Raw genomic sequence first — 114,194 nt, 5'->3', positions numbered from 1 at the left:
GCCAGCCGGCGGTGATCGTGCTGGTCACGCGCCAGCCTGACGCCAACGTCATCGAGACCGTGGACGGCGTGCGCGCGCTGCTGCCCTCGCTGCAGGCCCAGCTGCCGGGGGACGTGACGCTGCAGGTGGCCTCGGACCGCACCATCTCGATCCGCAGCTCCCTGCACGAGATCGAATTCACCCTGGTGCTGTCGATCATCCTGGTGGTGCTGGTGGTCAGCGTCTTCCTGCGCAGCCTGCGCGCCACCGTCATTCCCGCGGTGGCGACGGTGGTGTCGCTGCTGGGCACCTTCGGCGTCATGTATCTGTTGGGTTTCAGCCTGAACAACCTGTCGCTGATGGCGCTGACGGTCGCCACCGGCTTCGTGGTCGACGACGCCATCGTGGTGCTGGAAAACACCGCGCGCCACATCGAATCCGGCATGGACCGGATGAAGGCGGCGCTGCTCGGCGCGCGGGAAGTCGGTTTCACCGTGCTGTCGATTTCGCTGTCGCTGGTGGCGGTGTTCATCCCGCTGCTGTTCATGGGCGGGCAGGTCGGCCGGCTGTTCCGCGAGTTCGCCGTCACCCTGTCGGCGGCGGTGCTGATCTCGCTGGTGATCTCGCTCTCCACCACGCCGATGATGTGCGCCTGGCTGCTGCGCAGGGAACCCGGCGGCGCAAGCGCCGGCAAGCCCGGCCGGCTGGCGCGCTGGTCCGAGCAGGGCTTCGACAGGGTGCTGCGCGTCTACCGCCATTCGCTCGACTGGGCGCTCGACAGCAAGCTGCTGGTGATGCTCATCCTCGCCTTCGTCGTCGGCCTGAACGTCTACCTGTTCTCGGCGGCTCCGAAGGGATTCTTTCCGCGCCAGGACACGGGCCAGATCAACGGCGGCATCCGCGCCGACCAGAGCATCTCGTTCCAGGCCATGCAGGGCAAGCTGCGCCAACTGGTGGACATCATCCGGCGCGACCCGGCGGTCGATACGGTGGTGGCCTTTACCGGCGGCCGGCGCGCCGGCGGCGGCTTCATGTTCATGAGCCTGAAGCCGCCAGGGCAGCGCAGCGAGTCGGGCGAGGCGGTGATCGCGCGCCTGCGTCCCAAACTGGCGCGCGTGACCGGCGTGTCTATCTTCCTGAATCCGGTGCAGGACCTGCGCATGGGCGGGCGCTCCAGCAACTCGACCTACCAGTACACCCTGAAGAGCGACAACGCGGCCGACCTGAAGCAGTGGGCGACGCGCCTGGCCGAGTCGATGAAGGGCCAGCCGGCGCTGGTCGACGTCGACACCGACCAGGCCGAAAACGGCGTCGAGACCTTCGTCACGGTCGACAAGGACAGCGCGGCGCGCCTGGGCATCAGCGCGCGCGACGTCAACAACGCGCTCTACAACAACTTCGGCCAGCGCCAGGTGGCCACCATCTACGACGAGCTGAACCAGTACCGCATCATCATGGGCGTGCCCCAGCGCTATGCGCTGTCGCCGGAGGCCCTGCGCGACGTGTATGTGCCCGCGCGCGGCGCTGCGCCCGCCGCCGCCTCCGCATCGGGCGGCGCCACCTCGTCCACGCCCGGCAACCTGACGGCCGCGCGCGACCCGTCCAGCGGTGCGGCGCTGTCCTCGGGCGCGAACAGCATGGTGCCGCTGATGGCCTTCGCCGATTTCGCCGAAAGCGCCACGCCGACCTCGGTCAATCACCAGGACGGCGAACTGGCGACCACGGTGTCCTTCAACCTGGCGCAAGACTACAACCTGGAAGACGGCCAGGCCGCGGTGAAACAGGCCGAGGCCGACATCGCCATGCCGGCCAATGTGCGCGGCAGCTTCGAGGGCACGGCGCGCGCCGCCCAGGAGTCGAGCCAGGAGCAGCCGATGCTGATCCTGGCCGCGATCGTCGTCATCTACATCGTGCTCGGCATCCTGTACGAGAGCCTGGTGCATCCGGTGACGGTGCTGTCCACGCTGCCCTCGGCCGGCGTCGGCGCCGTGCTGGCGCTGCTGCTGTTCGACATGGAGTTCTCGATCATCGCCCTGATCGGGGTCTTCCTGCTCATTGGCATCGTGAAGAAGAACGCCATCCTGATCATCGACTTCGCCCTCGACGCCGAGCGGGCGCGCGGCCTGAGCGCGGTGGAGGCGGTGCGCGAAGCCTGCATCCTGCGCTTCCGCCCGATCCTGATGACGACCCTGGCGGCCGCCCTGGGCGCCTTGCCGCTGGCGATCGGCTTCGGCGAGGGTTCGGAGCTGCGCCGCCCGCTCGGCATCGCCATCATCGGCGGGCTGGTCGCCAGCCAGCTGCTGACCCTGCTCACCACGCCGGTGGTCTACGTCCTGCTCGACAAGCTGCGCACCAGGAAGGCGGACGAGCAGGAGCTGTCCCGCCATCACGACGCCGACCACACGGTTCCCGCAAAATGACGACTCCCATGCGAAAACGATCCTTCTTCCGCCTTCACCTGCTGGCACTGGCCGCCAGCCTTGCGGCCGGCTGCGCCGTCGGACCGGCCTACCAGCGGCCGACCACCCCCGAGCCGACGGCCTTCAAGGAGATGCAGGGCTGGGTGCCGGCGGCACCGGCCGACGCGCTCGAGCGCGGCCCCTGGTGGCGGCTGTTCGACGATCCGGTGCTCGACGCGCTGGCGAGCAGCGTCGAGGTCTCGAACCAGACCGTGGCGCTGGCGGTCGCCAACTATGCGCAGGCGCGGGCGGCGGTGGCGCAGCAGCGCGCCGCGCTGTTCCCGAGCGTGAACCTGAACCTGAGCGGCGACCGCGCCGGCGTGCGCGGGCAGGGCGCCGACAGCGCCTACCGGCTCAACCTCGGCGCCGGCTGGGAGCCGGACCTGTGGGGCCGGCTGCGCGCCGGCGTCGGCATCGCCCGCGCCGGCGCCCAGGCGACGGCGGCCGACCTGGCCGGCGCGCGCCTGTCGGCCCAGGGCGAGGTGGCCGCCAACTACTTCGCCGTGCGTTCGCTCGACGCCCAGCGCGCGCTGCTGGCCCGCACCATCGCCGGCTACGAGCGCGAGCTGCAGATCACGACCAACCGCTTCAACGTCGGGATCGTCGCCCGCACCGACGTGCTGCAGGCGCAGACGCAGCTGGCCAATGCGCGCAACGACGAATTGTCCCTCGGCCGCCAGCGCGCCCAGTTCGAGCACGCGATCGCGGTCCTGGTGGGCAAGGCGCCGAGCGAATTCACGCTCGCGCCTCTGCCGGACTGGCGCGTGACCGTGCCGGCGGTGCCGGTGGGGGTGCCGTCGCTGCTGCTGCAGCGCCGTCCCGACATCGCCGCCGCCGAGCGCGACGTGGCCGCCGCCAACGCGCAGATCGGCATCGCGCGCTCGGCCTATTTCCCGGACATCGGCCTGTCGGCCTCGCTGGGCACGGGCGGCAGCCGGGTGGCGGACCTGTTCTCGGCCTCCAGCGCCGCCTGGTCCTTCGGCCTGTCGGCAGCCCAGGCGGTGTTCAATGCCGGCGCCACCCGCGCCGGCGTGGCCGGGGCCGAAGCGCGCCACCAGGCCGCGGTGGCGCGCTACCGCCAGACGGTGCTGAATGCCTTCGCCGACGTCGAGGACCAGCTCACCGCGGTGCGCGTGCTGGCACGGCAGCAGGAATTGCGACGGATCGCTTCCGAGGCCGCCGACAAGGTCGAGCAGCAGATCCTGAACCGCTACCGCGCCGGGCAGGTGAGCTACTCCGAGGTGGTGCAGGCCCAGGCCACGGCCTTGAATGCGCGCCGCTCGCTGATGCAGGTGCAGGCCGACCGCCAGGCGGCGGCGGTGGCGCTGATCCAGGCGCTCGGCGGCGGCTGGCGGGCAGGGCAGGAGCAGAGCTAGGCACCCCTGCGGTGTCGGAAAATTTGACAACTGCCTGTCACGATCTGACAGGGATCATGTAAGTTGTTGATTTTACTTAATACAGGTATCTGGCATGCAACTTGCATATGGCATGGCGCTCGTCCAACAACCTGAAGGAGACCTGCCATGAAGACCATGTTCCGTTCCGTCCTTGCCCTTTCCCTGCTTGCCGCCGGTGGCGCGCAGGCCGCGACGGTGACCGTCACCAGCGTATCGAACAGCCCGGCGCTCGACACCTGGTACCTGACGAATTATCGCGGGCTGTCGAATGGCTACACGTCGGATACCTTCGCCGCTATCACCAATGCCAACCCGCGCAGCGGCAACGGCTCGGTCGAGATGTCGTCGACGGATGGCTCCGGCAAGGCCGATTTCGCCTACACCTGGGGCTTCGTGAATGGCCGTACCCTGGGCAATCTCGACGTGGTCGGACTCGACTGGTTCCGCGCGCCCGGCTCGTCGGCCGCGCACCTTGCGCCTGCCATGCGCCTCTACTACGATGCGGACGGCAACGGCGCGACCACGGCCGACCAGGGTTACCTGGTCTGGGAGCAGGTGTACAACGGCGCGACTGCGCAGAACCAGTGGGTGTCGAGCGACTTGAGCGGCCAGTATTTCTGGCAGCGTCAGTTCGCGCCAGGCAATACCGTCGAGGACTTCGACATGACGCTTGCCCAGTGGGCAGCGGGCATGGCGCCCAACGCACCGGCCTATGACCTGCTGAGTGCGTCGACCGCGATCCTCGGCATCGAGTTCGGTATCGGCTCGGGCTGGGCGGGCAGCTTCAACGGCTACGTCGACAATCTGCGCATCGGCTTCGCCGGCGAAGAAGCGACCACCTTCAACTTCGAAACCGCCGCCGCGCAGGTGCCGGAGCCTGCCAGCATGGCGCTGCTGGGCCTGGGCATGATCGGCCTCGCCGCCGGCCGCCGACGCAAGCAGAAGTAAGCAGAAGTCAGCAGAAGCAAGCGCTTCACGGCTGCCGCCCCTATGGCGGCAGCCTGTCGGCAGCTCAAAAAACGACCCCATCCAGAGGTAAGAAAGCTATACTCCGGGCTGCCTTTCAAATCACCTGGGGTCCGACCTTGTTCAAACCGATCGTCCTGCGTGCCTTCCCCCTCGCCCTGATGGGCGTCGCGAGCTTCGCGCTCGCCGACGAAGGCCAATGGCAGCCGCACCAGCTGCCGCAACTCAAATCCGAACTCAAGCGCATCGGCATCACCATGCCGGCCGAGAAGCTGGCCGACCTGACCAAGCATCCGATGAGCGCGATCGTCTCGCTGGGCGGCTGCTCGGCGTCCTTCGTCTCGCCGAACGGCCTGATCGTCACCAACCATCACTGCGCCTACGGCGCCATCCAGCGCAACTCGACCCCGGAAAAGAACTACATCGTGGGCGGCTTCCTGGCCAGGACCCGCGCCGAGGAACTGCCGGGCGGACCGAACACCCTGGTGTACGTCACCGAGAAGGTCGAGAACGTGACCGACCGCGTGCTCAAGGGCTTGAGCCCGAGCCTGTCGGGCCGCGAACGCCACGAGCTGGTGGAGTCGCGCATCAAGGCCCTGGTGGCCGAATGCGAAACCGACAAATCGGTGCGCTGCTCGGTGCCGGCCTTCCACCGCGGCCTCGAGTACTACCGCATCAAGCAGCTGATGATCCGCGACGTGCGCCTGGTGTACGCGCCGTCGGACCGCATCGGCAACTTCGGCGGCGACATCGACAACTACGAGTGGCCGCGCCAGACCGGCGACTACTCCTTCCTGCGCGCCTATGTCGGCCCCGACGGCCGTCCGGCCGACCCGTCGCCGAACAATGTGCCGTACCAGTCGAAGGACTTCCTGGTGGTCTCCGCCGAAGGCCTGAAGAATGGCGATCCGATCCTGCTGGCCGGCTATCCGGGCCGCACCAGCCGCTACAAGCTGCCGAGCGAGATCCGCTTCGCGCGCGACGTCGACTTCCCGGGCAAGGTGGCCAGCATCACCGCCGACCTGTCGGTGATCTCGGCCGCCACCATGGGCAACCCGAGCTGGGACGTGCGCTACGCCAGCGTGGCCAAGAGCCTGAACAACGTGCTGAAGAAGACGCAAGGCCTGCTGGACGGTTTCGCGCGCAAGGACATCGCCGCCATCAAGGATGTGCAGGACGCCGAGTTCCGCGCCTGGTACCGGCAGCACGGCGACAAGGCGAGTGCGGCGTCGAAGAACCTGCTCGGTGAGCTGGACAGCGTGATCGCGCAGGACATGGTGGCATCGCGCCAGGAAGCCGCCTGGCTTGAGGCGACCCACAGCGACCTGCTCAAGAGCGCGCGCACCCTGTATCGGCTGGCGCTGGAGCGCCAGAAGCCCGATGCCCAGCGCGAATCCGGCTACCAGGAGCGCGACCTGTCGTTCATCAAGGCGCGCCTGAACCGCCTCGAACAGTCCTTCGTGCCGCAGGTGGACGAAGCCAGGTACGGCGCCGCGCTGGCGCGCTACGCCCGCGCCGACGCCAGGCTGCATCCGCAGGGCCTGGACGCGCTGCTGCCGGCGCCCACCGCGCTGAACGCGATGTTCAAGTCGACCGAACTGGGCGACACCGCCAAGCGCCTGGCCTGGATCGGCAAGGATCCGGACGCCTTCCGCAAGTCGAACGACCCGTTCATCCAGCTGGCCGTGCGCCTGCACGATACCGGCATGGCGCTGGAGAACCGCCGCAACGAGATCGACGGCAATCTGGAGCGCGTGATTCCGCAGTACATGGCGGCCGTCATCGCCTGGAAGAAGTCGCAGGGCAAGCCGGTCTACCCGGACGCCAACTCGACCTTGCGGGTCACCTACGGCACCGTGGCGCCGTACTCGCCGCGCGACGGGCTGGTCAAGGGGCCGTTCACGACGGTGGAAGGCATCGTCGAGAAGGCCAGCAACAAGGATCCGTTCATCGTGCCGGCCCCGCTGCTCGACGCGATCAAGGGCAAGCGCTATGGCGTGTTCAAGGACCCGGTGCTGGGCACCGTGCCGGTGAACTTCCTGTCCAGTGCCGACACCACGGGCGGCAACTCGGGTTCGGCGGTGATGAACAAGCGCGGCGAACTGGTGGGCCTGAACTTCGATTCGACCTATGAATCGATCACCAAGGACTGGTACTTCGACAGCGACATCACACGCGCGATCCACGTCGACATCCGCTACATGCTGTGGCTGATGAAGGAGGTCGACCATGCCGACAAGCTGTTGAAGGAAATGACGATCAAGTATCCGAAGAAGTAAGACGGACTACTTCCTGAAAACCGCGGCCAGAGCGATCTGGCCGCGGTTTTTTTATCGATCACGGCGATGAGTTTTTCCGCTTGTCTCATCCAGACAATTGACCGGGCTTGTCTTTACACCCAATACTAAAAATGCAACTACAACAACACATTGGAGACAGCATGAAGACACCGCGATTGAAAGTCCTGCTGCAAGGCTGTTCACTGATCACCATGCTCGCCGGCGCAAGCATGCACGCCCAGGCGGCGTTCAGCGTCACCGCGACCAAGGACGCGAGCGACAAAGTGGTCAGCTACACCATCGATACCGACGCCGGACTGGTATTCAAGGTGCGTGGCTTCCCGCTTGACACCAGCACCACGTCCCCCGGCGACTTGTCCAGCATTGTCTACAAGGGTGTCGAATACCAGGACGCGGGCCGCGGCACCCAGGTCAACAGCGGCTACGACTACATCTACCGGGACCAGACCGGGGTCGACGTCAAGGTCGAAGTCGTCGACGCACAGGGCAATGTCATGCCAGTCAGCCTGCCGGCGGCGGGCCAGAGCGCGGTCACCGCTGCCAGCGATTACATCAAGATCACGGTCACCACCGTCGGCTCAGCGACCGGCGTGCTGACCCACTATTACCTGGTCAAGAAGGGCGAGGCCAGGATCTACATGGGCACCCACTTCACCGCCGAGCCAACCGGCCAGGCGCTGGTGCGTTTCATCGCCCGCTTGCGGATCGCCGCACTGCCGAGCGGCACGCCGTCCGGTACGCCCGGCGGCCTGGTGGTGAATGCCGATCCGAACCGGCCGCCATCCTGGCCCGACGATTTGCGTGGCACCGGGGGCGCCATCGAGGCGAGCGATATCTTCGGCATTGCCGGCGGCCCGAATGCGGGGGAGACGCGCTCCAAGCACTATTCGAACATGCGCCTGAAGGACTGGTCGCACATCGGCGGCACCGGTCCGAATGTCGGCGTCTGGATCCTGCGCGACAACAACGAAGGCGGCTCCGGCGGTCCGTTCTATCGCAGCTTGCTCAACCAGATCACCAGCACCAACAACGAAATCACCTACATCGTCAATTACGGCGAGGGCCAGACCGAAGGCTTCCGTTCCAATCGCCTGAACGCCTACACCATGGTCTTCAACAACGGCGAGGCGCCTGCCGCAAGCGATACGGCATGGTTCTCGAAAATGCATCTGCTGGGCTACGTGCCGCCGAGCGCGCGCGGCAATGTATTCGTGCCGGCCATCTACGGCCGTAACGCGGCCTTTCCCTACACTGTCGGTTTCGCCAACGCGAACGCCCAATACTGGGCCGACGCCGCCAGCCACGACGGCAATACCCGGGCCGACGGCATGATCCCCGGCAGCTACACGATGACCGTCTACAAGAACGAACTGGCGGTCGCCAGCGCGCCGGTCAACGTCACGGCCGGCACCACGAACATCGTGCCGGCACTGACGATCGGCGCCGATCCGCTCGTGAACAATGACGACCCGCGCGGCAAATGGCACATCGCCAAGGGCGATCCGAGCCTGACGCAGGCACTGTTCCGCATCGGCGAGTGGGACGGCACGCCGCGGGAATTCCTCAACGGCGACAAGATCACCGTCATGCATCCGTCCGACGTGCGCATGCGCCCCTGGTTCGATACGGCGAGCAGCGCCAATCCCTACCGCGTCGGCACCTCGACCCCCGGCCTGCACATGCCGGCTTTTCAGTGGAAGGGCCTGGGCGCCGCGCCGAACGGCCCGCTCACGATCAACTTCACCCTGAAGGCCAGCCAGATCTCGCCTGCCTCGACCTACCGCTTCAGGATCGGCGTCACCACGGCGCAGGCGGGCGGGCGGCCGCAGATCAACGTCAACAGCTGGGCCTCGCCTTTCGTCGGCTCGCAGTCGGGCGATGTGTTCCCGCCCAGCCAGCCGTCGACCCGCACCATGACGGTCGGTACCTACCGCGCACGCAACATCACCTACGACTACCTGATTCCGGCCAGCGCCCTGATCGCCGGGCAGAACACGCTCAAGGTCTGGGTCGTCAGCGGTTCGACCAGCAGCTCGAGCTGGCTGACCCCGGCGGTCTCCTACGACGCCATGGACCTGATCAAGCTTAACTGAGCATTCACCATACACACCTTCGAATAGAGCCTATCGTGACATTCAAATTTCTTTGCCTGACCCTTGCCGCCGCACTCGCCGTCGGCACGGCGGCCGGTGCGCAAGCCGGCGTCATCACCGCGACCAGTGCCGACACGCCGGTCGCGATCTGCGATACCTGCACCGTCGCGTCGACCCTGAACGTGAGCAGCCACGGTCGCGTGCTGGACGTCAACGCACTGGTCGACATTACCCATGCCTGGGATGCCGACCTGGTGCTAAGCCTGAGCCATGGTGGCGTGACGGTGCTGCTGTCGAACCGCCAGGGCGGCTCGGGCGGCGCCAACTATACCGGCACCGTGTTCGACGACGCCGCGGCCATCAGCATCGCCGAAGGCTATGCGTATGCGCCTTACACCGGTGCGTTCCGGCCCGAGGAGGCGCTGGCCGCCTTCATCGGCCACGACGTGTTCGGCGACTGGACCCTGACGGTGGTGGATAGCGAAGCGGGCGATGCCGGCAGCATCGACCGCTGGGGGATCGCGGCCGAGGTGCCGGAGCCGGCCTCGCTGGCCTTGTTCGCTGTGGCGGCGATCGGCCTGGGCGGGGCGCGCCGCCGCAGGCGGGCTTGCTTGCGTTGAGGCCATCAGGTCGAACAGCGCCGGGCTGCGCGCATGCGCAGCCATTTTTTTTTGCTGCCGCCTGCTTCAACAGCGGCGATGCGGGCGCTCCGGCTTGCGCAAACAGCGCCCAGTGCCCATAATCGCCTGCTGACTTCCGGCGGCGCCGCTGCCTTCCCACCCGCACCCGAATGAACGAACCGCTTGCCGTCCTCGGTTTCAGCACCACGCCGCTGGAACTCATCTCCTTCCTGCTGGCGGTGACCACCGTGCTGCTGAACATCCGCCAGAAGCACTGGGCCTGGCTGTTCTCGATCGCCTCATCAGGCACCTATGCGGTCGTGTTCTACGACGCAAGGCTGTACGGCGACATGGGCCTGCAATTCGTGTTCATCGGCGCGTCGGTGTGGGGCTGGTACCAGTGGCTGCACGGCGCCGGCGCCCAGCCGCTGGTCGTCACGCGCCTCAAGCCCGCCGGCTGGGGCTGGGGCATCGCCGGATGGGCGCTCGGTTTCGTGCTGCTCTCGTCCTTCCTCGACCATCTCACCGACACCGACGTGCCGCACGCGGACGGCTTCCTCACCGCCGGCAGCCTGGTGGGCCAGCTCCTGCTGGGCCGCAAGAAGGTCGAGAACTGGCTGGTCTGGATCGTGGTGGACGTGCTCTATGTCGGCCTGTATGTCTACAAGGGCTTGAACCTGACCGCGCTGCTGTATGCGATCTTCGTGGCGCTGGCCTGGACCGGCTGGCGCGCCTGGTCGAACATCGCGCGGAGCGACGCATGAGCGATCCCGTTGCGCGCGTGGCGGTGCTGGGCGCCGAATCGTCCGGCAAGTCGACGCTGTGCGAAGCCCTGGCGCGCCACTACGGCACCGTATGGGTGCCCGAATACCTGCGCGAATTCGTCGACACCCGCGCGCGCGTGCCCTTCGAGAGCGACCAGTACCAGATCGCCTGCACCCAGCGCGCGCGCGAGGACGAAGCCTGCATGCGCGCGCAGCGCTTCCTGTTCTGCGACACCACGCCCTTGATGACGGCGCTGTACAGCCGCCAGTACTGGGGCCGGGTCGATCCGCAGCTGGCCCGCCTGGACAGCCGCCACGACTACGCCTGGACCCTGGTCACGGCGCCCGACAGTCCCTGGGAGCCGGACGGCCTGCAGCGCGAGTCGGAAGAAATGCGCCAGAAGGTGCACCGGATGCTGGTCGAGACCCTGGATGCGCGCCGCATTCCCTACGTGCTGCTGGGCGGCAGCCCGGCGCAGCGGATCGCCGAGGTGGAAGCGCTGCTGGGGCCGCGCCGCCAAGGCCCACTAGCCCACTATTGACGCAGATTGAACGGACAGGTTTTTACAATTGTCTTTTTGTTGCCGTATGGTATTAAAATAGTTCTCTCTGCATACATCGATACGGCGGTGCGCTGTGAAAAATTGGATAGGCCGCCTGCTGGGCGGCGCCGGGAAGGAAACCGCCACGCGGGCGAGCGCAACGAGTGCCGGCCCGGCCGCCGCGGCGGATGACGAGGACATGGCGGCCGACGTGGACGCCGCCTTCTACCGCTGGCTGGTGGCCTCGAGCGGCACCAACGCCAAACCGGAAGTGGAACAGCAGATCCTCGACCAGGTGCGCACCCTGACCGACTTCCCCGAGAACGCATCCGGTCTGGTGCCGCGCGTGCCGGAACTGGTGGCGCAACTGCTGGGCGCCCTGTCTGACGAAAACATCTCCACCGGCGCGCTGTCGGCCGAGGTGGGGCGCGACCTGGTGCTGGTCGCCGAAGTGATCCGCGAGGCCAACAGCGCCTACTACCGCCCCGCCAGGCCGATCGAGACGCTCGAGGGTGCGGTGACCATGCTGGGCCTGAACGGCCTGCGCATGCTGCTGGCGCGGATCGCGATGCGCCCGCTGATCCGGGTGAAGGTGCAGGGCGTCGCGCGCCAGGTCGCGCCGAACGTCTGGCGCCATTCCGAACGCTGCGCCTTTGCCGCCAGCGTGATGGCGCCGGGCCTGTCCGCCGGCGTGTTCGAATCCTGCCTGGCGGGCCTGATGCAGAACGTGGGGCTGCAGGTCGCGTTCCAGATGGCGGACCGGGTCTGCGAAGGCAAGGTGCCGGGTTCGGGCAGCTTCGGACTGGAACTGTTTGCCGCCAGCCGCCAGCTGTCGGCGGTGATCGCCCGGCACTGGGATTTTCCGGCGGATGTCGTCGAGGCGATCGCGTGGGCGGGCGACCCGGCCGGCCCGCACCTGGCGCAGGCGCTGACCCAGGGCGACCGCATCGCCAAGCTGCGCCTGCTGCTCGATGCGGAAGTGATCGCGCCCGAGGACAGCTTCGTTACCGTGGGATTGAACGGCTTCCAGCGGCGCTGCCTGGGCAAGCTGGCCGAACTGGCCGACTAGCCTGGCGGTGGTGGCCGGCAGGGCCGGCCACCACCGGCTCAGAAGTCGAACTGCGCCGATACGCGCAAGGTCCGCGGCGCGCCCGGCAGCAGGTAGCCGCCCAGCGACTGCGTCACGTCGCGCCAGTAGAACTTGTCGAACACGTTGTCCACCCGGGCGCGCAGGACGGTGGCGATACCACCCACGCGCAGCGCGTACGAGGCGCCCAGCGCGGCCACGTGGTAGCCCGGCACGATGGCGCGGTTGGCCGGGTCGAAGGCCTTGCTGCCCGCGTACTGCCAGGTGGCGTCGAGCTTCAGGCCGGCGACCGCCGGCACCGCATACTCGACCCAGGCGGTGGAGCGGTATTGCGGCACATTGGTCACGCGCTTGCCCTCCACCTCCGGATCGCCGGTGCCGGTCTGCTCCGCGTCGAGCGCCATCAGCGACAGGCTGTAGTTCAGGTCCGGATCGAGCTTGCCCTGGGCCGCCAGTTCGAGGCCGCGGTGGCGCTGCTCGCCGGCGCGCACGAAGACGTTGGCGGCATTGACGTACTCGAGCCCCTGCTTGATGTCGAAGACCGCGGCCGACAGCATCATCGCGTTGCCGAGCACGCCCTTGACGCCCAGCTCGACCTGCTTCGAGCGGCTCGGCGGCAGCACGCTGTCCTGGTTGGCGGTGCCCATCTCGGCGATGCCGCCGTGCTGCAGGCCGTGGCTCAGCGAGCCGTACACGCTCCAGTCACGCATCGGCTTGTAGACCAGCGCCACGCTCGGCAGCACGAAGCTGTCGTCCGCGTGCACCCAGCCCTGTTCGATGTCGGCCAGTTCGTCACGCTTGAGCTTTACCCAGCGCAGGCCGGCGTGCAGCGTCAGCCTGTCGGTGAGCGCCGCCACGTCCTGCGCGAACAGCGCGGTCTCGCGGTCGCTGCGGCGTTCCGTCACCGGCCCGGTGCGCGGATTGCCCGGGGCCGGATCGACGATCCGGTTCTGGTAAATGTTGCTGTAGCCCGCGTAGTCGTACACGTATTCGCCGAAGCTGTCGTGGCGTTCCGACATCGACGCGCCGAGGGTCAGCTGGTGGCGCACCGCGCCCGTGGCGAAGCGGCCCTGCAGCATGGCCTGGGCGCCCCACGGGCTCTTGCGCTCGCCCACGCTCTGGTAGTCGTAGACGTCGTAGTCGCCGTTCGAGCAGTAGCCCGGGTAGTAGCCCTCGCCCTCGTTGCTGCAGCCGTAGGGGAAGGCGGTGTAGTCGTCGCGCTTGAACCAGTGCTTGTTGGCGTTGACGACAGCCAGCCAGTCCGGGTTCAGGCGGTATTCGAAGCGCAGGCCCAGGTTGCTGCTGTCGGTCTCCACCGGCCTGGTCCAGGGCTGGTCGTTGAGCAGGGTCTTGGGCGACACGCCGGTCGGCAGGACCTCGTTGCGCAGCAGCTGGTAGCCGGGCGCGGTGATCTGCTCCTTGTGCTGGTGGTCGAGGTCGAGCTGCAGCAGCGCGTCCGGCGTGACCTGCCAATCGAAGGCGCCGGACACGAACTGGCGCTCGCCGTCGGCGCCGCGCACATAGGACTTCAAATCCTCGGCGGCCGCGTTGATGCGGTAGCCGAAGCGGCGGTCCTCGAAGCGGCCGCCCAGGTCGACCGCGCCGTGCACGGTGCCGCGCTCGCTCACTTCCAGCAGCGCCGAGCGCAGCGGCGCATTGCTTGGGCGCTTGGTGACGAAATCGACCATGCCGCCCGGCGCCGCGACCCCGGCCTGCAGGCCGGCCAGGCCGCGCAGCACTTCGATCCGTTCCTTGTTCTCCAGCGGGATCTGGGTGTCGGCGGGAATCGCGATGCCGTCCTTGCGGTAGCTGCTGGCATTGTCGAGGGCGAAGCCGCGGATCGAGAACTGCTCGGCATAGCCGACCGCGTTGTAGGCATCGCCGATCGACGCGTCGTAGCGGGCGGCGTCGCTCACGTTGCGGATCGACAGGTCCAGCATCTGGGTGCGGCCGATGGCGGTGATCGAGGCCGGGGTGTCGAGCAGCGGGGTTTCGCTGAAACCGCCGATGCTGGCGCGGTCGCTGGCGATCCAGCGGCTGCCGGTAACGACCACCGACGCCACGGGGGCCTGCTCCTGTGCGGATGCGGTGGCGGAAAACGCCTGCACGATGGCGCAGGCAAGGACGGAGTACTTCAGTGTGAATGTCATGGTTTGCTCGTCTTCGCGCGCCAGGTCGAGCATGGCGCGCTGCTTTTGATAAAAAGCCGGAGCCAACGTGGGGGAAGGGCAAACAAGATGGGGAACTGCGTTGCGCTTTCCTTCGCTGGCATTATCCAGATCAGGTACGAAGGGTATCTCTCACCCGGCAACGCGCTCGTGCGCGCACCAGGACCCCTAGCGAGGCGGCAGTGTAACACGGACCCGGACAAGTGGACAGGCTGGCAATGGCCGGCGGCCGCGCGGTCGATGCGGGCTTCCAGTGCTGCGTAAGTACCACGAATTGTTACATTTGGTGATTATTTTGTTGCTTGGTGGTAATTACTAATGAAAATATGATCAAATTGATGGATCGACCTGGAAGATAAGAGGAGACCGATCATGTTGAAAAAAGTAGAACCCGCGGCGCTGAAGGTCGGCATGTTCATCCATGACCTCGATTGCGGCTGGATGGACCATCCGTTCGTGCGCAACCGCTTTCTGTTGCGCTCCGAAGACGAGATCGACAAGATTCGCAATGCGCGGATCCGCGCTGTCGTCATCGACAGCAGCAAGGGACTGGACCTGGACGATGCGCCGACGCTGGCGCAGGCCGAGGCCGCGACCGAAGCGGAAATCACGTCGATCGCCGCCAGGCCGCTGATCGTCACCCGCGTCCCGCTGGGCGAGGAACTTGCCCGCGCCGCCCACGTCCGCAAGCAGGCGCTTGGCTTGGTGCGCACCGTGATGGCCGATGCGCGCCTGGGCAAGGCGGTCGAACTGGACAAGGTAGGGCCGGTGGTCGAGAGCGTGACCGAATCGGTGCTGCGCAATCCGGCAGCGCTGCTGGGCCTGCTATGCATCAAGAACAAGGACGACTACACCTTCCTGCACTCGGTCAGCGTGTGCGCGCTGCTGGTCGCATTCTGCCGCTCGCGCAAGATGAGTGATGCCACGATCTACCAGGCCGGCCTGGGGGGGCTGCTGCACGATACCGGCAAGGCGCTGGTGCCGGACGCCATCCTGAACAAGCAGGGCCGCCTGACCGACGAGGAATTCGACATCATCAAGCGCCACCCGCGCGACGGCTACGACATCCTGGTCAAGACGCCGGAAATCGGCCCGATCCCGCTCGACATCACGCTGCACCACCACGAGCGGCGCGACGGCAGCGGTTATCCGGACAGGCAGGCCGAGGGCGGCATCAGCGAACTGGCGCAGATGGCGGCGATCGTCGACGTCTACGACGCCATCACTTCGGACCGCTGCTACCACAAGGGCATGCCGGCCGCCGAAGCGCTGCGCAAGATCTACGAGTGGAGCAAGTTCCACTTCGACCCGACGCTGGTCCAGGAGTTCATGCGCTGCGTCGGCATCTACCGGGTCGGCACCCTGGTGCTGCTCGAATCCGGCCGCCTGGGCGTGGTGATCGAAGCGCACGAAACCAGCCTGCTGACGCCGAAAGTGAACGTGTTCTTCAGCACCAGGAACCAGGCCTACATCAAGCCGCAGATCATCGACCTGTCCAAGCCCTTCGGTTTCGGCGGCGGTGACAAGATCCTGCGCCACGAGCCGGCCGAGAAGTGGGGTGTCGATCCTGCGCGCTATTTTCAGTCAGGCGATTGAGCGCGCGGGAGGCGCACCGCCACCCGGCCGGGGGCGGTCTTGCCGCAGTGCGGATGGCGCCGGGATTCAGGCTTCGGCCGTGGCCGGCGCGCTTGCGGTACGCGCCTGCCTGCTGGCGGCCGGCACCATGTGGCGCAGCAGCGTGCTGCGGGTAGAGTCGCCGATGGCGCGCCAGAATTCGCGGCGCTGGGCCGCCCGCTTGCGGTGCTTGGACGGCATCTCGGACAGCGGCTTGAGATAGAAGGGCAGGCGGATCAGGTAGCTGCGGCCCGGCATCTCGACGCCGCCCAGGATCTTCCAGAAGCCGTCGTAGGCGTTCTCGAAGTGCTTCACGTCGAGCGGGTTGTAGGCGATGTGCGCGCTGCACTTGATGGCCACCACCTGGTCGATGCCGAGCGCCTGCGCGACCCCCTGCATCGCGGCGAAGCAGAAGAAGCTGGGCGAGTTGTTGGGGAAGGCTTCCTCGAAGGCCGCGAAGGCGGCGCCGGAGTCGGTCCAGCGGCCCTGGTTGCGGGTGACGAAGGGCACGGTGGGCAGGTCGACGCCGGCCAGTTGCCCGTCGATCCAGGTGTAGGACAGGCGGTGCAGGTACTTGCCGTCGGCGACCAGCGAGATGGTGAGGTCGCCTTCGGCATCGTGGCGCGGCGCCATTTCGAGGCGCAACAGGAACTGATGTTCGCCGCCGTCGCGCTGGGCCGCGTGCTGCCACAGGGTGAGCCCGCCGCCGCCGGGACCGTTGCCGTACACTGCCTGGTGATAGGCACTGCCGAAGGCGGCGTCTTCGAAGCGGTAGTGCGACAGGACGCACTGCACGCGCTGGCGCGCGCTCAGGTCCCTGGACAGGTAGCTGCGGTGGCTCAGGTGGTGGAACAGGTCGTCGTTGGGCGCCGCCGCGACGAAGCGGCGTACCAGGTCGAGGCGGCACAGGGCCTGGTGCTCGCGCCAGTAGCGCAGCACGCGCAGGCTGCGCACGATGCTCAGCATCCAGGAAGCGGGCGTGTACTGGCTGCGGCGTGCTAGCCAATGCTTGGTCAGGTGAGCGAATATCATGGGTGCGGTCGAGTCGGCATGGTCGGCGTAAAGTTGCGTGCGCCACGATGGCGCTGCTGTCTTTATCTTCGATGCCCGCCACGAAGTGAACGGGCTTGCACGTCAGAAATCATATTCTGCCATGCAATTTACCGGGAGGCTAACTGGAACCGGGGCGCGTCAGGGGGAGGTGAATGGAAGCGCAGAAAAAGGTCGCGTTCATGGTGTCTCTCTCTTATGGCTTTTGCGTCTTTTTACGACTTTTTGTTTTCGCCCGACAGGCAAGCAAGAGTACCATGTTTGTGCGGCGACACGCTTCCTATTCATCATCGATAATTGCGCCAGACCGAAGCAGACCGGAGGTGCGAGATGGCGTATGAACTTTTTTACTGGCCGGGTATACAGGGGCGCGGAGAGTTCGTCCGGCTTGCTCTCGAGGAAGCCGGGGCCGAGTATGTGGACGTGGCGCGCCGCCAGGGCGGCATGGACCTGCTGCTGTCGGCACTCGAGACCGAAGCCCATCCCGCGTTCGCCCCGCCTTTCCTGCGCGCAGGCGAGTTGAGCATCGGCCAGGTCGCGAACATCCTGCTGTACCTGGGCGAGCAGCATGGCCTGGCGCCGCGCACCGATCCCGGCCGCCTCTGGACCCACCAGCTGCAGCTGACCATCGCCGACCTGGTCACCGAGATTCACGATACCCACCACCCGATCGCCACCTCGCTCTACTACGAGGACCAGAAGCCGGAAGCGCAGCGGCGCGCCGCCGACCTCATCGAGACGCGGCTGCCCAAGTTCCTGGGATATTTCTCGCGCCTGCTCAGCAATCCCGAACCGCGCGCCTGGCTGGTGGGCGACAAGCCGGGCTATGCCGACCTGTCGCTGTTCCAGGTGATGGAAGGCCTGCGGTATGCCTTTCCGAATGCGATGAAGCGGCTCGAAGGCGACTACCCGGCGCTGGTGGCGCTGCGCGACCGGGTGGCGGCGCGCCCCAACATCGCGGCCTACCTGGCCTCGCCGCGCCGCATCCCGTTCAACCAGAACGGGATCTTCCGCCACTATCCCGAGCTGGACGAATAAGCCTTCCACGGCGCCGTCAATGGGTGACGACGGCGCCGCCCGGCACGGCCGTGGCCGCCAGGCCGTCGCGCCGGTCCAGCCAGCGCGCCAGCGTGGTCAGGACCAGCGCGCCGACCACGACCAGGGCGCCGATCGGGGGCGTGGCCATCAGGCCCAGCCTGGCGACGACCAGGCCGCCGCCCCAGGCGCCCAGGGCGATGCCGACGTTGAAGGCGGCGATGTTCAGGCTGGATGCCACGTCCACCGCCTGCGGCGCATCGCGCTCGGCGCGCCGCACCACATAGACCTGCAGGCCCGGCACATTGCCGAAGGCGACCGCGCCCCAGGCCAGCACCGTGGCCAGCACCAGCCACTTGTGCGGGGCGGTGAAGCTCAGCACGAGCAGCACCAGCGCCAGCAGCGCGAACACGATCTGCAGCGCCGGCAGCGGGCCCTTGCGGTCGGCCAGCCGGCCGCCCCAGATGTTCCCGGCCGCGACCGAGACGCCGTACACCAGCATCACCAGGCCCACGCTGGCGGCGGCAAAGCCCGAGACTTCCTGCAGGATCGGCGCCAGATAGGTGAAGGCGATGAAGGAACCGCCGTAGCCGAGCGTGGTGATCGCATACACCAGCAGCAGGCGCGGCTTCTTCAGTACCGCAAGCTGGGCCACGAGGCTGGACGGCTTGCTGCCGGCGATATTGGCCGGCACCAGGATCCAGCTGCCGATCGTCGCCGCCACGCCCAGCAGCGACACTGCCAGGAAGCTCGCCTGCCAGCCGAAGTGCTGGCCGATGAAGGTCCCGAGCGGCACCCCGCTGACCAGGGCGACCGTGAGTCCGGTGAACATCAGCGCGATCGCGCCGGCCGCTTTTTCCTTCGGCACCAGGCTGGTGGCGATGGTCGAACCGATCGAGAAGAAGACGCCGTGGGCGAGGCCGGTGAGCACGCGCGCGGCCACCAGGGCGCCGTAGCCCGGCGCCATCCAGGCCAACAGGTTGCCGAGGGTGAACAGCAGCATGAGTCCGAGCAGCAAGCGCTTGCGCGGCATGCGCCCCGTGAGCGCGGTGAGCACCGGTGCGCCGACGGCGACGCCCAGCGCATACAGGCTGACCAGCAGCCCGGCCGAGGGCACCGACACGTGCAGGCTGGCGGCGATGGTGGGAATGAGGCCGACGATCACGAATTCGGTCGTGCCGATGGCGAAAGCGCTCAGCGTGAGCGCCCAGAGTGCGAGTGGCATGGTGTTCTCCTTTGATCCAGGCCCCGCAGTGTGGCGGCCGGCCGGACAAAGAAAAATGCCTTGGCGTACAATTCATTTTTGACCGGGAGTCATCAATGATCGATGTATATGCCTTGATTACCTTTTGCGCAGTCATTGACACGGGCTCGTTCTCGCGTGCGGCCGAACGCCTCGGCCAGACGCCGTCGGGCGTGTCGCGCACCATGTCGCGGCTCGAGGCGCAGCTGGGCATGACGCTGATGCAGCGTACCACCCGGCGCCTGCAGCTGACCGAGGAGGGCGGCTGGCTGCTCGGGCGCGCGCGCGGCCTGCTGGCCGAGCTGGCCAATACCGAACTGGAGGCCGCCGCGCGGCGTTCCCAGCCGTCCGGCCTGGTGCGGGTGAATGCGGCCACTCCGGCGCTCGACCACCTGCTGTCGCCGCTGGTGCCGGAGTTCCTGGACGCCTATCCCCTGGTGCAGCTGGAGCTGGTCAGCGGCGAGACCTACGTCGACCTGATCGAACAGCGTGCCGACCTGGCGATCCGCATCGGCGCGCTGCCCGATTCGACCCTGAACGCGCGCCGCCTCGGCACGACCCGCTTGCGCGTGCTGGCCGCGCCGGCGTATCTGGCCCGGCATGGGACTCCCGCCAGCGTCGACGCGCTCGAGGCGCACCGCACGCTGGGCTTCACGGCGCCGGCCACGCTCAATACCTGGCCCTTGCGGCACGCGGGCGGGGACGGCTGGACGGTGAGCCCGGGCGTGCTGGCCTCGAGCGGCGAGACGGTGCGCCACCTGGCGCTGGCCGGCGCCGGCGTCGCCTCGCTGTCGACCTTCCTGACGCGCGCCGACGTGGCGGCCGGCAGGCTGGTGCCGGTGCTGGAAGAGGCGACGCTGCCCTGGACGCAGCCGGTGTGGGCGGTGTTCTACAAGCAGGGATCGCTGGCGCCGCGGGTCGCGGCGCTGGTCGAATTCCTGGCTGGCCGGCTGCAGCAGGTGCTGGACCGGTGAAGCGGCCAGCGCGTGGCCGCGCCGCCGGCGCCCGCGTCAGGCTTCCAGCGTGCCGGCCCGCTCGAGCCGCTTGTAGTACACCAGCGAGAACACCACCGGCACCAGCGCCGCCACGATCAGGGCCGCCACCGCCACCTGTCCCGGCAGCCCGGACAGTGCCGCCGCCAGCGTCAGCAGGCCGCCCGCCACCATGGTCCTGGCCGCGAGCCGGTGCGTCGCATACCAGACCCGTTCGTTCGCCAGCGTCCAGGGCGTACGCACCCCGAGCCAGAAGTTGCGGCGCACCTTGCCCATCACGTTGCCGATCAGAACAAAGAACAGGCCGATCCCGCCCAGCACCGCGCGCTCCATCGGCAGGCCCGGTTTCCAGGCGGCCCACAGGTGCACGCACTGGACGTAAGCCAGCAGGCAGACCATCGCCATCCCGGTGAACCACCAGGTCGCTTCGAAGCTGTCCACCGCGAAGCGGCGGGGCGACAGCAGCGGCAGCACCAGCCACAGCAGGGAAGTGGCGGCCAGCAGGGCGAGGTAGATCAGCAGCAGATGGCGCGCGCCCCAGCCGTCGGCCTGGCCGGCGGCGTTCCAGTGCAGCGGCACCCGCGCCGGCAGTTCCGGATACACGAATGCGATCATGCCCGCCACCAGCAGCAGCGCCGCCAGGCATACCAGGATAAAACGCTTCTTCATCATTTGTCTCCCTTGGCGCCACGCGCCATGTCCATCGACCAGGCCAGCACGTCCTCGAGCACCGTGGTGTCGAGCGCGTACCAGATGGTCTGCCCTTCGCGCCGGCTGGTGATCAGGCCGGCCGCCTTGAGCACTGCGAAATGATGCGACATGGTCGGCTTGGTCATGTCGAACCGCGCCGCCACCTCGCCCGCGCTCATCTCTTCGTGACGCAGCAGGCGCAGGATCTCACGCCGCGTCGGATCGGCGATCGCCTTGAACACCTCGTTCAATGGTCCAGCCATGTTCGATCGCTCTCTAATTAGATGAATATCTAAATACTAGCCCTGTCGCGGGGCCAGGTCAAGCCCGATGCGGTTAGTCCGAACCATCGCGGGCCGCCGGGTGTCTGTAGGCATGTCCAACAGCGAGGAGCGCTTCATGAACGCAAGCACCACCCCCGTCAAGCCGGTCGAAGACGGCATGCACACCATCACGCCCCACCTGACCTGCGCCGGCGCGGCCGAGGCCATCGCCTTCTACGCGCGCGCCTTCGGCGCGGTCGAAGTCATGCGCCTGCCGGGGCCGGCCGGCAAGCTGGCCCACGCGGCCGTGCGCATCGGCGATTCGATGCTGATGCTGGCCGACGAATTCCCCGACTGGGACACCACCGGCCCCGCGGCGCTGGGCGGCACCCCGGTCACCATCCACCTTGCGCTGCCGGACGTCGACAGCGCCTTCGCGCGCGCGGTCGAGGCGGGGGCGATCGCGCGCATGGCGCCGGCCGACATGTTCTGGGGCGACCGCTACGGGGTGGTCGAAGACCCGTTCGGCCACCGCTGGTCGATGGCCACCCACATCCGCGACGTCTCGCCCGAGGAAATGGCCGCCGCCATGCAGCAGGGCGCTCCCTGAGGCGGGACCGGGCTACGGCCGGCCGGCCCACGGATTATGATGGCGTTCGCTCAAGCACAAGAAAGGAAGCGCCATGCAGCAATCCGTGACCGAATCAGACGTCCTTCGCATCGCCGCCTTTTCCGATGGCGACGGCGGCGGCAACCCGGCCGGCGTATGGATCGGCGAGGCCTTGCCGCCCGCCGCGGAGATGGCGGCGCTGGCCCGCGCCATCGGCTTTTCCGAAACCGTCTTTGCCGCACCGCAGCGCGACGGGGATGCCGTCGCCGGCGGCAATTCCTGGCGCGTGCGCTATTTTTCGCCCGAAACCGAAGTGCCCTTCTGCGGCCACGCCACCATCGCATTGGGGGCCGCGCTGGCGCGTCGTTTCGGCGACGGTCGCTACCGGCTGGCGCTGAATGCGGCCGCGATCTCGGTCGAGGGCCGGGTGGACGGCGCACGCGTGGCGGCCAGCCTGCAGTCGCCGCCGACCCGTAGCGCGCCGGCGCCCGATGCGCTGGTGGATGCCGCGCTGGCCCTGTTCGGCTACACCCGCGCCGATCTCGACGACCGTATCCCGCCGGCCCTGGCCCATGGCGGCGCCGACCACCTGGTGCTGGCCCTGAACAGCCGTGCCGCGCTGGCCCGCATGGCCTACGAACTGGATGCCGGGCGCCGCCTGATGAATGCCTACGGCGTGGTGACGGTCGTGCTGGCATGGGCGGAGACTCCTCAGCTGTTCCATACCCGGAACCCCTTCGCTTCCGGCGGCGTGCTCGAAGATCCGGCGACCGGCGCCGGCACCGCCGCGCTGGCCGGCTACCTGCGCGCGCTCGGCTGGCCACATGGCGGCCACATCGACGTAGTGCAGGGTGAAGACATGGGCATGCGCTCGCGCCTGGGCGCGGACATTCCTGCCGAACCGGGCGCGTCGATCCGGGTGTCGGGCACGGCGCGCATGATGTAGGGGAGGGGCAGGGCGGTGGGCGGCGCAGCGCTCTGCTCATCCGCGCGGCATTTGTGACATGGAAGCGCGCGAGTGTAAACAGATTGTTAAGTACGAGCGTGCTTTCATGTAGGATGAATATTACAAATTTTTCAGAATATTCCTGCGGTTTTGTGGGACAAACAGAGGCTCAAAAGCACTTCATCTCAGCAGTTAGAAAGTTGCTAAGAGGATTGATAATTTGATTCGAGCAAGTTCTGTTTCATTCATCCAATCCAGGAGTTTTCCTCATGTCGCTGTTCGACCCAGTCGTCTCCAACCCCGTCGATACCTCGGCACGCGCCGCCCGTGAAACGCGCGTCGCGGGGCGTACCACCGAGCGCTTGCCGTTCACGATTCGCCGCGTGGAAACCGAGGCCGATCTGCTCAAGGCGGTAAGGATCCGCCACGCCGCCTATGCCCGCCACGTACCGGACTTCGCCCGTTCGCTGGCCCTGCCCGAAGCGGCCGACTACGAGGACGACACCATCGTGCTGCTGGCCGAGTCGAAGCTGGACGGCTCGCCGCTGGGCAGCACCCGCATCCGCACCAACCTGTACCGGCCGCTGGGCGTCGAGGAGTCGGTGGTGCTGCCCGATTGGCTGCAGGGCCGCCGCCTGGTCGAAGCGACCCGCCTCGGCATCGACGAGGGCCGCGTCGGGCGCATGGTCAAGGTCGCGCTGATCAAGGCCTGCTTCATGTATTGCGAAAACAATGTCATCGACTACTCGGTGGCCACCGGCCGCCCGCCGGTCGACCGCCAGTACGAGCAGATGCTGTTTGCGGACGTGTTCCCGGAGCAGGGCCCGGTACCGCTGCGCCACGTGGGCAACCTCCCGCATCGCGTGATGGCCTTCGAGATCGCCAGCTTCGAGCAGCGCTACCGCGACGCGCGTCACCCGCTGTTCAACTTCTTCTTCAACACGCACCATCCGGATATCGATGTCGGGCCGGCGCGGCCGCCGCTGCTGGCGAAGGCGTCGTTTGTCGCGCAGATGACGGATCCGGCGTTGCAGGGACGCGAATTGGCCGTCGCCTGAGCAAATATTGCATGACGGCATTACTTTAAAGCTGTATCCTTGCGCTTTGCCGCTGCCCCCGGCTCCGGTGGTAGTATTCGTCGCAGTGACTCAGCCTATGCCCACACCAACACCCGATCGTCGTTCTTCGCTACCAGGCGCCGCGCACGCGGCGGTGGAGCGGGTGTTGAAGTTGTTTTCGTATTACCTGATTCCATTGGGCATCGGCCTGGTCTCGCTGATCGCCCTGCTGTTCTGGCACGACCAGTACCGCGCCGTCGGCGACGTGCCGCTGTCGATGCACATCGCGGTCCAGCAGGAGGCCGGGCTGGAGCCGGCCGCCGCGCTGGCGCGGGTGCGCGCATCGAGCCTGAGCACCGGCCACGACACCCACCTGTCCGAAGACCCGGTCTGGTTCCTGTTCGAACCGATGCCGCGCGCCGGCAGCCAGGTGGTCGAATTCCCCTCGCGCCACGCGCTCGACGTCGCCTGCTGGGACGCCGCCAGCCTGGCGCCGCTGGGCGCCGCCACGCGCAGCACCGGGACCGGTTTCATCGCCGGCTCGAAAGCGGGCTTCGCCCTGGAACTGGCGCCGCTGCCGCCCGAACTGCTGTGCCGCGCGCGCTTTGCCGGTCCGGCGCGCCTGTCGGTGCTGCAATGGCCTGCCGAGCAGTATGCGCTGTCGGTGGAGCAGTACCACCGCAAGTCCGGCCTGCTCGACGGCGGCATGGTGGTGCTGGCCCTGTTCATCCTGATCACCGCCATGATCAACCGCCAGCCCCTGTACGTGCTGTTCGCCGGCTGGCTGGTGCTGAACCTGCGCGTGGCCGCGCTGTCGGCCGGCTGGGACATCCAGTGGCTGGGCCAGACCATTCCGTCCGAGTGGCTGCTGCGCAGCCGTTCGGTGTCGATCACCCTGTACGGCATCGCCACGCTGACCCTGTACCAGGCGCTGTTGCGGGAAAACATCGCGGCGCTGCGCTACGTGCTGCCGTTCCGCATCATGCAGTGGCTGTGCCTGCCGATGCTGGCCGCCGCCATGTTCCTGCCATACGGCATGTATCTGCCGCTGCTGTGGGGCATCACGGTATGCTGCTTCTCGGTGATGACGGTCGGCCTGTTCAAGATTATCGCGGAGTCGCGCAACCGCGTCGCCTCCTGGTTTGCCGCCTCGTTCGCGGTCAGCTTCCTGGCCACCATCGCCGAAGTCGCCTCGGCCGCGCTCGGCATGCGCGAACTGCTCGGCGTCATCAACAGCGTCACCGCCGCGCTCGCATCCAGCCTGCTGGCGGCCCTGGCCGTGGCGGAACAGATGCGGGTGGAGACCGAGCAGCGCGAAGCGGCCCAGCAGGAACTGGAGCATGCCTACCAGGCGATGCCGGTGGGTTTGTTCACGCTCGACGTGTATGGCCACTTCCTGAGCGTCAACCCGGCGCTGCAAAAGATGCTGGGCATCGCCAGCTTCGTCCCCGGGCGCACCGCATGGCGCCAGTTCTTCACCGAAAGCACCTGGACCGAACTGCACGAGGGCGTTCATGCCAAGGCCGAGGCCGAGATGGAGCTGACCAGCCGCGACGGCAGCCAGCGCTTCCTGGTCAGCGCCACGCTGGCACGCTCGCGCATCGAGGGCGTGCTGCAGGACACCACCGAGAAACACAAGGCCACCGAGCAGCTGCAGTTCATGGCCAACAACGATCCGCTGACCAAGGTCTACAACCGGCGCGGCATCGAGGGCGAATTCGCGCTGGCCGCCAAGGGGCTGGCCGCCGGCAAGCCGATGGCCCTGGCCTATGTCGACCTCGACCGCTTCAAGCTGATCAACGACCTGTTCGGCCACGCGGCCGGCGACGAGGTGCTCAAGCAGGTCTGCGAGCGCATGGCCACCATGCTGGCCGGCGGCCAGCAGATCGGCCGGGTGGGCGGCGACGAGTTCGTGATCCTGATGCCGGAAACGGCGATCCCGCTGGCCTCGATCATCTGCCGCGGCATCGTCGACCGCCTCGGCAATACCCCATACCGGGTGGGCGACAAGGCCTTCCATGTGCGCGGTTCGGTCGGCCTGATCGAGGTCACCCCGGGGATCGCCATGAAGGATGCGGTCTCGACCGCCGACCGCGCCTGCCGCGAAGCCAAGACCGGCAGCGGCGAGGGCCTGGTGGTCTACGAGAGCGGCGCCGAAGCCTTCCGCCAGCGCGCGGCCGAGCTGGACATGGTGGCTCGCCTGTCCAGCCCGGACGCGACCGATTGCCTGCTGCTCGAGATGCAGCCGATCATGTCGCTGCGCAGTCCGCGCGAATCGCTGAACTTCGAAGTGCTGCTGCGCATGCGCGAGCCGGACGGCCGCATCGTGCCGGCCGGCGCGGTGATTTCCGCCGCCGAGAAGAGCGGGCGCGCGAGCGTGATCGACCGCTGGGTGCTGGGCAGCACCCTGGGCTGGATCGCCGAGCACGCCGATCAGCTGGGCAATACGCGTTTCGTGTGCATGAACCTGTCGGGCGCCTCGCTCAACGACGAGCGCTTCGTGCAGGACACCTTCGATATCCTGGGCCGCTATGTGCATGTGGCCAGCCGCCTGTGCCTGGAGATTACCGAAAGCGTCGCGCTGCACGACCTCGACAACACGCGCCGTTTCATCGACCAGGTGCGCAGCTTTGGCGTGAAGGTGGCGCTGGACGACTTCGGCGCCGGCTACACCTCGTTCTCCTACCTGAAGGAACTGCCGGCCGACGTGCTGAAAATCGACGGCAACTTCATCGTCAACATCAACGCCCACCCGGCCAACGTGGCGATCGTCGAAGCGATCGTCAGCCTGGCGGGCAACCTCGGCATGAAGACCATCGCGGAGTGGGCGGAAGACGCCGCCACCGTGCAGACGCTGGCGGAAATCGGCGTGGACTATGTGCAGGGCTGGGCGGTGGCCCGCTCGCAGCCGCCGGAGCGCCTGCTGCAGGCACGCTCGGCGGCGGACTTCATCACCGATCCCGAGGTGCTGGACGTGCTGCGCGCGCTGGAAGCGCCGTCGGCGCTGCACCTGGCCAGCGTGACCCACCTGCATGAGCTGCAATGCGCGGTCCCGGGCAGCCGGGACGGGTTCAATCCAGCGTAGCCAGGGTAGTCTGGCGGGCGCCCGCATCCATCAACAGGAACTGCGCATGCGCCGCCTTCAGGGTGGCGACGTCGCGCATCAGCGGCTTGGCCTTGACGCGCGGCGCGGCCGGGCGGCGCGGTAGCGCGCGCGGCGGCAGTGCGCCGTGCTCGACGGCAAGTGGATGCGGCTCGGCGCGGGTGCCGGCCTGGTCCACGGCGCTGGTCACCACGCGCACCATGGTGGCGCCGCTGTCGCAGGGCTGGTCGGTCAGGGTGATATGGCCGGCGCTGTCCACGCACTTCACGATGTCCGAGCCGGCGTGGGCGGGCGCCCCGGCCAGCGCGGCCGCAAGCATGCTGAGGCAGAGATGACGCTTCATGGTCGACTCCTTTGATTGAGCCTCCATTGTCCGTGTCTGTCTGACACGGCTCTGTTCGTTGCTTCACGTGTGCGCGGCTTGCGCACAAGAATCTCTCAGCGCTAAAGGGCTCGCCCGCCCTCAGGCCGCGAGGGTGTGGATCAGCTCGGCAAAGCGCGACAGGTCGACGTTGCCGCCGCTGATCAGGATGCCGACGCGCTTGTCCCGCACATCGACCACGCCGTGCAGCGCCGCGGCCGCCGCCAGGCAGCCGGTCGGCTCGACGATCATCTTCATGCGTTCGGCAAAGAAGGCCATGGTCTGCACCAGCTGGGCGTCGCTGACGGTGACGATGTCGTCCACGGCGCGGCGTATCACCTCGAAATTGTGCTCGCCGATATGGGTGACCATGGCGCCGTCGGCGATGGTCCGGGGCACGGCGATGTGCACGATTTCCCCCTTGCGCAGCGATTGCTGGCCGTCGTTGCCGGCTTCCGGCTCGACCCCGATCACCTTGCAATGCGGCGCCAGCGCGCGCGCCGCCAGCGCGCAGCCGGCCAGCAGGCCACCGCCGCCCAGGCACACCAGCAGGATGTCGAGCTGGCCGACTTCCTCGAACAACTCCTTGGCCGCCGTGCCCTGGCCGGCGATCACGTCCGGGTGGTCGTAGGGCGGAATCAGGGTCATGCCGCGCTTCTGCGACAGGCGCCGGCCGATCTCCTCGCGGTTTTCCAGATAGCGGTCGTAGGTGACGACTTCGCCGCCGTACTCCCGGGTCGCCTTGACCTTCAGCGCCGGCGCGTCCTGCGGCATGATGATGGTCGACCGGATGCCGGCCAGCCTGGCCGACAGCGCGATCGCCTGGGCGTGGTTGCCGGACGAATAGGTCAGCACGCCGGCCTTGCGCTGGGCGTCGTCGAATTTCGCGATGGCGTTGTAGGCGCCGCGGAACTTGAAGGCGCCCATGCGCTGGTAGTTCTCGCACTTGAAGAACAGCGTGCCGCCGCTCATGGCGTTGGCCGTGGTCGAGCTCAGGACCGGCGTGCGGTGCGCGGCGCCGGCCAGGCGCTCGGCGGCCAGTTCGACGTCACGGTAGGAGAGGGCGGTGTCGGGCATGTGGGGCTCGCGAAGGTCGGAAGCCGACAGTATAACGAAGCGCGGCCGGCAGGCGCCAGGCAGGGCTTCGCACCGATGCCATGCGGGGAAGGCTTGACCGGGCGCCGATTTTGTTCTTTAATTTCTGTAATAACAGAAATAAAGGAAAGTCATGACCCTGAGCCCGACCGCGCAGAAGTTCGTCCTGCACTGGGGAGAGATGGGCAGCCGCTGGGGCGTCAACCGCACGGTGGCGCAGATCCATGCGTTGCTCTACCTGTCCGGGCGCCCCTTGAGCGCCGACGACATCGTCGAGACCCTGGGCGTGGCCCGCTCCAACGTCAGCAACAGCCTCAAGGAGCTGCAGAGCTGGAAGCTGGTGCGCGTCAGCCATGTGCTGGGCGACCGGCGCGACCATTTCCAGGCCTTGCAGGACGTGTGGGACATCTTTCGCGTCATCCTGGAAGAGCGCAAGCGGCGCGAGATCGATCCGACCCTGAGCGTGCTGCGCGAATGCGCCATCGACGGCGCAGAAGACGCGGAACTCGATGCGGCCACGCTGGCGCGCATGCAGGGCGTGCTGGCCTTCCTCGAACTGCTCAGCGCCAGCTTCCAGGATTTCCAGCACCTGCCGCCGCAGACCCTGCAGCGCATGCTCAGGATGGGCGGCCAGGTGGCGCGCTTCCTTCCACCTTCCAAGGAGAAACCATGAGCACCCCAAGGCATTCGGCTGCACGCGGGCAGCGCCTGTCCGGCCTGGGCGACGTGCTGGCCGCCATGCGCCGCACGCGCATCGCAGCTGCCGATCCCGGCGCGCCCGCGCTGTCCTTCGACCCCGACCAGCGCACCGTGCTGGTCACCGGCGCCACCGGTTTCATCGGCCAGCACCTGGTGCGCGCACTGCTGCGCGACGGCCATGCGGTGATCGCCCTGAGCCGCCGGCCCGAGGCGGCGGCCAGCCTGTTCGACGGCCGGGTGCGCTGCGTGTCCACGCTGGAGGCGCTGGCGCCGGATTGCGCGGTCGACGTGGTGGTCAACCTGGCCGGCGCCCGCATCCTCGGGCCGCGCTGGAGCGCGGCGCGCAAGGCGGCCCTGCGCCGCAGCCGGATCGAGCTGACGCGCCGGCTGGTCGCCTGGATCGCGCGCGCGCGGCAGAAACCCTTCCTGCTGCTGAACGCCTCGGCGATCGGCTACTACGGCATCCAGCGGATCGGCGACGACACCATGCTCGACGAAACCGCGCCGCCGCAGGCGATCTTCATGTCGGACTTGTGCCGCGAATGGGAAGCGGCAGCGGCCGCGGCCGCGCAATACGGCGTGCAGGTGGAATGCATGCGCTTCGGCCTGGTCCTCGGCACCGGCGGGGCGCTGCCGGCGATGCTGCTGCCGATCCTGCTCGGCCTGGGCGGCAGCCTGGGCGGCGGACGGCAGTGGCTGTCATGGATCCACGTCGACGATGCGGTGCGCGGCATGGCGCACCGCTGGCGCCAGGCGCTCGATCATCCGGCGCCGGGCGCTGTCGGCGCGAGCAATTTCACGGCGCCGGAATCGGTGACGCAGGCGCAATTCAGCCGGACCGCCGCGCGCCTCTGGCGTCGCCCCAGCTTCATCCCGACGCCGGCCTGGCCGATGCGGCTGGCGCTGGGCGAGCAGGCCGACCTCTTGCTCGAAGGGCAGCGGGTGGCGCCGCGCCGCCTGGAACGGGAAGGGTTCGTGTTTCGCTATCCCGGCATCGCGCAGGCGCTGGCGAGCCTGGCATAGCGGCGGCCACCGGCCAATGCCGGGCGCCTGGTCAAATGCCGAAGGCTTTCAGCCCGGCGTCGAGCAGCACCTCGAGGGGATTGCTGGCGCGCCGGCCAGCCCGCGCCGTGCGCGGCACTTCCTCGTACAGGAAGCAGGCGTCCTGCCCGGCGAAGCTGTCGTGGAACAGCGCCTGCCTGCCCATCAGGTAGGGCAGGAAAGGCTCGGCGCGCACGGTCCGGTAGCGGGCCTGCGCGCTGAACCCGAGGGTCGCATCCTGGCTGATGCTGCGCCCGTCGCCCGCCTGCTCCATGCGCACGCCGCGGCAGCCCCTGAGCACCAGCGTCGCCGGGCCCTCGAAGGCCAGGTAGCGCAACTGCAGGGTGAGCCAGGCGTGCAGCGTTCCCAGGCGCCAGTGACTGCGAATGGCGGGCCGCTCTCCGCTACGGTGCAGCATGCCGACCAGGGCGCGCGGCTGGAGCACGAAAGCCTGGCCCGGCGCCAGTTCCAGCAGCGCGAGTTCGTCGAGCGGGTCGGCCACCGACGACAGCACCAGTTCGGCGGGTGTGCTGGCGCGCAGGCGCTTGAGCATCCACAAGCGCGCGGCCAGGCTGCTCAGGGGGCGCCGCCAGTCGAACAGCAGCCGGGTCGAGACGCCGACGCCGGCAGGCTGGCTCTGGCAGTAGTCGGGACGGATCAGCAGTTCGTCGCCCGGCGCCAGGCGCAGGCCTTGCGAGACACGCGAAGCCAGCGCGACCGCAGGGGAGGGATGCCGGGCCTCCGGCCCGGCGGCGTCGATCACGATCGGCGGCCGGCGCGCCGCCAGCGGCGCCAGTACCACATAGAACACGGTGCGGATGGCCGCCGGCGCCAGCCACCACGCGACCAGCAGCGCCAGGGCCGGCAGCAACAGCGGCCGTACCGCCCCGTAGGCCCGCCAGGCGCCGCTGCTTCCCGCCAGCTGCTCGACCTGCAGCAGCCGCGCGCGCAGCGGCGCGCCGGCCGCATCCAGGGCTCGCTGGTCGAGCCGGAAGGTGGCCGGCGCCGCCACCGAAGGCAGCCCGTTCACCAGCGTGCGCTGCGCCAGGTAGGCGCGGTGTGCCGCCTCGTTCCTGGCCAATAGCTGCTGCACCTGTGCGTCCAGCGCCCGCAACTCGCGGTAGGCGCCGGTGAAGAACAGCTTGCCCCAGGCGCCCGCCGCCGCCTCGGCCCGGGCGCGCCGCGCCAGCGCCTCCTGCAGCTGCGCGTAGATGGCGACGTGCGCGCGCCGCAACTGTTCCAGCCTGGCGCGCGCGGCCTGCCGGTTGACGAGCGCATCGACGCGCGCGCGCAGGACCAGCAAATGCGCCTTCTGCTGGCGCCGCAGTTCGAGCGCCAGGTCGCGCATGGCCGCGCGTGCGAGCTGCTGCGCCAGCGCCTCGCGGCCGGCGAGCGCCGCGCCCAGCACCGGCGCGCGCTCCTGCTCGCGCCGCAAGGCGGCGATTTCGTCGTCGAGGGTGTCGATCCGGGCGTCGAGTTGCGCCAGGCCGGCGCCGGACAGACGGCGCGCTTCGTCCTGCGCGTCGCGCGCCAGCACGGCGCGGCGCCCATCGAACCCGGCCTGCGCCTGGCGCAGCGCGGGGAGTTCGCCGACGATGCGCTGGACGCCAGCCCATTCGTCGTGCAGCCAGTGCCCGGAGGCGAGGACCAGCACGATGCCCGCGAACACCAGCAGGTTGCGGCCGAGGCCACGGAGCAGGGCGGCCAGGAGCTGACCCACGTGCCGCCTATCCCGCCAGCGGCAGCGCCAGTTGCAGCAGCAGGCCGCCGCCTGCGCGGTTGCTTACCGTGAGCTCGGCGTTGTGGCGGGTGAGCACGCGCTCGACGATGGCCAGTCCCAGGCCGGCGCCGTTGGCCTGGCCGCGCGCGCTGTCCAGGCGCGTGAAGGGTTTCAGCAGCTGGTTGATCTGGTCTTGCGGCACGCCCACGCCGTGGTCACAGATCTCGATCAAGGCGCGCCGTCCGTGCCCCGTCGCCTTTACGCGCAAGACGAGCGCGATCTCGGTGAAGTCCTGGCCCGGCGTCTTGCCGTACTTGCGGGCGTTCTCGATGATGTTGTTGAGCACGCGCCGCAGGTCGGTGGCGTTGCCCATCACGTGCACGCCGGGCATCAGGTCGACCTGCACCCGCAGGTCGCGGATGCGGCCGGCCTCGCGGCCGACCTCGGCCAGCATCTCGGACAGGTTCACCGCGACGAAGGTGGCGGCGTCGGTCGGCTTGGCGAAGTCGAGGAACTGACCGATGATCGCGTCCATCTGGTTGATGTCCGACTGCATGCCTTCGCGCGCGTCCGCCGGCAGGCTGGCCATCTCGACCTCGAGCTGCATGCGCGCCAGCGGCGTGCGCAGGTCGTGCGAGATGCCGGCCAGGATCACCGCACGGTCCTTCTCGACCTGGGCCAGGTCTTCCACCATCTGGTTGAAGCTGCGGTTGGCCTCGATGATCTCCTGCGAGCCCTTCTCGGGCAGCGGGCTCGGGCGCTCGCCCTTGGCGATGGCGCGCGCGGCCGCCGTCAGTCGCGCCAGCGGGCGGTTGACCAGCGAAGAGATGAAGGCGGCGCCGATCAGGGACAGCAGGCCCACCAGCGCCGCCCAGCCGAGCCACTGCTTGCCCGTCAGGCCGGCCAGGCGCTCGCGCTCGAGCATCAGCCAGTATTCGTCGCCGTCGATATTGAAGCTGATGTAGAAGCCCGGCACCCCGTTCACGCCGCTGGAAAAACGGGTCTCCTGGCCGAGACGTGCGCGCACGATGGCGGCGATCTCCGGCATCAGGGGATTGTTGGGCGGCGGCTCGACCAGGTCGTCGTCGTTCAGCGTGAGGATGCGGATGCCTTCGTTCGACACCAGTTCGAACAGCAGTTCGCGGCGCTGGTCCGGAGCGGAGTGGATCAGGGCGGCCCGGGTCAGGGTCACCATCGAGTTGACCGTTTCGGCGGTCTGCTGGATCTGGGGACCGCGCTGGAACACGCTGATCATGCCGATCCACGAACCGATCGAGGCGGCGGTCAGCAAGGACATCAGCAGGAAGGTCCGCCAGAACAGGCCGCTCCGGTACCAGGCAAAGCGGGCGGCGCGGCGCGCCGCCGAAAGCGGTGCGAACATCGGAGCGAACACTAGCGCGGCTGTCCTTCCGGGATGAACACGTAGCCCAGGCCCCACACGGTCTGGATGTACAGGGGACTGGAAGGGTCGGGCTCGATCAGCTTGCGCAGGCGCGAGATCTGCACGTCCAGCGAGCGGTCGAAGACTTCGTATTCGCGTCCGCGCGCGAGCTCCATCAGCTTCTCGCGCGACAGCGGCTGGCGTGCGTGGCGGGCGAACACCTTCAGCACCGAGAATTCGCCGGTGGTCAGGGGCACGGTCTCGCCGTTCTTCTTGAGGGTGCGGGTGCCCAGGTCGAGCACGAAGTCGCCGAACTCGAAGGTCTGCGGGGTTTCGCTCGGGGCGCCCGGGATCTCGTCCGGCCCCTTGCGGCGCAGGACCGCCCCGATGCGGGCCACCAGCTCGCGCGGGTTGAAGGGCTTGGGCAGGTAGTCGTCGGCGCCCATTTCGAGGCCGACGATGCGATCGACGTCCTCGCCCTTGGCGGTGAGCATGATGATCGGGGTCTGGTCGCCCGCGCCGCGCAGGCGGCGGCAGATCGACAGGCCGTCCTCGCCGGGCAGCATGAGGTCCAGCACCAGCAGGTCGTAGCGCTCGCGCAGCCACAGCTTGTTCATGGCCGGCGCGCTTTCCGCGGTGACCACCTGGAAGCCCTGCTCGGTGAGGTAGCGGCGCAGCAGGTCGCGCAGGCGGACGTCGTCGTCCACCACCATGATCCTGGCGGAGTGGCCGGCCTGGTTGCCGGCGGCGCCGGTGGTCGGGCTGCTGCCCGTATTGTTCGTCGATGCGTTCATATGGAATCCAGAATTGTCAGAAGCATGTCGCTATGGTAACGTCTTATCGCGCGGACATCTCGTCCTTATGGCTCAGCCATTACATTGTGTTACAAACTTTACCCAATCTGGCTTACACCTCGGACGGTATGCACATACACTGGCGGCAAGTGGAAATCACAGCTTATCTGTTTATATGGCATCGCGGAAGAGGCACAACATGAACAACGTGAATACGAAAACCCAGGCAGGAGTTGCAACTGCAAGCGGCGACCGGATGGCGCGTGTGTTCAGGCACGGCGTGCTCGCCTGCGTCCTGGCCTGCACCGGCGCGGCCGCCGTCGCCGCCGGACAGGATCGCAGCCCGCGCCGCGAAGAGTTGCAGCAGCAGCGTTTCGATACCCGTGCGCAGGATGCGCGCGACGAGCAGCGCGCCTATGAGATGCAGATGCGCGAAGACGCCCGGCGCCGCGACCTGGAAGAGCAGGTGCGCGCGCAGCAGCGCGACGATCCGCGCCGCAGCGGCCGCATGACGCCCGACGAGCGCCGCGACCTGCGCCGCCAGATCAACGAAGCCGGCATGGACCTGTACCCGAACGCGCGCCGCCGCTGACACGGCGGCCGGCCGGCACATCACCAACGGCGCCTGCGGGCGCCGTTGTCGTTGGGGGGCTGCTTCATCGCGGACACCGGCGGCGCAATTCTCCCTGGTATTTATTGCCATACGTTTATTTGTGTTGGTTAACATGCTATCTTGATGCCCACCTGAGCAGATCGGAGCGTGTGCCTTGTCCAACTTCGTCGTCCCCAGCGCGGCGGCCGCGCCCGCGGCGCGCCATGCCCCCGCCGGTCCCCTGCCTGGCATTGCATCCTGCATCAGCCGCCAGGCCGATGGCGTGCATGCCGATCCGGGCGCGCTCGGACCGGCCTTGCTGGCGGCGGTCGAGAGCGTGCTGCTGCGCAACCAGTACTTCGCCGGCCTCGATTATCCGGTCCTGATCAAGGCGCTGTTCGGTCACGGGCCGGACCTGCCGCGCAACCCGCGCGGCGAAACGGTCGTGCGCCTGGCCGACGACATCCGTCCTTTCGATCCGCGCCGCCGTGCGCTCTACCGGGCGGTGAAGATCGCTGACGGGCAAGCCGAGTATTATTTCGAGCCGCTGTTCCTGCCCGACGCCGACGGCGTCGAGCAGCCGGTCCGGCTCGACATCGATGAATTCATCGCCGACATGTGGACCAAGGGCATCCGCTTCGGCATCGATGTCGCGGCGGTGCTGGACGCGATCGCCGGCGGCGCGGCCGGGCGCGTGGTGGTGGCGCGCCGCCTGCCGCCGCACCCGGGGCAGGATGCGCGCGTGGTCGAGGTATCGAGCGACCTGCACCGCAGCGATGCGCCGCGCCAGCTCGCCAACGGCAGGCTCGACCTGATGAGCTTCCAGAACCGCTTCCCCCAGGTCCAGCGCGGCACGCGCCTGCTGCAGAAACTCCCGCGTGTGCAGGGCGAGCCCGGTTTCGACCTGTCGGGCATCGCGCTCGCGCCCGAGATGCCGGCCGACCTCGAACTTGGCGAATGGAGCGGTCCGGGCACGGGCGTCGATCGCGTCGCGGAGGGCGAGTTCGTGGTGGCGTTGCAGGACGGCTTTCTCAACGTGGAGGGCAGCCGGCTCTCGGTGGGCGACAAGATCGTCAGCCACGATGGGGTCAGCGCCAGGACCACCGGCAATCTGCAGCTGGAAGGCGACTACGAGGAATTCGGCGAAGTCCAGGAAAACCGGGTGGTCGAGGGCGAGAGCATCACGGTGCATGCCGACGTGTTCGGCAACGTGGTCTCGCGCGGCGGCACGGTGCTCCTGAACCGCAACCTGATCGGCGGCAGTGCGCGCAACGCCGACGGCGCGATCGTCGTCATGGGGATGGCGTCCGGCGCCACCATCCACAGCGCGAACGGCGAGGTCAGCCTGCAGCGCGCCGAAAACTGCAGCATCTCGGGGACCAAGGTCACGGTGGTGGAGGCGGTCAATTGCGAGATCGTCGCCGACATCGTCGAAGCCGGCCAGGCCGAGGGCTGCGCGATCGCCGCCAAGCGGGTAGCCATCGAGCGCGCCGCGCCGCGCGGGCACAGCGAGATGCGCGTATTCGTGCTGCGCCCCGACTGCCGCCGCATCGACGAGGCGATCGGCATGATCCGCGCGCGGGTGGGCCAGTTCGGCCAGCTGGCGCAGCAGCGGCGCGCGGCGATGGGCGCGCTGACGGCCCAGCCGGAGGTGGCCAGCTACGTCCGGCTGGCAGGGCGGGTGCGCAAGGGAGAGCTGGTGCTCACGCCGGAGCAGCAGCCGGCCTTCAGGAAGCTGGCCGAGGCGGTCGCGCCGGCGCTCAAGCAGATGGCCGCGCTGACGCAGGCGATCAAGGACATCGAAGCCGAACAGCAGTCCGGCATGGCGCTGCTGGCGAAACTCGGGGCGCAGCGCGCACGGCACGCCGGCGCGGTGAGCGTCGCCATCGCGCAGGTGGACGGCGACATCACGGTGCGCGCCCTGGACGTCGACCCGGATGCCGCCGAGGACGAGGGCGCCCGCAACCTGCAGCCGCGCGAGATCAAGGCGCGACTGCGCGACGCCAGCGGCGCCGAACTGCTGTTCGCCGGCGGCAGCGGCAGCTTCAGCTGGGCTACGGAAGAGGTCGCTACGCCTTGAATCCGGGTGGCGACACTAGTCGCGCCGGCGCGCCCCTTGCGCCGGCCTGATGGCCGTCACCTGATGGTAGGTATTCTTCCAGCCGTCCGGCTGGCGCACCCACACGTGCACATAGCGTCCGCGGAAGGGCCGCGCCCTGGCGCCGGCCTGCAGGGAGCTGAAGGTGCCGGTGACCAGCGCCACGCCGCCCTCGTCGAGCAGTTGCACTTCCGCCGATTCGATGTCGTAGGACCGGAAGCGCAAATCCTCGCGTTCGAGGGCCGTGAGCAACTCGGTCTTGCTGCGCACGCGCCCGCGGCTGTCGACATGGTGGTACTGGCGGTCCATCAGGTGGCGCAAGGTGGCGATGTCGCGCCGCAGGATGGCCTGCGCGCGCTGGCGTTCGAGCCCGGCCAGCATGTCTTGCGGGTCGAGCTCGGCGGCAATCGCGTGTTCGCTCTGGTGGCCGGCCGCATGGGCCGGTGACGGCATCAGGAGGGCCGCCGGCAAGAGCGCGGACACGAGCGCGGAAACGAGCACGGACACGAGCGCGGGCGGGGCCGGGAGACTGGTCGGCGACTTCATGGCGGTTCCTTCGAAATGGCGGACACGGGCATGCTACGCCCGCGCGACATGGATCTTTTCCTTGATGTGCTTGAGGTTGGCGACGATGGTGAAGGTCATGATCACCAGCAGCGACCACGAACTCCACTTGCTCACGTGGACCGCCGACCAGGCCCCCAGCTGGTTCGGGTAGCGCCACACGCCCCAGAAGGTGCCGATGTTCTCGGCCAGCCAGATGAAGAAGCCGATCAGCACGAAGGACAGCAGCAACGGCATCTTGCGGTCGCGGTCCAGCGGCCGGAACACCACCGTGGTGCGCGAATACAGGCCGAGCGCGCAGGCCGCCAGGTACCAGCGGTAGTCGCCGATGTAATGGTGGGTGAAGAAGTTCAGGTAGATCAGGATGGCGATGGTCCAGGCCATCCAGTGCGGCGGATGGTGGCGGATGCGCAGGTCGAACAGGCGCCAGGCCTGCACGATGTAGCTGCCGATGGCGGCGTACATGAAGCCCGAGAACAGCGGCACGCCCACCACCTTGGTATGGGCGAAGTCGGGATAGGCCCAGGACTGGATCGCGCCCGACACCTTGAAGGCCTCGAGCGCGAAACCGATCGCATGGAACAGGCAGATCGCCTTGAGCTCGTCCATCGTCTCCAGGCCGGAGCGCAGCATCCACAACTGGATGCACAGCGCCACCAGCAGCAGCAGGTCGTAGCGCGCAATCCCGAACACGCCGGCGCGCGGGGTGAGCATCATGGCGGCGAAGAACAGGCCCACGAACAGGCAGGCGCGCGCATTCTTGAAGCCGAAGTACAGGAACTCCACGCCGCCGCGGCGCCAGCCGCCCAGCTGCCGCGGCCGGGTGTCGAGCAGGAGATTGTCGAGCGCAAGGGTGATGGGGGCGGAGCCGGGCGTCTTGTTCATGTTATTGGCGAGGCAGGGAGGTCAGCCGATCTTGTCACAGAAGGTCGGCCGGATCAATGGGGCGAGGCTGTTGGCAATGCTGTGCTGTTGGCTCATCTCGCCAATGCGGGCCGGAAATACCTGGCCCATCCAGCGAATGCTCGCGCTGCCGGCTTGAAGCGCGCTGACGTAGAATAACCAGATGACTTCCCTCCATCCGAAGAAGGACGAACGCGGCGAACCGGTGACGCTGCATGCCCCGAGCCGGGCCACGCCAGCCGGCAGCTGGGCCGATCCCGGCCAGGTGGCGACCGTCGTTCCGCAGGGCGCGCTGCCGCCCGCCCTGAACGGCATCGGCTTCCAGGTATGGCACGCCGCGCCGCAGGACGATGCCGGCTGGTCCGTGCTGGCGGGGCGGGAGGAGGTCTTCGCCGAGCCCCGCTTCGTGCCGGCGCCGGACAAGCGGGTGGCGGCAGGTGTCGTCATCGTGGAAAGCGACGCGCGGGTCTGGGTGGTGCATCCGTCGAATGCGTTCGGCGGCTACCCGGCCACGTTTCCGAAAGGGACGGCGGATCCGGGCATGCCATTACGCGCCACGGCGATCCGCGAGGCCTACGAAGAAAGCGGCCTGCACGTGGTCTTGACCGGCTTCCTGATGGACCTGACCCGCAGCCGCAGCCGTACCCGCTACTACCTGGGACGGCGCGTGGGCGGCTGTCCGTCCGACATGGGCTGGGAAAGCCAGGCGGTATCGCTGGTGCCGTGCGCGCTGCTGCCGGCGGTGCTGGCCAATCCGAACGACGCGCCGCTGGTGGCCATGCTGCGCGACCTGGCCCTGGGCAGCGCCCATCCTACCCTTCCTTGACAGGCATCGCAGGAATTCCTGCAGCTCAGGGTCGAGGCGGCCGATCCGGCCATGTGCTTCGATGGACGCACCGCCACCATCGTCGACGAGCGGCGCGAATACCTGGACCGGAGCATGCGGACGGTGCTGCGGGTGCAGCGCTACGCCCGCAATCCCCATGGCGAGTATTTCTTTTTCATCTCCGAGGGCACGGGCAGGCCGTTTTTCAAGCACATCGACCAGCGCGCGGCCAAGGTAGCGCTGGGAGACCGGTATATCCCGCCCGGCACAGGCCGATAGTTGAGTCCAGTCAACAATTCCACGGGAGTGCGCCCTTAGCATAGGTGGTGCCGATGAAAGGAACCGCCATGCCGAACCAGCTCCCCACTCTCACTGCACCCCAGCAGTTCCTGTGTTTCACCCTGGGCGGGCTCGAATACGGGCTCGACTACGCTGCGGTGCAGGAGCTCAAGGCATACCGGTCGCTCGAGCGCTTTTCGAACGACGGCGAAATCATCGGTGGCGTGGCGCTGTCGCGCGGGGTGATCATGCCGGTGATGGACTTGCGGGCCGCCTTTGCCAGCGTCTTTTCGCTGCCGGCGCCGGACACCGACGTGGTGATCGTGCGGGTGCCGGCCGGCGTGGTGGGGGTGGTGGTGGAGCGCGTCACGGGCGTGGTGCGCCTGCATCCGGAGCAGGTGGCGCCCATGCCGGGCGCGCGGCAGGACGCCGACTACCTGCTCGGGCTCGGCCTGGCCAAGGGCAGACGCATGATCCTGATCGACATCGAGCGCCTGATGGCGGTGGCGCCCGCCGAACCGCGCCAGGTGGCTTGACAGGCCTCAGGCGGCCAGGCCTTCCAGCTGCTCCTGCAGTTCCAGCCATTCCGATTCGAGCTGCTCCAGGTCGCGCGTCGCGAAGGCCTGGTCGGCCACCAGGGTCTTGAGCTTGTCCTTGTGCTCGGCCTCGTAGATGCCCGGCTCCAGCAGCTGGGCGTCGATGTCCGCCTTCTTCGCGTTCAGCTTGGCCATCTGCTCTTCGAGGCGCTTGACGCGGTTCTCGAGCGGTTTGCGCAGTGTGGCCAGGCGCTGGCGCTGTTCGGCCTCCTGGCGCTTCTGCTCCTTGCGGTCGACCGGGGCCAGGGCGGGGGCTGGCGCGGGTGCGCCGGCCGGGGCCGGGGCCGGCGCCGGCAGGGTGCCGGTGCCCTTGCCGAGCTTGGTCTGGAACAGCCATTCCTTGTAGTCGTCCAGGTCGCCGTCGAAAGGCTGCAGCTTGCCGTCGGCGACGATGATGAACTCGTCGGTGGTGGCGCGCAGCAGGTGGCGGTCGTGGGAGACCAGCACCACGGTGCCTTCGAACTGGGCCAGTGCCAGCGTCAGGGCCTCGCGCGTTTCCAGGTCGAGGTGGTTGGTCGGTTCGTCCAGCAGCAGCAGGTTCGGGCGCTGCCACACGATCAGGGCCAGCGCCAGGCGCGCCTTTTCGCCGCCGGAGAAGGGCGCGATCGGGCTGCTCACCATGTCGCCCGGGAAGTTGAAGCTGCCGAGGAAATTGCGCAGCTCCTGTTCGCGCACGGTCGGCGCGATCTTCGCCAGGTGCCACAGGGGCGACTCGTCATGGCGCAGCATTTCGACCTGGTGCTGGGCAAAGTAGCCGATCGACAGGCCCTTGCCCAGGGTCGCCTTGCCCTCCAGCGGCATCAGTTCGCCGGCCACGGTCTTGATCAGGGTCGATTTGCCGGCGCCGTTCACGCCCAGCAGGCCGATGCGCTGGCCGATCTGCAGCGAGAAGTTCACGCGCTTGACGATGGCCTTGCCGCCGACCTTGTCGCCATGCTCGTCCAGGAGCGGGTAGCCGGCATCGACGTCTTCCAGCACCAGCAGCGGGTTGGGGCTCGAGCTCGGCTCGCGGAATTCGAAGGAGAATTCGGCGGCGGCGCGCAGCGGCGCCAGTTCTTCCATCTTGGCCAGCGCCTTCATGCGGCTCTGGGCCTGGCGCGCCTTGGTGGCCTTGGCCTTGAAGCGGTCGACAAACGACTGCAGGTGGGCACGGGTGCGCTGCTGCTTCTCGAAGGCCGCTGCGGCCAGCACCAGATGGGCCGCGCGCTGGCGCTCGAAGCTTGAATAGTTGCCCGAGTAGCGCTTGAGCTTGCGCTCGTCGATGTGCACCACCACGTCCACGATCTCGTCGAGGAAGTCGCGGTCGTGCGAGATGATGACCAGGGTACCGGGATAGCGCTTGAGCCAGTCTTCCAGCCAGATGATCGCGTCCAGGTCGAGGTGGTTGGTCGGCTCGTCCAGCAGCAGCAGGTCGGACGGGCACATCAGGGCCTGCGCCAGGTTCAGGCGCATGCGCCAGCCGCCCGAGAAACTGGCCACCGGCTGCCCCATCTGTTCCAGCGAGAAGCCCAGGCCCAGCAGCAGCTGCTCGCCGCGCGACTGCACCGTGTAGGCGTCGGCGTCAAGCAGCAGGCTGTGCAGTTCGCCCAGGCGCATGCCGTGGTCGCCGGCATCGGGATGCGCTTCCAGTTCGTCGAGTTCGGCCTGCAGGCGGCGCAGGTTGACGTCGCCGTCGATCGCATATTCCAGCGCCGGCCGGTCCAGCGCCGGGGTCTCCTGCGCCACGTAGGCCATGCGCCACTTGGCGGGGAAGTCGATCGCCCCCTGGTCGGGATGCAATTCGCCCCGCAGCATGGCGAACAGGCTCGATTTGCCGGCGCCGTTGGCGCCGATCAGGCCGATCTTGTCGCCCGGATTGAGGGTAAGGTCGGCGTCTTCGAGCAGCGGCTTGGTGCCGCGCATCAGGCTGACGTTCTGGAAGCGGATCATGGAAAACTATCTAAACGGTTTGGTAGGGTGGGCGGGTCTCCCGCCCGCGCGTTCAGCTAAAGAATGTGTTGCCACAATGCGTCCGGGAGTTGAACGCGTGGGCGGGAAACCCGCCCACCCTACGAGAGTCGTTAAAGCAAACGGTATTACTGCGCCTGCAGCTGTTCGGCGGTCAGCAGGAACACCGCGTCGTCGCCGGCGCTGGTGCTCAGCCAGGTCAGGCCGAGGTGGCCGAAGGCGGCTTCGGCGTATTCTGCTTCGTTTCCGATCTCGACCACCAGGATGCCTTCCGGGCTCAGGCGCTCGGCGGCGCCGGCCACGATCTTGCGCACCAGGTCCATGCCGTCCTCGCCGCCGGCCAGCGCGATCTGCGGCTCGCGCAGGTATTCCGGCGGCAGCTTGCCCATCGAGGCGCTGTTCACGTAGGGCGGGTTGGTGACGATCAGGTCGTACTTCTTGAACGGCACGTTGGCATACAGGTCCGATTCGATCGGGTTGACCCGGCCTTCGAGCTTGTATTCGCGGATGTTGTGCTCGGCCACGGCCAGCGCATCCTTCGAGATGTCGACCGCGTCGATCACGGCGTTCGGGAAGGCCTCGGCCATCATGATCGCCAGGCAGCCGCTGCCCGTGCACAGTTCCAGCACGTTCTCCACGGCGTCAGGATCCTGCACCCAGGGGCTGAAGGTCTGCGGGACCAGTTCGGCGATGAAGGAGCGCGGCACCAGCACGCGCTCGTCCACGTAGAAACGGTATTCGCCCAGCCAGGCTTCGCGGGTGATGTAGGCGGCCGGCACGCGCTCGGTGACGCGGCGTTCGATGACTTCCATCACCTGGATCACTTCGTCCGCCAGCAGCCGGGCGTCGAGGAAGGGGTCGAGCCGGTCCAGCGGCAGCTTGAGGGTGTGCAGGATCAGGTAGGCGGCTTCGTCGAAGGCCTCGGCGCTGCCGTGGCCGAAGAACAGCTTCGCGCCGTTGAAGCGGGTGATCGCGTAGCGCAGCAGGTCGCGCGGCGTGCTGAAAGTGGTATTGGTCATGGCCTTCTCCCGTGGGCTTTTCATTACTCGTTACTGCGCCAGCAGCTGTTCCAGCGTGCGGCGGTAGATGTTCTTGAGGGGGTCGATGTAGCGCAGCTCGATGTGTTCGTCGATCTTGTGGATGCTGGCGTTCGGAGGCCCGAATTCTATCACCTGCGGGCAGATGGCGGCGATGAAGCGGCCATCCGAGGTGCCGCCGCTGGTCGACAGTTCGGTCCGCACGCCCAGTTCGTCGAAGATCGCATCGCACAGGGCGTCCGACAGCGGTCCCTTGGGCGTCAGGAAGGGCTGGCCCGAGAGCGTCCATTCCAGCGTGTAGTCCAGGCAGTGGCGGTCGAGGATGGCGTGCACGCGCGCTTCCAGGCCGTCGGCGGTGCTGGCCGTCGAAAAGCGGAAGTTGAAGTCGAGGCTCATGCTGCCCGGGATCACGTTGTTGGCGCCGGTGCCGGCGTGGATGTTCGAGACCTGCCAGCTGGTCGGCGCATAGTACTCGTTGCCTTCGTCCCATACCTCGGCCGCCAGTTCCGCCAGCGCCGGCGCGGCCTGGTGGATCGGGTTGCGCGCCAGCTGCGGATAGGCGATGTGGCCCTGGATGCCCTTGATCACCAGGTGGCCCGAGAGCGAGCCGCGGCGGCCGTTCTTGATGGTGTCGCCCAGCACGTGGTTCGAGGTCGGTTCGCCGACCAGGCAATAGTCGAGCGTCTCGCCACGTTCTTCCAGGCGCTCGCACACGACCACGGTGCCGTCCACCGCCAGGCCTTCCTCGTCGCTGGTGATCAGGAACGCGATCGAGCCCTTGTGCTCGGGGTGGGCCGCGATGAACTCCTCGCAGGCCACGACCATGGCCGCGATCGAAGTTTTCATGTCGGAGGCGCCGCGGCCGTACAGCTTGCCGTCGCGACTGGTCGGCACGAACGGGGGCGAGGCCCACTGGTGCTCCGGGCCGGACGGCACCACGTCGGTATGGCCGGCGAACACGAACACCGGCGCGACCAATCCCTTGCGCGCCCACAGGTTGGTGACCCCGTTCGATTCGATGGTCTCGCAGTGGAAACCGAGCGGCGCCAGCAGCTCGATCAGGCGCTGCTGGCAGCCCCGGTCGTGCGGGGTGACCGAGTCGAGGGCGATCAGCTCTTCGGTGAGCAACTGGGTGCGCGAGGCTTTCATTTGGCTTCCTGGAACTTGGCGGCGTACATGTCGGCCGAGAAGCCGACCGACACCGGGCCCACGCCTGCCAGCACCGGGCGCTTGATGACGGAAGGGTGTTCCAGCATCAGTTCCAGGGCGCCGGCCTTGTCCGTGACCTGCGCCTTGCGCTCGTCCGGCAAATTGCGCCAGGTCGTGCCCTTGCGGTTGACCAGGGTTTCCCAGTCGAGCTGCTCGAGCCAGCCGGCCACCAGTTCGCGATCCAGGCCCTGTTTCTTGAAATCATGGAACGCGAAGTCGTGGCCGTTGTCGCTGAGCCAGGTGCGGGCTTTCTTGACGGTGTCGCAGTTGGGGATGCCGTAGAGGGTCGTGGTCATGGGCGTAGCTCGCTGGCCCGTGCGAACGCGCGGGCTGATGGTGTTTTGAAAAGGCGGCAAAGGATAGCACAAGGCGTCCCCTGCGAGGATTCTACACAGGGGTGCTGCTCCGCAGCGGACGGCAGGATTCGCTCAGGGATCGAGCGAGAATTCGGTAAACGACGCGCCCTGGGCGTCCGGTTTCTTCTGCTCCTCTTCCGCCTGCACCTGGCTGTCCGGCCCATTGTTGAGCAGCCAGAGCAGGTTGGTGGCCGAGTCGGCATTCGCGAGTGCTTCGTCCTGCGTCACCAGGCCGTCCTTGACCAGCTTGAGCAGGGCGGTTTCAAACGATTGCGAACCCGGCGACAGGCTCTTGTCCATGGCGTCCTTGATCTGGCCGATCTCGCCTTTTTCGATCAGGTCGGCGATGTAGCGGGTGTTCAGCATCACCTCGACCGCGGCCTGGCGCTGGCCGCCGGCGGCGGACTTGACCAGGCGCTGCGAGACGATCGCCTTCACGCTCGATGCCAGGTCCTGCAGCAGGGCGGCGCGGTTCTCGATCGGGTAGAAGCTGATGATGCGGTTCAGCGCGTTGTAGCTGTTGTTGGCGTGCAGGGTGGCCAGCACCAGGTGGCCGGATTGCGCATACGCCAGCGCCGCCGCCATGGTCTCCTTGTCGCGGATCTCGCCGATCAGGATGCAGTCGGGCGCCTGGCGCATCGAATTGCGCAGCGCGGTGGCAAAATCGGTGGCGTCGCTGCCGATCTCGCGCTGGTTGACGATCGACTTCTTGTTCTTGAACAGGTACTCGATCGGGTCTTCCAGCGTCAGGATGTGGCCGGTGCGGGTGTCGTTGCGGTGGTCCAGCATCGAGGCGATGGTGGTCGACTTGCCGGAGCCGGTGGCGCCCACGATCAGCAGCAGGCCGCGCTTTTCCATGATCAGCTCGGATAGCACCGGAGGCAGGCCCAGTTCGCCGATCGGCGGGATGTTCGCCGGCACGAAGCGGAACACCGCCGAGATCGAACCGCGCTGGCGGAAGGCCGACAGGCGGAAGCGCCCGAGGTTCGGCACCGAGACACCCATGTTCAGCTCGTTGTCGCGCTCCAGCCCGAGCATCTGCTCGGGGGAGGCGATCTCGGACAGCAGGACGCGGATGTTTTCCGGTTCCAGCTTGTTCTGGTTGATCGGGATGAGGTTGCCGTTGATCTTGATATGGACGGGAGAATTCGCCGCGAAGAACATGTCGGAGGCGTTCTTTTCCTTCATCAACTGGAACAAGCGTTCCATCATCATGTTCTGACCCCTTGCTTCGCGGTGTTTGAATGCAATTTATTCTACCGCAGGACCGGATCCGCCGTGACACCACCGGCGCGCTCGCCGGCGCGCCACCCGGCCAGGGCCTGCCGCCCGCTGTCCAGCGTGGGCAGCAGGCGCACGCCGTCGACGGCGGCCAGTGCCGCCACGCCGGCGCCGCCGGCCCAGAGCGCCACCGTGTCGGGCAGTAGCTGGCGCAGCTGCTGCAGGGATGCGGCGGTCTGGCGGCGCGGGTAGGCCGCGGAAAACGACAGGGCCACGATGTCGGCCCGGTGGCTGTGCGCCGCACGGGCGATGCTCGCCGGCGGCGTCTCGGTGCCCAGGGCGACGCAGTTCGCGCCGTCCAGCGCCAGCAGCGCTTCGATCATGGTCAAGCCCAGCCCGTGCGCTTCGCCCGGCAGGGTGGTCAGGAGGATGCGCGGCGCCTGGCCGGTCTCGGGCAGGTTGCCCAGTGCCTGGCGCAGGATGCGGGTCGTGGCCTCGGTGTAGAGATGTTCGTCGAAGATGTCGAAACTGCCGTCCTCCCAGCGCGCGCCGACGGCGGCGGTGAGCGGGGCCGCGACCTGCTCGACGAAGCGTTCGAGGCCCAGGCGGGCGAGGTGCTGGCGCAAGGCGGTGCGCAGCGCGGCCGGGTCCTGCGCCACCATGGCCAGCAGGCTGTCGATGAGTTCGTGCGCGCCGCCGTCCGCCGCGGCGGCTTGCGTGGCTTCGGCGGCGGGGCGCTGCGCCAGCTCGGCCAGCTGCGTCGCGGACATCTGCGCCAGGCGCCCGGGACGCAGGCCCTGGTCCATCAGGCGCTTCATCAGGCGCAGGCGCTCGACCTGCTCGACCGGATAGCAGCGCTCGCCGTGCACATCCCGCATCGGCGTGGGGAAACCGTAGCGCTTTTCCCAGGCGCGCAGCACGTCCTTGGAGAGCCTGGTTTCGCGCTCGACGGCGGAGATGCCGAGGGTCGCCCCTGTCATGGCGCGCATGATGCCATGCCCGGCCCCGGGCTGCCGGCCGGGCTCTCGGCAATGGCAGGCAGCAATGCCGGGTCCGGGCTGCGGATCGCCGCCAGCAGGCAGTGCAGGTCGCCGTCGAGGCGCCGGTCTTCGCCGACGAAGGGCACCAGTTCGTCCAGGCGGCGCAGCGCGCCGCGCAGGCCGGGCCCGAGGCGCGCGGGCGGGCCCTCCGGATGGCGCAGGGCGCAGGCCTGGCGGGTCGCGATCAGGAGCGCGGCCGCCACCTGTTCGGTGAGCGCGATGATGCGCAGGCAGTCGCGCGCCGCGATCGTGCCCATGCTGACCTTGTCCTGGTTGTGGCACTCGGTCGAGCGCGAGAACACCGAGGCCGGCATGGTCAGCTTGAGCGCTTCGGCGGTCCAGGCCGAGACGCTGATCTGCAGCGCCTTCAGGCCATGGTTGATGGCGGCGCGTGGACCCTGGGCGCCGCGCAGGTTGGGCGGCAGGCCGTTGTTGTAGCGGGCGTCCACCAGCAGGGCCATCTGGCGGTCGAGCAGGTCGGCGATGTTGGCCACCGCGTTCTTCATGGCGTCCATGGCGAAGGCCATGTGGCCGCCGTAGAAGTGGCCGCCGTGCAGCACGCGTCCGGAGGCGACGTCCACCAGCGGATTGTCGTTGGCGCTGTTGAGCTCGAGCGCGATGTGGCTGCGCATCCAGGGCAGGGCATCGGCCAGCACCCCGATCACGTGCGGCGCGCAGCGGATCGAGTAGCGGTCCTGCAGGCGCGGGCTGTTGCGCTCCTGTTGCTCGGCCTGGTAACCGAGGTCGGCGCCGATCCAGGCCGCCACCTGGCCCATGCCGGGGTAGGGCTTGGCCGCGAACAGGGTGGCGTCGAAATGGTAGCCATTGCTGCCGAGCGCCACCGCCGACAGCGCGGTGATGCGGCTGGCCAGCCGGCACAGGGCCTCGGCGCGGGCGGCGGCCAGGCAGGCCAGGCCGGTCATCGCGGCGGTGCCGTTCATCAGGGCCAGTCCTTCCTTGGGGCGCAGGCGGATCGGCTGCAGGCCGGCGGCGTCGAGCGCGCTCGCCGCGCTCACCTGGGCGTCGCCCCGCCAGGCTTCGCGTTCGCCGCACAATACCGCGGCCACGTAGGACAGCGGGGTCAGGTCGCCGCTGGCGCCGACCGAGCCTTCGGACGGAATCACCGGCAGCACGTCGTGCCGCAGCAGTGCGGCCAGCGCGCGCAGCAGGCCCATGCTCACGCCCGAGGAACCGCGGCACAGCGAAGCCAGGCGCACCGCCAGGATCGCGCGTGTTTCCTCGCGCGTGAAGTTGGCGCCCAGGCCGCAGCCGTGGTAGGTGAACAGGCGATGCGGCAGCTCGGCGACCAGTTCGGGCGGAATCACCGTGTCGCAGGAGTCGCCGTAGCCGGTGGTGACGCCGTAGATGACGCCATCCTCGGCCAGGATGCGGTCCAGCAGCGCGGCGCCGGCCTCGATCCGGGTGGCGAATGCGGCGTCTTCCGACAAGGCGGCGCGCGCGTGGCCGCGCGCCAGCGCGACCACCTCGTCGGGCGCTACCTGGGCGGCGCCGAACACCACCAGCGGGTCCGAGGATACGTGTTGGTCGATCATGTGATGCTCCAGTCGGCGGCCTTGCCCATGGCGGTGCGCGGCAGTTGGCTGCCGACGGTCAGCGCCTTGGGGCGCTCCGGCGCCGGCAGGCGGGTGTCGATCCAGTTGCGCAGGCTGTGCAGCAAGTCCGGATGGCCCGGACGCGGCACGATGAAGGCCTTCAGGCGCACGCCCTCGTCCGGGCGCATGAGGCGCACGGCGGCGTCCAGCACCCCCGGGTGGGCGAGCAGGACTTCGCGCACCCGGTCCGGGAAGACGTTGACGCCGCCCACCTGGACCGCGCCGTCGCAGCGCCGGCCGACCGCGAATGTGCGTTCGCCACGCCAGTCCAGCGCGTCCTGGGCCCGCAGCGCTTCCAGCGCGCCGTCCGGCAGGGTGCGCAGCAGGCTGCGCCCGGAATCGTCCTGCGCGGCCCCTTCGGCGCCACGTGCCAGATAAGGCAGCAGGGTGTAGTCGTCGGTATGCGCACGGCGCCAGCCCAGGCCGCCGGTTTCGGAACTGCCGTAGACCTGGAACAGGGCCGCCAGTCCGGCGTGCGTCACGGCGGCGACGACGGCGTCCGGGCAGGGCGCGGTCGAACTCACGCCCACCACGTCGGGCGCGAAGGCCTGGCCCGCGGCGCTTGCCGCCTCCCAGAACAGCGGGTGGCCGATCACCAGGTCGCCCGGCGCGGCGTGCCGGGCCAGCTGCGACGGCAGGCGGGCGCGGATGCAGACCACCTGCTCCGGCGCCAGGCCGAGATGGCGCGGCAGCAGCTGGGAAAACAGGAAGCCGTAGATGTGGTGGCTGGGAACGGCCACCAGCAGCCGGCGCCGTCCCGGGAACAGCGCCGCCAGCGCCTGCGCTTCCTGCTCCAGCCTGGGCAAGGCATGCAGGCAGCGTTTCGGCTGGCCGCTGCTGCCCGAGCTGCTGAACTGGATCTCGGCGTCGTGGTGTGCGAGGGCGGCGCCGGCAAGGTCGACCCAGTCGCCCAGGCTGCGGCGCGCCAGCAGGTAGTCTTCGATGCCGCTGTGGTGCATCTGCAGCGCCGCCGCCAGGCTGCCGGCGACGTGCAGGAACTCGAGCGAGTCAAGCCCGAGATCGTGCTGCAGGGACAGGGCTTCCGACCATGCGCCGGGACGAATGCCGGGATCGTGGCGCAGCGCGCCCAGTTCGCCGGCCAGCAGGTCGGCGACGAAGCGCAGCAGCGCGGGACGTTGCGTCCACCAGGGCGCCAGGCGCAGGTCGGTCATGTGCATCTTATACGCGCTTGACGAAGATCCAGTAGCTGCCGTCGCTGATGGCCTTCTTCATGTGGATCTTGACCTTGGTCGGATTCATCTTGTAGTCGAACACGTATTCGAACATCGTGTTCAGGGTGCTGGTGCGCACACCGGCGTCGAAGATGCCCTTGAAGCGCGGCGTGTTGGTGCACGGCGCGACATCGTGGAAGAAATTTTTTCCGATAACTGCGCTGGCCTGGCGCCCGGTGATCTGGGCTTCGGCTTCGTTGTAACGCAAGATTTTGCCGTCGGCGTCGAGCTGGATGGCGCCAAAGGCCAGGTCGTCGATCTGCTTGGCCGACATGTTCGTCAGCTTGTTGTCGATGTCGTCTTTTCCGAATGCGATGACGTTCAAGGTACTCATGTTGCCCTTCAGGTAGTTTCGTTTGTCGGATGTTTGTCTAGGACAAAACAGAATATACATTACCGTATGGAAACATAGCAATGGAAATAAGCTTGCTTTCGGGATATTGTCTAGGACAAGGGCGGGACAGGCCTGCGCACGCGGAGCCGGCGCAGGCGAACGGTGGAAGGGGCTGGCATGGCGCCCGAAGCGCCATGCCGGAGGGGCGATCAGTCGCCGCGCAGCAGTTCGTTGATGCCGGTCTTGGCGCGGGTCTTGGCGTCCACGCGCTTGACGATCACGGCGCAATACAGGCTGTACTTGCCGTCGCTTGATGGCAGGCTGCCCGACACCACGACCGAACCCGAAGGAATGCGGCCGTAGCTGACTTCGCCGGTTTCGCGGTTGTAGATCTTGGTCGACTGGCCGATGTACACGCCCATCGAGATCACCGAGTTTTCTTCGACGATCACGCCTTCGACGATTTCCGAGCGGGCGCCAATGAAGCAGTTGTCTTCGATGATGGTCGGGTTGGCCTGCATCGGCTCGAGCACGCCGCCGATGCCGACGCCGCCCGACAGGTGCACGTTCTTGCCGATCTGGGCGCAGGAGCCGACCGTGGCCCAGGTGTCGACCATCGCGCCTTCGTCGACGTAGGCGCCGATGTTGACGTAGGAGGGCATCAGGACCACGTTCTTGCCGATGAAGCTGCCGCGCCGCGCGACCGCCGGCGGCACCACGCGGAAACCGCCCCTGGCGAAGTCCTCGGGCGTATAGTCGGCGAACTTGGTCGGGACCTTGTCGTAGAACTGCATGCCGCCGCCACCGGCGACCGGCACGTTGTTCTCGAGGCGGAAGGACAGCAGGACGGCCTTCTTGATCCACTGGTTGACCACCCAGTCGCCGCTGCTTTTCTCCGCCACGCGCAGGCTGCCGTTGTCGAGGCCGGCGAGCACGTGGGCGACCGCGTCGCGTACTTCGGCGCTGGCGCTGGACGGGCTGATGTCCGCGCGCTGCTCCCACGCGGTGTCGATGATGTTCTGGAGTTGTTGGGTCATGGTGCGATTCGTTGATTGAATGGGGTTGGCTTCCGGTGGTGCTGCCGGTGATTGGCTGTTACAGCTTCTTGCAGAACTCGACGATGCGGTTGGCGGCTTCGAGTCCTTCGTCGACGCTGGCAACCAGCGCCATGCGGATGCGGTCGCGGCCCGGGTTGAGGCCGTGCGCTTCGCGTGCAAGATAACTTCCCGGCAAAACTGTCACATTATATTCGGCGTACAGACGGCGTGCGAATGCCAGGTCCGACAGGCCGGTGCGGCGCACGTCGGCCCACAGGTAGAAGCCGGCATCCGGCAGTTCGACGTCCATCACTTCTTTCAGGAGCGGCGTGATCAGCCTGAACTTCTCGCGGTACAGCGCGCGGTTTTCCTGCACATGCTGCTCGTCGTTCCAGGCCGCGACCGACGCCGCCTGCACCGGCGGCGACATCGCGCCGCCGCAGTAGGTGCGGTACAGCAGGAATTTCTTCAGCAGCTGCGGGTCGCCGGCCACGAAGCCCGAGCGCATGCCCGGCACGTTGGAACGCTTCGACAGGCTCGAGAACACCACCAGGTTGGTGTACGGACGCGCGCCGCTGCTCCGGCCCAGCTGGTGCGCCGCTTCCAGCGCACCGAGCGGCGGCGTGGCTCCGAAGTAGATCTCGGAGTAGCACTCGTCCGCGGCGATCGCGAAGCCGTGGCGGTCGGACAGCGCGAACAGCCGGCGCCAGTCCTCGAGCGTGAGCACGGCCCCGGTCGGGTTGCCCGGCGAGCAGACGTAGAGCAGCTGGACCCGCGGCCAGACCGCATCGGGCACGCTGTCGAAGTCGGGCGCGAAGTTGCGCCCCGGTTCCGAGTTGACGTAATAGGGCGTGGCGCCGCTCAGGTAGGCCGCGCCTTCGTAGATCTGGTAGAACGGGTTGGGGCTCATCACCAGCGCGTCGCCTCCCCTGGCGTCGACGATGCACTGGGCAAAGGCGAACAAGGCCTCGCGCGAACCGTTCACCGGCAGCACCATCGTGGCCGGGTCGACCGCCGGGATGCCGTAGCGGTGCTCCAGCCAGCCCGCGATCGCCGCGCGCAGCGGCTCGCCGCCGTGGGTGCTCGGGTAGGACGCCAGGCCCGTCATCGCATGCATCAGGGCTTTTTCGATGAAGGCGGGCGTGGGATGCTTCGGCTCGCCGATGCCCAGGCTGATCGGGCTGTAGCCGGTGTTCGGGGCGACGCCGCTGAACAACTGGCGCAACTGTTCGAAGGGGTAGGGATGGAGTTGGTCGAGATGGGGATTCACGTCGGTAACCGGTGTCGTCGCATTGGGTGTCCGACAATTATAGCCCTTGCCCGGGGATGCGATGGCGGGGCTGCCGGACCGGGCCGGGGCCGCCCGGATGCTAGACTTCGGGTTCGCGCGGTGGCGCGGTTTGCCGCCGCGGCCCCACAGGCTACCCATGCCACACATGCCCTACTGAAGGAGTTGTTTTTGAGAATGCGTTTTACTTTCCCAAGCTTCCTGCGCTCCCTGTTGCTTGCCTGGATTTTGCTTGCGTCGATGGCGATGGCCTCCCCGGTCCTGGCGACCGCGCCCGACACCGCAGCCCCGGCCGCGGCCGCCCAGGCCGACCTGCTCGGCCGCGAAACGCCGCGCTCGACGATTTCCGGGCTGATCAAGGCACTGGCCGAGCACGACTACGACCGCGCCGCCCAATATTTCGACCTTCCCGCGGACAGTCCTCGCAAGCGCGCCGCCGCCACTGCCAAGGCGCGCGAATTCCAGGCGCTGCTCGACAGCGGCGGCTCGCTGCAACCGTATGCCATCCTGTCCAACGACGGGACCGGTTCGATCAGCGACGAACTGCCGCTGGACCGCGAGCGGGTCGGTGAAGTGAGGATCAAGGACAAGAAGATTCCCATCCTGCTGAGCCGGGGCGAAGAGGACGGATTGCAGATCTGGCGCATTTCGCGCGACACGGTGGACAGCATCTCGTCCGCGGCCGGCAGGACGGCCAGCGCGCCCGGCGCGCAACGCAGCGAGCTGCTGGTGGCCGGCGCCCCGCTGAAGGACTGGGGCATGCTGGTCGGTCTCGGCGTGATGATCTTCGGCAGCCTGTGGGCCGTGTCCACCATCCTGGTCGCCATCATGCGCCGCCTGGTGGCCGATCCCGCCGGCAACGGACTATACCGTTTCTTCGAGGCCGCGCTGCCGCCGCTCAGCCTCTTGATTGCCGTGTTCGTCTTCTTCGAATGGGCCGAACAGCTGCCGGTCGCGATCGTGGCGCGCCAGACTTTGCTGCGCTACACCGGCATCCTGTCGCTGATCGCCTTCGTCTGGTTCGGCCTGCGCCTGGTCGATGCCCTGGCCCGGCTAGCCATCACGCGCATGCAGCGACGCGGGCGGCGCCAGGTGGTATCCGTCATCACCCTGCTGCGCCGCACCGCCAAGGTATTGCTGCTGCTGTTCTTCGGGATCGGCCTGCTGGACACCTTCGGCATCGACGTCACCACCGGCATCGCGGCGCTGGGCATCGGCGGTATCGCGCTGGCGCTGGGCGCCCAGAAAACGGTGGAGAACCTGGTCGGCAGCGTCACCGTGATCGCCGACCGCCCGGCCCAGGTGGGCGACTTCATCAAGGTCGGGGACGTGATCGGCACCGTGGAAGACATCGGCATCCGCTCGAGCCGCATCCGGACCCTGGACCGCACCCTGGTCACCATCCCGAACGGCGATTTTTCCGCGCGCCAGATCGAGAACTTCGCGGCGCGCGACAGCTTCCTGTTCCGGCCGGTCATCGCGCTGGATTACCGCACGCCGGCCGGTCGGATCGAAGAAGCCATCGGCGTCATCAGGGAGGTGCTGCACGGGCATGAAAAGATCGCGGCGGGCGCGCGCGCCAACATGCTGGCGATCGGACCACGCTCCTACGACATCGAAGTGTTCGCCTACATCAACGTGACCGACTTCGATGCCAGCGTGCTGGTGCGCGAGGCGCTGCTGCTGTCGATCATCCGCCGCCTGGACGAGGCGGGCTTCGCCTTTGGCTTCCCGGCCCAGACCGTCATGCTCGCGCCCGACCAGCTCGCGGCCATCAAGCCCGCGCCGGCCGCCTGAGCGGCCGGCGCGCTCAGGCCAGCGCTTCCTTGGCGGCTTCTTCTGGCGTCAGTCCATCGTAGAACTGGTCCATGAACCATTCGACCTGTTCTTCGATGTGGTCCTGTGCCTGCTTGACGGTCGCGCCGCCGGCGACCAGGAAACCTTCGACCTCGATACACCACTGGATGAAGGCCAGGGTTTCTTCGTCGAGTTCTTCTTTCTTTGCCATTCGTATTCCTTGCATCGTGCGTGTGAAGACCGACGTCGCCGGTCCAGGCCCATTTTACAGCAGGCCTTCCGGCCGGGTGTCGCACGAAGCCGTGTCGCGCCAGGCGCCCGGATTCACGCCCGACCACTCGCGGAACGCGTGGCTGAAGGCGCTCTGCTCCTGGTAGCCCAGCAGGAAGGCGATATCCACCAGGCTCAGCTCGCGCTGGCGCAGGTAGTCCCGGGCCAGGGCGTAGCGGGCGCCGTCGAGCACTTCCTGGAAGCTGCAGCCGGCATCGGCCAGCTTGCGCTGCAGGGTGCGCGGCGACAGGCCGAGCAGCGCGGCCACGGCCGGCAAGCGCGCCCCGCCATGGGGCAAGGCGCGGATCACGGCCGCGCGCACCTGCGCCGCCAGGCCGGCGCCGGCCGCGCAGCGCTCGTTCAGCAGGCGCTCCGCGTGCCCGCGCAGCACCGGGTACAGGCTCGGATCGGCGTTCGGCACGGGCGCCGCCAGCAGGGCGGCGTCGAAGCGGGCCAGGTTGGCGGGCGCGCCGAACCGCGGCTGCACACCGAGCACGCGCAGGTACTCGCCCGCCGCCGCATCGCTACGGTGGGTAAAGGCGATCTCACGCGGGACGAGCGGCCGGCCGGCCAGCCAGCTGCCGAATACGCGGATGCCGGCGAACACGCTTTCCACCAGGTGGCGCGAGGCGGCCGGATAGTGGCTGGTCCAGCCGTACAGCGCGTCCGCCCCGTCCAGCGCCAGGTGCGAGCGGCCGAGGTCATGGGCAAGCTGCTCGTAGCGCTGCGTCTGCTCCAGGGCCTGGCCGAAGTCGCGGCAGGCCATCAGCACCAGGCCGTAGACCGAGAAGGTGCCGGGCCGGACCCGCTCGCCGACGTGCAGGCCGAAGTGCGGGTCCTCGCCCAGGCGCGCGCCGGCATCGAGCAAGGCCAGGTAGTCGCGCGCCGCCAGCGACTCCGCGCCCGGCAGGGCAGGGCCCAGGCCCGCCGCCTGCGCCAGGCGTCCGGCATCGATGCCGTGCGCGGCAGCGGCGTCGAGCAGCGGCTGCAGGTAGGCGCCGGTCACCCGGCCGCGATCCGTGCCGGGTGACGCAATCGAACAAGGCTGTGGCATGAAAGCGCAAGACGGTAGCAGTAGACGCCCCTATTCTGGCTTAATTGGCAATTGCTGTACATAACAAGGACAAAGCATGCGGCGATGGAACGGCTGGGGAGACGCATCGATCGAGACCGAACTGGGGGCGCAGGCGGGCGCCTTCCTTCGCGAACGGCTGGGACAGGGCAGCGCGCCGGCCGATGCGCGCTTCGATGCGGCCTGTGCCCGGCTGGCCCCGAGCCGCCTGGCGCCGCACCCGCTGGTCGATGCCGGTCCGCAGGCGCGGGTCCTGCATGCGCTCGGACAGAGCCTGCCCGACTGGCTGCGCCTGCGCTACGGCCGCATCGACGCGGCGCCGGACGGCGTCGCCTACCCCGAGTGCGCGCAGGAGGTGCGGGAACTGCTGGCCTATGCGGCCGCCAACGACGCCGTCGTGATTCCCTACGGCGGCGGCACCAGCGTGGCCGGCCATCTCGGCGTCATCGATGCCGCGCGCCCGGCGCTCAGCATCGACATGGGGCGCATGCGCGCCATGGTCTCGCTCGACCGCGAAGCCCTGCTGGCGACCTTCTGCGCGGGCGTGGCGGGCCCCGACCTGGAGGCCCAGCTGCGCGCGCACGGGTACACCCTCGGGCACTTCCCGCAATCCTTCGAATACTCGACCCTGGGCGGCTGGGTGGCGACGCGCTCCTCCGGCCAGCAATCGCTGCGCTACGGGCGTATCGAAGCGCTGTTCGCGGGCGGCCGGGTCGAGACGCCGGCGGGCAGCCTCGATATCCCCACCTTTCCCGCATCCAGTGCCGGGATCGACCTGCGCGAGATGGTGCTCGGTTCCGAAGGCCGGCTCGGCATCCTGACCCACGCCACGGTGCGCATCAGCCGCCTGCCGCAGCATGAGGCCTTCCACGCGGTGTTCTTCCCGGACTGGGAGCGCGCCGTGGCGGCGGTGCGCGCGCTGGCGCAGGCACGCCTGCCGCTGTCGATGCTGCGCCTGTCGAATGCGGTCGAGACGACGACCATGCTGACCCTGGCCGGTCATGCGCGAGGGGTGCGCCTGCTGGAGGGCTGGCTGTCCCTGCGCGGCTGCAAGGACGGCAAGTGCATGCTGATGATCGGCGTGAGCGGCGCCCGCGCGCAGGCGCTGCCGGCCCTGCGCGCGGCGCTTGCGCTGGCGCGCGGCCATGGCGGCGTGCATGTGGGCCGCAGCCTGGGCGAACGCTGGCGCCGCAACCGCTTCCGCAGCGTCTACCTGCGCAATGCCGCCTGGGCGCAGGGGTATGCGATCGACACCGTCGAGACGGCGCTCGACTGGCCGCGCGTCACGCAGGCGGTGGAGCACATCGAACGGGCCGCCGCCGATGCGCTGCGGGACTGCGGCGAGCGGGTGCATGCCTATACCCACCTGTCGCACGTCTATCCGCAAGGCGCGAGCGTGTATTCGACCTTCGTGTTCCGCCTGGCCGGCGACTTCGAGACCGACCTGGCGCGCTGGCGGCGCCTGAAACAGCGCGTGTCCGGGGCGATCGTGGCGTGCGGGGGCACCATCAGCCACCAGCACGGGGTCGGCACCGACCATGCGCCCTGGCTGGCCGCCGAGAAGGGGCCGCTGGGCCTGGGCGCGATGGCTGCGATCTTCCGGCATGTCGACCCCGACGGGCGCATGAACCCGGGCAAGCTGGTGGCGCCATGAAGCGCGACGAGGCGGACCTGCTGGTGATCGGCGGCGGCATCACCGGCGCCGGCGTCGTGCTGGAGGCGGCGCGGCGCGGCTTGACGGCGCTGCTGGTCGAGCAGCGCGACTTCGCCTGGGGCACCTCGAGCCGCTCGTCGAAGCTGGTGCACGGCGGACTGCGCTACCTGGCCGAGGGCCGGCTGCGCCTGACCCGCGAATCGGTGCGCGAGCGCGAGGCGCTGCTGCGCGATGCGCCCGGCCTGGTCGAGCCGCAAGGCTTTGCCTTCGCCGACTATGGCGCCGGCGCGCGCAGGCGCTGCGCCTTCCTGGCCGGCCTGGCGCTCTACGACCTGCTGGCCGGGCGCCGGGAGCCGCACTGGCTCGATGCCGCGCGCTTCCAGATGCTGGCGCCGAACGTCCGGCACGACGGCCTGGCGGGCGGCATCCACTATACCGACGCCAAGACCGACGACGCGCGCCTGGTGCTGCGGGTGCTGGACGAAGCGCGCAGCCATGGCGCCGAGGCGCGCAACTATGTGGCGGTGGAGAGCTTGCGGCGCGAGGGCGGCAGGGTGAGCGGCGCGCTGCTGCGCGACGCCCGCAGCGGGGCCGCCAGCGAAGTCGCGGCCCGGGTCGTGGTCAATGCCACCGGCGCCTGGGCCTGCGGCATCGCGGGGCAGGCCGGGGCGCCGCGCCTGCGTCCGCTGCGCGGCAGCCACCTGGTGCTGCCGGCCTGGCGCCTGCCGCTGGCGCAGGCGGTCAGCCTGATGCACCCGGTCGACGGCCGGCCGGTGTTCGCCTTTCCCTGGGAGGGCGTGACCCTGGTGGGCACCACCGATGTCGACCACGGCGACGGCCTGGCGCTGGAGGCGAGCATCACGCGGGCCGAGTTCGACTACCTGATGGTGGCGCTGCGCGCGCAGTTTCCGCAGCTGGGCCTGGTGGATGGGGACGTGCTGGCCACCTATGCCGGCGTGCGCCCGGTGCTGGACAGCGGCGCCCGCGGCGCGCCCTCGAAGGAGACCCGCGCGCACCTGGTTTGGGACGAGCCCGGCCTGGTCGCGGTCAGCGGCGGCAAGCTGACCACCTTCCGTGCCATCGCCCTCGACACCCTGCGCCACGTCGCGCGCCAGCTGCCCGGCTGGCGCGCCGAGCTGGCGCCGCGGCCGGTGTTCGCGCCGCAGGCCGTCCCGGCCGGCCCGCGCGGCGTGCCGCATGCGGTCCTGCAGCGCCTGGCGGGCCGCCACGGGCGCCATGCCCAGGCCCTGGTCGATGCCGCGCAGGGCGGCGAGCTGGACGCGATCCCGGGCACGCTCACGCCCTGGGCCGAACTGCGCTGGGCGGCGCGCAGCGAGCGGGTGCACCGGCTGGAAGACCTGCTGCTGCGCCGTACCCGGCTCGGCATCCAGCTGCGCGGCGGCGCCCGCGCGCTGTTGCCGCGCATCCGCGCCATCTGCCAGCCGGAGCTCGGCTGGACCGACGCGCGCTGGGACACCGAGCAGGCGGCCTACCTCGCCCTGTGGCAGGCCCACTACGGGCTGCCGGGCCGCGCAGCGCAGGTTCAGGAGCACCGCCATGCGTGACCCGCTGATCCTCGCCATCGACAACGGTACCCAGAGCGTACGCGCCCTGTTGTTCGACCTGAACGGGGAGATCGTCGCCCGGTCGCAGGTGCCGCTGCTGGACTACCGGAGCGAGCACCCCGGCTGGGCCGAGCACGACCCGGAAGGCTTCTGGCAGGCGCTGTGCCAGGCCTGCCAGAAGCTCTGGACCCAGCCCGGCGCCGACCGCGCCCGCATCGCCGGGGTGGCGGTGACGACCCAGCGCGGCACCGTCATCAATGTCGACCGCGAAGGCAGGGCGCTGCGCCCGGCCATCACCTGGCTCGACCAGCGCCGCACCGAGGCCGTGCCGCCGATCGGTCCGTTGTGGCGCGCCGCCTTCAAGCTGGCGCGGGTCGACAAGACCATCGATTACTTGCGCGGCGAAGCCGAGATCAACTGGATCCGCGCGCACCAGCCCGCCGTATGGGAGGCGACCCACAAGTTGCTGCTGCTGTCGGGTTACCTGAACTGGCGCCTGTGCGGGCGCTTCGCCGATTCTTCCGGCGCGCAGGTGGCCTACCTGCCGTTCGATTACCGCCGCCGCAAGTGGGCCGGACGGCGCGACTGGAAGTGGCAGGCGCTGGCGGTGGAGCCGCGCATGCTGCCCGAGCTGCAGGAGCCGGGCACGCGACTGGGCGAGATCGGCGCCGCGGCGGCGCGCGACACCGGCATTCCGCAAGGCCTGCCGCTGCTGGCGGCGGCGGCCGACAAGGCCTGCGAGGTGCTCGGGGCCGGCTGCACGGCCCCGCATGTCGGTTGCCTGAGCTACGGCACCACGGCCACCATCAACGCCAGCACCGCCCGCTACGCCGAGGTGACGCGCTTCGTGCCGCCCTATCCGGCCGCGATCCCGAGCGTCTACAGCCTGGAAGTGCAGGTGTTTCGCGGCTACTGGATGGTCAACTGGTTCAAGGAGCAGTTCGGCCACCACGAGCAGTCGCGCGCGCTGCTGGAAGACGTGGCGCCGGAGCGCCTGTTCGACGAACTGGCCAGTACCGTGCCGCCCGGCTCGATGGGCCTGATGCTGCAGCCTTACTGGACGCCCGGCATCCGGGTGCCGGGACGCGAGGCCAAGGGGGCCATCATCGGCTTCGGCGACGTGCACACGCGCGCCCACGTGTACCGCGCCATCCTGGAAGGGCTGGCCTACGCGCTGCGCGAGGGCAAGGAGCGCATCGAGCGGCGCAGCGGGACCCGGATCACGGAATTGCGGGTCTCGGGCGGCGGCTCGCAGAGCGACGCGGCGATGCAGCTCACCGCCGACATCTTCGGCCTGCCGACCGCGCGCCCGCACGTATACGAGACCTCCGGGCTGGGCGCGGCGATCGACGCCGCCGTGGGCCTGCGGCTGCATCCGGACTTCGACGCGGCGGTCCGGGCCATGACGCGGCCGGGCAGGGTGTTCGAACCGGTGGCGGCCAACCAAGCGGTCTACGACCGGCTGTACCGCGAGGTCTATCTGAACATGTACCGCCGGCTGCAGCCGATGTACCGCGATATCGCGCGCATCACGGGATATCCTCGCAGCGTGTGATCCCGGCCCGCCGACGCCTCAGCGCGCCAGCGCGCGGTGCATGGCTTCCCAGGCGTAGCCGCCTTCGACCGACAGCACCCGGTTGCGCCCGGCCGCCTTGGCCTCGTACATGGCGCGGTCGGCGGTCAGGAACAGCGAGCGGATGTCGTCGAACTGGGTCGGCACGAAGGTGGCCGCGCCGATGCTGACGGTGACGAAGTCGGAGGTGCTCGAACGCGGGTTGGGCACCCGCAGGCGCTCGACGTCGGCGCGGATCGATTCGGCCAGCTTGGCCGCGCCGGCGTGCGGGGTGTCGGGCAGCAGCAGCACGAATTCCTCGCCGCCGTAGCGCGCCGCCAGGTCGGTGGCGCGCAGGGCATGCGCCTGCAGGGTGCTGGCCACCGCCTGCAGGCACTGGTCGCCGGCGGCATGGCCGAGCAGGTCGTTGTACAGCTTGAAGTGGTCGACGTCCAGCACCAGCAGCGACAGCGGACGGGCGGTGCGCATCGCACGCTGCCATTCGCGCTCGAGGCAGGCGTCGAACTGGCGGCGGTTGGCGATCCCGGTGAGCGGGTCGGCCAGGGCCGCGCGCTGCAGCGCGGTCTCGGACTGCTTGTGGTGCGTGATGTCGTGCAGCAGGGCGACGTAGAGCTGTTCGCCGGAGGCCATCGGCGACAGGCTCAGGTCCATGGCGCGCAGGCTGCCGTCGCGCTGGTGCAGCAGCACCTCGCGGGTGCCGCGGCAGCGTTCGAGGACGGTATCGTCCGGCTGGGCGTCGCGCCGGTCGAAATAGGCCAGGTAGTCGTTCGCGGCCGGCTCGGCCAGCAGGGCCGCCAGCGGCCGCCCCGCCAGCTCGGTTTCGCTATAGCCCAGGCAGCGCTCGCTGGCCGGGTTGGCATACTGGATGCGGCCGTCCTGGCCGAGCAGCATCAGGCCTTCGTCCATGCCTTCGACGATCATGCGCAAGCGCTTGGCCTGCTGGGTGTGCGATTGGTTGGCCGAACGGAAATTGAGCTGGGCGCGTACCCGCGCGACGACTTCCGGCAGGCGCAGCGGCTTGGCGATGTAGTCGGCGGCGCCCTGGTCGAAGCCGGCGACGATGTCCTCGGTATCGGAGCAGGCGCTCACGAAAATGACCGGGATCTCGGCGGTGCTGGCATTGGTCTTCAGGCGGCGGCAGGTCTCCAGGCCGTCCAGGCCCGGCAGCATGACATCGAGCAGGATCAGGTCGGGCTGGACGCGCTGCGCGAGGTCGAGCGCACGTTCGCCGGAGGCGGCGACGAAGGTCCGGTATCCCTGGCCCCGCAAGATGTCCTGCAACAGGCCGAGACTGGCGGGCGAGTCGTCGACGATCAGGATCGCGGCCTGGCGTACGGGCGCCGCAGGCGCGAAAGCACAATGGTTCATACGGTTGCAGGGGTAAACCGGAATTTTATCTACCGGAAATCATACCCCGATCACCGTCGTTTGCGGCAACAATCGTTGCCATATAAACACAAACTGCCATGAAAATTGTAGCGGTGTTGTAGCGCAGCCACCTTCGTGGTAGTCCGCCAGCCGTGACTGGCGGTTTCCGGCTCCGCTGTATGACAGTTACAGCATGTCCTTGATCAGCTTGCCAAGGATGGCGATGCCTTCGCGGATGCGTTCCGGAGGCACGGTCACGAAGGACAGGCGCAGGGTGTTGGTGGGCGCTTCGTTGGCGTAGAACGGCGCACCCGGCACGAAGGCCACGCGCGCGGCCAGCGACTGGTCGAGCAGTTTCATCGCGTCGATGCTTTGCGGCAGGGTAACCCAGATGAACATGCCGCCTTCCGGCCTGGTCCAGGTGACGCTGCTAGGGAAGTGCTCGGCCATCGCATCCAGCATCACCTGGCACTGGTCGCCGTACAGCTTGCGGATGGTCGGGATGTGCTGGTCGAGGAAGCCGTCCTTGACCACTTCATGCACCACCATCTGGGTCAGCTGGGCGGTGTGCAGGTCGGCCGCCTGCTTGGCCAGCTCGAGGCGGCGCACCAGCGGCAGCGGCGCGCAGACGTAGCCGAGGCGGATGCCCGGGGTCAGCACCTTCGAGAAGGAACCCATGTAGATCACGCCGTCCGGGTTCATCGCGACCATCTTCGGCATCGGCTCGCCGCGGTAAGACAGGGTGCCGTACGGGTCGTCCTCGATCAGCGGCAGCTGGAGGCGGGCGCAGGTCTCCACCAGTTCCTGGCGGCGTTCCAGCGACAGCGAACGGCCGGTCGGGTTCTGGAAGTTCGGCAGCGCGTACAGCAGGCGCGCGCCTTGCGCCACGCCTTCGATCGAGCCTGGGACCAGGCCGTGTTCGTCGGTGTCGACCGACTTGAATTCGGGGCGGTAGACCGAGAAGGCCTGCAGGGCGCCGAGGTAGCTCGGGGTTTCGACCAGCACCCGGCTGCCTTCGTCGATCAGGACCTTGCCCAGCAGGTCGAGCGCCTGCTGCGAGCCCGAGGTCATCAGGATCTGTTCAGGCAGGATGCGGCTGCCTTCGGTGGAGAGCGAATTGGCGATCCATTCCCGCAGCGGGCCGTAACCGTCGGTCGGGCCGTATTGCAGCGCGACCTTGCCGGTCTCGCTCAGGACCTTGTCGTACGCTTCTTTCATGCGTTCGACCGGGAAGGTGGCCGGCGACGGCAGTCCACCGGCGAAGGAGATGATCTCCGGACGCTGGGTGATCTTCAGGATCTCGCGGATGAACGAGCTTTGCAGCTGCTGCGCGCGCTCCGAAAACTGCCACTGGATGGGGTTTGGATTGTCGATTTTCATACTGGGCTCACAGGAAGGGACCGCACGCTTGGTGCCGGGCCATTATAAAGCACGCCGGGTAGGCGGCCTGGAAAGGCCGGGCCGGATAGGCCCAGCCCGCTCGCGCCCGACCCGCCCCGAGGGGGGGCCATGCCGGACGCGCTGGTTCTCTGGTTTTCTGGCGATCAGGCCACTTCGACGATCATCTCGATTTCGACGCAGGTGCCGCGCGGCAGCGCGGCCACGCCGAAGGCCGAACGGGCGTGCTTGCCGGCGTCGCCGAAGATCTCGCCGATCAGCTCCGAGCAGCCGTTGGTGACCAGGTGCTGCTCGTTGTATTCCGGGGTCGACGCGACCAGGCTCATCACCTTGACGATGCGCTTGACGCGGTTCAGGTCGCCGCCGACGGCTTCCTGCAGGGTGCCGATCAGGTCGATGGCGACCGAGCGCGCGGCCGCCTGGCCGTCCGCGGTGGTCTTGTCGCGGCCCAGGATGCCGGCGTTCGGCGAGCCGTCGGCGTTCTTCGCGATGTGGCCCGAGAGGAACACGAGGTTGCCGGTCTGTACGTACATGACGTAGGCGGCGGCCGGGGTGGCCGGCGCGGCCAGGGTGATGTTCAGTTCGTTGAGTTTGTCGTAGACGGACATGCTGTTTCCAGGTTGCAGTGGATGAAAGCGGTATTGTACGACTTGGCAGTCGCGCTGCCCACCGTTCTCGTTTGCATGCCGCCGGCGACTACTGCGCGATGCCGTCGCCGCGGCCCGCGATCCGCCGGCTCAGCGCCTCGCCCAGGTCGTCGGCCGACTGGCCTGCCGCCCGGATCGCCGCCAGGATCGTGGTCGCGTCCCGTCCGCCCGGACGCGAGGCTTCGGCCAGTCCCCAGGTGCGCGCGGCGCGGCTGCCGCTGCGGCAATAAATCAGCACGCGTTGCGAACCGCCGGCCAGCGCGGTGCGCAGCGCCTCGACGGCCTCGTCCGGAATCTTGCCGGGCCGCACCGGGATATACGAAAACCGCAAGTCCTGCGCCTGCGCCGCCGACGCCATGGCGGCGGAGGAGGGCTGGCCGGGGCCTTCGCCGTCGGGACGCAGGCTGATGATGCGCGTGTAGCCTTGCGCCTTCAGCAGGGGCAGGTCGGCTTCGCGCAGTTGTCCGGCCACCGCGATGCCCGGCGCTACCTCGCTGGCCTGCACCACGCCCGGCGCGGGTTCGGCGGCGCTGAGCGCCGGCACGGCGCCCAGGGTCGCGCAAGCCAATGCAAGGTACGAGGCAAGCGAGCGCCAGCGCATCGTGGCGATGGCTCCCGGCTTGTGAGTGAAACAATATTTCATTTTGACGCCCCGAATGAAAGAAAATTTCCTGATGAAAAGACCCCTTGAATACTGCCTTGCCATCCCAATATCGCATCAGTCTACAACCAGAACCACCCATGAGGAAATAATATGGCAGTCGCCGAAAAAGAAACCCTTGGCTTCCAGGCAGAAGTAAAACAGCTGTTGCAGCTCATGATCCACTCCTTGTACTCGAACAAGGAGATCTTCCTGCGCGAACTGATCTCGAACGCGTCCGACGCGGCCGACAAGCTGCGCTTCGAGGCGATCAACAACGACGCCTTGTACGGCAACGACCATGAACTGAAGATCCAGGTCAGCTTCGACAAGGATGCGCGCACCATCACGATTGCCGACAACGGCATCGGCATGAGCCGCGACGAGGTCATCTCGCACCTGGGCACCATCGCCAAGTCGGGCACCAAGGAATTCTTCAGCAAGCTGTCGGGCGACCAGCAGCAGGATGCCGCCCTGATCGGCCAGTTCGGCGTCGGCTTCTACTCGGCCTTCATCGTGGCCGACCGCGTCATCGTGAACACCCGCCGCGCCGGCGCCTTCGCTTCCGAAGGCGTGCGCTGGGAGTCGACCGGCGAAGGCGACTACAGCATCGAGCAGATCGAGAAGCCGGGGCGCGGCACCGAGGTGATCCTGCACCTGCGCGCCGGCGAGGAAGAGCTGCTCTCCAGCTGGAAGCTGAAGTCGATCATCCGCAAGTACTCGGACCACATCTCGCTGCCGATCGTGATGCGCAAGGAAGAGTGGGACGAGGAAAAGAAGGAAACGGTCCTGAAGGACGAGGTCGAAACCGTCAACCAGGCCAGCGCGCTGTGGGCGCGCAGCAAATCGGACATTACCGAGGAGCAGTACAACGAGTTCTACAAGCATGTCTCGCACGACTTCCAGGACCCGCTGGCCCATACCCACAACCGGGTGGAAGGCCGCAGCGAGTACACCCAGCTGCTGTTCGTGCCGGCGCATGCCCCGTTCGACCTGTGGGACCGCAACAAGCGCGCCGGCATCAAGCTGTACGTCAAGCGCGTGTTCATCATGGACGACGCCGAGCAGCTGATGCCGACCTACCTGCGCTTCATCAAGGGCGTGATCGATTCCGCGGACCTGCCGCTGAACGTCTCGCGCGAGATCCTGCAGGAGTCGCGCGACGTGAAGGTGATCCGCGAAGGCTCGACCAAGCGCGTGCTGGGCATGCTCGAAGAGATGGCGAATGCGGAAGAGCAGGCCGGCAAGGACAAGTACGCCACCTTCTGGAAGGAGTTCGGCCAGGTCCTGAAGGAAGGCATCGGCGAGGACGCGACCAACAAGGACCGCATCGCCAAGCTGCTGCGCTTTGCCTCGACCACCGGCGACTCGGACGAGCAGAACGTGTCGTTCGCCGACTACATCGGGCGCATGAAGGAAGGCCAGGACAAGATTTATTACGTCACCGCCGACAACTACAGCGCCGCGAAGAACAGCCCGCACCTGGAGATCTTCCGCAAGAAGGGCGTCGAAGTCCTCTTGATGACGGACCGCGTCGACGAGTGGATGCTGTCCTTCCTGAGCGAGTTCGAGGGCAAGGAACTGGTGTCGGTCGCCAAGGGCGGCCTGGACCTGGGCGCGCTCGAGGACGAGGCCGAGAAGCAGCAGCACGCGGAGCTCGAGTCCGGCTACAAGGAACTGGTCGAGAAGATGAAGGGTGCGCTGGGCGACAAGGCCAAGGACGTGCGCGTGACCTTCCGCCTGACCGATTCGCCGGCTTGCCTGGTCGCCGACGAGAACGAGCTGTCGGGTAACCTGCTGCGCATGCTGAAGGCGGCCGGCCAGGACGCGCCGGAATCGAAGCCGATCCTCGAGATCAACCCGAACCACCCGCTGGTGACGCGCCTGAAGTACGAAGACGCGAGCGGCGAGCGCTTCGCCGACTGGTCGCACATCCTGTTCGACCAGGCCATGCTGGCCGAGGGCGGCAGCCTGAAGGATCCGGCCAGTTTCGTCAAGCGCCTGAACGAGATGCTGCTGGCGACGGCGAAGTAATCACGCCGGTCGTCAGCCGTACATCGAACCGGGGCCACGCGCCCCGTTTTTTTTTGCGTAGGGTGGGCGGCTCCACCGCAACGCGCGCGTCGACCGCGGCCTTGTTGCCGCCCACGCGTTCAACAGGCGCTTGCACGACGCTCGCAGGTCCGTGGGATGCAAGCCTGCGTCGAACGCGTGGGCGGCGCCGGCGCTGCGGGATGATCGCATCTCAGGGTGGAGCCGCCCACCCTACGGTGTCGGTCAAAGCTGCCGGGTTTCCGCCGGAGGCGTCACCCAGTTGTCGTTGCGCCCGTCGAGGTAGCGCACCGGCGCGGCCAGCAGCGCCTCCACCGGCAGGTCGTCCAGGCTGGCCAGCACGACCGCATGGAAGGGCCCCAGCGCCGGCGAGGCGCCGGTCGAGAAGGTGTTGATGCCGCACTGCCCGCAAAAATAATGCGCATCCTGCCGGGTGTGAAAGCGGTATTCGCGCAGCGCATCGGCGCCGGCCAGCAGCCGGAACGAAGGCGAGGGCACCTGCGCCGCCCAGAAGCGCATCTTGCTGCAGATGCTGCAGTTGCACTTGATGGTGCCGGCCCCGAGGTCGATGTCCGCTTCGAATCGGACGCTGCCGCAGTGGCAGCTGCCGTGGTAGGTCTTCATGCCGTTCGTGGTTCGTCGTTCCGCATTGTCCGGGGGCGCAGGCGCCGTTTCCAGCACCGTCACGCCGGATGCCCGATCTGGCCGCAGAATTCGCGCAGCAGGCGCTCGCCCTCGGGCCAGGGGCCGTGCCCCGAGTCCGCGTTGACGTGGCCGGCCGCGCCGATGTCCACCAGCCGGCTGCCCCAGGCTCCGGCGAAGGCGGCGGCGCGCTCCGGCGACACGTAAGGGTCGTCGCTGCTGGCCAGGACCAGGCTCGGGAAGGGCAGGGGCGCGAGCGGGATCGGGGCGAAGCCGCCCGCCGGCACCGGATAGCTGGGCGCCTCGACGTCGCTCGGCGCCACCAGGAAGGCGCCGGCCACTTTCAGCGGCGAACGGCTGGCGGCCCAGTGCGCCACCAGCATGCAGCCGAGGCTGTGCGCGACCAGGATCGGCGCGCCGCGGCAAGTGGCGATCGCGGCGTCCAGTTCGGCCACCCACTCGTCGCGTGCCGGGCAGTTCCAGTCGCGGTGCCCGGCCTTGGTCCAGGCCGGATAGCGCTCCTGCCATTGGCTTTGCCAGTGCCCGGGTCCGGAATTCCACAGGCCTGCCAGGATCAGTACGTCGCACTTCATCTCGCCTCCGCCGTTAAATAAAGATCAAGGCCGATTGTACGTCGAAAGCGGCGCGCGTTCAGGCAGCGGAGCGGTCGCTCGGCGCCAGCGCCGCGGCATCGGCCGGCCGGCGGCGCGGGGCCAGCAAGCGTGCGAACAGGGCGCGCGCCACGTGGCGCCGGCGTTCGGTCACGGCGCCCAGCGCGAAGGTGGTCGCGCCGATCAGGGTGGCCAGCGCCAGCAGGTCGGCGCCGGCCGTGCGCTGGTGCGGATAGAACGTCAGCCACAGCCGGATCACGAGCGCGTGCGACAGGTAGAGCGTGAAGGTGTACGAGGCCAGCAGCCGCACGGCCGGCGCGATGCGCAGCAGCGCCGTGAAGCCGGCGTCGCGCGCGCAGGCGAAATTGGCCAGCACGATCGCGCCCACCAGGTAGTCGCCCAGGAAGCGATCGGCACTGCCCAGCGGCAGGGACGGGAAGGGCCAGCAGGCGATGCCGGCGGCGCGCAGGGGCGCTTCGAGGTCGAGCGCGACCCAGGCGCCGAACAGCAGCAGGGTCGCCAGCCAGCCGCCGCGCGCCACGCCCTGGCCCAGGCGGGGCCCCCGATCGCCGCGGCTCAGCCACGCCCCGGCCAGCCATACCGGCAGCAACAGCCACAGCTTGTAGCCCATCAGGGCCAGCGTCAGCGCCACCAGCACGGCGCGGCGCGCGCCGCGCAGGTAGCAGGCCAGTCCGAACAGCAGGTAATACCAGGCCTCGTAGCCGAGCGACCAGTAGGGCACCAGGTAGGACGGTACTTCGGCCAGGGTCCAGTGCTGCCCCAGGAACAGCAGGTGCAAGAGCAGGTACAGGTAGGCCTTGTCGAGCATGTAGGCGCGCGGCGGGGCGATGTCGGTGAAGGCGCGCACCGCCAGGGCGCTGGCCAGCGCCAGCAGCAGGACCGGCAGCGCGACCGAATACACGCGCGACAGGCGCGCCGCCGCGTACGCGCGCCCCGACAGGCGCTGCCGGTCGGTGGTGGCGGCGATCACGTAGCCGGACAGCACGAAGAACACGATCACCGCTTCGCGTCCCATGTGGGTCCACGGACCCCACGCACCCCTCGGGATGGCGCCGAAGAATTCGAAATGGGATGCCACGACCAGCAGCGCGGCCAGCAGCCGGGTCAAGTCGAGGTAGAGGGAAAACGGCTGCCCGAGGGCAGGCGGCGAAGTCGGCATGTTTTCTTATTATTAAGCAAACAAGCGATCATGTACCGCCCGGCGGGCGACAATCACAGCGCGGTGCGCAGCGCGAACAGTTCCGGGAACAGCACCACGTCGAGCATCTTGCGCAGGTAGCTGACGCCGGCGGTGCCGCCGGTGCCGGTCTTGAAGCCGATGATGCGCTCGACCGTGCTCACGTGGCGGAAACGCCAGAAGCGGAAGGCGGTTTCCAGGTCCACCAGTTTCTCGGCCAGTTCGTACAGCGCCCAGTGATGCTCGGTATCCTGGTAGACCCCGAGCCAGGCCGCCTTGACGCTGTCGTCCGCTTGCGTGGGCCGGGTCCAGTCGCCGGCCAGGCGCACGGGCGCGATCGCGAAACCGCTGCGCGCCAGCAGCATCACCGCTTCGTCGTACACCGACGGCGCCTGCAGCTCCTGCTGCAGGATGGCATGGGCCGCGGGCGACTTCTCGTGCACGGCGAGCAGGTTCGGGTTCTTGTTCCCGAGGATGAATTCGAGTTCGCGGTACTGGAAGGACTGGAAGCCCGACGAGGCGCCCAGGTAGGGCCGGATCGCGGTGTACTCGGGCGGCGTCATGGTCGCCAGCACGTCCCAGGCATGCACCAGCTGGTCCATGATGCGCGCCACCCGCGCCAGCATCTTGAAGGCCGGCGGCAGCTTGTTTTCCCTGATGTGGCGGCGCACCGCCTGCAGTTCGTGCAGCATCAGCTTGATCCACAGCTCGCTGGTCTGGTGCTGGACGATGAACAGCATTTCGTTGTGGTTCGGCGAGCGCGGGTGCTGGGCCGACAGGATCTGGTCCAGGCCCAGGTAGTCGCCGTAGCTCATGGATTCCTTGAAGTCCAGCTTCGCGCCATGCCACTCGGCCTCGGTCTTGGGGGTATCGCCCATGTGTTCTCCTCAGGTAACGAGACTGCGCTCGAGCGCCACGTCGTAGTCGCGGCGGTCGAGGATGTCCTTCAGGATCGCCACCGCGTCCCACACGTCGGCGAAGCCCGTGTACAGCGGGGTGAAGCCGAAGCGCATGATGGCCGGTTCGCGGTAGTCGCCGATCACGCCGCGGCGAATCAAGGCCTGCATCACCGCATAGCCGTGCGGATGGGTGAAGCTGGCCTGGCTGCCGCGCCGGGCATGCTCGCGCGGCGTCACCAGGCCCAGCGGATGCCCCGCGCAGGTCGATTCGACCAGTTCGATGAACAGGTCGGTGAGAAGCAGCGATTTCTCGCGGACCGCCGCCATCGTGGTTTCTTCGAACACGGCCAGGCCGCATTCGACCAGCGCCAGCGACAGCACCGGCTGGGTGCCGCACAGCGCGCGGCCGATGCCTTCGCATGCCTCGAAACCGTGCGCCATCGCGAACGGCCTGGCGTGGCTCCACCAGCCGGTGAGCGGATGGGCGAACGCGGCCTGGTGGCGCCGCGGCACCCAGATGAAGGCCGGCGCGCCGGGGCCGCCGTTCAGGTATTTATAGGTGCAGCCGACCGCGAAGTCGGCCTGCGCCGCGTGCAGGTCGACCGGCACCGCGCCGGCCGAATGGGCCAGGTCCCAGACGGCCAGGGCGCCGGCAGCGTGCGCGTGGCGGGTCAAGGCGGCCATGTCGTGCTGGTAGCCGGTGCGGTAGTTGACGTGGGTGAGCATCAGCACCGCGCAGTCGGCATCGACCGCGCCCGCGATCTCTTCCACCGAATCGACCAGGCGCACGCGGTAGCCCTGCCGCAGCCATCCGGCCAGGCCTTCGGCCATGTAGATGTCGGTCGGGAAGTTGCTGCGTTCGGTAACGATGGTGCGGCGGGAAGCGGCCGGCCCCTGCGCCTGCAGGTGCAGCGCGGCGGCCAGCGCCTTGAACAGGTTGAGCGAGGTGGTGTCGGTGGCCACGACTTCGCCGTCCTGCGCGCCGATCAGCGGGGCCAGGCGGTCGCCCAGGCGCTTGGGCAGGTCGAACCAGCCGGCCGTGTTCCAGCTCTTGATCAGGTCCTGGCCCCATTCGCGGCCGACGACTTCCTGGGCGCGCGCCAGCGCCGCCTTGGGGCGGGCGCCCAGCGAATTGCCGTCCAGGTAGATCACGCCCTGGGGCAGGTCGAAGCGCTCGCGCAGGGCGCGCAGCGGGTCGCGTTCGTCGCGGGCCACGCAATCGGCGCGGCTGATGGTGGTGCTCATGGGGTTTCCTTCGGTGGCTGCGCGCGCACGAGTTCACGTAGCACGGCGCGTACCGGGCTGGCGTCCATCCCGGCGAGTTTCAGGGGCAGGGCGAGCAGTTCGTAGTCGCCCTCGGGGACCTCGTCCAGCACGATGCCTTCCAGGATGGCCATGCCGTTCGCGCGCACGGCATGGTGGGCGTCGAGGGTCTTGGAATCCTGCGGGTCGAGCGAGGGCGTGTCGGTGCCGACCAGGATCGCGCCGCGGCTGGCCAGCAGCGCGATCGCCGCCGGCGTAACGGCGGCGAAGGCCGGGTCCCAGGCCGTTTGCGGGGCGCTGGCGTAGGTACGCAGCAGCACGCGCGGCGGGACGCCATCGAGCTTGCCTTCCAGGTGGGCCGCCTCGACGGCGCCGGCGCCGATGCAGTGGATCACGCGGCAGGGCCCGATGTAAGGGCGCAGGTCGACCGCGTCGATGGCGCTGCCGGCCGGGTCGTAGTGGCTGGGGGCGTCGGTATGGGCGCCGAGGTGGGTCGTCATCGTCATGCGGCTGACGCGGACCGGACAGCCGTCCTGGATCTGCCAGGTCGGGCTGGCCGCGAAGGGCGTATCGCCGGGCCAGACCGGGATCGCAGCCGAGATGGTCGGGCTGATGTCCCAGAGTCGTAAAGATTCCATGCTCGCCTTACAAGATAGTTGAGGCCTGAAGTGAATTGGTCAGCCTCGCAGTGTAGCAAGTTCCGCCGGTCGCCGCCCCATTTTGTTGGCTTGGCGCTAACTTTATAAGGCAAGTAAAAATTTTTAAAAAAAATCCGCGAAACCCCTCAAGTTTCCCGCGCCCCCGCCGTTACCCATTCCAGAAGCGCGGTAGAGGGTCTCGAAAATATTTTTAAAAAAACCCTCAAGTTCCTGCGCGGGGCGCCGTTAAGAAGATGAAAGGGCGGCAAAAGATTGAAAAATATTTTGCGAAAACCCTCAAGTTCTCCAAAAGCTTGACGTAAATCGTAGCAAGCGCACGACAGAATCAGGGGCGGGCGCACAATTTCCGGGTGGTTGTCAGCACCGCCCACGGCCCCGATTTCATAGGGGCGCCAGAGTGATCCGGAAGGGTTTGTCAGACAAACTCCTACGGATCATGCCGTCATTTCGCGGACGAAAAATACAGAGTTTGTCCAATTCCGAAAAAGTTTCCTCACGGTCAGAATCTATCTCAACGGCAACACCTCAGTAACCACTGAGTCGCCGGTGAAACGGATAACGGAGAGAGTGAAATGACGATGAACGACATGATGGCTGAAATTCGCGATGCCAACCTGAGCTACCTGATGCTGGCTCAGCAGATGATCCGCGCCGACAAGGTCACCGCCATCTTCCGTCTGGGCATCTCCGCCGATATCGCCGAGCTGATCGAAAGCATGAGCAATGCCCAGATCCTGAAGCTGGCAAGCGGCAACATGATGCTGGCCCGCTTCCGCTTCGACGACACCGCCATCCTGTCGATGCTGACCAGCCACACCAAGGAGCGCAGCCTGGCCCAATCGCACGCCGCGATCCTGATGGCCGGCCAGCCTGTGGAAGAGATCGTATAAAATCCCGCTGAGGCAGCTCCGCCGGGGCTGCATGGCAAGGCTACACCAGAGCGGGAGCGGGGATGAGCAAGAAAAGCGTCGTATCGGAAGCACAGGAAATCCAGCTTGCGATCGAACTGATCAACCTGGGGGCGCGCCTCCAGTTGCTCGAAACCGAAGTCTCGCTCTCGCGCGAGCGCCTGCTCAAGCTGTACAAGGAACTCAAGGGCGTCTCTCCGCCCAAGGGCATGCTGCCGTTCTCGACCGACTGGTTCCTGACCTGGCAACCGAATATCCATTCCTCGCTCTTCATCAATATCCACCGCTTCCTGGTCGAACATGCCGGCGCCACCGGCATCCAGGCGGTGATGAAGGCTTACAAGCTCTACCTCGAACAGATGCCGCCCGAGCCGGGCGAAGAGCCGCTGCTCTCGCTGACCCGCGCCTGGACCCTGGTGCGCTTCTTCCAGAGCGGCATGCTGGTGCTGGCCCCGTGCGGCAAGTGCCAGGGCAAGTATGTCGTCAACGCCCTCGACCTGAACGCCGACTACCTGTGTGGCCTGTGCCACATGCCTTCGCGCGCCGGCAAGACCCGCAAGGCCAGGGACGCCAAGGAAGCCCGGGATGCCCAGGATGCCCAGGATGCGGCCGCTGCCGCCGCCCGGCAGGGCGACTGAACACCCGATCGTGACACCCGCGATCGCGGCGCTGCTGCTGCAAGTTGCCGCTGTCCCCCTGACGCTTGCCCTCACCTGGCTGCTGGCCACGGCCGGCGTCCCGATGTCCTACCTGGCGGTGGCCCTGGTCCAGGGCCTGCTTGCCGCCGGCCTGAGCTGGTGGCGCGGGCTGGCCAGCTGGTGGCGTTTCATCCAGTTCTTCTTTGCGCCGGCGCTGCTGGGCGCCTCCGCGCTGGCGATCCCGCCCCTGGTCTTCCTGGCCGTCTTCCTGTTCCTGCTGCTGTTGTACTGGTCGACCTACCGCACCCAGGTGCCGTACTACCCGTCCAACCGGCGCGTGTGGGAGGCGCTCGCCAGCCTCCTGCCGGCACGCGAGCGGGTGAGGGTGATCGACATCGGCAGCGGCCTGGGCGGCCTGGTGCTGCACCTGGCGCGCTTGCGGCCCGGCATCGAGGCGGCCGGCATCGAGCTGGCGCCGCTGCCCTGGCTGCTGAGCCGCTTGCGCGCACGGCTGGCAGGAAGCGGGGCGCGCTTCCTGCGCGGCGACTACGAACACCTGGATTTTGCGCAATTTGACGTCGTGTTCGCCTACCTGTCCCCGGCTGCCATGGACGCACTGTGGCGCAAGGCCGCACGCGAGATGCGCCCCGGGGCGCTGCTCATCAGTTACGAATTCGTCATTGACGATCGGCTACCTGACCGTACCGTCTACCCGACAGAGGGCGGGCCGGCGCTGTATATCTGGGACTTTTAGGCGACAAAACCGGCCTTTCTGCTTGCCGAGGGGCCATTCTCCCGCTAGAGTGGTTCCCTGCGTCAACTTTGCTTGAAATCACTAAATTTGAGTCTGCCGGACGGATCATCCCCGGCGTATCTGGAGCGGAATTCCCTTGTTAGTCATTTTCGGTTACCTGTTCGTCTGTGCCTGTGTATTCGGCGGTTTCGCGCTGGCCGGCGGTCACCTGGCTTCGCTCTGGCAGCCGATCGAGCTCTTGATGATCGGCGGCGCAGCGCTTGGCGCCTTCTTCGTCGGCAACACCATGAAGTCGATCAAGGCCACGATCAAGGCCTTTCCAAGCATCTTCAAGGGGTCGCAGTACACCAAGGACATGTACATGGAGTTGATGGCGCTGCAGTTCGACGTGCTGTCGAAAGTGCGCAAGGAAGGCCTGATGTCGATCGAAGGCGACATCGAGGCGCCGGAAGCCTCGCCGCTGTTTTCCAAGTACCCGGCGGTGCTGGCCGACCACCACATCATCGAGTTCATGACCGACTACCTGCGCCTGATGGTGTCGGGGAACATGGACGCGATGCAGATCGAAAACCTGATGGACAACGAGATCGAGACCCACCACCACGAAGGCGCGATCCCGGCCCACGTGATCGCGAAGATCGGTGACGGCCTGCCGGCCTTCGGCATCGTGGCGGCGGTGATGGGCGTGGTCCACACCATGGAGTCGGTGGGCCTGCCGCCGGCCGAACTGGGCATCCTGATCGCCAAGGCGCTGGTCGGCACCTTCCTCGGTATCCTGCTGGCCTACGCTTTCGTTTCCCCGCTGGGAAATGTGCTCGAACAGAAGCTCGAAGAATCGACCAAGATCTTCCAGTGCGTGAAGGTCACCCTGCTGGCGAGCCTGAACGGCTACGCGCCGGCGCTGGCCGTGGAATTCGGCCGCAAGGTGCTGTACTCGACCGAGCGCCCGAGCTTCGCCGAGCTCGAAGAGCACATCAAGAAGAAGAAGTAAGCCGCAATGCCGCTGCATCATCCCATTCACATGAACGTCGACGCGCGAGGGCACCATGGCTGACGAAGGCATGCGCCCGATCGTGGTCAAGCGCATCAAGAAGGTGCAGGGCGGTCATCATGGCGGCGCCTGGAAGATCGCGTACGCCGACTTCGTGACCGCGATGATGGCATTCTTCCTGCTCATGTGGCTGCTCGGCTCGACCGCCAAGGGCGACCTGGAAGGCATCTCGGAATATTTCGCGACGCCGCTCAAGGTGGCGATGGCGGGCGGCTCGGGCGCGGGCGACTCCTCGTCGGTGATCAAGGGCGGCGGCACCGACCTGACCCGCCGCAACGGCCAGGTCAAGAAGGGCGACATCGACCCGAGCTCGAAGACCTACAACCTGGAAGCGGCCAAGGCCCAGGTCGCGAAGGCCGAAGCCGACCGCCTGCAGTCGCTCAAGGCCAGGATCGAATCGGTCATCGAGGTCAACCCGCTGCTCAAGAAATACAAGAACCAGCTGCTGCTCGACATCACCAGCGAAGGCCTGCGCATCCAGATCGTGGACGAGCAGAACCGTCCGATGTTCGAACTGGCCAGGGCCGAGCTGCAGCCGTACACGAGAGAGATCCTGAACGTGATCGGCATGGTGCTCAACGAGGTGCCGAACAAGATCGGCCTGTCCGGCCATACCGACTCGACCCCGTATGTGAGCGACGCCGGCTACAGCAACTGGGAACTGTCGGCCGACCGCGCCAACGCCTCGCGCCGCGAACTGGTGCGCGGCGGCCTGGGCGACGACAAGGTGCTGCGCGTGGTGGGCCTGGCCTCGGCCGCGCCGCTCGACCGCACCGATCCGTTCAACCCGATCAACCGGCGCATCAGCATCATCGTGATGAACAAGCGCACCGAGGAAGCCGTGCAGCGCGACGCCGCTTCGCTCGAGGTGCCGGCACAGCAACCCGCGGCGGCCGCCGAGGCGGTGGCCGCGGCCGGCGGCATGCCGCCCGGCGCCAAATAGCCCAGCAGGACTGGAGACGCGAATGAAAAGAAAAAAGATTCTGGGGTCGCACGTGAAGCGCCTGCTGTCGGGTGTGGCCATCCACGGGCGCCGCCACCTGACCGAGGTCGAGACCGACCTGCTGCAGACCGAGCTGCTGCTGGAGGAAGCCATCGACAAGCTGACCAGCAGCTTCATGGCGATCCATACCGCGGTCGGCGCGCGCCAGGAGGCAATCAACCGCCTGCTGGCCGGCGAGACCCCGAGCGCGGAAGACAGCGCGAACCTGGCGGACATGTCGGGCGAGATCGGCCAGCACGTGAACTCGGCGATCACCAGCATGCAGTTCCAGGACATGACCAGCCAGCTGATCGACCGTACGCTGCGCCGCGTGACCGGCCTGCGCGACTTCCTCGGCACCCTCGGCGACCACGGCGCCGAGATCGCGCCGGAGACCGACAGCGACGAGATCGTCGAGCGCCTGGGCAAGGTCAGCATGGCGCTGGCGATCCAGTCGCTCGAGCTGCGCAGCATGCTGCGCAAGTCGGTCAACCAGCAGCACCTCGAAAGCGGGGACATCGAACTCTTCTGAGTGCGCTGGCCACGACAAATACACATTCAGCCATTTAACATTCAACCGGCGCAGTCCGGAACAAAACAGCAGGAGCAAAACATGGCAAAAACGATTCTCGCGGTCGACGATTCCAGTTCGCTGCGCCAGATGGTGGCCTTCAGCCTCAAGGCGGCCGGCTACAACGTGGTGGAAGCCGTCGACGGCCAGGATGGCCTCGACAAGGCGAAGCAGCAGAGCGTGGACCTGGTCCTGACCGACCAGAACATGCCGCGCATGGACGGCCTGGCCCTGATCAAGACCCTGCGCACGCTGCCGACCTACGCCAAGACCCCGATCCTGATGCTGACCACCGAATCGTCCGACGAGATGAAGGCCAAGGGCCGCGCCGCCGGCGCCAACGGCTGGCTGGTCAAGCCTTTCGACCCCCAGCGTCTCATCGAAGTAGTCAAGAAGGTCATCGGTTAAGGCGATGAGCGGCCGGGCCTTTCAGGGAATTTCATCATGACGATCGACATCAGCCAGTTTTACCAGGTCTTTTTCGACGAGGCAGAGGAACTGCTCGCCGAAATGGAGCGGCTGCTGCTGGGCGTCGAGGTGGCCGCGCCCGACCCGGAAGACCTGAATGCGATCTTCCGCACCGCCCACTCGGTCAAGGGCGGCGCCTCGACCTTCGGCTTGAGCGACATGAGCGAAGTCACGCACGTGCTCGAGTCGCTGCTGGACCGCATCCGCAAGGGCGAGATGGCGCTCACCAGCAACCACGTGGACGCCTTCCTGGCGGCCAAGGACAGCCTCAAGATGCAGCTCGACGGCCACCGCCACGGCGCGGCGGTCGACCAGGAGGCGGTCGCCAACGTGCGCATGGTGCTGCACGACCTGGCCGAGGGCCTGGTGCCGCAGGCGCCGCTGGTGGCGCCGTCCTACCTGACGGCGCAGGCCAGGACCGATCACCCGCTCGAGAACGCGCACCGCTACAAGATCGAACTGCCGGCGGTCGAGCTGCGCGACATCAGCGCGCTGGTCGACGAGCTCGGCCTGATGGGCCGCGTCAAGGTGACCCCGCTGGAAGGCGGGCGCAGCGCCATCGTCATCACCACCCACGAGAGCCTGGACGACATCATCGCGATCTGCTCCTTCGTGCTCGATCCGGACGACCTGAAGATCTTCGAAGCCCCGCCCTTGAGCCCGGAGCAGCGCGCCATCGAGGCCGCCGAGCGCAAGCGCATCGAGGACGAGCAGGGCTACGGTTTCTTCGACGTCGATGACGACAGCGCGCCCGCTGCCGATGAAGCCTTGTCGGAGGACGAGCGCGGCTACGGCTTCTTCCAGCCGATCGAGCAGATCCGCGCGCTGGCGGGCATCACGAACGAACCGGCGCCCACGCCGGCGCCGGCGCAGCGCCCCGAACCGCTCGAAGCGAGCGAGACCACCGACAAGAAGGCCGCCAGGAAGGATCCGCACGCCGAATCGTCCTCGATCCGGGTGTCGGTCGAGAAGGTCGACCAGCTGATCAACCTGATCGGCGAACTGGTGATCACCAATGCCATGCTCGAGCAAAGGAGCGGCAACCTCGACCCGATGGCGCACGAGCGCCTGCTGAACTCCATCAGCCAGCTGGGCCGCAACACGCGCGAGCTGCAGGAAGCCGTGATGTCGATCCGCATGATGCCGATGGACTTCGTGTTCTCGCGCTTCCCGCGCATGGTGCGCGACCTGGCCGGCAAACTCGGCAAGAAGGTGGACTTCATCACCAACGGCGCCGCCACCGAACTGGACAAGGGCCTGATCGAGCGCATCGTCGACCCGCTGACCCATCTGGTGCGCAACTCGATCGACCACGGCATCGAGATGCCGGCCGCGCGCGCGGCCGCCGGCAAGTCGGAGGCGGGCCGCCTGTTCCTGTCGGCCGGCCACCAGGGCGGCAACATCGTCATCGAAGTCTCGGACGACGGCGGCGGGCTGAACCGCGAGCGCATCCTGGCCAAGGCGGCCGAGAACGGGCTGGCCGTCAGCGACAACATGAGCGACGAGGAGGTCTGGCAGCTGATCTTCGCGCCCGGCTTCTCGACCGCCGAGCAGGTGACCGACGTCTCGGGACGCGGCGTCGGCATGGACGTCGTCAAGCGCAACATCGCCGCGATGGGCGGCAGCGTCGACATCCGCTCGGCGCGCGGCTTCGGCACCACGATCTCGATCTCGCTGCCGCTGACGCTGGCGATCCTGGACGGCATGTCGATCCGCAGCGGCGAAGAGGTGTATATCCTGCCGCTGTCCTTCGTGGTCGAGTCGCTGCAGCCGGCGCCGCAGGATATCCGCGAGATCGCGGGACGCGGACGCGTGCTCAAGGTGCGCGGCGAATACCTGCCGCTGATCCCCTTGTACCAGATGTTCGACATCAGCGCGCGCATCACCGATCCGTCGGAAGGCATCGTGGTGATCCTCGAGACCGAGGGCAAGCGGGCCGCGCTGTTCGTGGACGAACTGGTGGGCCAGCAGCAGGTGGTGGTCAAGAACCTGGAGGCGAATTACCGCAAGGTGGCCGGCATCTCCGGCGCCACCATCCTCGGCGACGGCGGCGTCGCCCTGATCCTGGACGTGGCCGCGCTGGTGCGCTCGTCGCGCCAGCTGCTGGGCGACGCGGTCGCTTCGTCCAGCCTTTGACAAAACATTAACCCAAGAGGACGTGAACATGTCTACTGTACAGAACAACAAGCCGGGCGACGGCAGCATCGAAGGCGCCGGCAGCGAATTCCTGGCCTTCACCCTGGGCTCCGAGGAATACGGCATCGACATCCTCAAGGTGCAGGAAATCCGCGGCTACGAAGCGGTCACCCGCATCGCCAATGCCCCGGAATTCATCAAGGGCGTGATCAACCTGCGTGGCATCATCATCCCGGTGGTGGACATGCGCATCAAGTTCAACCTGGGCACGCCGGTGTACGACCAGTTCACCGTCGTGATCATCCTGAACATCGCCGGTCGCATCATGGGCATGGTGGTCGACAGCGTGTCCGACGTGACCACGCTCACCCCGGAGCAGATCAAGCCGGCCCCGGAAATGGGCACCGCCTTCAATTCGGACTACATGATCGGCCTGGGCACGGTGGACGAGCGCATGCTGATCCTGGTCGACATCGACAAGCTGATGTCGTCCGGCGAGATGGGCCTGATGGACAAGCTGGCAGCATGAACCTGGGGTGGGCGGCGCAGCCGCCCACCCTACGAACGGCCCGGCACGAGCAACACGCAGAGCAACAGCAACCAAGAGGCAACACACGTGCCGCAGCAACGATCCGATACGGTCAAGGAGTTCGACTTCACGCGCAGTGATTTCGAGCGGGTACGCGCGCTGATCTACCAGCGCGCCGGCATCTCGCTGGCCGAGAGCAAGCAGGAAATGGTCTACAGCCGCCTGGCGCGGCGCCTGCGCGCCACCGGCATCCAGTCGTTCGTGCGCTACCTCGACGAACTCGAGGCCGGCCGCTTGGGCGCCGAGTGGGAAGCGTTCACCAACGCGCTGACCACCAACCTGACCTCGTTCTTCCGCGAGGCGCATCACTTCCCGCTGCTGGCCGACCACCTACAGGCCCTGCGCCGCCGCGACGGCGCGCCGCTCACCATCTGGTGCTCGGCCGCGTCCACCGGCGAAGAACCGTACTCGATCGCGATGACGGCCTGCGAGGCCTTCGGCTCGCTCACGCCGCCGGTCCAGGTGGTGGCGACCGACATCGACACCAATGTGCTGGCGGTCGGCGCCAACGCGGTCTATCCGATGGAGCGCGCCGAGAAGGCCGGCCAGGAGCGCCTGAAACGCTTTTTCCTGAAAGGGAAGGGCGCCAACGAAGGCATGGCGCGGGTACGCCCCGAAGTGCGCCAGCTGGTGAGCTTTCGCCAGCTGAACCTGCTGGCGGACGCATGGCCGCTGGAAGGGCAGTTCGACGCGATCTTCTGCCGCAACGTGATGATCTACTTCGACAAGGACACCCAGCGCAAGATCCTGGCGCGCTTCGTGCCGCTGATGAAGCCGCACGCCCTGCTGTTCGCCGGGCACTCCGAAAACTTCCTGTACGTGTCGGATTCGCTGCGCCTGCGCGGCAAGACCGTGTACGAGCTTGACGGCGCCGCGCGCCGCTGATTGCACCGGATTCGACCATGAACAACCAGTTCGCCACCAACGTCTATTACGACCGCACCTTCGACTGCGACGCCGCCAAGATCCTGCCGGGCGAGTACTACTACACCGGCAAGAACATGCTGATCGTGACCGTGCTCGGTTCCTGCGTGTCGGCCTGCATCCGCGACCGCATCAGCGGCCTGGGCGGCATGAACCACTTCATGCTGCCCGACGGCGGCGACGCCGGCAATCCGGTGTCGGCCTCGATGCGCTACGGCAGCTTCGCGATGGAGATCCTGATCAACGACCTGCTCAAGGCCGGCGCCCGGCGCGAGAACCTGGAGGCCAAGGTGTTCGGCGGCGGCGCGGTGCTGCGCGGCTTCACGGCGATGAACGTGGGCGAGCGCAACGCCACCTTCGTCGTGAACTTCCTCAAGACCGAGCGGATCCCGGTGCTGGCCTCGGACCTGAACGACATCTATCCGCGCAAGGTGTACTTCTTCCCGAAGACCGGCAAGGTACTGGTGAAGAAGCTGATGCAAACCCAAAACGATACGCTGGCAAAACGCGAACTCGATTACGCCAAACGACTCAAGGTCGAACCGGTCGGCGGCGATATCGATCTGTTCTGAGCTCTTTTGAACGTAGTGGCCGGCACCAAGACCTGAAAGGGACGACGCATGACAATCAAGGTACTGATCGTCGACGACTCCGCGCTGATCCGCAGTGTGATGAGCGAAATCGTCAACTCGCAGCCCGACATGGAAGTCGTGGCCACCGCGCCCGACCCGCTGGTCGCGCGCGAGCTGATCAAGCGCCACAACCCCGACGTGCTCACGCTCGACGTCGAGATGCCGAAGATGGACGGCCTCGATTTCCTGGAAAAACTGATGCGCCTGCGCCCGATGCCGGTGCTGATGGTGTCGTCGCTGACCGAGCGCGGCTCGGAAATCACGATGCGCGCGCTGGAACTGGGTGCGGTCGACTTCGTGACCAAGCCGAAGATCTCGATCCAGACCGGGATGCGCGAGTACACCGAACTCATCGCCGACAAGATTCGCGCAGCCAGCCGCGCCCGCATCAAGCGCGCGCTGCCGGGCGCGCCGCCGTCCGCGCAGCTGTCGGCCCTGCGCAGCCCCCTGATCTCGTCGGAAAAACTGATCATCATCGGCGCCTCCACCGGCGGCACCGAGGCGATCCGCGAATTCCTGATGCAGATGCCGTCGGACTGCCCCGGCATCCTGATCGCCCAGCACATGCCGGAAGGCTTCACCAGTTCCTTCGCCAAGCGCCTCGATTCGCTGTGCAAGATCAGCGTGACCGAGTCCGCGGGCAACGAGCGCGTGCTGCCGGGCCACGCCTACATCGCGCCGGGGCACTCGCACCTCGTGCTCACCCGTTCCGGCGCCAACTACATGACCCGGATCGAGCAAAGCCCGCCGGTCAACCGGCACCGGCCCTCGGTGGACGTGCTGTTCCGCAGTGCCGCCGAGGCGGCGGGCAAGAATGCCGTTGGTGTTATCCTGACCGGCATGGGCAAGGACGGCGCCGCCGGCATGCTGGACATGCGCCAGGCCGGCGCGCACAATTTCGCCCAGGACGAGGCCAGCTGCGTCGTGTTCGGCATGCCGCGCGAGGCGATCGCGCTCGGCGCCGCCCACGAAGTGGGCAGCTTGCAGGCCTTGCCGCGCATGGTGCTCGAGCACCTGGCCGCGCAGGGCGGCCGGGCGTTGCGTGTTTGATCCGAACGGGGTGGGTTTGCTGCCATTTTATCGCCGTATGGCAACAAAAATGCTATTCTGGAGGCTGTTGTGCGGTCTTCATCCAATAAACCAAAGTACAAGATTCAAAACGGAGTAATTCATGGCTGATCCAAAGATGCGTTTTCTGGTTGTTGACGATTTCTCGACGATGCGACGCATCGTCCGGAATCTGTTGAAGGAACTGGGTTATGCCAATGTCGACGAAGCCGAAGACGGCGTGATGGGCCTGGCCAAGCTGCGCAGCGAACAGTTCGACTTCGTGGTGTCTGACTGGAACATGCCGAACATGGACGGACTGACCATGTTGCAGAATATTCGTGCCGATCCCGCGCTGGCCAAGCTGCCGGTGCTGATGGTGACCGCCGAAGCCAAGAAGGAAAACATCATCGCCGCCGCGCAGGCGGGCGCGAGCGGCTACGTGGTCAAGCCGTTCACGGCCGCCACGCTGGACGAGAAGCTCAACAAGATCTTCGAAAAGATGGACAAGGCAGGCTGATATGACCGAGCAGACCGCTGTCCAGGGCGTGGCGCAGTCGAACGAGCCGCACGAGGAGGTCCTGAGCCGGATCGGCCACATGACGCGCGCGCTGCACGAGAGCCTGCGCGGCCTCGGGCTCGACAAGCTGATCGAGAAGGCGGCCAGCGACATCCCCGATGCGCGCGATCGCCTCGACTACGTGGCGCGGCTGTCGGAACAGGCGGCCAAGCGCGTGCTCGACGCCACCGATGCCGCCGGTCCGGTGCAGGACGCCATCGAAACCCGTTCGGCCGAACTCTCGGGCGCCTGGCAAACCCTGCTCGACGGCGGCGCGAGCGAGGCCGAATGGCGCGCGCTGGCGCAGCGCACCGTCGCCGGGCTGGACGAGTCGCGCGCGGGGGCCGCCGCCACCCGCGGCCAGCTGATGGACATCATGATGGCCCAGGACTTCCAGGACCTGACCGGTCAGGTGATCGGCCGCATCACCGGCATCGCCCAGAACCTCGAGAAGCAGCTGGTGCAGGTGCTGATCGACTTCGCCCCCAGCGAGATCCGGCGCGAGATCGACAACGGCCTGCTCAACGGCCCGCAGATCAAGCCGGAAGGCAAGAGCGAAGTGGTGGCCGACCAGGGCCAGGTCGACGACCTGCTCGACAGTCTCGGTTTCTGACGGGGCAGGCCCCGGCGTCCGGGCCGCGTGCTCGTGTTAGACCTTTTTCGCGCCCACATGCATCAAACCAATTTCATCGTTCGTGAGCCGCTGCTCGACCCGAAGCAGCGGGTCATCGGCTACGAACTGTCGTGGCAGCACCACGACGGCAAGCTCGCGAGCGACCAGGAGCTGGAAGACCTGGTCGGCTTCGTCGCCGAGCACGTCCAGCATCCCGAGCATGGTTGGCTGCTGCGCGACAAGATCCTGTTCCTCGACGCGGTTCCCGAGATGCTCTCGCTGGACGCGCTGCACGCGCTGCCGCCGGACCGCACCGTCCTCACCCTCGGCATCCGCAGGCTGACCGACCCCAACGTGCGCTCGGCGGTCCAGGCGCTGCGCGTGGGCGGGGTCGGGGTGTCGATCCGCGGCGCCGACATCAATCTGCTGGGCCGTAACCTGTCGCCCTACGCGTCGTACGTCGAGGTGCAGTTCGCCGGCAGCGACGTCGCCGCCCAGGCGCGCACCTACGCCGCGGCCAAGCATGCGGCCATGCGCATGGTCGGCCGCCCGGTCGCCACCTGGGCCGATTTCGACGCCTGCGCCGCGCTCGGACTGGACGCCTTCGTGGGCAAGCTGCACCTGACCCCGCGTCCGGGCAACCCGGTCAAGGGCATGAACCCGACCCAGAGCACCATCCTGCAGCTGATGCAGATGGTCCAGAACAACGAGGACGTGCCCAGGCTCGAGAACGTGCTCAAGCGCGATCCGGCGCTCACCTACAAGCTGCTGCGCTACATTAATTCGGCCGGCTTCGGCGCCGCCCGCGAGGTCCAGTCGCTGCGCCAGGCGATTGCCCTGATGGGCTACGCGCCGCTGTACCGCTGGCTGGTGCTGCTGCTGGCCACGGCCAGCAGCAGCGGCTATTCGCCGGTGCTGATGGAGACCGCGGTGGTCCGTGGGCGCCTGGCCGAACTGCTGGGCGCGACACGCCTGCGCGGCGAAGCGGAGAACCTGTTCGTGGCCGGCATGTTCTCGCTGCTCGACCGGCTGCTGGGCTTGCCGATGAAGGAGGTGCTGGACACGGTGCCCTTGCCGGAAGAGGTGGTCAAGGCGCTGCTCGGGCGCGAGGGCCGCTACGGGCCTTACCTGGCGCTGGCCGAGGCCTGCGAGCTCAATTCGAAGCTGGTGGCCTCGCTGGCCGAGTCGCTCGACATCAGCCCGCTCGACGTGAACAAGGCGCACCTGTCGGCGCTGGCCTGGGCCCAGAGCGTCGCGGCCTGAAGGCCGGCTGCCGCCGGTTCAGCGCGACGCGGCGCGGCGCTCCACCGCCCCGGTGGTGACGAAGCGCTCCAGCGTCTGCTGCATCTGCATCGAAATGCCGGCAAAGCTGCACCCGATCTGCACCTGCTCGCCCAGCAGGAAGGTGCGGAAGGGGCGCAGCAGGCGCACTTCGAGGTCGGCCGTGATCACCAGGTTCGGTCCCAGTTCCAGGTGCACGTCCTCCAGTTTTTTTCCCACGTGCAGGCCCAGGCATTGTCCCGGCGTGGCGCGCAGGCCCACGCCGCCTTGCGAGAAGTCGTACAGCGGCAGTTCGACGTTGGCGCCTTTCAGGCGGAAACTGGCCATGTAGTTGACGCCGACCGGCGTCTCGACGCGGCGCGCGGCGCGCCGGTTCAGTACCAGGCAGGCGGGCGGGAAATCGGCCGCGACGTGCATCCGGTGGTCCGGGGCCGGTTTCCACGACTGGTCGAGCTCGAACTGCAGCTTGGCGTTGCCGCCCAGCGAAGCGACCAGGGTCGCCTTGCCCGCCGGCGGACGTTCGCTGCCGGAGAAGTCGAGCACGAAATGGGGCAGCTCCGGGTCGACCGACTCGACGCGCGCCAGCAGCGGCTCGATCCAGCCGGCCGGGAACACCGTGACCGGTTCGCCCGACAGCGACAGCGTCGTCAGGGCTTCGCCGATATCGAACGGGTCGCGCATTTCATGCGGTTCGGCCGTGCTGCCGATGCGCTTGAGCGCATCGGTCGGCTTCGGCGGGCCCTTGCGGACGAGGGGAGCGGCGGTGTCGGTCACGGCAACAGATCCTTGCGAGTGGTGTTGATGGCGCGCGGCTGCCGGTGTCGGCGGCCGCGCGGGTCAAGGCTTGACAAGTATAAGGCCAGTCTCCCGGTTATTGCAATTTTGCAAGCAATGATACTTCTTTGCTACGCCTGGATTTCAAGATTGTCGATCAGGCGGGTCTTGCCGAGCTTGGCCGCGGCCAGCACCACCAGCGGCGTGCCCGCTTCCAGGTCGGCGCTGTCGGGCGCCTGCAGGTCGATGCGCTTGCGGATCGAGACGTAATCGGGCTGCCAGCCACGGGCGGCCAGCTGCGCCATCGCCTGGCGCTCCACCTGCGCCGGATCGCGGCTGCCGGCGCGCATCGCTTCGGCCACGGCATTGAGTTGCTGGAACAGCACCGGCGCTTCCAGCCGCTCCGCGCTCGACAGGTAGCCGTTGCGCGAGGACAGAGCCAGGCCATCCTCGGCGCGGAAGGTCTCGGCGCCGATGATCTCGGTCGGCAGCGCGAACTGGCGCGCCATGTTACGGACGATCATCAGCTGCTGGTAATCCTTCTTGCCGAACACGGCCACGCGCGGCTGCACGCAGGAGAACAGCTTGGTCACCACCGTGCAGACACCGTCGAAGAAGCCCGGGCGGAACTCGCCCTCCAGGGTGTTGCCGAGGTCTTCGGGCGGACGCACGCGGTATTCCTGCGGCTCCGGATACATGTCCTTCTCGGTCGGGGCGAACAGCACGTACACGCCTTCCTTTTCCAGCTTCGCGACGTCGTCCTGGAAGGTGCGCGGGTATTTGTCGAAATCCTCGTTCGGGCCGAATTGCAGGCGGTTGACGAAGATGGACGCGACCACCGGGTCGCCGTGCCTGCGCGCCAGGCGCATCAGCGACAGATGGCCTTCATGCAGGTTGCCCATCGTCGGCACGAAGGCGGTGCGCAGCTGGCCGCGCAGCTGGTCGCGCAGTTCGTCGATGGAGGAAATGATTTTCATGGAGTTTTAGTGTACAGATGCAAGAATGAATGGTGTGGCTTTCAAGCCGGGGAATACGCCAGGCGCACATAGATTGGCGCGAAGGGTTCGGCTTGGGTGATCTCGATCAAGGTTTCCTTCGCCAATTCGAGCATGGCGACAAAGTGTACAACCACGATCGGCACCGTGTGCTGGCCGGCGAACAGTTCGGAAAATTCAACGAAGCGCTGCGACTGCAGCACGCGCAGGATGGCCGACATGTGCTCGCGCACGGAAAGCTCCTGGCGGCTGATCCGGTGGTGCTGGGTCAGCTTGGCGCGGCGCAGGACGTCGAGCCAGGCGCGCTGCAGGTCCCAGGGATCGACCTCCGGCAAGGCGGGCGCCAGGCCCTGTTCGACGAACAGCTGGGGACGCACGAAGTCGCGGCCTTCCTGGGGCAGGGCGCCGAGCGCCAGCGCCGCCGACTTGATCTGCTCGTAGTCGAGCAGGCGGCGCACCAGTTCCGCGCGCGGGTCGCCGACGTCCTCGACCAGGTCGTCCTGCCTTTTGGGTAGCAGCATCCTCGACTTGATCTCGATCAGCATGGCCGCCATGAGCAGGTACTCGGCGGCCAGTTCCAGGTTGCGCTGGCGGATCTGCTCGACATATTCCAGGTATTGCAGGGTCACCTGCGCCATCGGGATGTCGAGGATGTTGAAGTTCTGCTTGCGGATCAGGTACAGCAACAGGTCGAGCGGACCTTCGAAGGCGTCGAGGAAGATCTCGAGCGCATCCGGCGGAATGTACAGGTCGTTGGGCAGGCGTGTCAGCGGCTCGCCGTACAGGCGTGCGATGGCCGCTCCGGCCATGTCGGCGGCCGCGTTCAACTGCGCGTCGCCGGGCGGCAGGGGCGCCTCATCCTGCGCAGGATCGGCCGGCGCAGTATCGGGCGACTGCGGCGCGGCCTGCTCGGGCAGCATGGCGGCGCTTCCTTACCTCAGACCTTGGACTGGTAGGGGTAAGCGTGCTGGCGCAGGCGTGACGCCTTGATGCGCTCCTGCTCGTCCAGCGACAGCGGGGCCTTGTCCCAGAGTAGCGCGCGGCCGGCGACCTGGCGCTCGTCCATGCCGGGGGTTTGTGCCTTGAGCTCCTTGATGAACTTGGTGTGCTCGGATTCGTACATCGAATGTTGTTTCTTGAAAAACATGATATCCACAAAGGAAGTGAGGAAGCGCCGGGGCATTCTTCTGCCCCGGCGCATTTGCGTCAAGTTTACTTGTGCAGTTCGTTCAGTTGGCGGGCGATGATGTCGTGGCTGAGCCACAGCACCGGGGCGATCTTTTCCGACGCGCCATGGAACATCAGCGGACCGGCGCCTTCGAGCACCAGGCTCGACAGGTGGTCGGTGATCAGGGCCTTCTTGTCCTTGTGCAGGGCGGTGATGGCTTCCGAGGTGCCGATCATGACCTCGGCCAGTTCCGGGGTGTTGTCCATCGGCCAGGCTTCGAAGTTGCGGAAGTGGGCGCTGGTGGCGTCGTTGTTATAGCCTTCGATGGTGTCGAGCAGCGCTTGCAGCGAGGTCCCTTCGCCCAGCAGGTCCTGGCAGATCTCCCATTGCTTGTCTGCCCATGCGCCGCCGCCTTCCTGCTTGAGTGCGGTGAGCAGGGGGAACAGCGACAGTTCCACGCCCACGAAGATGTCCGACGAGTTGGTGCGGATTTCCGGGCAGTTGAAGACGGTCGCGTACACACCCTGTTTCCAGGCGGCCTGGGCGATCGACTCCAGGCGCATCTTGGCGTAGCCCTGGGTGTAGTTGGTGTAGGTCTGCCAGGTGTATTCGCCCTGGATGAGGATCTCGGTGCCGTGGTAGCCGTAGGCGGTGTAGCGCACTTCGCCGCCGGCCTTGGTCACGCGCTCGCGGATCTGGGCGGACGCGTCGATCAGGTACTTGAGGGTGTTGGCGGTGACTTCGTCGAAGTTCATCAGGATCAGCTTGCCCAGGTCGCTGTCGAGCAGGGCGCGCGAGGACTCGAAGCGCTCGCCGCGGCCCTTGTAGATGCGGTTGGCGATGGCCAGGAAGGCCTTGATCTTGGGGATGCCGCCGGCCATGGTGTGGGCGAAGAAGACGTTCGCGCCCTCCGGGATCAGCTTGTCGATCTCGTGCATCGCCTCGGCGGCCGAGGTGGTGAAGCGGCGCACGCCGGCTGCGCGGCAGCGCTCGATCTTTTCCCAGTCCAGCTTGTCGTCCTGCCAGGTCTTGAGCTTGACGTCGGCCAGCAGTTCGGTCGGATTCTGCTCGCCTTCCGGCGCGTCCATGTCGAAACCGGCCATCAGCGGCACGTTGATGATCGTGCCGCCGAGCTTCTCTTCCGCTTCCGCGTGCTCTTCCGCCGTCAGGGCGCGCAGCGCGCCCGTTTCGTCGCGGCGGCCCACGGTAATGCCCACGATGCGCATGCCGGCGGCGCGTGCCTCATCGATCAGGCCGTTCACATAGCCGCGGCCGAACAGCTCGCCGAACAGGACGAAGACATCGCCCTTGCGGAACACGTTGGCCTGGGGGATGTGGCGGAGAGGAGTCAATTCGGTCATCTTGTTATCTACCTATTATGTATGGTCTGAAGGAGGCCTGCCGGCAGGGCCGGTGGAAGCACGAATTTCAGAAAAAACACGCCATTATAACGCCGCGGATGGGCGTGGGCCTTGATTTTGGGAGGGGCGGGGAGGCCGAGGCGGGATGCTGCGATCCCTGGTCCCGGCCTTCGCCGGGACCCGGGCAGGAGGCGCGGTGTCAGCGAATGCGCATGCCCGGCTGCGCGCCGGGCATCGGATCGAGCAGGTACAGCCCCGGATTCGCCTTCTCGTCGGCGCTCGATGCGCACAGCACCATGCCTTCCGACACGCCGAACTTCATCTTGCGCGGGGCCAGGTTGGCGACCATGACGGTGAGCTTGCCGACCAGGTCTTCCGGCTTGTAGGCCGACTTGATGCCCGAGAACACGTTGCGGTAGCGGCCTTCGCCCACGTCCAGGGTCAGGCGCAGCAGCTTGCCGGCGCCTTCGACGTGCTCGCAGTTGACGATTTTCGCGACGCGCAGGTCGATCCTGGTGAAGTCGTCGATCGAGATTTCCGGTGCCAGTGCTTCGATGTCGCCTGCCGCCGGGGCGTCTGCGGCAGGGGCCGCGGCAGCTTCCGCCGAAGGCGCGGCAGCGGGGGCGGCAGCGGTGGCGGCAGCGGGGATGCCGGCCGGCTTGTCGAACAGGTTCTCGACCATCTTCGCATCGACGCGCTGCATCAGGTGGCTGTAGGCGCCGATGCTGCGGCCCAGCATGCTTTCGTAGACGGCGGCGCCGTGGGTATCGAGCCAGCTCAGTTCGCCGTCGCCGAGGAATTCGGCGACGCGCGCGGCTACCTGCGGCAGCACCGGCGCCAGCATGATGCTCAGCTGGCGGAACAGGATCAGCGCGGTGGTGCAGACATCGTGCAGTTCGGCCAGCTTCGCTTCGTCCTTGGCCAGCAGCCAGGGCTTGTTCTCGTCCACGTACTGGTTGACGATGTCGGTGATCTCCATGATCTCGCGCAGCGCGCGGCCGTACTCGCGCGCCTCGTAGGCGGCGGCGATGCCGGCCTGGCGCTCGGCGCCATCGTTCATCAGGGCCTTGCAGATCCAGCCCTTGGCATCGCCCGAGAGGCTGTCGGCCAGCTTGCCGTCGAATTTCCTGGCGATGAAGCCGGCGCAGCGGCTGGCGATATTGATGTACTTGCCGATCAGGTCGCTGTTGACGCGGGCGACGAAATCCTCGCCGTTGAAGTCCAGGTCTTCCACTTTCGCGTTGAGCTTGAAGGCCAGGTAGTAGCGCAGCCATTCCGGGTTCATGCCCAGTTCGAGATAGCGCAGCGGCGAGATGCCGGTGCCGCGCGACTTCGACATCTTTTCGTTGTTGACGGTGAGGTGGCCGTGCACCGCGACCTTCAGCTTGTCGATGATCGGGTGGCCCGAGAAGTTCAGCATGGCCGGCCAGAACAGCAGGTGGAAGGACACGATGTCCTTGCCGATGAAGTGCACCTGCTCGGCCGCCGGGTCGTTCAGGAAGGCGTCGACGTCGAGGCCCTGCTTGTCGAAATAATTCTTCAGCGAGGCCAGGTAGCCCACCGGCGCGTCCAGCCACACATAGAAGAACTTGCCTGGCGCATCGGGAATCGGGATGCCGAAGTACGGCGCGTCGCGCGAGATGTCCCAGTCGGCCAGCTTCTCGCCGGATTCGCCCAGCCATTCCGAGACCTTGTTCACCATTTCCGGCTGCAGGCGGCCCGGGGTGTTCAGCCACGCTTTCAGGAACGTGAAGCAGCGCGGGTCGGACAGCTTGAAGAAGTACTGTTCCGAGGGTTTCAGGATCGGGGTCGAGCCGGTGAACACCGAGAACGGGTTGATCAGTTCGGTCGGCTGGTAGGCGGCGCCGCAGACTTCGCAGTTGTCGCCGTACTGGTCCTTGGCGTGGCAGGTCGGGCACTCGCCCTTGATGTTGCGGTCGGCCAGGAACATGCCCTTGACCGGGTCGTAGAAGCGATCCACCGTCTTGGTGACGATCAGGCCTTCCTCGCGCAGCTTGCGGTAGATGCCCTGCGAGAGTTCCACGTTTTCCGGCGAATCGGTCGAATACCAGTTATCGAAAGCGATGTGGAAACCATCCAGGTACTGCGGGCGGCCGGCGGCGATCTTGGCCACGAATTCCTGCGGCGTGATGCCTTCCTTCTCGGCCGCGATCATGATCGGGGTGCCGTGGGTGTCGTCGGCGCAGACGAAGTGCACCTGGCGCTGCTCCCCATTGTCGCGCTGCATGCGCTGGAACCGGACCCAGATGTCGGCCTGGATGTATTCCATCATGTGGCCGATATGGAAGGCAGCGTTGGCGTAGGGCAGGGCAGTGGTGACGAACAGCTTGCGGGTCATGGTCGAAGCGCTAATGGTTTTGGAAAAGAAGCATTTTAACAGCGGAAGGCCGCACATGCGCAGCCGCCAGCGCCGGGTTTGCCAAAGCAACAAGAAGCCTGCGGCATTTTGCGCTACACTTCGGCCCTATAACCTGGAGAAACACATGAGCATCACTGAGAACGATGTCAAGGCAGCATTGTCGGCAGTCATCGATCCTAATACCGGGAAGGATTTCGTCTCTTCCAAGTCGATCAAGAACATCCAGCTCAGCGGCAGCGACGTCGCGTTCGACGTCGAACTGGGCTACCCGGCCGCCAGCCAGGTCGCGCGCATTCGCGACAGCGTCGTCGCCGGCGTCCAGGCGCTGCCGGGCGTCGGCAAGGTGAGCGCCAGGGTGCATAGCAAGATCGTGTCGCACGCGGTCCAGCGCGGCCTGAAGCTGATGCCGAACGTGAAGAACATCATTGCGGTCGCGTCCGGCAAGGGCGGGGTCGGCAAGTCGACCACCGCCGTCAACCTGGCGCTGGCACTGAGCGCCGAGGGGGCCAGCGTCGGCATCCTCGACGCCGACATCTACGGTCCTTCGCAGCCGATGATGCTGGGGATTAACGGCCGTCCCGAAAGCCGCGACGGCAAGACCATGGAGCCGCTCGAGAACCACGGCGTGCAGGTGTCCTCGATCGGCTTCATGATCGATCCGGACGAGCCGATGGTGTGGCGCGGCCCGATGGTCACCGGCGCCTTGCAGCAGCTGCTCGAACAGACCAACTGGCGCGACCTCGACTACCTCATCGTCGACATGCCGCCAGGCACCGGCGACATCCAGCTGACCCTGTCGCAGAAGGTGCCGGTCACCGGCGCCGTGATCGTCACCACGCCGCAGGACATCGCGCTGCTGGACGCGCGCAAGGGCCTCAAGATGTTCGAGAAGGTCGGCATTCCGATCATCGGCGTGGTAGAGAACATGAGCACCCACATCTGCTCGAACTGCGGCCACCACGAATCGATCTTCGGCGAAGGCGGCGGCGAGAAGATGTGCCGCGATTTCGGCGTCGAGTTCCTCGGCAAACTCCCGCTGACCCTGTCGATTCGCGAGCAGACCGATTCCGGCCGCCCGACCGTGGTCGCCGATCCGGACGGCCCGGTGTCGGCCATCTACAAGGAAATCGCGCGCAAGCTTGCCGTCAAGGTGGCCGAGAAGGCGAAGGACATGAGCAGCAAGTTCCCGAGCATCGTCGTCAAGAACGACTGAGTTTTTTACCAACCGGTAAAAACTACGGCTTCAGTCGATGCGTATTTCGGCCATCCGCGCGCGCCTGGCGGCGCTCGGCGCGCTGCCGCTGCACCAGGAGCGCGTGCTGCGCGACTGGGTGCAGGGCGCCGCGCACGAGCGCGGCCGCCGCCCGGCTTCCGACTTCCTGCCGAAACCGGTGCGCGCGGCCTTGCCCGCGCTGGACGCCGAACTGGCCGGCCTGGTGCGGCTGGTCTCCAGCCACCCGGGCGAAGACGGCTCCGAACGCCTGCTGATCGAACTGCGGGACGGCCAGACGATCGAATCGGTGCTGCTGCCGCGCGACGGGGTGTGCGTCTCGAGCCAGGTCGGCTGCGCGGTGGGCTGCCGATTTTGCATGACCGGCCGCGACGGCCTGCTGCGCCAGGTGTCCAGCGGCGAGATCGTGGCCCAGGTGGTGCTGGCCCGTGGCCGCCGGCCGCTGAAGAAGGTGGTGTTCATGGGCATGGGCGAGCCGGCCCACAACCTCGACAACGTGCTGGAAGCGATCGAGCTGCTGGGTGTCGAGGCCGGCATCGCCCACAAGAACCTGGTGTTTTCCACCGTGGGCGACCCGCGCGCCTTCGAGCGCCTGCTCGAAGGGCGGGTGAAGCCGGCCCTGGCGCTGTCGCTGCATACCACCAGGGCGGACCTGCGCGCCGAGTTGCTGCCGCGCGCGCCGCGCCTGAGCCCGCAGGAACTGGTGGAGCAGGGCGAGCGCTATGCGCGCCTGTCCGGCTATCCGATCCAGTACCAGTGGACCCTGCTCGAGGGCGTCAACGACGGCCCGGACGAAATCGAGGGCATCGTGGCCCTGCTGCGCGGCAAGCGCGCGATCCTCAACATGATCCCCTATAACACGGTGCCCGGGCTGGCCTACCGGCGGCCCAGCTGGGAGCGCGCGCGGGAAATCGCCGCGAGCCTGCACGCGCGCGGCGTGCTGACCAAGCTGCGCGACTCGGCCGGGCAGGACGTCGATGGCGGCTGCGGGCAGTTGCGGGCGCGCGCCGGCCGCGCCATCGCCCTGCGCCGCGCCTGATATCGACATCGAGGGCCGGCCATGTCGGGCCGGGCTCGATCAGGCCAGCGTCAGGCGGGCGGCGCGGGGCGCCCGAGCAGGTAGCCCTGTCCGGCCTTGATGCCGAGCTGGCGCAGCACGTCCCGTTCCGCCTCGGTTTCGATTCCCTCGGCCACGACGGCGCTGCCGGTATCGCGCGCGAAGCCGGTGAGCGCCGCGGCGAGCGCCCGGCGACCGGAGGCAAGGTCGATCCCGCCGACGATGCTCTGGTCGAGCTTGATGATGTCGGGCTGCAACTGGAGGATGTGACGGAAGCTCGCGTAGCCGGAACCGGCATCGTCGATCGCCAGCCGAAGTCCGGCTCGGCGCAAGCCGGCAAGCGCCGCGACGAGCGCCGGATATTCTTCGATCGGTGCGTGTTCGGTAATCTCCAGGACCAGCCGGTCCAGTGCCGCACCCTGCAGGCGGGCGGGCAGCGCGCCGCCCAGGATGGTATGCGGCGATACATTGAGCGACAGGTAGGCATGGGGCGGCAACAGCGCCAGCTTGGACAGCGCGAGTTCGATCGCCAGCATCTCCAGTTCGGCGCCTTTGTCGACCTGGTGCGCCTCGGCGAACCATCTTGCGGGGGAGGTGTCGGGGGCGGGAAAGCGCGACAGCGCCTCGTAGCCCAGTACGGCCCCGTTGTCCAGGTCGACGATCGGCTGCAAGGCAATCGTGATGGCGCGCCCGGCGATCACGTCGGACAGGCGCGCGCAGGTCTGCTCGATCGCCCGTTCGGCGAGCACCCGTTGTTCCAGCATGCTCGCCATCAGCGCCGCGAAGCGCCGCAGGGCATCGACGTCGACCTCGCGCAAGGAGCACTGCGGGCTGTGGTTGTAGCAGCAGAATGTGCCGAACACCGAACCGTCCGACAGCCAGATCGGCACGCCCAGGTGGGCGCGGATCTTCAGCGCCTCGGTGCAGCCCAGGCGCTTGAGGACGGGATAGATGTGGCTGTCGTCGACAATGGCGGGGATGGTCCCGTTGACCACGTGCTGGCAATAGCTCTCTTCTAGCGGATCGGAGTGCCCGGGCTGGACCGGAAGCGCGCTACCCGCCGCTGCAATGTGGCGAAAGATGCGGCGCCCGTCCTTGAATTCCGAAACGAAGGCCACATCCATCCGCAGGCAAATCCGTGCCAGATCGACTGCGGACAGGATGATCTGGTTCAGCGATGCTTGCGATTGCCGGGGTTGCGCCACATTCAACATTGCTCACGTCTTATTAGTTGCGAACGATTATTGTAGGAGTGCCCGCCCACCCCGTAAACCTCCGTTGCAAGCTTATGCGCCGGGCATGAGGGCTGGCGCATGGCCGTCCGACAAGCGGCGTGCCGGACGCGCCGTCTTTCCACCGACTTTCTGTTTGAAAATAAAGCTCACAGGAATTTCCCTGCTTACACTCGGCGTCTGGAGTGTGGCGCATGGGATGACCGATGAGCGAGGACAGCACACAGCGGTGGCGCGGGCGTTACCTGGACGCGGCCCACCTGTTCGTACCCGCCAGGCTGCGGCAGGACCCCGCCGTGCTGGCGCGCGCCGAAAACGTGGTCAACGCGGCCTTGATGGCGGCCACCGCGGGGCCCCTGTACGCGCTGGCCTACTGGCTGCTGGGCCTGCGGCTCGCGGCCCTCGAGATCCTGGCCTGCTGCATCTTCATGCTGATGGCGCCGCCCTTGCTGCGCCTGAGCGGCAGCATCGCGCTGGCGCGCGAACTGTTCCTGTGCGCCCTGTTCTTCAATTTCACCTGGCTGACCTGGCACCTGGGCGGCATCCACGCGCCGACCGCGAGCTGGCTGATCACGGCGCCGGTGGTGGCGATGTTCCTCGGCGGCGTGGTCAGCGGCGTATGCTGGCTGGTCATGAGTTGCGCCGCGGCGGCCGCGATCTGGGCCCTGCCGGCCTTCGGCCGGGCCCAGCCGGGCACGCCCCTGCTCGACATGCCGCTGCTGCACCTGATCTGCAACCTCGGCCTGTACGTGGTGGTGCTGGTATTCGTGCTGCTGTTCGAGCTGACCAAGACCGAAGGCTTCGTCAAGCTGCAGCGCGCCCTGGCGACCATCAATGAACTGGCGATCCGCGACGAGCTGACGGGCAGCCACAACCGCCGCTTCCTGCTTGGCCTGATCGAGCGCGAAAAGGAGCGCAGCGACCGCAACCGCCGCCCGTTCTGCCTGTGCCTGTTCGACATCGACTTCTTCAAGCGCATCAACGACACGTACGGCCACGGCGCCGGCGACGCGGTGCTGCGCAGCTTCGCGCAGGCGGTGCAGGGCCAGATCCGCGGCAGCGACGCCTTCGGACGCTATGGCGGCGAGGAGTTCCTCCTGATGCTGCCCGAGACGCCGGCGCCGGACGCGATGGTGCTGGCCGAGCGCGTACGCCGCGTGATCGCCGGCCTGAAGTGCAAGGACGGCGACGGCGGCGCCGAGATCAGCCTGACCGTGTCGGCCGGGGTGGCCGAGTACCGGCTCGGCGAAGGCGTCGCGCAGGCCATTGCGCGCGCCGACGAGGCGCTGTACGCGGCCAAGTCGCTCGGCCGCAACCGTGTGCACTGCCACGACGAGGACGAGCGCGCGCCGGTGGTGTCCCGTCCCGACGGAGAGCAGGGCGGCGATGCGGCCAGGCCAGGCGCGGGCATCGGACGCCTGCTCGACGGCGCGCAGTGCGACCAGCTCACCGGCCTGCTCAACCGGAACCTGCTGCGCGACCGCTTGCGCCACGCGATGAACCGCGCCAACCGCAACCGCCGCCTGGTGGCGCTGCTGCACCTGAACATCAACGGCTTCAAGGAGATCAACGACGCGTTCGGCTACGAGGCGGGCGACGACCTGCTGAGCCAGGCCGGAGCGGCGATCCGGCGCTGCCTGCGCGACTCCGACACCGTGGCGCGCTGGAGCGGCGACGAATTCGTCGTGCTGCTGGAAGACCTGGGCTTCGAATCCGACGCCCAGGTGGTGGCCGAGAAGATCCTCGACCGTTTCGGCCTGCCCTTGAGCGTGGCGGGACGCGCGTGCCTGGTGACGCTGGCGGTCGGCGTGGCCCTCTATCCGGCGGCCGACTGCGACCTCGATGCGCTGCTCAAGCGCGCCGACATCGCCATGCGCGGCGCCAAGCGCTGGGGCGAGAACAGCGTGCAGGTGTATTCCGGTGACACCGTGCAACCGCAGAGCGAGCGCCTGGCGCTGAAGAACGGCCTGCGCGAAGCACTGGCCCAGGGCCAGCTGTTCCTGGAATATCAGCCGCAGATCGACCTGGCGACCCGGCGCGTGGTCGGCGTCGAGGCACTGCTGCGCTGGCAGCATCCGGTGTACGGGCGCGTCGATCCGAGCCGCTTCATCCCCTTGGCCGAGGAAACCGGCATGATCGTCCCGATCGGCGACTGGGCGCTGCGCAGCGCCTGCGCGCAGAACCGCGCCTGGCACGCGGCCGGGCTGCCGGAGATCAAGACCGCGGTCAACCTGTCGGCGCGCCAGCTCAAGGAGCCGGGGCTGCCGGCGCGGGTGCTCGCAATCCTGCTCGACACCGGCATGCCGGCGCGCTGCCTCGACCTCGAGATCACCGAGGGCATGCTGATCGAGGACCTGGCCGCCAACTGCTCCCTGATGAGCGGCTTGCGCCAGGCCGGCGTGCTGGTGTCGATCGACGATTTCGGCACCGGCTACTCGAGCCTGAACTACTTGTCCGAGCTGCCGGTGGACATCCTCAAGATGGATGGCCTGTTCGTGCGCCGCCTGGGATCCGCGGCCGGGCCTGGCCGCTCGTATGCGATTGCCGAGGCGATCGTGGCGATGGCGCACCGCCTCGGGCTGCACGTGATCGCCGAGGCGGTCGAGACGCCCGAGCAGCTGGCCGACCTGTGCGCCATGGGCTGCGACGCGGCCCAGGGCTACTTCTTCGCACGGCCGCTGCCGCCCGCCGAGGTCGCGGCGATGCTGGCGCGCCAGGTCGAGGCGCCGGCGCTGGTGCCGGCCTGAATCTGGACCTGAATCCCGACTCACCTCGCCGTCTCATTTCTTCTATCTCGCCGGAGGATGCCTTGCTGAACGAACCGATTCCCTTTGATCCCGCCCACGACCTGGACGCGCTGGCCGCATCGGGCGCGCTGGGCGGCAACGTCGCCTTGTTCCGGCAGCCGCGCGGACCGGACCTGCAGCGCCGCAGCGCAGCCCTCGAGCAATGGTGCGCGCTGCGGATGCGCCATGGTGTCTGGCCCTATGCCCGCATCCTGGAGGGGCCGCCGGCGGCGCTGGCCGTGGTGGAGGGCGACGGGCTGGCCGCGGCGCAGGGCATCAACTTCGCCTCGCAGGACTATCTCTCGCTCGCCACCCATCCGGCCGTGACCGAGGCCGCCATGCGGGTGCTGGCCGAGTGCGGGCCGCACAGCGCCGGCTCGGCCGTCCTGCTCGGGAACAGCCGCTACTCGGGCGCGCTGGAAGAGGCCGTCGGCGCGCTGCTGCACTGCCGGCAGGTGGTGCTGTTCCCGACCGGCTGGGGAGCGGCGTTCGGCGCCGTGACCGCGCTCGTCCACTCCGGCGACCACGTCCTGATCGACGCCCTCGCACACGCCTCGCTGCGCCAGGGCGCGGCGGCGGCGACACGCAACGTGTCGGTGTTCCGTCATCTCGACTGCGACCACCTGCGCGAACTGCTGGCCGGGATCCGCGCGGTGGACGCCAATGGCGCCATCCTGGTCCTCACCGAGGGCCTGTTCAGCATGGACGCCGACAGCCCCGACCTGCCGCTGACCCAGTACCTGTGCCGTGAGTATGGCGCCACGCTGCTGGTGGACGTGGCGCATGACCTCGGGTCGATGGGGCCGGGCGGCAGCGGCGTGATCGGCGCGCAGGGCATGCTGGGCAAGATCGACATCGTGATGGGGGCCTTTTCCAAGACCTTCGCGTCGAACGGCGGTTTCGTCGCCTGCTCGGAGCGCAGCGTGCGGCGCCAGTTGCAGCTGTTCGCCGGGCCGCACATGTTCTCGAACGCGCTGTCGCCGGTGCAGGCGGCCACGGTGCTGGAGTGTCTGCGCATCGCGACCGGCAGCGAAGGAGAAGCCCTGCGCGCCGGCCTGATGCGCAACGCGGTCGAGCTGCGCGCCCTGCTGCAGGAAGCCGGCATGCGCTGCATGGGCGCGCCGTCGCCGATCGTTCCGCTGTGGACGGGCAGTGAAGCGGCCGCGCGGATCGCCGGCATGCTGCTGGCGCGCGAACAGGTGTTCGTCAATCCGATGGAATTTCCCGGTGTGCCGCTGGGCGCGGCAAGGCTGCGGCTGCAGCTGATGGCGCGGCACACGCCGGCCCAGATCCGGCGCGCGGCCCAGTCGCTGGCGGCGGCGGTGGCGCGCGCGCTCGGCGCGCCGCGACCGGTGCTGCGGCCTTCGGAGGAGCCCTAGGCAAGCACGGATCGATTCATGACGGCGGCTCCGGCCGCGAGAAAATGCGCCCTGCCGCGTTGCACATCCTCGCGGTAGCACGCGGTAGCGCTGCGGTTTGCGCGCGGCGGTCCGGACGGCGCATGGTGCGCGCGCCGATGGCGACGGGGTAGAATAGCTCCTTTACCTTTTTCGCATCCAGACATGACCGTCCGCACCCGATTTGCTCCCAGCCCGACCGGCTACCTCCACCTGGGCGGCGCCCGCACCGCGCTGTATTCCTGGGCCTTTGCGCGCCACTTCGGCGGCAGCTTCATCCTGCGCATCGAAGACACCGACCTCGAACGCTCGACGCCGGAAGCCGTGCAGGCGATCCTGGACGGCATGCAGTGGCTCGGCCTGTCGCACGACGAAGGCCCGTTCTACCAGATGCAGCGCATGGACCGCTACCGTGAGGTGATCGCGTCGATGCTGGAGCAGGGCAGCGCCTACCTGTGTTACTGCTCGCCGGAAGAAGTCGAAGCGATGCGCGAGCGCATGCGCGCGCTCGGGGAGAAGCCGCGCTACGACGGCACCTGGCGTCCGGAACCGGGCAAGACCCTGCCGCCGGTGCCGGAAGGCGTCAAGCCGGTGGTGCGCTTCAAGAATCCGCTGGACGGCGAAGTCACCTGGAACGATGTGGTCAAGGGTCCGATCACGATTGCCAACAAGGAACTCGACGACCTCATCATCGCGCGTCCGGATGGCACCCCGACCTACAACTTCTGCGTGTCGGTGGATGACTGGGACATGAAGATCACCCACGTGCTGCGCGGCGACGACCACGTCAACAACACGCCGCGCCAGATCAACATCCTGCGTGCGCTCGGCGCCGAGCTGCCGCAGTACGGCCACCTGCCGATGATCCTGGGCCCGGACGGCCAGAAGCTCTCGAAGCGCCATGGGGCGGTGAGCGTGATGCAGTACCCGGAGCAGGGCTACCTGCCGGAAGCGATGCTGAACTACCTGGCGCGCCTGGGCTGGAGTCACGGCGACGACGAGATCTTCTCGATGGAGCAGTTCACCGAGTGGTTCAACCTGGACCACCTGACGGCGTCGGCGGCGCAGTTCAACCCGGAAAAGCTGGCCTGGCTGAATAACCATTACATTAAGCAGGCCGACAACGAGCGCCTGGCCGCGCTGGCGCGCCCGGTCCTGGCCCGCGAGGGCGCGCAGTTCGAGGGGGCGCCCGCGCTTCCGACCGTGATCGCGCTGGTGAAGGATCGCACCAACACCATCAACGAACTGGCCGATACCGCCATGCTGTTCTACCGCGAACCGAAACCGGACGCGGCGCTGCTGGCCCAGCACCTGACCGACGCGGTGCGCCCGGCACTGGCGGCCTTTGCCGAGCGCTGCAAGGATGTGGAGTGGAGCAAGGCAGCGATTGCCGCCATGTTCAAGGAAGTGCTGGCCGCGCACAGCCTGAAGATGCCGCAGATCGCCATGCCGCTGCGCCTGATCGTCACCGGGCAGTTGCAGACGCCGGCCATCGATGCGGTGCTGGAATTGTTCGGGCGCGAGGTCGTCCTGGCCCGCATGGCACGCCATCTTTAATGGCTTGTTTTCGGAGCGCACATTTTCTGAAAACAGGTATTTGCGAAATGCAAGGCGCTCCGCTATAATGCTCGCACTTCAGCAGCACACGGTACGAAGCAGCAGGTAGCAAGGTACAGTGAAGAGGGGGTATAGCTCAGCTGGGAGAGCGCTTGCATGGCATGCAAGAGGTCAGCGGTTCGATCCCGCTTACCTCCACCAACGCTGAAGTGCAGTAAGTAGTAAGAAGTAAGTAGCAGGCAGTACGGTAGTTCCGAGGTCCCCATCGTCTAGAGGCCTAGGACATCACCCTTTCACGGTGAGTACCGGGGTTCGAATCCCCGTGGGGACGCCAAGACTTGGCTTGATGCCGATTCCTGGCAGCGTGCAACCAGCGGCACGCAGCGGTAAGCCGGTCGTAGTAAGGTAGTAGTTCTAGCAGCAGTATGTTAGAATGTTGTTTTCCCGTAGGGGGTATAGCTCAGCTGGGAGAGCGCTTGCATGGCATGCAAGAGGTCAGCGGTTCGATCCCGCTTACCTCCACCACGTCGGAAAACAATGTTGTAGCAGTCCAGGGTCCCCATCGTCTAGAGGCCTAGGACATCACCCTTTCACGGTGAGTACCGGGGTTCGAATCCCCGTGGGGACGCCAAGAATTTGGTAGTAGCACGGCTGATGCCGCGGTGCGGCGCAGTCGTAGCAGTAAGCAAGCACAGTTTTAGGTCCCCATCGTCTAGAGGCCTAGGACATCACCCTTTCACGGTGAGTACCGGGGTTCGAATCCCCGTGGGGACGCCAGTATAAAACCGGAGCAGACCAACGCGCATGCGCGTATAGGTGCTCCGGTTTTTCATTTTGGGCCGCCCATCCACGCTCCGCATTTCCGCATCATGTCTTGCCTTGCTTCGTGGCGCGGCATGAGGCTCACCATCCGGATGGATGCATGCCGCCCAGGCCGAGTCCGAACGGAAAACCCGGCGTGCCGGAGAAGCCTTGCGGGCCTATCCCCTGTTGCGGCGCAAAGCCCGCGGGGTAGCGGACGGCATTGTTATCCGCCGACAGCATACCTTGCGCCATTGCCGCCCCCGCCACCGGGAACTGCCACTGCGCGAACTGCTGGCCCGGCATCATCGACAGCCCCAGGGCCACCAGCGCATCCGGCATGCCGTAGCCGATGTGCGCCGGGTCCGCCAGCGTCACGGGCCGTGCGCTCAGCCGCAGGACCTGGAACAGGCGCTCCACCCGCTCGGCCGAGCGCGCCCGCAGCACGCCCTGGAATTCCGGGCGGTGCGCCAGCACCAGGGCCGCCAGGCCGGTCACGTGCGGCGCCGCCATCGAGGTACCGTCCCATGATGCAAAATTGTTCGGAGGCACCGACGACACGACGGCGACGCCCGGTGCGCACACGTCCACCTGCGGTCCGGCACAGCTGAAGCGGGCCGTGAAGAAGCCTTGCGCATCGATGTCCTGTCCGACGGTCTCGGTGTGGTAACTGTCGGGCGGGAACTCGTCGACCTTGCCGATCGCGGCCACCGCCAGTACGTGGGGCGAGGCGGCGGGGTACTGGACCGGTCCGCCGGAGTTGCCGGCTGCGGCGATGCAGGCCACGCCGGCCTGCTTGGCGCGCACGATCTGGCGCTCGAGCGCTTCCGACGGCGCACTGCCGCCCAGGCTCAGGTTGACGACGTCGATCTGCTTGTCGATGCAGTATTCCAGCGCGTCGATCAACTGGCTGATCTGGCCGCCAGGGAACAACTTGCACACATGGATTTCGGCGTCGGGCGCAAAGCCGCGGATGCCCCAGCTGGGATCGGCCGCGCCGATCACGCCGGCGCAGTGCGAGCCATGGCCGAGGCTATCGGTATTCCAGGTGGACGGGTCGACGCCCTTGTTGATGACATCGAAGCCGGCGCGGATGCGGTTGAGGTTGCCGTGCGTGGTGGCGACGCCGGAGTCGATCACGGCAATCCGGATCCCCTGGCCGCGGAAGGGTTGCGGTACCTGGTCGAGACGCATGGCGCGCGATCCCCAGCCGAGCGCATTCTGGCGCGGCAGGTTCTGCAGGGCCGGCCAGTCGGCCAGCGGGCGCAGCATGACCAGGTTCGGTTCGTCCAGGCTCAGGTCCGGGTCGCGCTGGTAGAAGCTCCAGTAGTCGGCACGCGGCTTGACGTACAGGCCGTTGATGGAATGAGTGTCTTCGCCGTACAGGCGGAGGCGGGCAATGCCGTCGGGGCCGGTGACCGCGCTGCTCGGCAACAAGCCGCCGAACAGCGAGACTTCGGCCTCGGCCAGCGGCGCGCCATCCTTGCCGAGCACGGCCACGGCGACATCGACCGCCGGTCCGCTGTAGGGCGTGAGCGAGGACACCAGGTCGGGGCGGCGCAGCATCGGATCGAGCAACTGCAGGTGCTGGTCGCGCTCGACGAGCAGGCGGCCCTGGCCGCGCTGGTGCAGTTCGCCCGCCTTCTGGTCGGTCATGCGCGCCACCAGCACGCCCTCGGACTGGCCGCCCATGCCCGGGCCGCCGATGCTGGCGGCGCCCACGCCGGCGCGCCCGCCGACGGTGTCGACGATGTCGATGTCGCCCAGCCCCTGCAGGGCCTGCTGCACGGAAGAGAGCGACAGGCTCGGCATCATCGCGGCCGGCGCCATGAAGCCGGCGGCGGCAGGCAGGGGGCGCGGCGCCACCAGGTATCTCTTCTTGCGCTCGGCCACCGCGCGGCCGCTCGGGGATGCGGATTCGTCGGCGCTGGAACGGCTATCCTTGGCGCCGCCGGGCGGCTGCCCCGGCTGCTCGCCTGCGCCCTGGGGAGTCTTTGGCATGGTGTGTCCTTTTCTGGTTGGTGCGGTCGCGCTAGCTGAACAGCGACAGTGGCTGGTCCGGCTCGATCGTTAATTGGTTGAGGTTGTGGCGCCGCAGCTGCTCGGCGGTGTCGGGGTCGGTTTCGACCACGATCGTGTGCGGCGGCCCGGCGCGCGGCCCGATCGTGTCGACCAGGCGCACGGCGGGAAGCGTGTCGAGGCTGTCGCTGAAGCTTTTCAGCGCAGCGCTGTCGGCAACGGCACGGACGATGTAGCGGCGGCTCGCGCCGCCCTGGACGGGACCGCTGGTGGAACTCGGCATCGGCAAGGCTCCTGGATGAGGCGCCTCCCGGTCGGGAGGCGCGGTGATGGGAACGCTTAATATGGGGTTTCAGTGCAGCGTCTGCTGTCCCCCGAATTGCGCCTGCTGGGCATAGCCCGACCACGGGTCGGCCGAGAAGGGCAGCATGCCGCCCAGTTGGCCGGCGATGCCGCCGATGGTGTTGCCCAGTTGCTGGTTACCGAACTGGCCGCCGATGAAGCCGCCGAGCGGCTGGGCAACCCGCTTGACCATGTTGCCCAGCCAGCCTTGCGGGCCGATCTGGCCCTGCTGCTCGGCTGCCAGCTGCTGCTGCAGGATGGCCGCCTGCTGCTGGATCTGCTGCAGTGCCTGCTGCAAGCCCTGCTGCTGGATCTGCAGCTGCTGCAACTGCTGCACGATCGGGTGCTGCTGCTGCTGCTGGCCGCCGCCCTGGGCATCGGCGCCGAAAGGCAGCAGGCCGCCCAGGCCCGACAGGACGCTGCCGGCCACGTTGCCGATCGTCGAGTTGCCGGTCAGATCGCCGATCAGGCCGCCGGCCGGCCGGCCGAATTGGCTGAACAGGTTGCCCACGAAGCCTTGCGGCGCCAGCTGGCCCATCTGCGGCGGCTGTTGCTGCGCTTGTTGCTGCGCTTGTTGCTGCGCTTGCTGCTGCTGTTGCAACTGCTGCTGCAACTGTTGAAGTTGCTGCATTTGCTGTAGTTGCTGGAGCTGTTGCAGCTGCTGCGGGTTGCCGTAGGCCGAGCCCGGGTCTGCGCCGAAGGGCAGCAGGCCGCCGCCGATCCCGCCGGCCATCTGGCCGATGCGGCTGCCCAGGTTGGCGTTGCCGAACATTCCGCCGATGCCGCGCCCGATGGCCCCGCCCAGCGGCGCACCGAACATTCCACCCAGGAAGCCCTGGGGTGACAGTTGTTGCTGACCAATGCCGTATTGCTGGTAGTCGTTCATGTTCAACTCCTTCAGTGTGATTGCCGCCACCCGCATCAGGCGGCACCGCCACGGAACGTGGCGGTGCCGCGCCCTTACGCGCCTGGCGCGAGCGCTTGCATGCATGGCGTTCACGCGACGGGTAAGGTCGGCGCGCAAACGAAGCGTAGGAGGCCGGGTTCGCCCCGCCGGCTCCCTACAGGTAGGCATTGGACTTGGGTGCTGCGGTGAAGTTTGGGTCGCCGTGCGCGATGCGGCGCATGTCGCGGGATTGATTGCGGTGGCGCAGAAGAACTGTGTTTGGCGCTTGCAACCGGCAGGCTGCAGGCTCGCGCGGGCGCCGCCTGTCCGCCAAAAAAACGTGGCGCGGATGGGGTAGAATAGCGTGCTTCCGAACGCTCCCTTCCCGCATGCACCTCCCTGTCACTCCAGGCACGCCGCCCTCCCTCGCGATCTTCTGCAAAGTCGTCGACAACTATGGCGACATCGGTATCTGCTGGCGCCTGGCGCGCCAGCTGCGGCGCGAGCACGGCGTGCGCGTGACGCTCTGGGTCGACGACCTGGCAAGCTTTCGCCGCATCTGTCCGCCGGTCGACGTCACCGCCGACGCACAGCAGGTCGAAGGCGTGCTGGTGCGCCACTGGCGCGGCCAGGAGGGCAGCTTCGCGCCGGAAGACGTCGCCGACATCGTCATCGAGTTCTTCGCCGTGGACATCCCGCCGGGCTACGTCGAGGCCATGGCCCGGCGCACGCCGCGCCCGGTATGGTTCAACCTCGAAGGCCTGACGGCCGAAGAATGGGTGGAGGGCTGCCACCGCCTGCCCTCGATGCACCCGCGCCTGAAGCTGACCAAGCATTTCTTCTTTCCGGGCTTCACGGCCCGCACCGGCGGCCTGCTGCACGAGGCCGGACTGGACGAGCAGCGGATCGCCTTCCAGGCCGACCGGGCGGCGATGGCGCGCTTCCTCGCCGGATTCGGCGTGGGGGGGGCGGAGCTGGACGCGCTGAAGGTGTCGCTGTTCTGCTACCCGCATGCGCCGGTGGGCGAACTGCTGCGCACCTGGTCGGAAGGCGAGCGCCCGGTGAGCTGCCTGGTGCCCGAAGGGGTCGCCACCGGGGCGGTCGAGGCTTTCCTGGGCGGCGCCGCGCGTGCCGGCCAGGCGGCGACGCGCGGCGCGCTGACCTTGCGGGTGTTGCCCTTCGTACCCCAGCCGGACTACGACCGCCTGTTGTGGGCCTGCGACCTGAACTTCGTGCGCGGCGAGGATTCCTTCGTGCGCGCGCAGTGGGCGGGCCGGCCCTTTGTCTGGCACATCTATCCGCAGGACGAGAACTTGCACCACAAGAAGTTGCGCGCCTTCCTCGCGCCGTATGCCGCCGGCGTCGATGCGCTGAGCAGCTTTTCGCTTGGCTGGAACGGCGCGATCGACATCGGGCCGATGGAAGCGGCATGGCAAGACTTGCAGGCCGCCCTGCCGCGCCTTGCGATTCGTGCGGAAGAATGGCGCGGGGACGTGCTCGCCCATGGCGATTTGACGACGAACCTGCTGGAATTTGCCAGCGCGCTCAGGTTGGCGAGCGAAAATCCGGTATAATGCGCGGTTAGTCTGTAACCAAATTCTCAGGATCAAACGTAGGCTTCAACGGCTTTCTTCGCTCACTGGCCACCGCTGATTTAATGCAACTTACTTTTTACGTAAAACTACTATGAAATTCGCTAAAGAAATCCGTGTTGGCAACATCATTATGGTCGAAGACAAGCCTTTCATCGTCCTGCGTTCGGACGTGAACGGTTCGAGCCGCACGGGCTTCACCTACAAGTGGAAGATGAAGAATCTTCTGACCAACGCGCCGCTGGAAAACGTGTTCCGCGGCGACGACAAGTTCGACGTGGTCGTGCTGGACAAGAAGCCGGTGACCTACTCGTACTTCGCCGATCCGCTGTACGTCTTCATGGACGAAGAGTACAACCAGTACGAAATCGAAGAAGAGAACATGGGCGACGCGATCAATTACCTGAAAGACGGTATGGAATGCGAAGCCGTGTTCTACGACGGCAAGGCCATCTCGGTCGAACTGCCGACCACCATCGCGCGCCTGGTGATCTACTCGGAGCCGGCAGTCAAGGGCAACACCTCGGGCAACGTCCTGAAAGAAGCCAAGATCGAGAACGCCATCGAAGCCAAGCAGCACACCGTGATGGTGCCGCTGTTCGTCAGCACCGACGACGTCATCGAGATCGACACCCGCACCAACGAGTACAAGAAAGTCGTGCGTAACTAAGTCACGGTTTTCGATTGTAGAAAAAACGCTGCCTTTCGGGCAGCTTTTTTTTTCGTCCTCGACTTGGTCGCCATGCCAAAAGTCTTGCCGCGCTGCTATCCTACCGTTTCCGAAAACAATAACGGGGGACAGATGGATCGCAGGAATTTCGTACGACTGGGGATGGCGGCCGGCGCGGCTGCGGGCGCATTCGCCGCCAGTGCCGGTGCGCAGGCGACAAGGCCGGACGCCGGCGGCATGCTCGATGCGGGCGTGCGCGAGCAACAGGCGCACATGGCGGCCGGCAAACTGACGTCGGCCGCGCTGGTGCAGCAGTACCTGGCGCGCATCGCCGCCGTCGACAAGGCCGGTCCGCGCCTGAACGCAGTCATCGAAACCAATCCGGACGCGCTCGCGATCGCCGCCGAGATGGATCGGGAGCGCAGCGCGGGCAAGCTCCGCGGCCCCCTGCACGGCATTCCGGTCCTGCTGAAGGACAATATTGCCACCGCCGACCGGATGAGCACCAGCGCCGGCTCGCTGGCGCTCGACGGCGTGCGCGCCGTCAAGGATGCGCACATCGTCACGCTGCTGCGCAAGGCCGGCGCCGTCATCATCGGCAAGACCAACCTGTCGGAGTGGGCCAACATGCGCTCGACCAAATCGGTCAGCGGCTGGAGCGGGCGCGGCGGGCAAACCAGGAATCCGTATGCGCTCGACCGCAACACCAGCGGCTCCAGCTCGGGCTCGGGCGCCGCCGCGGCGGCCGCGCTGGCCACACTCACGGTCGGCACCGAAACCGACGGCTCGATCGTCTCGCCCGCCTCGACCTGCGGCATCGTCGGCATCAAGCCGACCCTGGGCCTGCTCAGCCGCAGCGGCATCATTCCGATCGCCCATTCGCAGGATACGGCCGGCCCCATGACCCGCAGCGTGGCGGACGCGGCCCTGATGCTGGCCGCGATGGCGGGCGCGGATGCGCAGGACAAGGCGACGGCGGACAGCGCCGGCCACATCGCCGACTACGCGGCCGCGCTGCGTAGCGACGGCTTAAGGGGCAAGCGCATCGGCGTGGCCCGCAACTTCTTCGGCAGCAACGACGCGGTGGACGCGATCATCGAACAGGAGCTGGCGGTACTGAAGGCGCAGGGCGCGATCCTGGTGGACGTGGAGCTGCCGAATACCGACAAGTACAACGAGAGCGAACTGCAGGTGCTGCTGTACGAATTCGCGCCCGGCCTGGAAGCTTACCTGAAGGCCTACGCGCCGCACGCGCCGGTCAGGAACATGGGGGATGTGATCGCCTTCAACGAGAAGCACGCGGCGCGCGAAATGCCTTACTTCAAGCAGGAGCACCTGATCGCAGCCCAGGCCAAGCCGGGCCTGGATGCGCGCGAGTACCGCGAGGCCCTTGCCCGGGACCTGCGCTATGCGCGCGAGGAAGGCATCGACGCGGTGCTGAAGGAGCACCGGCTCGACGCGCTGGTGGCGCCGACCGGCGGCCCGGCCTGGCTGACCGACTACGTCAACGGCGACCACTACGGCGGCAGCTTCTCGAGCCCGGCCGCGGTGGCGGGCTATCCGCACATTACGGTGCCGGCCGGCTATACGCGCGGGCTGCCGGTGGGAATCTCGTTCGTCGGTGGTGCATGGAGCGAGGCGTCGCTGATCGGCATGGCATATGCCTACGAGCAGGCATCACGGCGCCGCCGGCCGCCGCGCTACCCGGCCAGTATCAACGTCGCGCTGTAGGCCGGAAAGCGCAGGGGAAGGGCTCAGCGCGAGGCGGACTTGGCACCGTCGCGCGCGCTTGCCTGCCTGGCCTTGTCGAACTGCGGCCCCCACAGCGGGTGGCCCTGTTCGCCGGGCGTCAGGTCGAACGCGGCATCCAGGCGCAGGGCGCGTTCGAAGGCCTGGCGGCAGGGAGCCGGCCGGTTCGTGACGCAATAGCTGAAAGCCAGGTACTTGAGGGCAGTGACGCGGTTGCGCAGCGAGCCGCCGCGCATGTCGCTGGAGCGCAGGCGCTTGATGGCGGCATTGAATTCTCCATCGTGATACAGGGCGATGCCTTCGCGCAGGGCGATGTCGTCGCGGTCCGATGCCGGGCGCTCTGCGCGCTCCGGGCGCTCGGGGCGCGGCGTGGGCCGCTCGCTGCGTTCGGGACGGGGGCGCAGGCGGTCCTCGGCACGCGGATGGGGGCGCGCCGCCTGGCGTTCGCCGAACAGGGCATCGAATTGCGGCTGCATCTGCGCGCAGCCGCCCAGCAACAGCAGCGTGCTCAGGGCGCACAGGGTGCGCACGCGCAGGCCCTGCTGCCGGACACGTCGAACCAGCCGGCTCATGGCGTTTCCTCCTCGGTAAAATCCAGTTCGATCACCGAGGACGCGCCCTTGACGGCATTGAGCGTCACGGTGTGCTCGGGGAAATTCGGGTTGACGATGCGGATCGTGTGCTGTCCCGGCGCCAGGTTCAGGTGCTTGAGCGGCGGACTCGGTCCACGCTCGACGCCGTCCACCGTGACCATGGCCCAGGGCTTGATGAGCAGCTTGTAGCTGGCGCCGGCGGCGGCGGCGGCCGGCAATGGCTGCTGCGGCAGGGCCTGGTCCGCAGCCGCGATGGCCTGCGCGCTGTCCGGCGGCATTGTGCCTGACGCCCAGCCCGGCAGTTCGCCGGCCGCCAGCCCGTCCGGACGGGCTGCGCCGCTTGCCGGCACGCCGGCGGCGGGGATGTCCCGGGCAGCGGGCGCGTCGTCGGGCAGGGCCAGCATGACCGTGTCGCGTGAATCGGCCTGGTGCAGCAAGGCCAGCAGGGCGCCGAGCGCCACCATCAGTACGGTGGCCGCGGCCGCCAGCATCAACCAGCGTTTCAGCTTTCCCTGTTCGTCGCCGTGGCCCGGTTCCTTGACCAGGGACGCCTCGGACGCGGGCAGCGGCAGGTATGCGGACTGCACCGGCTGGGCCGCCTGCACCTGCTGGGCCGCCTGCATCTGCTGGGCCGCCTGCGGCGGCACAGCCGGCCCGAGCGGCACGATGCCGAGCAGGTTGCGCAACTGTTCGATGGTGCGGGGGCGCTGTTGCGGGTCGGGCGCCAGGCAGTGGTCGACGGCGCTCACGAAACTGTCGCTGTAGTCCTCGCCCAGGGGGCGGCCTTGCAGCGGGGCGGCGGGCGGGTGTTCGCGGGTAATGGCGTAGTGGACCACGGCAGCCAGGTCGTACAGGTCGCCGGCTTCCGACCAGGCCGCGCCGACTTCCGGGGAGGGCAGCAGCATCGGATCGCCCGAGTCGAGCACCAGCACCGTGTCGGGACTGATGGGGCGATTCGGCATCTGCATGGCGTACTGCAGTTCGAGCGACTGCAGGATCTGGCGGAAGATGCGCCGGCACCAGACTTCGTTGACGAGTTCCTGGTTGAACTCGACCACCTCGCGCACGGTCCGGCCGTCGGTTTGCTGTTGCTGGGTTACGGGTGTGCTGGTCATCATGGCGTCAAGCCGCGCCGCGACACGCAGGAATGTGTCCTGGATGCCCCGGTGCGGTATTTGTCTTTTGACAAATAATGCCAGATTTGGCGCGCCGGCGGTGCTGCTGAGCCAAGCGTGCGCCGCTGTTACAATTCCTTTACAACTCGGCCGTTCAGCTTATACGTCGAGGAAGCGCATCTTGAAATAGCGCCCCTTGATGGCGCCGAATTCGGGGCCCGGCGCCTGGCGGTCGCTCAGTTTCGCCACCGCCGCGTGCGCGACCTGGCGGTCGAGCGCCACGTAGCTGGCGAACTCGGTGACATTGATCTTGCCTACCTGTTGCTTGTCCAGGCCGGCGTCGCCCGTCAGGGCGCCCAGGATGTCGCCCGGACGCAGCTTGGCTTTCTTGCCGCCGGCGATGTGCAGGGTCAGCATCGGGGCCGGCGCAGCCGCGTCGAGCTGCTCGCCCAGTTCGTCGAGTTGCCGCCATTCGGCCGACACGTCCTGGTATTCCTCGATCAGGCGCACCCATTTCTTTTCGTTGGGCGCGCACAGGGTGAGCGCCAGGCCGCTCTCGCTCCCGCGGCCGGTGCGGCCGATGCGGTGCACGTGCACTTCCGGATCCTTCGACACGTCGGCATTGATCACGGTGTCGAGGTTGGCGATGTCGAGGCCGCGCGCGGCGACGTCGGTAGCGACCAGCACCGAGCAGCTGCGGTTGGCGAACAGCACCAGGATCTCGTCGCGCTCCCATTGTTCCAGTTCGCCGTACAGCGCCAGCGCCGAGAAGCCCTGTTCGCGCAGGTGATCGGCCAGTTCGCGGCAATGGGCCTTGGTGTTGCAGAAGGCGAGGGTGGAGACCGGCTGGTGATGCTTGAGCAGCCGCGCCACTGCTTCGTCACGCCCTTCGAAACCGATCTCGTAGAAGCGCTGTTCGATCTTCTCGGCGCTGTGCTGGCTTTCGACCGCGACTTCGAGCGGATCGCGCAGGAAGCCGGCGGTGGCGAAGCGGATGTCGTCCGGATAGGTGGCCGAGAACAGCAGGGTCTGGCGACGCTGCGGGCAGGCGCTGACGATGCCGGCGATCTCGTCGTAGAAGCCCATGTCGGTCATGCGGTCGGCTTCGTCCAGCACCAGGGTCTGGACCTTCGACAGGTCGATGGTGGCGCGGCCGAGGTGGTCGCGGATGCGGCCCGGGGTGCCGACCACGATATGGGCGCCGTGTTCGAGCGAGGCGATCTGCGGACGCATGGCCACGCCTCCGGTCAGGGTCAGGATCTTGACGTTGCCGACGCCGCGCGCCAGGCGCCGCAATTCGTTCGCGACCTGGTCGGCCAGCTCGCGCGTCGGGCACAGCACCAGGCCCTGCACCGCGAACCAGGCGGGATTGAGCTTGTGCAACACGCCGATGCCGAAGGCGGCGGTCTTGCCGCTGCCGGTCTTGGCCTGCGCGATCAGGTCGCGCCCCTCGAGCACGGCCGGCAGCGCGGCGGCCTGGATCGGCGTCATCCCGTGGTAGCCGAGGGTGGCGAGGTTGGCGAGGAAACGCGGCGCCAGCGGCAGCGAAGTGAAGGGTTGGTTTTGCATGCTAGTCCAGCCAGAAAGGTTGGCCCTGAGCGGACTACGCTGAGGCCGGCGCCCAGACCGGCAGGCCGGTCAGGTCGAGATTGTCGTCGCGGCGCCAGACTGGCAGGCCGGTGGTGTCGGTTTCGCCGAGCAGTTCCAGCTGCTCTTGCTTCAGCCCGGTACGGCGCGCACGCGGCGCGGCGCGCTTCGGTTCGACAACGGGGTCAAGCGGTGCGGCAGGCTCGAAGCCTGGCAGGTCGATTGTCGCGTTGTCTTTCTTGTCTCTCATCAGCTGATTATTCGCTGCTTCTGCTGTCCTGCCGAGGCTGGCCGCAGAAAACAAAAGCCCGGCTGCAAGAGTCGGGCTTTTGATCGGTATTTGGTTGCGGGGACAGGATTTGAACCTGTGACCTTCGGGTTATGAGCCCGACGAGCTGCCAGACTGCTCCACCCCGCGTCTGAGGAAAATATTATAGCGCGGATCGGCGGCGGGCGCAATCAGGGAATTGATTGCGCCCGCCGGTGAGCCGTTCAGGCGGCCGCCCGCAGCCGCCACAGCGAGGTGACTTCACGCGAACGCGCCGCATGCAGCGGATCGTCGGGGTCGCTTGCCTTGGCGTGCGTCGGACGCACATCGTGGCGCGCCACCACGTCCAGCCCGGCATCGCTGATCCAGCCAAGTAACTGCTCACGCGAGCGCAAGCCCAGGTGCTCGGCCAGGTCCGACAGGATCAGCCAGCCTTCGCCACCCGGCGCCAGGTGCGCTGCCAGGCCAGCCAGGAAGCCCTTGAGCATGCGGCTGTCCGGGTCGTAGATCGCGTACTCGATGGCCGAACTGGGCTTGCCGGGCAGCCAGGGCGGGTTGCACACCACCAGCGGCGCCCGTCCTTCGGGGAACAGGTCGGCCTCGACAACGTCGACTTGCGCCGACAGGCCGAGGCGGGCGATGTTCTCGCGCGCGCAACCGAGCGCACGCGGATCCATGTCGGTGGCCAGCACGCGCCCGACGCCACGGCGCGCCAGCACCGCCGACAGCACGCCGGTGCCGGCGCCGATGTCGAAGGCCAGCCCCGCCCCGCGGGGCAGCGGCGCCTGCGCCACCAGCTCGACGTATTCGCCGCGCACCGGCGAGAACACGCCGTACCACGGGTGGATATTCGCATCGAGGGCGGGGATGCGCACACCCTTGCGGCGCCATTCGTGCGCCCCGATCAGGCCCAGCAGTTCGCGCAGCGAGGCGACGTACGGGGCCTGCGCAGGGCCGTAAGCTTCGGCGCAGGCGTCACGCACGTCTGGCGCGCGGCGCAGCGGTATCGTGTGGTCGGCCTCGAACGGCATCAGGAGCATGGCCAGGGTGCGGGCGCGCTGCAGCTGCTGCAGGCGGTGGCGGTGGAACAGTTCGGCCGGCGTGGCGGCGGCTGTGGCCGCCCCCTTAGCCTTGGCGCGGCGCGCGCGCTCGCTCTTGTGCTCGATCCGGCGCACCAGCGCGCTCAAGAGCTGGCGCGCGTTCTGGAAGTCGCCGCGCCAGAGCAGGGCGGTGCCGTCCAGCGCCAGCCGGTAGGCGGTGTCGGCGTTCATGGTGTCGTCGGCGACGACCACCTTCTTCGGCACCGGCCAGCCGCTCTCGGAGCGCCACTGCGCGCGATGTTCCGTGCCGCCCTCGACCCAGACGATGTCAGCCATTGGATGGCTCATCAGTGATGGTGCTGCCAGTTGCCGTCGGCCGATTCGAGGTAGGACTTGACCGCGTCCGGGCTGCCGGTGGCATGGCGCTTGGGTTCGCCGCATTCGCAGACGCCCAGGTAAGGCTGGATGTGCGAGCAGGCCGAGACCTTCTGCAGGGTGACCTTGACGGGTTTCGCGCACTTGGCGCATTTGAAGGTGAGGAAGCGGGCGGGTTTCATGGTGGTGTTGGACAGGTATTGGAGCAAAGGGCGCATTGTACCGGAGGGCCGGGCGGCCGGGGCAGGCCGCCCGGCGGAGCGCCGGCATGCTTGCGTGAATGGTGACGCCAGACGGCTTTACGGGCTTCACGGCTTATGGCAATCCATTACTTGCGCTGCGGGCAACAGCACCCTACACTGGGCCAAGCTGATGTCTGCAACCGGGCCAGGAGCGGACGTGAGATCAGCAAACGAAGAGATTCCGGATACGATGCATGACGCCACGTGAAATTCACTCGCTGATGAGGAAGCTTTGCTATTTTGGTGTCTCGGATGCCGATGGCTACCGACATCT

General features: G+C 67.5%; 101 protein-coding genes, 6 tRNA genes, 2 pseudogenes and 1 riboswitch (2 of these 110 only partly in view). Of the genes and pseudogenes, 57 read left to right on the top strand and 52 right to left on the bottom strand.

Annotated features, from left to right (window positions below; all coding sequences use genetic code 11):
• From IM543_16625 to IM543_16585, 9 genes and pseudogenes are all read left to right on the top strand, one after another.
• A protein-coding gene (locus tag IM543_16625; protein QOY93180.1) for an efflux RND transporter permease subunit crosses the window boundary here: on the top strand, positions 1-2,399 show its 3' portion. 844 nt of this gene lie to the left of the window's left edge; 2,399 of the gene's 3,243 nt are visible here — the last part of the coding sequence; its start codon lies beyond the left edge, outside the window; it ends in the stop codon at positions 2,397-2,399.
• Entirely contained in the window at positions 2,396-3,814 is a 1,419-nt protein-coding gene (locus IM543_16620; GenBank protein QOY93179.1) for an efflux transporter outer membrane subunit, read from the top strand. Before IM543_16625 ends, IM543_16620 begins: the two co-directional genes overlap by 4 nt.
• 888 nt (positions 3,815-4,702) lie before the next feature.
• Positions 4,703-4,783 (top strand): annotated as a pseudogene (locus tag IM543_16615) (PEP-CTERM sorting domain-containing protein).
• A gap of 179 nt (positions 4,784-4,962) precedes the next feature.
• Positions 4,963-7,080 (top strand): S46 family peptidase, encoded by a 2,118-nt coding sequence (locus IM543_16610; GenBank protein QOY96725.1) that lies wholly within the window; start codon positions 4,963-4,965, stop codon positions 7,078-7,080.
• A gap of 161 nt (positions 7,081-7,241) precedes the next feature.
• On the top strand, positions 7,242-9,194 hold the full coding sequence (locus IM543_16605; protein ID QOY93178.1) for a hypothetical protein: 1,953 nt from the start codon (positions 7,242-7,244) through the stop codon (positions 9,192-9,194).
• Between the two features lie 35 nt (positions 9,195-9,229).
• Positions 9,230-9,814 carry a proprotein convertase P-domain-containing protein gene (locus IM543_16600; GenBank protein ID QOY93177.1) on the top strand — a complete coding sequence of 195 codons (585 nt, stop codon included), beginning with the start codon at positions 9,230-9,232 and terminating at the stop codon, positions 9,812-9,814.
• Positions 9,815-9,984: 170 nt separating this feature from the next.
• The gene (locus tag IM543_16595; GenBank protein QOY93176.1) at positions 9,985-10,578 is read left to right on the top strand and encodes a nicotinamide mononucleotide transporter; all 594 of its coding nucleotides are present in this window, start codon (positions 9,985-9,987) and stop codon (positions 10,576-10,578) included.
• The gene (locus IM543_16590; protein ID QOY93175.1) at positions 10,575-11,120 is read left to right on the top strand and encodes an ATP-binding protein; all 546 of its coding nucleotides are present in this window, start codon (positions 10,575-10,577) and stop codon (positions 11,118-11,120) included. Before IM543_16595 ends, IM543_16590 begins: the two co-directional genes overlap by 4 nt.
• Before the next feature lie 94 nt (positions 11,121-11,214).
• Positions 11,215-12,189 carry an HDOD domain-containing protein gene (locus IM543_16585; GenBank protein ID QOY93174.1) on the top strand — a complete coding sequence of 325 codons (975 nt, stop codon included), beginning with the start codon at positions 11,215-11,217 and terminating at the stop codon, positions 12,187-12,189.
• A 38-nt stretch (positions 12,190-12,227) separates the two neighbouring features.
• Here the strand turns inward: IM543_16585 and IM543_16580 are convergent, their stop codons facing one another.
• Positions 12,228-14,357: a TonB-dependent siderophore receptor gene (locus IM543_16580; GenBank protein ID QOY93173.1), complete on the bottom strand. Its 2,130-nt coding sequence runs from the start codon at positions 14,355-14,357 to the stop codon at positions 12,228-12,230.
• Between the two features lie 90 nt (positions 14,358-14,447).
• Positions 14,448-14,555, bottom strand: a riboswitch (TPP riboswitch).
• A gap of 192 nt (positions 14,556-14,747) precedes the next feature.
• On the opposite strand from IM543_16580, the gene IM543_16575 reads away from it, so the two are divergent.
• Positions 14,748-15,971, top strand: coding sequence for an HD-GYP domain-containing protein (locus tag IM543_16575; protein ID QOY93172.1), 1,224 nt, complete (start codon positions 14,748-14,750; stop codon positions 15,969-15,971).
• A gap of 66 nt (positions 15,972-16,037) precedes the next feature.
• On the opposite strand, the gene IM543_16570 is transcribed toward IM543_16575, so the two are convergent.
• Positions 16,038-17,021, bottom strand: a complete 984-nt coding sequence (locus IM543_16570) for a DUF535 family protein (GenBank protein QOY93171.1) — start codon at positions 17,019-17,021, stop codon at positions 16,038-16,040.
• 348 nt (positions 17,022-17,369) lie between these two features.
• On the opposite strand from IM543_16570, the gene IM543_16565 reads away from it, so the two are divergent.
• Positions 17,370-18,077, top strand: a complete 708-nt coding sequence (locus tag IM543_16565; protein ID QOY93170.1) for a glutathione S-transferase — start codon at positions 17,370-17,372, stop codon at positions 18,075-18,077.
• 16 nt (positions 18,078-18,093) lie between these two features.
• Here IM543_16565 and IM543_16560 read toward each other — a convergent pair whose 3' ends face one another.
• Positions 18,094-19,299, bottom strand: coding sequence for an MFS transporter (locus IM543_16560; GenBank protein QOY93169.1), 1,206 nt, complete (start codon positions 19,297-19,299; stop codon positions 18,094-18,096).
• A gap of 95 nt (positions 19,300-19,394) precedes the next feature.
• On the opposite strand from IM543_16560, the gene IM543_16555 reads away from it, so the two are divergent.
• Positions 19,395-20,291 (top strand): LysR family transcriptional regulator, encoded by an 897-nt coding sequence (locus IM543_16555; GenBank protein ID QOY93168.1) that lies wholly within the window; start codon positions 19,395-19,397, stop codon positions 20,289-20,291.
• 36 nt (positions 20,292-20,327) lie between these two features.
• Here the strand turns inward: IM543_16555 and IM543_16550 are convergent, their stop codons facing one another.
• Both IM543_16550 and IM543_16545 read right to left on the bottom strand, forming a co-directional pair.
• Positions 20,328-20,978 (bottom strand): SdpI family protein, encoded by a 651-nt coding sequence (locus IM543_16550; protein ID QOY93167.1) that lies wholly within the window; start codon positions 20,976-20,978, stop codon positions 20,328-20,330.
• Complete coding sequence (locus tag IM543_16545) at positions 20,978-21,250, bottom strand: winged helix-turn-helix transcriptional regulator (GenBank protein QOY96724.1); 273 nt, start codon at positions 21,248-21,250, stop codon at positions 20,978-20,980. The genes IM543_16550 and IM543_16545 overlap by 1 nt, the downstream gene beginning before the upstream one ends.
• A 148-nt stretch (positions 21,251-21,398) precedes the next feature.
• Between IM543_16545 and IM543_16540 the strand changes: the two genes are divergently transcribed.
• From IM543_16540 to IM543_16525, 4 genes and pseudogenes are all read left to right on the top strand, one after another.
• Positions 21,399-21,872, top strand: a complete 474-nt coding sequence (locus IM543_16540; protein QOY93166.1) for a VOC family protein — start codon at positions 21,399-21,401, stop codon at positions 21,870-21,872.
• Between the two features lie 73 nt (positions 21,873-21,945).
• The gene (locus IM543_16535; GenBank protein ID QOY93165.1) at positions 21,946-22,818 is read left to right on the top strand and encodes a PhzF family phenazine biosynthesis protein; all 873 of its coding nucleotides are present in this window, start codon (positions 21,946-21,948) and stop codon (positions 22,816-22,818) included.
• A 356-nt stretch (positions 22,819-23,174) separates the two neighbouring features.
• Positions 23,175-23,810 (top strand): annotated as a pseudogene (locus IM543_16530) (hypothetical protein).
• 232 nt (positions 23,811-24,042) lie between these two features.
• Positions 24,043-26,961, top strand: coding sequence for an EAL domain-containing protein (locus IM543_16525; GenBank protein QOY93164.1), 2,919 nt, complete (start codon positions 24,043-24,045; stop codon positions 26,959-26,961).
• Here the strand turns inward: IM543_16525 and IM543_16520 are convergent.
• Both IM543_16520 and IM543_16515 read right to left on the bottom strand, forming a co-directional pair.
• Positions 26,948-27,322, bottom strand: coding sequence for a DUF4124 domain-containing protein (locus IM543_16520; protein ID QOY93163.1), 375 nt, complete (start codon positions 27,320-27,322; stop codon positions 26,948-26,950). The two genes, IM543_16525 and IM543_16520, sit on opposite strands and share 14 nt — an antisense overlap.
• Positions 27,323-27,442: 120 nt before the next feature.
• Complete coding sequence (locus IM543_16515; protein ID QOY93162.1) at positions 27,443-28,417, bottom strand: threo-3-hydroxy-L-aspartate ammonia-lyase; 975 nt, start codon at positions 28,415-28,417, stop codon at positions 27,443-27,445.
• Positions 28,418-28,568: 151 nt separating this feature from the next.
• Between IM543_16515 and IM543_16510 the strand changes: the two genes are divergently transcribed.
• Both IM543_16510 and IM543_16505 read left to right on the top strand, forming a co-directional pair.
• Positions 28,569-29,108, top strand: coding sequence for a GbsR/MarR family transcriptional regulator (locus IM543_16510; GenBank protein ID QOY93161.1), 540 nt, complete (start codon positions 28,569-28,571; stop codon positions 29,106-29,108).
• A complete protein-coding gene (locus IM543_16505) occupies positions 29,105-30,157 on the top strand; it encodes a TIGR01777 family protein (GenBank protein QOY93160.1) in 1,053 nt (350 codons plus the stop codon). Before IM543_16510 ends, IM543_16505 begins: the two co-directional genes overlap by 4 nt.
• A gap of 31 nt (positions 30,158-30,188) precedes the next feature.
• Here IM543_16505 and IM543_16500 read toward each other — a convergent pair whose 3' ends face one another.
• The 3 genes from IM543_16500 to ompR are packed head-to-tail and all read right to left on the bottom strand — an operon-like array spanning position 30,189 to position 34,070.
• Positions 30,189-31,895 carry a hypothetical protein gene (locus IM543_16500; protein ID QOY93159.1) on the bottom strand — a complete coding sequence of 569 codons (1,707 nt, stop codon included), beginning with the start codon at positions 31,893-31,895 and terminating at the stop codon, positions 30,189-30,191.
• A gap of 7 nt (positions 31,896-31,902) precedes the next feature.
• Entirely contained in the window at positions 31,903-33,276 is a 1,374-nt protein-coding gene (locus tag IM543_16495; GenBank protein ID QOY93158.1) for a HAMP domain-containing protein, read from the bottom strand.
• 11 nt (positions 33,277-33,287) lie between these two features.
• Complete coding sequence (ompR, locus tag IM543_16490) at positions 33,288-34,070, bottom strand: two-component system response regulator OmpR (protein ID QOY93157.1); 783 nt, start codon at positions 34,068-34,070, stop codon at positions 33,288-33,290.
• Positions 34,071-34,269: 199 nt separating this feature from the next.
• On the opposite strand from ompR, the gene IM543_16485 reads away from it, so the two are divergent.
• Both IM543_16485 and IM543_16480 read left to right on the top strand, forming a co-directional pair.
• A complete protein-coding gene (locus IM543_16485; protein ID QOY96837.1) occupies positions 34,270-34,662 on the top strand; it encodes a hypothetical protein in 393 nt (130 codons plus the stop codon).
• Between the two features lie 175 nt (positions 34,663-34,837).
• Positions 34,838-36,742 carry a DUF342 domain-containing protein gene (locus IM543_16480; protein QOY93156.1) on the top strand — a complete coding sequence of 635 codons (1,905 nt, stop codon included), beginning with the start codon at positions 34,838-34,840 and terminating at the stop codon, positions 36,740-36,742.
• A 15-nt stretch (positions 36,743-36,757) separates the two neighbouring features.
• Here IM543_16480 and IM543_16475 read toward each other — a convergent pair whose 3' ends face one another.
• Together IM543_16475 and IM543_16470 are read right to left on the bottom strand one after the other, a co-directional pair.
• The gene (locus IM543_16475; protein ID QOY93155.1) at positions 36,758-37,306 is read right to left on the bottom strand and encodes a nuclear transport factor 2 family protein; all 549 of its coding nucleotides are present in this window, start codon (positions 37,304-37,306) and stop codon (positions 36,758-36,760) included.
• Between the two features lie 33 nt (positions 37,307-37,339).
• Complete coding sequence (locus IM543_16470) at positions 37,340-38,209, bottom strand: DUF817 domain-containing protein (protein QOY93154.1); 870 nt, start codon at positions 38,207-38,209, stop codon at positions 37,340-37,342.
• A gap of 181 nt (positions 38,210-38,390) precedes the next feature.
• Here IM543_16470 and IM543_16465 point away from each other — a divergent pair, with 181 nt between their 5' ends.
• The 3 genes from IM543_16465 (at position 38,391) to IM543_16455 (ending at position 39,868) form a co-directional block, all read left to right on the top strand.
• Positions 38,391-39,053 (top strand): NUDIX hydrolase, encoded by a 663-nt coding sequence (locus IM543_16465; GenBank protein ID QOY93153.1) that lies wholly within the window; start codon positions 38,391-38,393, stop codon positions 39,051-39,053.
• Between the two features lie 51 nt (positions 39,054-39,104).
• Positions 39,105-39,332, top strand: coding sequence for a hypothetical protein (locus IM543_16460; GenBank protein ID QOY93152.1), 228 nt, complete (start codon positions 39,105-39,107; stop codon positions 39,330-39,332).
• A 68-nt stretch (positions 39,333-39,400) separates the two neighbouring features.
• Positions 39,401-39,868, top strand: a complete 468-nt coding sequence (locus IM543_16455; protein ID QOY93151.1) for a chemotaxis protein CheW — start codon at positions 39,401-39,403, stop codon at positions 39,866-39,868.
• A 6-nt stretch (positions 39,869-39,874) separates the two neighbouring features.
• Here IM543_16455 and IM543_16450 read toward each other — a convergent pair whose 3' ends face one another.
• From IM543_16450 to IM543_16400, 11 genes are all read right to left on the bottom strand, one after another.
• Positions 39,875-41,857 carry an ATP-binding cassette domain-containing protein gene (locus IM543_16450; protein QOY93150.1) on the bottom strand — a complete coding sequence of 661 codons (1,983 nt, stop codon included), beginning with the start codon at positions 41,855-41,857 and terminating at the stop codon, positions 39,875-39,877.
• A gap of 146 nt (positions 41,858-42,003) precedes the next feature.
• On the bottom strand, positions 42,004-42,894 hold the full coding sequence (gene prmB, locus IM543_16445) for a 50S ribosomal protein L3 N(5)-glutamine methyltransferase (protein ID QOY93149.1): 891 nt from the start codon (positions 42,892-42,894) through the stop codon (positions 42,004-42,006).
• A gap of 30 nt (positions 42,895-42,924) precedes the next feature.
• On the bottom strand, positions 42,925-44,061 hold the full coding sequence (gene dapE, locus IM543_16440) for a succinyl-diaminopimelate desuccinylase (GenBank protein QOY93148.1): 1,137 nt from the start codon (positions 44,059-44,061) through the stop codon (positions 42,925-42,927).
• Positions 44,058-44,417: an ArsC family reductase gene (locus IM543_16435; GenBank protein ID QOY93147.1), complete on the bottom strand. Its 360-nt coding sequence runs from the start codon at positions 44,415-44,417 to the stop codon at positions 44,058-44,060. Before IM543_16435 ends, dapE begins: the two co-directional genes overlap by 4 nt.
• Before the next feature lie 132 nt (positions 44,418-44,549).
• The gene (locus IM543_16430) at positions 44,550-45,692 is read right to left on the bottom strand and encodes a PilT/PilU family type 4a pilus ATPase (protein QOY93146.1); all 1,143 of its coding nucleotides are present in this window, start codon (positions 45,690-45,692) and stop codon (positions 44,550-44,552) included.
• A gap of 41 nt (positions 45,693-45,733) precedes the next feature.
• The gene (locus tag IM543_16425; GenBank protein QOY96723.1) at positions 45,734-46,678 is read right to left on the bottom strand and encodes a cobalamin B12-binding domain-containing protein; all 945 of its coding nucleotides are present in this window, start codon (positions 46,676-46,678) and stop codon (positions 45,734-45,736) included.
• Positions 46,675-48,291: an aromatic amino acid lyase gene (locus IM543_16420; protein ID QOY93145.1), complete on the bottom strand. Its 1,617-nt coding sequence runs from the start codon at positions 48,289-48,291 to the stop codon at positions 46,675-46,677. Before IM543_16420 ends, IM543_16425 begins: the two co-directional genes overlap by 4 nt.
• The gene (locus IM543_16415; protein QOY93144.1) at positions 48,288-49,523 is read right to left on the bottom strand and encodes a 4-coumarate--CoA ligase; all 1,236 of its coding nucleotides are present in this window, start codon (positions 49,521-49,523) and stop codon (positions 48,288-48,290) included. Before IM543_16415 ends, IM543_16420 begins: the two co-directional genes overlap by 4 nt.
• 7 nt (positions 49,524-49,530) lie before the next feature.
• On the bottom strand, positions 49,531-49,908 hold the full coding sequence (pyp, locus tag IM543_16410; protein QOY96722.1) for a photoactive yellow protein: 378 nt from the start codon (positions 49,906-49,908) through the stop codon (positions 49,531-49,533).
• A 218-nt stretch (positions 49,909-50,126) separates the two neighbouring features.
• Complete coding sequence (gene dapD / locus IM543_16405; protein QOY93143.1) at positions 50,127-50,954, bottom strand: 2,3,4,5-tetrahydropyridine-2,6-dicarboxylate N-succinyltransferase; 828 nt, start codon at positions 50,952-50,954, stop codon at positions 50,127-50,129.
• Between the two features lie 58 nt (positions 50,955-51,012).
• Positions 51,013-52,224, bottom strand: coding sequence for a succinyldiaminopimelate transaminase (locus tag IM543_16400; GenBank protein QOY93142.1), 1,212 nt, complete (start codon positions 52,222-52,224; stop codon positions 51,013-51,015).
• A gap of 195 nt (positions 52,225-52,419) precedes the next feature.
• On the opposite strand from IM543_16400, the gene IM543_16395 reads away from it, so the two are divergent.
• Positions 52,420-54,039 (top strand): mechanosensitive ion channel family protein, encoded by a 1,620-nt coding sequence (locus IM543_16395; GenBank protein ID QOY93141.1) that lies wholly within the window; start codon positions 52,420-52,422, stop codon positions 54,037-54,039.
• Between the two features lie 13 nt (positions 54,040-54,052).
• On the opposite strand, the gene IM543_16390 is transcribed toward IM543_16395, so the two are convergent.
• The gene (locus tag IM543_16390) at positions 54,053-54,250 is read right to left on the bottom strand and encodes a hypothetical protein (protein ID QOY93140.1); all 198 of its coding nucleotides are present in this window, start codon (positions 54,248-54,250) and stop codon (positions 54,053-54,055) included.
• A gap of 54 nt (positions 54,251-54,304) precedes the next feature.
• Positions 54,305-55,363, bottom strand: a complete 1,059-nt coding sequence (locus tag IM543_16385; protein QOY93139.1) for an AraC family transcriptional regulator — start codon at positions 55,361-55,363, stop codon at positions 54,305-54,307.
• Positions 55,364-55,439: 76 nt separating this feature from the next.
• Here IM543_16385 and IM543_16380 point away from each other — a divergent pair, with 76 nt between their 5' ends.
• The 3 genes from IM543_16380 to IM543_16370 are packed head-to-tail and all read left to right on the top strand — an operon-like array spanning position 55,440 to position 60,155.
• Positions 55,440-57,035 (top strand): FAD-binding oxidoreductase, encoded by a 1,596-nt coding sequence (locus tag IM543_16380; protein QOY93138.1) that lies wholly within the window; start codon positions 55,440-55,442, stop codon positions 57,033-57,035.
• Positions 57,032-58,600: a glycerol-3-phosphate dehydrogenase/oxidase gene (locus tag IM543_16375; GenBank protein ID QOY93137.1), complete on the top strand. Its 1,569-nt coding sequence runs from the start codon at positions 57,032-57,034 to the stop codon at positions 58,598-58,600. The genes IM543_16380 and IM543_16375 overlap by 4 nt, the downstream gene beginning before the upstream one ends.
• On the top strand, positions 58,593-60,155 hold the full coding sequence (locus IM543_16370) for an FGGY-family carbohydrate kinase (protein ID QOY93136.1): 1,563 nt from the start codon (positions 58,593-58,595) through the stop codon (positions 60,153-60,155). The genes IM543_16375 and IM543_16370 overlap by 8 nt, the downstream gene beginning before the upstream one ends.
• A gap of 18 nt (positions 60,156-60,173) precedes the next feature.
• On the opposite strand, the gene IM543_16365 is transcribed toward IM543_16370, so the two are convergent.
• The 4 genes from IM543_16365 to IM543_16350 form a co-directional block, all read right to left on the bottom strand.
• Positions 60,174-61,541 carry a diguanylate cyclase gene (locus IM543_16365; protein ID QOY93135.1) on the bottom strand — a complete coding sequence of 456 codons (1,368 nt, stop codon included), beginning with the start codon at positions 61,539-61,541 and terminating at the stop codon, positions 60,174-60,176.
• Positions 61,542-61,727: 186 nt separating this feature from the next.
• A complete protein-coding gene (locus IM543_16360) occupies positions 61,728-62,921 on the bottom strand; it encodes a PLP-dependent aminotransferase family protein (protein QOY93134.1) in 1,194 nt (397 codons plus the stop codon).
• A gap of 164 nt (positions 62,922-63,085) precedes the next feature.
• Positions 63,086-63,547 carry a RidA family protein gene (locus IM543_16355; GenBank protein QOY93133.1) on the bottom strand — a complete coding sequence of 154 codons (462 nt, stop codon included), beginning with the start codon at positions 63,545-63,547 and terminating at the stop codon, positions 63,086-63,088.
• An 88-nt stretch (positions 63,548-63,635) separates the two neighbouring features.
• Positions 63,636-64,229, bottom strand: a complete 594-nt coding sequence (locus IM543_16350; protein QOY93132.1) for a TIGR01244 family phosphatase — start codon at positions 64,227-64,229, stop codon at positions 63,636-63,638.
• Between the two features lie 111 nt (positions 64,230-64,340).
• Here IM543_16350 and htpG point away from each other — a divergent pair, with 111 nt between their 5' ends.
• A complete protein-coding gene (gene htpG, locus IM543_16345; GenBank protein QOY93131.1) occupies positions 64,341-66,260 on the top strand; it encodes a molecular chaperone HtpG in 1,920 nt (639 codons plus the stop codon).
• Between the two features lie 243 nt (positions 66,261-66,503).
• Here htpG and IM543_16340 read toward each other — a convergent pair whose 3' ends face one another.
• From IM543_16340 to kynB, 6 genes are read right to left on the bottom strand one after another with little or no spacing between them, the layout of a single operon-like run.
• Positions 66,504-66,902, bottom strand: a complete 399-nt coding sequence (locus IM543_16340; GenBank protein QOY93130.1) for a GFA family protein — start codon at positions 66,900-66,902, stop codon at positions 66,504-66,506.
• Positions 66,903-66,961: 59 nt separating this feature from the next.
• On the bottom strand, positions 66,962-67,513 hold the full coding sequence (locus IM543_16335) for an alpha/beta hydrolase (protein QOY93129.1): 552 nt from the start codon (positions 67,511-67,513) through the stop codon (positions 66,962-66,964).
• Between the two features lie 58 nt (positions 67,514-67,571).
• On the bottom strand, positions 67,572-68,711 hold the full coding sequence (locus tag IM543_16330) for an acyltransferase (GenBank protein ID QOY93128.1): 1,140 nt from the start codon (positions 68,709-68,711) through the stop codon (positions 67,572-67,574).
• Positions 68,712-68,764: 53 nt separating this feature from the next.
• Complete coding sequence (gene kynA, locus IM543_16325) at positions 68,765-69,607, bottom strand: tryptophan 2,3-dioxygenase (protein ID QOY93127.1); 843 nt, start codon at positions 69,605-69,607, stop codon at positions 68,765-68,767.
• Positions 69,608-69,616: 9 nt separating this feature from the next.
• Positions 69,617-70,873 (bottom strand): kynureninase, encoded by a 1,257-nt coding sequence (kynU, locus tag IM543_16320; GenBank protein QOY93126.1) that lies wholly within the window; start codon positions 70,871-70,873, stop codon positions 69,617-69,619.
• Positions 70,870-71,529, bottom strand: a complete 660-nt coding sequence (gene kynB, locus IM543_16315; GenBank protein ID QOY93125.1) for an arylformamidase — start codon at positions 71,527-71,529, stop codon at positions 70,870-70,872. The genes kynU and kynB overlap by 4 nt, the downstream gene beginning before the upstream one ends.
• Positions 71,530-72,122: 593 nt before the next feature.
• Here kynB and flhD point away from each other — a divergent pair.
• The 15 genes from flhD to IM543_16240 all read left to right on the top strand — a co-directional run bounded on the left by flhD (position 72,123) and on the right by IM543_16240 (position 84,685).
• The gene (gene flhD, locus IM543_16310; protein QOY93124.1) at positions 72,123-72,440 is read left to right on the top strand and encodes a flagellar transcriptional regulator FlhD; all 318 of its coding nucleotides are present in this window, start codon (positions 72,123-72,125) and stop codon (positions 72,438-72,440) included.
• Between the two features lie 62 nt (positions 72,441-72,502).
• A complete protein-coding gene (gene flhC / locus IM543_16305) occupies positions 72,503-73,096 on the top strand; it encodes a flagellar transcriptional regulator FlhC (GenBank protein ID QOY93123.1) in 594 nt (197 codons plus the stop codon).
• Positions 73,062-73,850, top strand: coding sequence for a class I SAM-dependent methyltransferase (locus IM543_16300; protein ID QOY96721.1), 789 nt, complete (start codon positions 73,062-73,064; stop codon positions 73,848-73,850). The genes flhC and IM543_16300 overlap by 35 nt, the downstream gene beginning before the upstream one ends.
• A 136-nt stretch (positions 73,851-73,986) precedes the next feature.
• Positions 73,987-74,841: a flagellar motor stator protein MotA gene (gene motA, locus IM543_16295; GenBank protein QOY93122.1), complete on the top strand. Its 855-nt coding sequence runs from the start codon at positions 73,987-73,989 to the stop codon at positions 74,839-74,841.
• 55 nt (positions 74,842-74,896) lie between these two features.
• Positions 74,897-75,844, top strand: coding sequence for a flagellar motor protein MotB (gene motB / locus IM543_16290; GenBank protein QOY93121.1), 948 nt, complete (start codon positions 74,897-74,899; stop codon positions 75,842-75,844).
• A 22-nt stretch (positions 75,845-75,866) separates the two neighbouring features.
• Positions 75,867-76,415, top strand: a complete 549-nt coding sequence (locus IM543_16285; protein QOY93120.1) for a chemotaxis protein — start codon at positions 75,867-75,869, stop codon at positions 76,413-76,415.
• 81 nt (positions 76,416-76,496) lie between these two features.
• Entirely contained in the window at positions 76,497-76,862 is a 366-nt protein-coding gene (locus IM543_16280) for a response regulator (protein QOY93119.1), read from the top strand.
• Positions 76,863-76,898: 36 nt separating this feature from the next.
• Positions 76,899-79,058 (top strand): chemotaxis protein CheA, encoded by a 2,160-nt coding sequence (gene cheA / locus IM543_16275; protein ID QOY93118.1) that lies wholly within the window; start codon positions 76,899-76,901, stop codon positions 79,056-79,058.
• A 28-nt stretch (positions 79,059-79,086) separates the two neighbouring features.
• Positions 79,087-79,587 (top strand): chemotaxis protein CheW, encoded by a 501-nt coding sequence (locus IM543_16270; GenBank protein ID QOY93117.1) that lies wholly within the window; start codon positions 79,087-79,089, stop codon positions 79,585-79,587.
• A gap of 87 nt (positions 79,588-79,674) precedes the next feature.
• Entirely contained in the window at positions 79,675-80,532 is an 858-nt protein-coding gene (locus IM543_16265; GenBank protein QOY93116.1) for a chemotaxis protein CheR, read from the top strand.
• Between the two features lie 17 nt (positions 80,533-80,549).
• A complete protein-coding gene (gene cheD, locus IM543_16260; protein QOY93115.1) occupies positions 80,550-81,143 on the top strand; it encodes a chemoreceptor glutamine deamidase CheD in 594 nt (197 codons plus the stop codon).
• Between the two features lie 48 nt (positions 81,144-81,191).
• Positions 81,192-82,253, top strand: a complete 1,062-nt coding sequence (locus IM543_16255; protein QOY93114.1) for a chemotaxis response regulator protein-glutamate methylesterase — start codon at positions 81,192-81,194, stop codon at positions 82,251-82,253.
• A 121-nt stretch (positions 82,254-82,374) separates the two neighbouring features.
• Positions 82,375-82,770 carry a chemotaxis response regulator CheY gene (gene cheY / locus IM543_16250; protein QOY93113.1) on the top strand — a complete coding sequence of 132 codons (396 nt, stop codon included), beginning with the start codon at positions 82,375-82,377 and terminating at the stop codon, positions 82,768-82,770.
• 1 nt (position 82,771) lies between these two features.
• Complete coding sequence (cheZ, locus tag IM543_16245) at positions 82,772-83,422, top strand: protein phosphatase CheZ (protein QOY93112.1); 651 nt, start codon at positions 82,772-82,774, stop codon at positions 83,420-83,422.
• A 57-nt stretch (positions 83,423-83,479) separates the two neighbouring features.
• Positions 83,480-84,685: an HDOD domain-containing protein gene (locus tag IM543_16240; GenBank protein ID QOY93111.1), complete on the top strand. Its 1,206-nt coding sequence runs from the start codon at positions 83,480-83,482 to the stop codon at positions 84,683-84,685.
• 18 nt (positions 84,686-84,703) lie between these two features.
• Here IM543_16240 and IM543_16235 read toward each other — a convergent pair whose 3' ends face one another.
• The 6 genes from IM543_16235 to metG all read right to left on the bottom strand — a co-directional run bounded on the left by IM543_16235 (position 84,704) and on the right by metG (position 91,417).
• On the bottom strand, positions 84,704-85,477 hold the full coding sequence (locus IM543_16235; GenBank protein ID QOY93110.1) for a PilZ domain-containing protein: 774 nt from the start codon (positions 85,475-85,477) through the stop codon (positions 84,704-84,706).
• 131 nt (positions 85,478-85,608) lie between these two features.
• Positions 85,609-86,454: a pantoate--beta-alanine ligase gene (locus tag IM543_16230; protein ID QOY93109.1), complete on the bottom strand. Its 846-nt coding sequence runs from the start codon at positions 86,452-86,454 to the stop codon at positions 85,609-85,611.
• Between the two features lie 41 nt (positions 86,455-86,495).
• Positions 86,496-87,392 carry a segregation/condensation protein A gene (locus IM543_16225; protein ID QOY93108.1) on the bottom strand — a complete coding sequence of 299 codons (897 nt, stop codon included), beginning with the start codon at positions 87,390-87,392 and terminating at the stop codon, positions 86,496-86,498.
• A gap of 17 nt (positions 87,393-87,409) precedes the next feature.
• Complete coding sequence (locus tag IM543_16220; GenBank protein ID QOY93107.1) at positions 87,410-87,619, bottom strand: DUF3460 family protein; 210 nt, start codon at positions 87,617-87,619, stop codon at positions 87,410-87,412.
• 65 nt (positions 87,620-87,684) lie between these two features.
• Entirely contained in the window at positions 87,685-89,001 is a 1,317-nt protein-coding gene (locus tag IM543_16215) for a hypothetical protein (protein QOY93106.1), read from the bottom strand.
• Between the two features lie 199 nt (positions 89,002-89,200).
• Entirely contained in the window at positions 89,201-91,417 is a 2,217-nt protein-coding gene (gene metG, locus IM543_16210) for a methionine--tRNA ligase (protein QOY93105.1), read from the bottom strand.
• An 88-nt stretch (positions 91,418-91,505) separates the two neighbouring features.
• Here metG and apbC point away from each other — a divergent pair, with 88 nt between their 5' ends.
• Complete coding sequence (apbC, locus tag IM543_16205; GenBank protein ID QOY93104.1) at positions 91,506-92,594, top strand: iron-sulfur cluster carrier protein ApbC; 1,089 nt, start codon at positions 91,506-91,508, stop codon at positions 92,592-92,594.
• A gap of 37 nt (positions 92,595-92,631) precedes the next feature.
• The gene (locus IM543_16200) at positions 92,632-93,651 is read left to right on the top strand and encodes an RNA methyltransferase (GenBank protein QOY93103.1); all 1,020 of its coding nucleotides are present in this window, start codon (positions 92,632-92,634) and stop codon (positions 93,649-93,651) included.
• 50 nt (positions 93,652-93,701) lie between these two features.
• Here IM543_16200 and IM543_16195 read toward each other — a convergent pair whose 3' ends face one another.
• Complete coding sequence (locus IM543_16195; GenBank protein ID QOY93102.1) at positions 93,702-94,883, bottom strand: EAL domain-containing protein; 1,182 nt, start codon at positions 94,881-94,883, stop codon at positions 93,702-93,704.
• Between the two features lie 224 nt (positions 94,884-95,107).
• Between IM543_16195 and IM543_16190 the strand changes: the two genes are divergently transcribed.
• From IM543_16190 to IM543_16155, 8 genes are all read left to right on the top strand, one after another.
• Entirely contained in the window at positions 95,108-97,648 is a 2,541-nt protein-coding gene (locus IM543_16190) for a diguanylate cyclase (GenBank protein QOY93101.1), read from the top strand.
• 62 nt (positions 97,649-97,710) lie between these two features.
• On the top strand, positions 97,711-99,066 hold the full coding sequence (locus IM543_16185; protein ID QOY93100.1) for an aminotransferase class I/II-fold pyridoxal phosphate-dependent enzyme: 1,356 nt from the start codon (positions 97,711-97,713) through the stop codon (positions 99,064-99,066).
• Positions 99,067-99,249: 183 nt separating this feature from the next.
• The gene (locus IM543_16180) at positions 99,250-100,641 is read left to right on the top strand and encodes a glutamate--tRNA ligase (protein QOY93099.1); all 1,392 of its coding nucleotides are present in this window, start codon (positions 99,250-99,252) and stop codon (positions 100,639-100,641) included.
• Between the two features lie 125 nt (positions 100,642-100,766).
• A tRNA-Ala gene (locus IM543_16175) sits at positions 100,767-100,842 on the top strand.
• Positions 100,843-100,899: 57 nt separating this feature from the next.
• Positions 100,900-100,975 (top strand) — tRNA-Glu (locus IM543_16170).
• 115 nt (positions 100,976-101,090) lie between these two features.
• Positions 101,091-101,166: transfer RNA gene (locus tag IM543_16165), tRNA-Ala, on the top strand.
• A gap of 30 nt (positions 101,167-101,196) precedes the next feature.
• Positions 101,197-101,272, top strand: a tRNA-Glu gene (locus tag IM543_16160).
• Positions 101,273-101,342: 70 nt separating this feature from the next.
• A tRNA-Glu gene (locus IM543_16155) sits at positions 101,343-101,418 on the top strand.
• Between the two features lie 126 nt (positions 101,419-101,544).
• On the opposite strand, the gene IM543_16150 is transcribed toward IM543_16155, so the two are convergent.
• The 3 genes from IM543_16150 to IM543_16140 all read right to left on the bottom strand — a co-directional run bounded on the left by IM543_16150 (position 101,545) and on the right by IM543_16140 (position 104,689).
• Complete coding sequence (locus IM543_16150; protein QOY93098.1) at positions 101,545-103,443, bottom strand: S8 family serine peptidase; 1,899 nt, start codon at positions 103,441-103,443, stop codon at positions 101,545-101,547.
• A gap of 31 nt (positions 103,444-103,474) precedes the next feature.
• Entirely contained in the window at positions 103,475-103,744 is a 270-nt protein-coding gene (locus IM543_16145; GenBank protein QOY93097.1) for a hypothetical protein, read from the bottom strand.
• Positions 103,745-103,813: 69 nt separating this feature from the next.
• The gene (locus tag IM543_16140; protein ID QOY93096.1) at positions 103,814-104,689 is read right to left on the bottom strand and encodes a hypothetical protein; all 876 of its coding nucleotides are present in this window, start codon (positions 104,687-104,689) and stop codon (positions 103,814-103,816) included.
• Positions 104,690-105,078: 389 nt separating this feature from the next.
• Between IM543_16140 and earP the strand changes: the two genes are divergently transcribed.
• The 3 genes from earP to IM543_16125 all read left to right on the top strand — a co-directional run bounded on the left by earP (position 105,079) and on the right by IM543_16125 (position 108,682).
• On the top strand, positions 105,079-106,263 hold the full coding sequence (earP, locus tag IM543_16135) for an elongation factor P maturation arginine rhamnosyltransferase EarP (protein QOY93095.1): 1,185 nt from the start codon (positions 105,079-105,081) through the stop codon (positions 106,261-106,263).
• 112 nt (positions 106,264-106,375) lie between these two features.
• Positions 106,376-106,951: an elongation factor P gene (locus IM543_16130; GenBank protein QOY93094.1), complete on the top strand. Its 576-nt coding sequence runs from the start codon at positions 106,376-106,378 to the stop codon at positions 106,949-106,951.
• Between the two features lie 132 nt (positions 106,952-107,083).
• Entirely contained in the window at positions 107,084-108,682 is a 1,599-nt protein-coding gene (locus IM543_16125) for an amidase (protein QOY93093.1), read from the top strand.
• Positions 108,683-108,705: 23 nt separating this feature from the next.
• Here the strand turns inward: IM543_16125 and IM543_16120 are convergent, their stop codons facing one another.
• The 7 genes from IM543_16120 to IM543_16090 all read right to left on the bottom strand — a co-directional run bounded on the left by IM543_16120 (position 108,706) and on the right by IM543_16090 (position 113,860).
• Positions 108,706-109,272, bottom strand: a complete 567-nt coding sequence (locus tag IM543_16120; GenBank protein QOY93092.1) for a TssQ family T6SS-associated lipoprotein — start codon at positions 109,270-109,272, stop codon at positions 108,706-108,708.
• Entirely contained in the window at positions 109,269-110,411 is a 1,143-nt protein-coding gene (locus IM543_16115; GenBank protein ID QOY93091.1) for a hypothetical protein, read from the bottom strand. The genes IM543_16120 and IM543_16115 overlap by 4 nt, the downstream gene beginning before the upstream one ends.
• Before the next feature lie 156 nt (positions 110,412-110,567).
• Positions 110,568-111,977 (bottom strand): ATP-dependent RNA helicase DbpA, encoded by a 1,410-nt coding sequence (dbpA, locus tag IM543_16110; GenBank protein QOY93090.1) that lies wholly within the window; start codon positions 111,975-111,977, stop codon positions 110,568-110,570.
• 34 nt (positions 111,978-112,011) lie between these two features.
• Positions 112,012-112,245: a hypothetical protein gene (locus IM543_16105; protein QOY93089.1), complete on the bottom strand. Its 234-nt coding sequence runs from the start codon at positions 112,243-112,245 to the stop codon at positions 112,012-112,014.
• 91 nt (positions 112,246-112,336) lie between these two features.
• A tRNA-Met gene (locus tag IM543_16100) sits at positions 112,337-112,413 on the bottom strand.
• A 74-nt stretch (positions 112,414-112,487) separates the two neighbouring features.
• Positions 112,488-113,639: a class I SAM-dependent methyltransferase gene (locus IM543_16095; GenBank protein QOY93088.1), complete on the bottom strand. Its 1,152-nt coding sequence runs from the start codon at positions 113,637-113,639 to the stop codon at positions 112,488-112,490.
• Between the two features lie 11 nt (positions 113,640-113,650).
• Positions 113,651-113,860, bottom strand: a complete 210-nt coding sequence (locus IM543_16090) for a hypothetical protein (GenBank protein QOY93087.1) — start codon at positions 113,858-113,860, stop codon at positions 113,651-113,653.
• A 254-nt stretch (positions 113,861-114,114) separates the two neighbouring features.
• Here IM543_16090 and IM543_16085 point away from each other — a divergent pair, with 254 nt between their 5' ends.
• A protein-coding gene (locus IM543_16085) for a hypothetical protein (protein QOY93086.1) crosses the window boundary here: on the top strand, positions 114,115-114,194 show its beginning. The gene runs 259 nt beyond the window's last position; 80 of the gene's 339 nt are visible here — the first part of the coding sequence; its start codon is at positions 114,115-114,117; its stop codon lies beyond the right edge, outside the window.

The sequence above is a fragment of the Massilia sp. UMI-21 genome (assembly GCA_015277795.1).
In the GTDB taxonomy this organism is placed as follows: Bacteria; Pseudomonadota; Gammaproteobacteria; order Burkholderiales; family Burkholderiaceae_D; genus Telluria.
The sequence above is the reverse complement of the archived record's forward strand: the minus strand, read 5'-3'. Positions and strand labels throughout refer to the sequence as shown.

Coding starts and splice junctions, on each gene's coding strand:
- IM543_16430 (QOY93146.1), bottom strand. CDS start 45,692: ATGATGATGGAACGCTTGTTCCAGTTGATGAAGGAAAAGAACGCCTCC.
- motB (QOY93121.1), top strand. CDS start 74,897: ATGGCTGACGAAGGCATGCGCCCGATCGTGGTCAAGCGCATCAAGAAG.
- IM543_16130 (QOY93094.1), top strand. CDS start 106,376: ATGAAATTCGCTAAAGAAATCCGTGTTGGCAACATCATTATGGTCGAA.
- IM543_16415 (QOY93144.1), bottom strand. CDS start 49,523: ATGACCGACCTGCGCCTGGCGCCCTGGTGGACGCAACGTCCCGCGCTG.
- IM543_16090 (QOY93087.1), bottom strand. CDS start 113,860: ATGAAACCCGCCCGCTTCCTCACCTTCAAATGCGCCAAGTGCGCGAAA.
- cheA (QOY93118.1), top strand. CDS start 76,899: ATGACGATCGACATCAGCCAGTTTTACCAGGTCTTTTTCGACGAGGCA.
- IM543_16240 (QOY93111.1), top strand. CDS start 83,480: ATGCATCAAACCAATTTCATCGTTCGTGAGCCGCTGCTCGACCCGAAG.
- IM543_16560 (QOY93169.1), bottom strand. CDS start 19,299: ATGCCACTCGCACTCTGGGCGCTCACGCTGAGCGCTTTCGCCATCGGC.
- IM543_16540 (QOY93166.1), top strand. CDS start 21,399: ATGAACGCAAGCACCACCCCCGTCAAGCCGGTCGAAGACGGCATGCAC.
- IM543_16280 (QOY93119.1), top strand. CDS start 76,497: ATGGCAAAAACGATTCTCGCGGTCGACGATTCCAGTTCGCTGCGCCAG.
- IM543_16495 (QOY93158.1), bottom strand. CDS start 33,276: ATGTTCGCACCGCTTTCGGCGGCGCGCCGCGCCGCCCGCTTTGCCTGG.
- IM543_16230 (QOY93109.1), bottom strand. CDS start 86,454: ATGAAAATCATTTCCTCCATCGACGAACTGCGCGACCAGCTGCGCGGC.
- kynA (QOY93127.1), bottom strand. CDS start 69,607: ATGGGCGATACCCCCAAGACCGAGGCCGAGTGGCATGGCGCGAAGCTG.
- flhC (QOY93123.1), top strand. CDS start 72,503: ATGAGCAAGAAAAGCGTCGTATCGGAAGCACAGGAAATCCAGCTTGCG.
- prmB (QOY93149.1), bottom strand. CDS start 42,894: ATGACCAATACCACTTTCAGCACGCCGCGCGACCTGCTGCGCTACGCG.
- IM543_16510 (QOY93161.1), top strand. CDS start 28,569: ATGACCCTGAGCCCGACCGCGCAGAAGTTCGTCCTGCACTGGGGAGAG.
- IM543_16180 (QOY93099.1), top strand. CDS start 99,250: ATGACCGTCCGCACCCGATTTGCTCCCAGCCCGACCGGCTACCTCCAC.
- IM543_16620 (QOY93179.1), top strand. CDS start 2,396: ATGACGACTCCCATGCGAAAACGATCCTTCTTCCGCCTTCACCTGCTG.
- IM543_16395 (QOY93141.1), top strand. CDS start 52,420: ATGCGTTTTACTTTCCCAAGCTTCCTGCGCTCCCTGTTGCTTGCCTGG.
- IM543_16285 (QOY93120.1), top strand. CDS start 75,867: ATGAAAAGAAAAAAGATTCTGGGGTCGCACGTGAAGCGCCTGCTGTCG.
- IM543_16125 (QOY93093.1), top strand. CDS start 107,084: ATGGATCGCAGGAATTTCGTACGACTGGGGATGGCGGCCGGCGCGGCT.
- IM543_16550 (QOY93167.1), bottom strand. CDS start 20,978: ATGAAGAAGCGTTTTATCCTGGTATGCCTGGCGGCGCTGCTGCTGGTG.
- IM543_16465 (QOY93153.1), top strand. CDS start 38,391: ATGACTTCCCTCCATCCGAAGAAGGACGAACGCGGCGAACCGGTGACG.
- IM543_16330 (QOY93128.1), bottom strand. CDS start 68,711: ATGCCGACTTCGCCGCCTGCCCTCGGGCAGCCGTTTTCCCTCTACCTC.
- IM543_16255 (QOY93114.1), top strand. CDS start 81,192: ATGACAATCAAGGTACTGATCGTCGACGACTCCGCGCTGATCCGCAGT.
- IM543_16455 (QOY93151.1), top strand. CDS start 39,401: ATGCCGAACCAGCTCCCCACTCTCACTGCACCCCAGCAGTTCCTGTGT.
- IM543_16460 (QOY93152.1), top strand. CDS start 39,105: ATGTGCTTCGATGGACGCACCGCCACCATCGTCGACGAGCGGCGCGAA.
- IM543_16535 (QOY93165.1), top strand. CDS start 21,946: ATGCAGCAATCCGTGACCGAATCAGACGTCCTTCGCATCGCCGCCTTT.
- kynB (QOY93125.1), bottom strand. CDS start 71,529: ATGGAATCTTTACGACTCTGGGACATCAGCCCGACCATCTCGGCTGCG.
- IM543_16120 (QOY93092.1), bottom strand. CDS start 109,272: ATGAGCCGGCTGGTTCGACGTGTCCGGCAGCAGGGCCTGCGCGTGCGC.
- IM543_16140 (QOY93096.1), bottom strand. CDS start 104,689: ATGAACGACTACCAGCAATACGGCATTGGTCAGCAACAACTGTCACCC.
- IM543_16595 (QOY93176.1), top strand. CDS start 9,985: ATGAACGAACCGCTTGCCGTCCTCGGTTTCAGCACCACGCCGCTGGAA.
- cheZ (QOY93112.1), top strand. CDS start 82,772: ATGACCGAGCAGACCGCTGTCCAGGGCGTGGCGCAGTCGAACGAGCCG.
- IM543_16370 (QOY93136.1), top strand. CDS start 58,593: ATGCGTGACCCGCTGATCCTCGCCATCGACAACGGTACCCAGAGCGTA.
- IM543_16335 (QOY93129.1), bottom strand. CDS start 67,513: ATGAAGTGCGACGTACTGATCCTGGCAGGCCTGTGGAATTCCGGACCC.
- IM543_16475 (QOY93155.1), bottom strand. CDS start 37,306: ATGAAGTCGCCGACCAGTCTCCCGGCCCCGCCCGCGCTCGTGTCCGTG.
- dbpA (QOY93090.1), bottom strand. CDS start 111,977: ATGCAAAACCAACCCTTCACTTCGCTGCCGCTGGCGCCGCGTTTCCTC.
- IM543_16220 (QOY93107.1), bottom strand. CDS start 87,619: ATGTTTTTCAAGAAACAACATTCGATGTACGAATCCGAGCACACCAAG.
- IM543_16565 (QOY93170.1), top strand. CDS start 17,370: ATGGCGTATGAACTTTTTTACTGGCCGGGTATACAGGGGCGCGGAGAG.
- IM543_16505 (QOY93160.1), top strand. CDS start 29,105: ATGAGCACCCCAAGGCATTCGGCTGCACGCGGGCAGCGCCTGTCCGGC.
- metG (QOY93105.1), bottom strand. CDS start 91,417: ATGTGCGGCCTTCCGCTGTTAAAATGCTTCTTTTCCAAAACCATTAGC.
- dapE (QOY93148.1), bottom strand. CDS start 44,061: ATGAAAGCCTCGCGCACCCAGTTGCTCACCGAAGAGCTGATCGCCCTC.
- IM543_16190 (QOY93101.1), top strand. CDS start 95,108: ATGAGCGAGGACAGCACACAGCGGTGGCGCGGGCGTTACCTGGACGCG.
- IM543_16200 (QOY93103.1), top strand. CDS start 92,632: ATGCGTATTTCGGCCATCCGCGCGCGCCTGGCGGCGCTCGGCGCGCTG.
- IM543_16195 (QOY93102.1), bottom strand. CDS start 94,883: ATGTTGAATGTGGCGCAACCCCGGCAATCGCAAGCATCGCTGAACCAG.
- htpG (QOY93131.1), top strand. CDS start 64,341: ATGGCAGTCGCCGAAAAAGAAACCCTTGGCTTCCAGGCAGAAGTAAAA.
- IM543_16105 (QOY93089.1), bottom strand. CDS start 112,245: ATGAGAGACAAGAAAGACAACGCGACAATCGACCTGCCAGGCTTCGAG.
- IM543_16115 (QOY93091.1), bottom strand. CDS start 110,411: ATGATGACCAGCACACCCGTAACCCAGCAACAGCAAACCGACGGCCGG.
- IM543_16570 (QOY93171.1), bottom strand. CDS start 17,021: ATGATATTCGCTCACCTGACCAAGCATTGGCTAGCACGCCGCAGCCAG.
- IM543_16470 (QOY93154.1), bottom strand. CDS start 38,209: ATGAACAAGACGCCCGGCTCCGCCCCCATCACCCTTGCGCTCGACAAT.
- IM543_16425 (QOY96723.1), bottom strand. CDS start 46,678: ATGACAGGGGCGACCCTCGGCATCTCCGCCGTCGAGCGCGAAACCAGG.
- IM543_16390 (QOY93140.1), bottom strand. CDS start 54,250: ATGGCAAAGAAAGAAGAACTCGACGAAGAAACCCTGGCCTTCATCCAG.
- IM543_16385 (QOY93139.1), bottom strand. CDS start 55,363: ATGCCACAGCCTTGTTCGATTGCGTCACCCGGCACGGATCGCGGCCGG.
- IM543_16450 (QOY93150.1), bottom strand. CDS start 41,857: ATGATCCGCTTCCAGAACGTCAGCCTGATGCGCGGCACCAAGCCGCTG.
- earP (QOY93095.1), top strand. CDS start 105,079: ATGCACCTCCCTGTCACTCCAGGCACGCCGCCCTCCCTCGCGATCTTC.
- kynU (QOY93126.1), bottom strand. CDS start 70,873: ATGAGCACCACCATCAGCCGCGCCGATTGCGTGGCCCGCGACGAACGC.
- IM543_16520 (QOY93163.1), bottom strand. CDS start 27,322: ATGAAGCGTCATCTCTGCCTCAGCATGCTTGCGGCCGCGCTGGCCGGG.
- IM543_16380 (QOY93138.1), top strand. CDS start 55,440: ATGCGGCGATGGAACGGCTGGGGAGACGCATCGATCGAGACCGAACTG.
- IM543_16515 (QOY93162.1), bottom strand. CDS start 28,417: ATGCCCGACACCGCCCTCTCCTACCGTGACGTCGAACTGGCCGCCGAG.
- IM543_16375 (QOY93137.1), top strand. CDS start 57,032: ATGAAGCGCGACGAGGCGGACCTGCTGGTGATCGGCGGCGGCATCACC.
- ompR (QOY93157.1), bottom strand. CDS start 34,070: ATGAACGCATCGACGAACAATACGGGCAGCAGCCCGACCACCGGCGCC.
- dapD (QOY93143.1), bottom strand. CDS start 50,954: ATGACCCAACAACTCCAGAACATCATCGACACCGCGTGGGAGCAGCGC.
- IM543_16350 (QOY93132.1), bottom strand. CDS start 64,229: ATGAAATATTGTTTCACTCACAAGCCGGGAGCCATCGCCACGATGCGC.
- IM543_16420 (QOY93145.1), bottom strand. CDS start 48,291: ATGATCGACCAACACGTATCCTCGGACCCGCTGGTGGTGTTCGGCGCC.
- IM543_16435 (QOY93147.1), bottom strand. CDS start 44,417: ATGACCACGACCCTCTACGGCATCCCCAACTGCGACACCGTCAAGAAA.
- IM543_16145 (QOY93097.1), bottom strand. CDS start 103,744: ATGCCGAGTTCCACCAGCGGTCCCGTCCAGGGCGGCGCGAGCCGCCGC.
- IM543_16365 (QOY93135.1), bottom strand. CDS start 61,541: ATGAACCATTGTGCTTTCGCGCCTGCGGCGCCCGTACGCCAGGCCGCG.
- IM543_16360 (QOY93134.1), bottom strand. CDS start 62,921: ATGAAAATCGACAATCCAAACCCCATCCAGTGGCAGTTTTCGGAGCGC.
- IM543_16225 (QOY93108.1), bottom strand. CDS start 87,392: ATGCTGCCCGAGCAGGCCGCGCCGCAGTCGCCCGATACTGCGCCGGCC.
- IM543_16300 (QOY96721.1), top strand. CDS start 73,062: ATGCGGCCGCTGCCGCCGCCCGGCAGGGCGACTGAACACCCGATCGTG.
- IM543_16215 (QOY93106.1), bottom strand. CDS start 89,001: ATGACCGAATTGACTCCTCTCCGCCACATCCCCCAGGCCAACGTGTTC.
- IM543_16355 (QOY93133.1), bottom strand. CDS start 63,547: ATGTCCGTCTACGACAAACTCAACGAACTGAACATCACCCTGGCCGCG.
- flhD (QOY93124.1), top strand. CDS start 72,123: ATGACGATGAACGACATGATGGCTGAAATTCGCGATGCCAACCTGAGC.
- IM543_16485 (QOY96837.1), top strand. CDS start 34,270: ATGAACAACGTGAATACGAAAACCCAGGCAGGAGTTGCAACTGCAAGC.
- IM543_16095 (QOY93088.1), bottom strand. CDS start 113,639: ATGGCTGACATCGTCTGGGTCGAGGGCGGCACGGAACATCGCGCGCAG.
- IM543_16580 (QOY93173.1), bottom strand. CDS start 14,357: ATGACATTCACACTGAAGTACTCCGTCCTTGCCTGCGCCATCGTGCAG.
- IM543_16590 (QOY93175.1), top strand. CDS start 10,575: ATGAGCGATCCCGTTGCGCGCGTGGCGGTGCTGGGCGCCGAATCGTCC.
- IM543_16270 (QOY93117.1), top strand. CDS start 79,087: ATGTCTACTGTACAGAACAACAAGCCGGGCGACGGCAGCATCGAAGGC.
- cheY (QOY93113.1), top strand. CDS start 82,375: ATGGCTGATCCAAAGATGCGTTTTCTGGTTGTTGACGATTTCTCGACG.
- IM543_16340 (QOY93130.1), bottom strand. CDS start 66,902: ATGAAGACCTACCACGGCAGCTGCCACTGCGGCAGCGTCCGATTCGAA.
- IM543_16150 (QOY93098.1), bottom strand. CDS start 103,443: ATGCCAAAGACTCCCCAGGGCGCAGGCGAGCAGCCGGGGCAGCCGCCC.
- IM543_16575 (QOY93172.1), top strand. CDS start 14,748: ATGTTGAAAAAAGTAGAACCCGCGGCGCTGAAGGTCGGCATGTTCATC.
- cheD (QOY93115.1), top strand. CDS start 80,550: ATGAACAACCAGTTCGCCACCAACGTCTATTACGACCGCACCTTCGAC.
- IM543_16555 (QOY93168.1), top strand. CDS start 19,395: ATGATCGATGTATATGCCTTGATTACCTTTTGCGCAGTCATTGACACG.
- IM543_16610 (QOY96725.1), top strand. CDS start 4,963: ATGGGCGTCGCGAGCTTCGCGCTCGCCGACGAAGGCCAATGGCAGCCG.
- IM543_16605 (QOY93178.1), top strand. CDS start 7,242: ATGAAGACACCGCGATTGAAAGTCCTGCTGCAAGGCTGTTCACTGATC.
- apbC (QOY93104.1), top strand. CDS start 91,506: ATGAGCATCACTGAGAACGATGTCAAGGCAGCATTGTCGGCAGTCATC.